Genomic DNA, 94172 nt, shown 5'->3' with positions numbered 1-94172 from the left:
ACCTCTACAATTTTTTCTTAGTCGATTACATTGTACTAAAGTGAGCTATATATGGCTCTTTTTTTATTACACAATTATATGGACATATTCCCAGAAACCTCCTCCTCTTCCTCCATCTTCTTCTATTTCAACTTTATTTCCTATTTTATATTCCATAACAGTATGAAGCGCCTCTTCAAAAGTGTATAATTACATTACAAGTGTGTATAAGCTATTTGAATCCCCCAAAATAAATGTTTATGACACGCATGTCAAAATGGATGTGACAAAGTTGCATTTACTAATCATTGTATATGTACATACATCTTCGTATGATTAAGTTACAAAATACTTTTTATATAAGGGAAGGTGTGTTCAATATGGCAGAACAAGCTGAAAAGAAAAAAGGCATTGGTCCTAAGGTTCAAGCTTTTGGTTCATTTTTAAGTAGTATGATTATGCCAAACATTGGTGCTTTTATTGCTTGGGGGCTAATTACAGCACTGTTTATCAAAGATGGTTGGCTACCTAACGAAGAACTTTCTTCAATGGTTGATCCAATGATTAAATATTTAATTCCATTACTTATTGCATTTAGTGGTGGTCGTTTAGTTCACGGTTTACGTGGTGGTGTCGTTGGTGCGACAGCTACTATGGGTGTTATCGCGGCATTCCCAGATACGCCGATGTTAATCGGTGCAATGATTATGGGTCCATTACTTGGTTGGTTAATGAAAAAAGTTGACCAATTCTTAGTTCCTAGAACACCTCAAGGCTTTGAAATGTTATTCAATAACTTCTCAGCTGGTATTCTAGCTTTCATCATGGCGATTGTTGGTTTCAAAGGATTAGCGCCATTAGTTGAAGGACTTATGAAAGTCTTAGGTATGGGTGTTGACTTCTTAGTTTCTCATCACTTATTACCATTAGTAAGTATTATTATTGAACCAGCTAAAACAGTATTCTTGAACAATGCAATTAACCACGGTGTCTTAACACCTCTTGCATCTGAACAAGTAGCTCATGCTGGTAAATCTATTCTTTATACTTTAGAATCAAATCCTGGACCAGGTTTTGGTATTCTATTAGCTTATATGGTATTCGGTAAAGGTACTGCAAAAGCAACTTCATATGGTGCTGGTATCATCCACTTCTTAGGTGGTATTCATGAAATTTACTTCCCATATGTTTTAATGCGTCCTTTATTATTAGTTGCCGTTATTTTAGGTGGTATGACTGGTGTTGCAACATTTAGTATGTTCGACTTCGGTACTACTGGACCAGCATCTCCAGGTTCAATCTTAGCTTATATAGCTATTACACCTAAAGGTAGTTACTTAATTATGTTACTTGGTATCTTCCTAGCAACATTAGTTTCATTTGTAGTTGCATCTATCATCTTAAAATTCACTAAAGACCCTGAAGGCGACATTGAATCAGCTACTGCTGATATGGAAGCTCGTAAAGGTAAAAAATCTTCTGTTAGCGGTGCTTTAACTGGTTCTAAAGAACAAGAAAAAGGTGAAGCTTCTGAAGAAGAAAAAGATGAATCTGAAGAACTATTAGATCAATATGACACAGAAAATATTGATGCACATGATTTCTCTAATGTTAAAAAAGTTATCTTTGCTTGTGATGCTGGTATGGGCTCAAGTGCTATGGGTGCTGGTATGTTAAGAAATAAATTCAAAAAAGCTGAGTTAACTGATATTGAAGTTACAAATACAGCTATTAACCAATTACCAGACGATGCTGATGTTGTCATTACGCAAAAAACATTAACAGATAGAGCAATTAAGAAAAATCCTAAAGCCATTCATATTTCAGTAGATAATTTCTTAAATTCACCAAGATATGAAGAATTAATTAACGAACTGAAAAAATAATTTTACACAAAGGAGTGAAGAACGATGATGATCAGTAACCGGGAAAAGAGTATTCTCAAATTACTATCTGAGCGTCTTCACTCTTTTTTAACAATTCATGATATTGCACAAGCACTTGGTATTTCCTCTCGAACTGTTCATAGAGAGATGAAAAGCGTTGAAGATACACTGAATAAATATCACTTATCTCTGACAAGAGTTCCTAAATTAGGATTACGTATTGAAGGAGAACCAGAAGACATTGACAATTTTGTACAATCATTGACTGAACAAAATACAATTGATTTATCTGATGAAGAACGAAAAGTTATTATTCTATACAACCTTATTCAATCTAAAGATCCAGTGAAATTATATAGTCTTGCGAATGAAATTGGTTCATCTACACATACACTTAACAAAATCATTGAGCAATTGGAACCTGAATTACACACATTTGAACTTTCATTAGAACGAAGACGTGGCGAAGGTTTGATTCTTAATGGTGAAGAAGTCAACAAAAGGCAGTTACTTGCTAGAATCATGTTAGAAAAATTAGATGGTGACAGCGTGTACTCTGTAGTAGAAGATCATTTCGTATATCATACGTTAAACGAAACACATCTTCGAGGTATTGTTGATATAGATAGATTGTTTAATGTTGAACGCTTGTTAATGGATGAACTCGGTACATTACCTTATACATTAACTGAGGCAAGTTACCTCACATTAACGATTCATATCGTTTTAGCAATTGAACGTATTAAGCAAGATGGACATGTAGAAATTGAGGATGATATTTTAAATGAATTGATTTCGACGGATGAATTTAAAGTATCAGAGAGACTTACCAATGTATTAAGCGATATATATGATGTGACATTTAATCATTCTGAAATTGCTTTTATTACAATGCATTTAAGAGGCGCAAGACGTCGCCACGAAACAACTTATGAAAACAATGATATTCATAAGCAGCGCGTTACCGAACTTATAGAATTTGTAAAAGATCAAGGATTTTCATTTAAAGATGAAGATGCCCTATTCAAAGGATTAAATTTACATTTAGAACCTGCGATTAATAGACTTGAGGCAAACATTGAAACCTACAATCCGCTTACCGAAATGATAGAAACCTATGATCAAGAGTTATTTGAAGCTGTTTCATCAGGTTTAAAGATTGTATTCATGAATTATCATTTTCCAAAAAGCGAAGTTGCTTATATCGCACTTCACTTTGGTGGCATGTTACAAGCAAAACAAAGACGTTCATTACATGTTCTCGTTGTATGTAGCAGTGGAATTGGTACAAGCCGTATTCTATCCAATCGTTTAAAACAGCATTTTTCTGAAATCACGCAAACTACCGAAGTTTCTGTCAGTAGTTTGAAGTCGATTGATTTTTCAAAGTATGATGGCATGATTTCAACTGTAGCTGTAGACACAAAGTACCCACATATTACAGTGAATCCTTTATTACCAAAGCAAGACGCTGAAAATGTGAAATACTTTTTGAAATTACAGCAATCTGTTGTCCATGATCCTCAAAATACGCAAAATCAAGAACAACCACTATCATATGAAGATTATGATCGCACTGTAACTTTTATAGAAGAAAGTTTGGCACTGATTCAAAATATGATCGTTGAAAAGAAAAAAGTAACACAGTTAGAACGATATCTCATTCAAACATTGTCCAAGCATCGTGTGATTGACAATACACATACGTTCAGTGAAAAGCTTAACAGCCGAATGAATTTACAAGGCTTTGCATTAACTGGTTATCCAGTTGCTATTCCCCATCTTTCTGATGAATCAATCAAAAAGCCACAATTGATTATTACGGAATTAACAAAGCCACTAATGCTAAAAACGATTGAAAATGAACAACAAGAAGTAAATTGGCTTGTATGTATGTTTATTCCGAGAAATTCGGAACAAGGACAACTTATGAGCGAAGTGTCATCCTTAATTACAGAACATTTGGATGATATTGATCAGTTGTTAAATGATAGGGTAAAGATAGAGAACACACTCAAATCATTTTTCTTAAATAAATTAAAACAAAAACTAACGAAAACGGAGTGAATTAACATGACAAAATTATTTAATCCAGAAAACATTTTTATGAATCTCTCAGTAAATTCTCAAGAGGAAGCTATCGAAAAAGCTGGCCAAGCATTAGTTGAAGAAGGTGCTGTAACTGACAAATATATTACTGCAATGAAAGAACGCGAACAAATCGTTACAACGTATATGGGTAACTTCTTAGCTATCCCACACGGTACAGATGAAGCTAAAACTGAAGTATTAAAATCAGGTCTTGTATTACTTCACATTCCAGATGGCGTAGATTGGGACGGCAATGAAGCAAAAGTAGTCGTTGGTATCGCTGGTAAAGATGGCGAGCATTTAGATATTCTTTCTCAAATCGCTATTGTATTTAGTGAAGAAGAAAATGTTAAACGTGTTATCAATGCACAATCTAAAGATGAAATTCTTGCAATCTTTGAGGAGGTTGAACTTTAATGAAAGCCATTCACTTTGGTGCTGGTAACATCGGACGTGGCTTCATAGGTAAAGTATTAAATGATAATGGCTATGAAGTAACATTCGTCGATGTTAACGAAACAATTATTAATCAAATTAATGAAGAAAAAGCTTATCAAGTTGTTATCGCAAATGAAGAAAATACTAAAGAACCTGTTTCAGGTGTTAAAGGTATCAATAGCATTACTGAAACAGACAAATTAAAAGAAACGATTTTAGAAGCAGATGTCATTACGACAGCTGTTGGTGTAAATATCTTACCTATTATCGCTAAATCATTTGCATCATTCTTAAAAGAGCGTGAAGCTGGTAAACCGTTAAATATCGTTGCTTGTGAAAATGCTATTATGGCAACAGATCAACTTAAAAAAGCCATTTTAGATATTACAGGTCCTTTATCTGATGACATTAGTTTCCCTAACTCAGCAGTTGACCGTATCGTACCTCAAGGTCAAAAAGAAGGATCATTAGACGTATTAGTTGAACCTTTCTTTGAATGGGTTGTAGAAGCTTCAAAATGGCAAGGTACACAATTACAAGATGTACACTATGTTGATGATTTAACACCTTATATCGAAAGAAAATTATTAACAGTTAATACAGGTCATGCTTATTTAGCATACTTTGGTCAATACAAAGGTTACAACACAATTCTTGAAGCGATTCAAGATGAAGAAATTAATGTAGGTTTACGTGAAGTATTAAAAGAAACAAGTGAATATCTTGTTTCTAACTTCGATGAATTTACGAAAGAAGACCAATCTTACTATGTTGAAAAAATAATTGGTCGTTTCCAAAACCCATATTTATCTGATGATGTAACAAGAGTTGGTCGTGGCGTATTACGTAAAATTGGACCAAACGATCGTATCGTTAAACCGCTAGTAGCATTATCTAAAACGAATAAAAAACATTCTGAACTCGTTAAAGCACTTTGCTATTTATTAGAATATCAAGATGAAAACGATAAAGAAACAGTTGAGAAAAACGACTATATCAAGGAACATAGCGTTGCTGAATTCTTAAGTAAATATGCAGAATTAGAATCAGATATTATCGAAGAAGTAATTATTCAATATACTTCAATCAATAAATAATTATAAAGAAGTCGTATGTTAAATACGACTTCTTTATATGGTTGATTTTATAATATTCCCATTTAATATCGGCATATTTTGTAATTTTCAATTTATTTTATTGATAGAATTAATAATAACCATGCACTTTAATTTTTTGAGATTATATTATACCTACCTTTCGTTTGTGACAGTTATATTATTTATATTATTATTTAATTAAATCCTACTCTTATTAGTTTACATACAGTTATTTTTAGGCTAAAATAAGTAAATAATTGATAACTGTATTTATGAATTAAAAATTTAAAACGCTTCCATATTGATAATGCGAGGCTTTACCACCAAACTGTATTATTTCAATTACAGAAGCAAAATACTCACTTCTAGGGGGATTCAAAATGGCAATTTCTAAAATAGAAAATTGTTCCGATTTATTAGCACTTGTAACATATGTGGACAAATTAAAATCAATCATTAAAAAGGATTTTTCACTTAGCTTTGAAGAATTCGCAGTATTAACTTACATTAATGAAACAGACGATGAAGAATATCATCTTAAAAAAATCATTAGCAAGTTAAATTACAAACAACCACAAATTGTAAAAGCAGTTAAAAACTTATCACAACAAGACTACTTTACAAAAAGAAGAAATGAATATGACGAGCGTACAGTTTTAATTCTAGTTAATAAAAAACAACGTAAATCAATTTCAGAAGTGCTTGAAAAAATCGATAACGAAATCGCTAAGACTGAAATTAACGAATAATATGAATAAAGCGGAGACATTTTATGATGTCTCCGCTTTTTTGTGTGGTGTGGGGGTGATTGGTAAACTAGGTATATACTTGGCAAAGATGTGAGTTTATTCCGACTTTAACTCATATCTTTCACACCCCCCACCTTCCTCACCTTACCAATAAAAAAGCTAAGACATCATCAAATGCCCTAGCTCGCTTTATTATATGACTTGTTTATCTCTTACTGGTTGGTTTAAAAAAGATGATACGACTTGTTTGAATTTTTCACTTTCTTCAATAAATGGTGCGTGCCCTGAATGTTCAAATATTTCTGTTTGAGCGTTCTTTATATTTTCCGAATCATTATCAATATCAAAAGGATCATGTTTACCTTTCACGATAAGTGTTGGTATGTCTATATGATCTATTTTGATATTTATACCATTTATAGATCTAACAGAAATTGCATCTTCTTCTGGTGTCATTCGATAATATTTTTTCACTTCTTGATACCATTTAAAAGTCAATTTAACATCATGAAATATTTCATTGAACAATATTAACATTGCTTCTTCTTTACTAAATCCTGCAACTTTATCTCTATGTTTGGCTATTAATTTAATAAGTGGTTGTTTACCTTGATTGGAAATTGAAGATACGAGTACTAACTTTTCTACTTTATCTGAATGTTGGTTTGTAAATTCTTGAGCAATGACGCCACCCATATCATGTCCTAATATATAAGCTGATTCTATGTCTTCAGCATCCATTAAATCTACAATGTCATCTATATGATTTTGGATAGAAATTTCTTGTTGTTTATCTGATTTACCATGTCCCCTAGAATCCATTGTATATATTGTAAATTGATCTTTCAGAAGCTGTACTGTTGAATTAAATGTCGCTAAATTCATATTTAATGCATGTAACATAATTAATGGTTTCCCTTTACCGTGTTTTTCATACACTATATGAGTCCCATCCCTTGTTAATAATTCTCCCATAGTGAGTACCTCCCTACTTTACAGTAATAATATACCCATTTAACAATTTTTCACACTTATAATATTAAGTTAATGCCATAAAAATAAATGCAAAAAATGATTGTAGTCAATACATCATCTTCTGCATTTATGTTATACATATTTTCTTGTTGAATACATCATTACAAAATAAAGGATAATCACGAGGATAATAGACCAACTCGCAAATGTAACGATCATAATTACTGTTTCATTCATCGTTATGGATGCAATTGTTTTTTGAATAACTGCTAATCCCATTGCACCAACTTCGAGCTTTTTCATAAATATTGCGAGTATGACGAGAAGAATCCCAATGCCAAATATGGCTTGAAATACTTGTAATGGTAATACATACATTCCTAACGTAACATTAAATATTTTAAGCATACATAGAACAATGCCTATACTAAATAAGAAAATATTGGTCATCATCAATTTCTGATTAGGATAGAGATAACTATGTTTTTTTATAATTAAATATATAACGAGTGAAATAGATAATATAATTACAAAATAAAATATATACAATCCCGTTACGGCATTAAACGGAATGAGCTTTTTATCAAATAAATATGCTAATAATAAGAAGTGTAGTGTATAAAAAATGATTGGATTATAATTTACAACCACAATATTTCTCTCTATGATTTGAAGTATTTCAGCGTGAGATTTGTGTCGATATTCTGCATAGTCTATATCTTTCTCATCTGACTTTTTCATATCCTTCTTTAATGAATGTTGTACTTTATCAATTTGTTTAGGTAATACACCGACATGCTGTAAATAGTCATTTACATTTTCCAGCAATACATTATTGTTCGGACGCAAATAAATACACCACCTTCATTATAATATTGTATAAATTAATCCCCTATTATGCAATATGTATATAACATAACAGGGGATTAAATTCGCTATTGATTTAGTATTTACCTATATCAACACGATATACTTTAAATTGTTTACTATCAGGTGTTGCTTTTGAAAGCTGGAAGTGTGCTTGTCCATTATTCACATAAGCATAACCGCCCGTATACTTATTATTTTGTACACGTTTAGTCGTATTGTCTCCTAGAATTGAGACAAGTGGATCTAATTTCACATTTGTTAATTTGTCATAAATCATTGTAACGCGTTTAACCGTTTCTTTATTACCTTTAACTTTGGCAGTAATAATCATATGTCCATTTTTAGTATCAAATTCGTAATAATTTTCTCTATCATTACTATCATCAGAATATGAGAACATTAAATTAGGATACTTTGATTTAATTTTAGAAATCTTATCACCAATTTTAATACCTTCGATTGTTACTGTACCGTCTTTATAGGTCTGCACATTGTTTTCGTTAATATTTAATTGATTTTTAGTTGCAGCATTTGCCTCAGCAAAAGTTGAAAATGGCAGAACCATAAGTACCATTGCAATTATTAAGAGACATTTTTTCATATGAGGTTCTCCTTCAGTCTGTGTCTTATATGCTATGCATTGAACTGCGTTAATTATAACATAAAGATTACAAAATGACCACTTTTATTACAATCATGTAACAAAACCGTGAAATATCGCTTGATTAACTTAAAAATTCTTCCAATACTTTAATGAATTTCTCTTTTTCCTCAATAAAAGGCAATTCACCTGAACCTTCAAACAGTTTAAATTCAGCATTCGGTAACAGTTCACTTATTCTTTTACCTTCGCTATATAATATTTTGCCATCGTATTGTCCAGAAATGACGAGCGTACGTGTTTCAATATCTGGAAGTAACGATATAATATCAAAATCTTTAAAAGAGCGCTTAACAGCAATCTCTTCTTCCATCGTTTGAAGGTCATTTGACGGAATATGTGACTTTACAAACTTTTTAGCTTGTTTAATATTTTTATATCTGAATCTTAATAAATATTTTTCTTTGTCTTCATCAGACATCGTTCTAATTTCATCAGCATGTCTATCATAAATACGGTTATCTGGGAACGTTGAATGATCGTCTGTAGGATTAATTAACACCACGCCATTGATCAAATCAGGATTTTTATATGTGAGACCTGTTGCAATGGTTGCTCCAAGTTCTAGACCAATCACATATGCTGAGTTAATGAATAATGCATTTAATAGTTGTTGAATATCTGAAATATAGTCATCTACTCTACTATCATGTGGTGTATCACTTAAACCATGACCTCTTAAATCAATAGATATAACTTGATAATTTTTACTTAACTTTTTAATAAGTGGTTCAAAGACATCCATATCTTGAAAAACACCATGTAACAAAATAATTGGATAGCCGCTTCCTTTTGTATTATAGTGTATGGCAACATTTTCTTTCGTTAAAAATAAGTTCATCATGCTTCACCTCTTTCGATTTGTTTACAAACATCTATGAGATCACTTAAACTTTCGATTGTATAATCTAATTCGTGCTCCTCTGGTGTGCCATTGACTGAATTAGCCATCCATGCAGTCTTCATGCCCATAGCATGCGCTGCTGCGATATCATTTAAAGGACAATCTCCAACATATAATGCATGATGTGCCGTTATGCCAAGATGTTTCAATATATCTTCAAATATAATTGGGTCTGGCTTCATAGCACCCACCTCATCAGAAGTTGAAACATAATGAATGTATGGATAAATACCGATTGCATTCATAACGTGTTTAATTTCTTCACTCTTACCATTCGCTACAACACCTAATTTATAACCCATACTGCGTAGTTTATCCAATGCTACCAATGTATCATAGAAAGGAAAATGGTATCTGTAGTGATGCATTTTATAGTCGTTATAAAATGTCTTCCACGATATCCTTTCTATATTTAATCTCTTAACAAGTTCTTGATATACCCATTCAACATCTTCTATACCATAGGGATTTAACGTTAAATATACCTTTTCAAAATCACGTCTTTGGACTGTTACCATTAACTCATGAAATCTCTCAAACTGCTCTTCCAAAAACTTCATTCGCGATTTCTCACGATCTACAAGCGTATCTTCTAAGTCAAAAATAATCGCTTGAATATCACACGAACACATGTCATCATCCCTTTCATAGAAACATTTTAAACTATTCCATAAAGAAAGCAATACAATTTTTACATACAAAACACCAACCCTCTATCATAATGTTTAAAGGATTGGTGTCCGTATGCTATTGATTGTGATTTAATACTGATTGATACATTAAATATTCAGTAAGTTCTTTCTTTTTTTCGTTGTTCTGTAATCATTAAATACATCATAATCGGTATGGCAATAATTGAGAGTATAATGCCAACCGGAATTTGTATCGGACTTATGATAATTCTGCCAACAGTATCTGCAATTAATAAAAGTGCACCGCCGATTAATAAATTCAACATCATTTGAACGTTAATAGGTACCTTGTACACCCTTCTAACAACTTGAGGTACAATCATACCTATAAATCCAATAATACCCGTAAAACTTATAATAACGGCTGTCATTATAGCAGCTAATAGCAAACATGTCCATGATATCAATCGAACATTCACACCAAGTGTTATAGCTTTATCTTCACCTAATTGAATCATTTTAATATAATGACTCATCATAAACAAGATTAAGATACAGATTAAAGTAACAATCCCTGTGATTTCTACAGTTATTTTTTCGGCAGATGAAACACTACCAAACATATATGACACCATGCTATTAACTTTATCCGGCTTAAGCAATAAAAGTATATAGAGTGCCGAACTAAAGAACGCACCAATAAAAATACCTGAAAGTATCATTGTTGCTACATGAAATGTTTTGACCATCGTTTCTGTAATCAGTACAACAACGATAAGCGTTAACAAGCTGAAGAATATTGAAAATAGTGGCACAAACCAAATGGATACGCCGATAAATACGGCAAGTGCACTTCCGAATGTTGCACCGCTCGCTAATCCTAACGTAAAACTATCCGCGAGTGGATTATTCAATATCGTTTGATAGATTTGACCACTCATGACTAGCCCCATACCAGCAATTAATGCTAAAAGTGTCCGCGGTACTCTTAACTTGTAAAAAATCGTCCATTCTAGTTGATTATCAAATTTCCATGTTATACCCGTAGATCCTACGAATAAAGAAATGCCAATTGCAAACAATAGAACGAGAAACCATATCACAACATGGCGATAAACGTTATGATTTTTAGTCATAAACTTTATCAGAAAGTTCTTTTAGCCCTTTCGCTAATCTTGGTCCTGGTCTAGAAATCATATCTGCATTGAGTGCATGAACGTGTTTCTCTTTAACAGCATTAACTTGGTCAAAGCCATCTCTATTGTTATTTAATTTTTGATATTCCGCTTCAGACTGTCCACTTGTTGTAATCATAACATCAGGATTTCTTTTAAGAATACTTTCTTTATCCGTTTTAATCCATCCTTCTTGGTCATGATAAAGATTCTTAGCTTTGATAGAAGTTAACATATCATCATAAAACGTATTTGATCCTGAAGTGTAAATGTCAGGTTGAGAAGAAATTTCCATAAATACTTTTTTACCTTGTTGGTCTTTAGGGACATCTTTTACAACATCTTCTATTTCTTTCTTCACTTTACTTACTAATTTATCTGCTTCTTTTTCTTTACCTGTTACTTTTCCAACTTGCTTGAATGTATCATACATTTCATTAATTGAATTTGCATCATCTATGTAGACGACTTTCACGCCTGCATCACTTAATTTTTTTAAATCTTTTTCTTGTGTAGATTTGTTCGACTCATGCGCCAAAATTAAATCAGGTTTTGCTTTTAATAATGCTTCTGTATCAAGTTTAAAGGCATCGAATTGTTTTTTATCTTTCACATCTTTAGGATAATCATCAACAGTTGATACCCCAACAACTTTATCTCCAAGTCCTAACGCATATAATATTTCTGTATTACTTGGAATAAGCGACACAATACGCTTATATTCTTTCTTATCAGTTGTTTCTTGTTTCGTTTCTTTCTTGTTATCCGTATTATCTCCGCTTTGGCAACCTGTCACGATGATCATAGCAGCAAAGATTAAATAAAATATTTTGTTTATTTTCATACTTAATCCCTCCATATATTTAATTAAAAAATGGTACACAAAAAGGCGCAACTCAAATAAGATTGAGCTGCACCTCAATTAAAATAATGATTAAATTACATAGATTCTGGAGCTGACACACCTACTAATGCTAACGCATTGCGAAGTGTAATACGCGCCGCTTCAATTAAAGCTAAATGCGCTTTTGTCTTCTCTGCATCATCTGTTAATACTTTCTCTGCATTATAGAACTTATGGAACTGTGCAGCCAAATCTTGAATATAATTCGTAATACGATGTGGACTGCGTGATTCTGCAGCAGAAACAATTGTTGGTTCAAATTCAGCAATTTTCTTCAATAAATCAAATGCTTTTTCATGTGTAATTAAAGATAAATCGACATTTTGATCAATCGTGATACCTTTTTCTTCTGCTTGGCGAATAATAGATGATATACGCGCATGTGCATATTGTGCATAATACACTGGGTTATCTTGTGATTCTTTCTTAGCTAATTCCATATCAAAGTCAAAGTGTGTATCAGGACTACGCATCGTTAAGAAGTAACGAGCGGCATCAATGCCTACTTCATCCATAATGTCACGTAACGTAATAGCATTACCTGTACGTTTACTCATTTTCACTTCAACGCCGTCTTGTAATAATCGTACCATTTGCATAATTTGTATTTCAAGACGTTTTGAATCTACGCCAAATGTTTCAAGAGATGCTTTTAAACGATTAATATAACCGTGGTGATCAGCACCAAATAAATTAATTAATTTGTCAAAACCACGTTCTACTTTATCGTAATGATAAGCGATATCTGGTAAGAAATACGTATACGTACCGTCTTGTTTAATTAACACACGGTCTTTATCGTCACCAAATTCTGTTGTTTTTAACCATGTTGCGCCATCTTGTTCATAAGTATAGCCTAATTCTGTCATTTTATCTAAAACAGCTGAAATTTTGTTTGTTTCATATAATGATGTTTCACTGAACCAATTATCAAAATGAATATTAAAATCTGCTAAGTCTTGTTTTAATTTTTTCATTTCATAATCTAAACCAAGTTTACGGAATGTCTTAATACGTTCTTCTTCAGCTTCATCTTTAATTTCAGGATGTTTTTCAGCTAAGTCTTTACCGATTGCGATAATGTCTTTACCGTAATAACCATCTTCAGGTAATTCTGCATCTAAACCTAATGCTTGGTTATAACGCGCTTCAATAGAGTGCGCTAAATTTTCAATTTGTTTACCTGCATCGTTAATATAATATTCACGTGTTACATCATAACCAGCTGCACTTAACACGTTTGATAATGTATCACCTACTGCTGCATTACGTGCATGTCCAATATGCAAATCTCCTGTTGGGTTTGCAGATACATACTCAACGATGATGCTTTCGTTTTTACGTTCTTCTGTTTGACCAAATGTTTCGCCTTTTGTTAAAGCTGTCTTAATAATTTCAGTTAAATATTGTTGATCTAAGTAAAAGTTAATAAATCCAGGACCTGCAATATCTACTTTTTTAACATTCGCTTTATTTGTATCTAAATTTTCAACGATTTGATTTGCTATTTCGCGTGGATTTTTGCGCGCTAATTTTGTTAATACCATCGCAATATTTGAAGAATAATCTCCATTTGCAGGGTCTTTAGGTGTTTCGATTTTAATTTCTGGAACTGTTTCTACAAGTTCAGATTTAATGATACTTGCTTTAATTTCTTCAATTAACGTTTCTTTAACTTGGTTAATAATGTTCATTCATTTATCTCCTTATAATTAATTTGAAATTGGTATGTTCCAAGTAACCCAGTTTGATCACTTAGCTGATAATGTATCCTGAGTTTACCTTGTTGATCGTCTATAAAATGTTTGATTGATAATGTATTAACGTGCATTGTCATGCGTCCTGCATCAGTATCATAATAACTAATCGTTTCCTGTCCTTCAACAAAGTGAAAGACTGTTTTGACCGCGCCAGTACGGTGGATTTTCACGCCATCATCTTCTATTTTAAGCATATTTTTTACGATTTGTTCATCAATCGTTTCTTCATATCTAATTATATCGCTATTTCTTCTATGAAATGTACCTGATGTTTTTGTTTGAAATGTTTCTTTCTCGCCATTTTGTTTCACGACTTGTTTAATATTTATATTAATATTTTCTTTCATAATTGGCCACCTCACCGTTTAAGAACGTATATCATTATAGCATATTTGACTATTAAAATTAAAAAAAGCAGGGCGAAAAGCGCCTGCTTTTTTTAGTGTCCTAGCTATAGTAGCTATCAACTATTTTACTTATGATATTGTGAAAAGACAATAGCTATTTAGTTGAATTGTGATAATTCACAATTAAGTCACAAAATAGACATATTTAATTTATCTCTAATGATGATTTTAGTTCATCACTGCTGTTATGCCACATTTCAGAATTATGTTCTTGAAGGAATTTTTTAAGAACTGCTCTATTTTCGTCACCAATTTGGTCAATCTTCACTTGATGTTTCATAGATTTATCCATCATATTCACATGTTCTGGCATACTTTTATATCCACGCTTCTTAGGTTTATTAACCATTAAATAGCAACCTGTTAGCCCTGCATAATATGGACCTTGTTCGCCACGTTCAGTTGTAACCCAGCAAAGCCAATATTCTTTTGCTTCTTCACCTTTGACTTCTTCTATATCTTTAACCCATTTCACACGCTTTTCTACTTCAGCTCTAGCATGCATGGCACCAATATCGATAAATGCAGTTTGTTCTGATACATCGACGAATACAGGCGCAACGTTGTCTAAACTTATAGAGCCTATATTTGTACCTTTATGCCCATCTAATGGATCATTTTTAATGATATTAAATTGAAATCCTTTCTTTTCAGCCACTTGTTTCACCTCATTTAATTCATGATTACATCATACTAGAGTATCAGACTGACATTCAAGTTTGTAATCTACACGAGTTCATTTAATATATTGATAATATCGCCTTTAATCGTTTCATCTTCCATTTCTATAATTAATTCTTTAGGATAATACAGTTTATAGTCTAAACGTTTAATCCCTGTAATACTATGGATGATGACTGATTGGCTACTAATTTCTTTAATACGACCTGTCTTCTGTAATAGATGTATCGGCTGTCTATTTGATCCTGGTCGGTCATAATCATACGGTAAATCTGAGAACGAGTCACAAACGAAATAATATTCTGGGTCAATGCCGCCTTTTTCAAATAGATCTGTCAGTTCACCAATCGTAATAATAGATCCATCAAATGGTAAGTATTTAAATAAATCACGATTAACAAATCTTTTACTTAAATCACTTAAGATTGGATCATCTTCTTCAGTCCACTCTTCTAAATAATACATCACGACCGCTTCATCAAGACGAATATAATCAGCGATTGAAACGTCTCCTTCAAAAAATGGAATTAAATATTTAGGTTGCTCTTTAAATGAGTATCCTTGATCATAAAGTACCTTTGCACGCTTAAAGCAGCGATTTAGCAACACTTCTCCACCTCGACTCACCGGGTGAAAATAAATTTGCCAATACATTTGATAACGACTCATTAAGAAGTTTTCAACTGCATGCATACCACTTTCTTTAATCAACACTTCATCTTTAGACGGACGCATCAATCTCAGCACACGTTCCATATCAAATTGACCATAACTCACACCTGTAAAATATGCATCTCGCTGTAGATAATCCATGCGATCTGCATCTATTTGAGATGAAATCATCGATATGACTAATTTATTTTCATGTGTCTTATTAATCACTTCTGCTACTTCAGATGGAAAGTCAGGCGAAACTCTACTCAACACTTCATTAACTTCTGTATCACCTTTAATGATCAGCTGTGTGAATTTTTCGTGATCCGTTAGGAAGATTTTTTCAAAACAATGTGAAAAAGGACCGTGCCCTAAATCATGTAAAAGTGCTGCACATAATGCGAGTGGTCTATCCTTATTATCCCAATGTGCACGTCCTTCAAATACTTCATCTATCATACGTCGTACAATTTCATATACACCTAGAGAATGTCCAAAGCGACTATGCTCAGCTGTATGGAAAGATAAATAGAGTGTTCCAAGTTGTTTAATTCTTCTTAAGCGTTGAAATTCTTTCGTTTTGATAAGATCCCAAATTAATTGGTCTCTTACGTGTATATAACGATGAACAGGGTCTTTAAAAACTTTCTCTTCAGGTAATTTTTTTGTTCCATAAGCTTCCTGTGTCACTTTGTTCCCTCCATTTCGTCCAATTATTCTACAATAAATTCAATTTCGCCGACATTTTCATATACGGCTTTATACTCTCCTTGTGTTAAAGGTTTTGGCAAAATAAATGTTCCACTTGAAATAAACATGCCAGGTGTTAATGAACGATTATATTCTTTAATTTCATTAATCAACCACTTAACAGCTTTAGCAGGATGTCCTTCAACTTCTGTACTAAATCCAGAAGCTAATTCTTTACCGTCTAAATATAATGTCCCTTTAATGTTATCTATATCTTCATAACTTAATTTCTTAGGTTCACCGTAAACAACAACACCACTTACTGCGCTATCGGCAATAATTTCTGTTACAGATAAATTAGGGAACCAGTTACTAAAACGTGAATCCGGAATCTCTACCCCTGGTGCAATCAAGCATTTATTCATAATATCTTCAAGGCTATCTCCTTCTGTTAATTCTTCTTGAACAATAAAGACTAATTCTAACTCTGCTAAAGGTTCATTTAAATCATTTAAATAAATATGTTTGTCCAGAATAGTTGTTTCTCCCATTGCACCATATAATGGCGTTGTTGAAGAAAAGATATCTCTCGTTTCTTGACTCGTTAAACTAATTTTATAACCTTTATGAATTTCAGTTTCTTCCTTACGCTGCAACACACCTTCTTGAATATCATATGCAGCATGTTCAGTTATATTCGATGGTAAAACACCATTTGGAATAATTGATTGATTCTCATAAGCTTCATAAAATTGTGAAATCCATTTATTTAGTGATTGTTCCATTACAATCAACCTCCTAAAAAGTTTTTTTCATTAACGTCGTGCGCATCGTGTCACCAAAAAGTAATTCTTCATATTCACGTATCACTTCAAAACCTTCCTTTTTATAAAAGGCTATACCGATATCATTCTTGCCATCCACTTCTAAATAAACTTCATGATATGAATCTTTGTATTGATCTAAACCTGCTTGTAATAAAGCTTTACCATACCCTTCACGTTGCGCTTCAGGCAGAACATAATGAGAAGATAAATACAATTCAGTACCTTTGATAAAATTAGCAAAACCAACAATCTTATCTTCATCTTCTGCAACAAAGAAATCAGAATCATTAATGCGCTTTTGAAGCATCTCTTTAGAATAAGACGCATTTAAAAATGCCGTCACAGTGCTCGCAGTATAAATATTGGTATACGTGTCATACCAAGCCTTAGACGCTACATTTTTAATACCTGAATAATCTTCAATTGTTGCTTTTCTTACATTTGCCATAAATATCTCTCCTCTATCTACCTTACACATCAATCGTCAATTCATGATGTCTATTAATCTAAGTTTGTAAATCCCCGTTTAATAACGTTCCAATGTACACATTTCAAATAACTTTATATCTCACGTTATAAATAATTATATCATTTATATATTAAAAACTATAATATTCAGAATACTTAATTATACCCGAAAACCCTACAGAAATGTAATATTTGTTAAGTATGTTAACACAAATTTAAAATACAGAACGTCAAAATATAAAAAATGAAAAACTAACAATCATTTTTACTAAATAATAATCCCCTCACTATAAAAATAGTAGAGGGGGAGTTTAGTATTAAATATATTTATTTAATCGGATGCATACCGTCTTTCCAAGTTGTATAAATAAGTTTACCGCCTTGGTCTTTAAATTTCTTATTCGTTACACCACGCTCAAATGGTGCTGCTGGCTCGATGTTTAGAGTTGGTGTGACGTTTAATTCGTTGGCATACCATTTAGCCCAATCGTCTCCCTTTACAGGCTCATCATCTGCTACATTATAAACACCTGATTCAAAGTTTAATGCTTGAATGGCTATTTCAACCGCATCATCTATATGAATAAATGATTGTACGCCATCTGTCATTGTAACTTCACCATTTATAAATTGATTATAAATCATTCCATCTTTACCGTACCAAGTACCTGGTCCATATAATAAACCGTAACGTAAAATAACATGTTTGTTTAATCTAGCTGATTCTTTTTCTAATCCTTCTACACCATCAACTGTTATTTTACGATCGCCACTAGCGTCATAGTCTAAACTTGTTTCTTCTGTTGCTAATGTATCTCCAGCTTCATAAACAAATGCAATACTTTATGATTAAATATGTGGCACATCATGTTTAATTGCCGCTTCTACAAGATTTCTCGTACCTTCTATTCTAACTTTCGTATTAGCTGACATATCAACTTGTTTTAAGTCTGTGATTTCGTTCATAATTATATCTGGTTTAAAATCACCTATACTTTTTTCTATTGTGTCATATTCTAATATGTTACCTATATATGCTTTTACAACTGCATTATCAAGTTTTTCTTTACCTTTTTCAGAAGTCGTTAACCCAGCTACTTCATAACCTTCTTCAATTAAGCGTTTAGTCAATTTTGTACCTAAGCGGTTGGATAATTGTTGAAGCTGAACAAGATCCAGCCAAAGCGAACCCATTAGAATATGCAATTTCAGCTAAAAAATATATAGAAAATCTACTAAAAAATTTTAATAAAGAGGTAAAACTATGAGAGATTATGGCTTCTGTTTCTGGAGTTTAGGTGATATACCAATAACTCAAAAATGTGAAATAGCTCAAAACATAGTGTTGATGGTGTTGAAGTAGAAGGCAACATTAAAGAAAATCCAGCAAACCTAAAAAATATTTTAGAATCTTATAATTTAAAAATTTTATCTGTTACACCTGCTAATGTTGATATTTCTTCTCCAATAAATAATGTAAGAGAACTAGCTGTTCAATACTTTTTAGATTTAGTTGACTGGGCAGTTAAAGTTGGTGCCCCAAGAATTTGCTTACATGGAGATGTAGGAAAAGTTAGTGGCTCTGGAGATTCTGAACTAGATTGGAACTATTTAGTATCTAGCACTCAGAAAATCATGGATAAAGCATTAAAATCAAATATCGAAGTTGTTTTTGAAGTCTTAAATAGATATGAAAATCATCAAATTGTGACATGTGAAGAAGCTTTGGAGTTAATCAAAGAGGTAAATAATCCAAACCTTAAAGTATTATTAGATGCTTATCATATGAATATTGAAGAACAGAACCCTGTAGCTGCATTAAAACTAGCTGGAGAAAAGCTAGGTGTATATCATGTTGCAGATTCGAATAGAGAACAAATCGGTAATGGTCATGCGAATATAGAAGAACAAATTAAAACTCTACATGATATTGACTATCAAGGACCAATTATTATGGAAATAATGGCTACTGGTCCAAATCCTTTTACGCCTGTCAAAGGTGATGATTACATAGAAGTTTTAACTGACTTTTATAAAGAATCCTTAAAACTTATCAAAATGTGGGATCAAAAATAAATCGCATCAACAAGAGATATGGCAATTCATTTAGAAAGTGCTATGTCTCTTTTTTAAAACAATGAAAAAGAATGCCTTTAAAAATAGAAAGGGTGAAAATCAATTTACTATGAAAAATAATTCGAAAGCTTATAAAATTTATATTTATTTCTTTGGTGCTCTTGGTGGACTATTATTTGGTTATGATACAGGTGTAATATCTGGTGCATTATTATTTATAAAGAAAGATTATAACTTAACGCCAACACTTGAAGGTTTAGTAGTTAGCAGTGTTATGTTTGGTGCTATTTTAGGCTCCATAGTGAGTGGTCCAATATCCGATAAAATTGGAAGAAAAAAATTAATATTTTTATTAGGTGTTATTTTTACAATTTCTACAATCGGATCATCTTGGCCACCAAATATAACAGTCATGATTATTTCAAGAGTAATTCTTGGGATAGCTGTAGGTGGTGCTTCAGGAATGGTTCCTATGTATTTAGCAGAACTTTCTCCAGCTAATAATCGTGGCGCAATAACTGCTATTAATAGTATTATGAATACTTCAGGTATGTTGTTAGCCTACATCATAAATCATTTTTTAAGTGACTCTGGAAATTGGCATTTCATGTTAGGATTTGCAGTCGTACCTTCTGTTCTTCTAAGTATTGGTATGATTTTTATGCCCGAAAGTCCAAAATGGCTTGCTCAGAAAAACAAAATTAGTAAAGCCAAAGATGTTTTACGACTTACACATAATGACGAAAAGTCTGTATATCACGAAATATTTGTCATGGAATCTTTGGCTAAAAAAGAAGAAAAAGGCCATTTCATGGATTTATTCAAATCTTGGTGTAGACCAATTATTTTTGTTGGTTTTATGGTCGCTATTTTACAGCAATTAGTTGGTACAAACGCGATATTATATTATGCACCATCAATACTTTCTCAATCTGGTTTAGGAGACTCAGCAGCTATAACAAGTACTATTGGAATTGGTACTGTAAATGTCATTATGACTATCGTCGGTGTATTTTTAGTAGACAAAATTGGAAGAAAGAAAATGCTACTTACCGGTAGTGTCGGTATGGGATTAAGTCTACTAATAATAGGATTTGCTGAATTTTCACCGGGTAATATCGGTTTAATCATGATCTTATCTATGTGCTTATTCATGGTTTCTTACTCTAGTACTTGGGGAATGATTAATTGGGTTGTACTAGCAGAAATTTTCCCCTTAAAAATTAGAGGAATGGCCATGGGTCTATGTACATTTGGATTATGGACAACGAATGGCATTATCGCTTTCCTATTCCCAGTACTAACTGAAAAATTAGGTACAGGTACAATATTTATTATATTTGCAGTAATCTGTGCATTTAGTTTCTATTTTATTAAAACATATTTACCTGAAACTAAAGGTAAAACACTTGAAGAACTAGAACTAGATATCAGATTCGGAAAAAGTAGTGTTGTATAAATAATTGAATAAAATAACTCTAGAATCACAAGAAGGCTGAGACAACTTTCATATTGTCCCAGCCTTCTATTATTATAAATTCTATTTTTTCAACTTCTTATTTAACTTCTCGTCTAATTCTTTTTGTCGACGTTTTCGTTCTTCATTTCTAAGTCGCAATCTTTCTTCTTCTTCTGGATCGCGTTTCTTTTGAAGTTGTTTTTGGATTTTTTCCATTAGTTCGTCTTCTGTTAAAGCGGCACATGGGCGGTTATTTACGAATGCGAATGTTTTTCTTCTACCTGGTCCACAATATGATTGGCATGCTACTTCTATTTCAGCTTCTGGGTCTAATTTTTTAATTTTTTTCAAAAGTGATGGCAAGTTAACGGCTTGGCAATCATCGCAGACTTGAAATTTATTTCGCATTTGTTTCCCCACCTTTCTTAATTGTTAATTTTGCAATAAATTATTATACCACCTTAACAGTTGTTTGAGAATGTCATTTTATCGTTTTTCCATATTTCGAATCATTTTATCATTGCGTTCAATCATTCTTTCGAAATATTTATCGTACAATGTCCATTCTTCTGTTGTGACAGGATCCATATTCAAAGTTGCACCTAAATTTTTCAAACTTCCTAACAATTTAAATAGTATGTCGTTAGTTGTATATTCAGTGCCTAATAATTCGTTCAATGAAGCCATGCTTTCAGGTATGATAGTCGGATAAATGAATTTTGTCTTTTCGTTTTTCAGTGCATGTTCATAGAATGCTTTCATCATTTCGGCACGTTCAGCACCTGATCCTTCCACACATAAATAGATTTGAACTGCTATACCACCTCTTACTCTTCGTTGTGATATACCAGCAAATTTTTGATTATGAATACTTAAGTCATAACTACCAGGGCAGTATGATGCAGTAATTTCTTTATTCTCAATTTCATTAGTATCTTCTTTAAACATTTCACGAATAAGACGTAACATCACTTCATATCCTGTATCAATGGATACATCATGCTTACCTTTAAAAATTAAAGATATATTGAGGACACCTTTATCTAGCACAACACCTAATCCGCCAGAATTTCTAACGATTGCACTATAACCTCTAACATCATTTAAATATGCAATACCATCTTTTAAATAAGGTAATCTAGAATCATGTATGCCTAATATCACGACGTGATTGTGTATCCATGTCCTAACAACACTTGGACTTTTATCATTTCCTACTTGATCACAAAATGTATCATCGAAACTAAAGGACTGCATTGGCTGCAGTCCTGAAGTGTGGTCAATGTATCGCCATTCTTGTGTAAAATAATCTTGCAAATTTGCCATGATTATAATGTTTGAGCAGCTGTAATGATTGAAAGACTATATACGTCTTCAGCTGAACAGCCACGAGATAAATCGTTAACAGGTGCGTTTAAGCCTTGTAATACAGGACCAACTGCATCAAATCCACCTAAACGTTGTGCAATTTTGTATCCAATGTTACCCGCTTCTAAGCTAGGGAAGATAAATACATTTGCATCACCTTGAATTTCAGAATTTGGTGCTTTCTTAGCAGCAACTTCTGGTACGATTGCTGCATCAAATTGGAATTCACCATCTAATACAACATCTTTTAAATCTGTTTCTTTTAAATTCTCTTGAGCAATAGAAACTGCTTCAGATACTTTTTCAGTATCAGGTGATTTAGCTGAACCTTTAGTTGAGAAGCTTAACATTGCTACTCTTGGAGACATACCAAATGCTTGAGCAGTCTTAGCACTTTCGATTGCAATCTCAGCTAAGTCTTGTGCATTAAGTTCTGGGTTAATTGCACAATCTCCGAATACATATTGTTCTTCACCTTTAGTCATAAAGAATACGCCAGATGTTTTTGTAACGCCTGGTTTTGTTTTGATAATTTGTAATGCTGGACGTACAGTGTCTGCAGTTGAATGTGCTGCACCACTTACTAATCCGTCAGCTTGATTTGTGTATACTAACATCGTACCGAAGTAGTTAACGTTATTTAACAATTCTTCAGCTTGTTCTTGAGTTGCTTTACCTTTACGACGTTCAACAAATTTTTCTACTAAATCTGCTTTTAGTTCACTTGTTTCTGGGTTGATGATTGTAAGACCATCGATTGATAAGTCTGCACCAGCTGCTGTTTCTTTAATTTTTTCTTCATTACCAAGTACGATTGGTGCAACCAAATCTGTAGCTTGTAATTTAACTGCTGCTGTTAATACGCGCGCATCTTCACCTTCTGGTAATACGATACGTACATTTTTACCTGTTAGTTTGTCGCTTAGAACATTAAGTAAATTAGACATAATTGCCTCCTATATATGATTGCTATTATTTTTCCATTCACAATTATAACATTTTTTCATAAATTTTCACGTATCTAAACTGTGAATTTATATTGGATATTTTTAAAATATTATCATTTATATTCTGAAAGCAACATTTTCCATTTTTTATTTAAAATTTTACCCTTTGAAACTATGAATTTTTCGTTTGGTTTTAAGTTTGGATCTTTACCGTTGTAATCTTTAGTTGCAAATCCAGTTGATAGTGATGGTTCACTATTCGGCTTGAATTGATATTCGTATACTTTACCGTTATCTGCAAACAAATATTTCGTAATCGGTTGATCCATTTTAGCGACACTACTGTATCCTTGAATATTAGTTAGATCTTGTGCACGTTCATCATAACCACCTTGAGTATGATGTCCTTGATACATCGTTAATCCGACAACATTATGGATCTTAAAATGTTTCCACCCTGGTTTATTATGATCTGTTATTTGTATTTCACCATCATCAGTAATCGCATAGCCATCACCTTCCATTTGTTCGTTTCGACTAAAATAACGATTAGTTACTGCTTTATGCTGATCTTGGCCATATTCGTCAGCAATTTTTAGTAACTCTTGTTTCAATGCATCTTTGTCTTGCTCTGAAAGTTGAATATGTCTAGTTGCTGCATGTTTCGTTTCACTATGCTGCTTTGTCTCTTCTTGCGAACCATTTTGACAACCACTTAATATCAATATCATCACTACTGCCATACTTAAATAATTGAATACACGTCGCAAAGTAACCCCTCCTTCTATTAACAAATAGGCGCCTCCATATCATCATATTTGAAGGAGACGCCTTTTGGATATTTGTTTAACTTTGAAATCTATGATTAGTCTTTTTTAATACCGAATTCATCAACTAATTTAACTGTTCTTTGTTCACCTTTACTAATATCGCCATGTAATTGATAAATTTTAACGACTAATTTACCTTCAGATACATCATAAACTGAGAAGTTCTGATCAGATGAATCTCGATTATTTTCATGACTATCATTAAAAGCATCTGTCTTATGAGGTTGCTCGCCTATCGCAAACAAACTATTATAATGATCTAATTCTTCTTGCGTTAAATCTTCTAGTTCTGGTCTAACTTTCTTAATGTGTTCTAAAGGACGGTCATATATACTGTCATACGCTTTTGTACCACCTGTATTAGGCAGTACGTAAACTGAACCTTCCGGATTGTCATAATAAGTGATGTTATCTTGCCCTCTAATTTGTTTGGCATCTTCTTTCTTAGCATTTACAAAGCTATTTTTAGTCGATGTATGTTCTAGTGGTTTCGTACGCGAAAGCACATGGTCATGACCTTGTAATACTAAATCCACATCTAAATCATCAATTTGTTGAGTGAGTTCGTCACGTATTTTTGCAACATCTTCATCTGATAGTGCATGATACGATTTAGAATACATTGGTTTATGCAGATTTAAGATAACCCATTTAGAGCCATTCTTTCTTGCATCTTTAATATCTTGCTTAATCCATTCCATTTGTTCTTTGCCAATTGCTTTTTCTTCAGGATTATCTTTAGATTTCTTATTATCATTTGTATTAGCGACAACCATATGTGCACCATTATAATCAAACGAATAATAAGAACCACCATTTACCGCATTGTTTTCTTTAGGCACATTGACATGTTCGTTATATTTTGTCAGTAATTTTTCATCATCTTCACTTAACGCATATTCGTCATGGTTACCTGGTGCAGAAGCTACAGGTAGTGACATAAATGATGGACGTGATTGATCATATAAATCTAACCACTCATCTTCAATTTCTGCAGTTTCTACAAAGTCTCCTGTGTGTAATGCGAAGTTTGGATCGCCTGCTGTTTGAATAGCATTGCTTAACGTATCTGCTCCAAATTGCGCTTCATTTCTTACGTGTTCATTCCAATAAGCATTTTGTGTATCTGTATACTGAACGAATTGGAAAGGATCGCCGTTGTTGCCAGAAGTCTTGAATTGTCCAACTTCACTTTGAGGACCACTTGCACTACCTACGCGATAATAATATGTAGTATTCGGCTTTAATCCCGTTGCTTTCGCTTTATAATTATATTCAGGAACTGTCATTAGCTCAGACTTCCCATGTTTATCACCGCGCGTCCATTCAGCACCTTGTGCATGTTCATCTGTATAATATCCATTTATTTTTTCTTTACCTTGTGCATCTTTAACAGGTTCACCTTCGTCATCTTTTTCTACATCCGCAAAGATGAAATTGCCGTTCTTATCTCGTTCAACATATTTAGAATCTACTTGTTTAGAAGTTGCATCAAACGCTTGTGCATCATCAAATTGACCCGTCTCTGACACCCAAACTTTAGCATCATTAAATTGATCTGTCGTATACCAATTAAAAGCCATTTCTGTTTTCGTATCACCATTAAAATTCGTAATAATACGATTCGGCTGATTTTTCTTAGGTACAGGCGCTACCTCCGGCTTCTGAGACATCACTTTAATATCCGAATGAGCTTGTTGATTCACAACAGACGAATCAGATCCTGAACCACCAGCACCACTCGCCTCAACCGTACCAGTAGTAGAAATCCCTAATAATAACATCATACATGCCGTACCACTAATGAATCTCTTTGCTATTGACTGATTATACATGTACACTTCCTCCTAATTAACCCTATAGTGATTTAAAAAGCAATCTATTAAGAAGTGTATCAATCATATTTTAACCCTATGTAAAGATAGTATGAGTATTGTATGAATGTAATATGAAGAGAGATAGAATAATAAAATAACAAAAAAGAAGCTCAACTCGAGCTTCTTTTTTTGTATATTACTTTATTTTTTTAATAGTTCTTTCTTAAATGTTTCTGCTTGTTTCTCTACTGAGATTAAATCTCCGTATAATGCTTCATTACTTGTGTAATAAATGACGTTATTGTTTTTAACTGCTTTATTATTTTTCCATATAGTTGAATTTGTAAATTCATTATTTGGTTTTTTACCGTCTTTTGTTGGTATAAATAAGTAGTCTCCTGAATAATCGTTAAATTTTTCTTGAGGTACTTTCATGAATTTTTCTTTTGGCATTGCTTTTTTAGCTTCTGGATCTTCTTTTAATTTGAAACCATCGAATAGTGCGTCACTACCTCTACCGAATCTTGCGCCGAACTGATAAATATCTTTAGCTTGTACGTCCATAATTGAAGCTGTTTTATCTGCTCCGATATGTTTTTTAATTTCTTTACCGTCTTTTAAAAGTTTATCTGATAGTTCGTCTGCTTGTTTTTTAGCTTTTTCTTCTTTGTTCACTAATTTACCGTATTCGATATGTGTTTGTTTATAATCTGTGTCTTGTACTTTTAGTGATACAGTTGGTGCTATTTTTGAAAGTTTATTATTATTTTTATTTTCTTTATACGTTACGATTAAATCTGGTTTAAGCTTCGCTGCCGCTTCAACATCTTCTGGATCTATTTTCTTAACGTCTTCTATATCTAAATATTTAGAATCCGGGAATACACTTGTGATCGCTACTGGTTCTACACCTAATTTTTTCAAGTTACCATAGTTAGCTGTCAGTAATAGAATACGCTTTGGATTTTTAGGGATTTTTACTTTTTCGCCGCCTTCAGTCGTAAATGTTCGTTCTTTACTGTCACTTTTACTACTTGATGCTTCGTTGTTATTACCACATGCTGCTAACAATAACGCTAAACATAATACAAAACTTAATAATTTTTTCATTTCTACACCTCTTATTTTATTTTAAAATGATGGAATTAACGTATCTTCATGTTTTTCTTTTAGATATTTTTTAACTGCATCACTTTTCATAACTTTATGTAATTCTTTAATTTTTTCTGAGTCTTTATTATCTTCTCTTGCAACGAGTTGAATTGAGAATCGTGAATCAATGTTTTTTTCTAAGAACAATGCGTCAGCAGGTTTTAAGCCAATTTTAGAAATATAAGTTGGATAGTTATAAACAAGTGATACATCTTTTTCACTATAAGTTTCTGCTAAGTTCAGTAAGTCTACTTTCAACCATTTGAAATCTTTAGGGTTTTCGACGATATCTTTCGTAGTGCCATTTACACCAACGCCGTCCTTCAATTTAATAAGACCTTGTTCTTCAAGAATCGCTAACGCTCTACCTTCATTTGAAATATCATTTGGTATTGCTACTTTTGTACCTTTTGGAATGTCATTGATGTCTTTATATTTTTTAGAATAAAAACCAACTTTTGCATCATAAATCGGTTGGATTGCGACTAAATTTGCTTTACGTTCTGAGTTGTATTTTTCCATAAATGGTTTATGTTGCGAGAAACTTGCATCTGCTTCTTTACTACTTACCATATCGTTATAAGCAACGTTGTCATTCACTTGGACAAGTTTAATTTCCCAGCCGTCCTTTTTAGCTTCTTTTGCTGCTTGTTTAACAACGTCTGTCATTGGTGGTGCTTGAGAAGCTACTTTAATAACTTTGTCTTCGTTATCTTTTTTATTCGCGCCACAGCCTGCGATGATAATGCTTAACATTAATAACATAACAAATAAACTTTTTTTCATTTCTACACTACTTTCTTTTATCTATTTTTTGAGCTATAAAGTTTCCTAACATTTGTATGATAAATACACTGATAATGATGATGATGATTGAGAAATACATGATTTCATTTTCATAACTTTGGTAACCGTATCTGATTGCGAAATCACCTATTCCACCACCGCCAACAATACCCATGACTGTTGAATAAGACACCATGCTTACTGTCGTCGTTGTATATGCCAATATAATGCCGCTACGTGATTCAACTAATATGAAATTCCATATATATTTATATATTGAGGCACCTAGAGATTCTGCTAAGACTTTAATATCACCAGGAATATCTAATAATACTTGCTCAACCAACCTTGAAAATATCGCAATACCTACAATACTTAAAGGGATAATCGATGGGTATGGACCAAACGCACTCCCTAAAATCATGCGTGTAAGTGGGATTAAACTGATTACAAATAGTAAGTACGGGAATGAACGTATAAATGTAATTAAGAAATTAAATGACCAATAATAATTGATATTTAACGCTTTAATACTTGGGTTTGATAAAAATAATGCGATGCCTAGAGGTAGTCCAACTAGCAAAGTGATAAGCATGGAATAACCTAACATGATGCACGTTTCTTGTAAGGACTGAATCAATTCTGGTAAGTAGTAATTTATCTTCTCTAAAAATGTCATTCTTCTAAACTCTGCCTAACATTCTCTAAATAAGAATTCGTATTTCTTTCTACACTTACTACTTTATTATCCATAACCTCTAACAATTGACCGTCCTCCATAACACATACTTTTTCACATAATTGTTTAACAACACTTAATTCATGCGTTACAAAAATAATCGTAATGTTGTATGCTTTATTCACTTTCTTCAACATCTTAATGATGATTTCTGTGTTATGTTCATCTAAACTACTTGTCGCCTCATCACACAATAAAATATCCGGATTTCGTACGAGCGCTCTTGCTAATGCAACACGTTGTTTCTCACCACCGGATAATTGTGCTGGATAATAATCCTTTTTATCATTTAACCCTACAAACCCTATTAATTCATCTACTTTTGCATTATCTTGCTGATTAATAATTTTTAAAGGCAAAGCGATATTTTGCTCAACATTAAGATTATTCAACAAATTATAATTTTGAAATACCATGCCTATTTTTTCTTTATACTTCCTTACAACACGCTTTGATAATGCTTCTGTATCTTTCCCGTCAAAAACAATGCGCCCTTCTGTTGGTTGTTCTATTAAATTCAGTAATCTCAGTAACGTCGACTTTCCCGAACCACTTTTGCCGACAATACCTGTAACAGATCCTGGTTCTATCGTTAAAGAAAAATCTTTTATAGCAAAATTGTCATTATATTTTTTTGAAACATTTTCTAATTTATACAACTTTATACTCCTGTAAAATTATTTTAAAAAGGGAATCTATTTTCATTATCTAATAATTGAAATCGATAATCAATATCAATTAATACATTTAAGTATTCTTTCTTTCACAACAATGTAAAAAGTTGAGTCCTTTCAACCTTATCTAGTATGATAGACTTGTAATGAAGATATCTTTTCTAAAAGGAGCGAAAGTAAAATGAACGAAGCAGCAAAAACATTAGATGGTTGGTACAGCTTACATTTATTTTATGCAATTGATTGGGCAAGCTTAAAAACTGTACCTGAAGAAGATCGAAACACAATGATCAGCGAATTCAAGACTTTCCTTGAAGCGTTGGAAACAGTTCATAATAGTAAAGAAGGTTCTCATGCTTTCTATAACATAACAGGCCAAAAAGCAGACTTAATGTTATGGTTCTTAAGACCAGACGTTAAACAATTAAACGCATTAGAAAATGAATTTAACAAGTTAGATATTAGCGACTTCTTAATTCCAACATATTCATACGTATCAATCGTAGAACTTTCAAACTATCTTGCAGGTGACTCTAACGAAGATCCATACGAAAACCCACATGTTAAAGCAAGATTATATCCAGAAGTACCACGTTCAGAGTACGTATGTTTCTACCCAATGGATAAAAGACGTGACGGCGAAGACAACTGGTATATGTTAGATATGGATCATAGACGTAGCCTAATGCGCTCACACGGTTTAATCGGACGTAGTTATGCAGGTAAAGTAAAACAATTTATTACAGGTTCAGTAGGACTAGACGATTACGAATGGGGCGTAACATTATTCAGTGATGACATGTTACAATTCAAGAAATTAATCTATGAAATGCGTTTCGACGAAGTATCAGCAAGATATGGTGACTTCGGAGCATTCTATGTAGGTAATATATTAAATATTGATGAATTAGATACATTCTTTAAATTGAAATAATATAGAAAGAGCCTGGAACTGAGTAAAGTTCCAGGCTCTTCATATTTTGAGTGCTAATGATGTTGATTTACAGGCCGATATTTTTATTTATCGGTCCAGAATATTAATTAAGGCTGGGACATAATACAATATCCCAGCCTCTATCTCATTGCCAACTATATTTAACTAAATATATTGATGAATAATGTAACAATTGGTACGCCTAGTAAATCTATTAGGAAGGCTCCAACTACTGGGACTACTAAATATGCTTTTGGTGATGCACCGAATTTTTTAGTTATAACATCTAAGTTAGCCATGGCATTTGGTGTTGCGCCAAGTCCATGTCCGATAAATCCGCCTATCATAACTGCTGCATCATAATTTTTACCCAGTCCTCTAAACACGACAAATACTGAGAATAGTACGATAAATACAATTTGTACTAATACAATAATTGTTAACGGCAGCGCCAATTGATAAATTTCTGTTAATTTAATACTCATTAACGCAATTGATAAGAATAAACTTAATGAAACATCACTCACTTGGTTAGTAATTTTCATATCAATAATGTTTAAGTTTCCGTAATCAGAAATATTTCTTATGATCACTGCTACAAACATTGCCCCAACATAAACCGGAATATTTATTCCTGTTAAATTCGTAAATCCATCTCCAATATATGTACCAATCGCCATACATACTGCAATAATTGTAAATTGAACAATAAATACTGTTGTAGGGTTCATTCTACTATGTAAGTTCTCGTTATATCCCACTTCACTAAAATCAATACCTGTATCTTTAGCATCTCCTGGTTTCAAATCAAACTTTTTAATTAAATATCGAACCACAGGACCACCTATTAATCCACCTGCAACAAGTCCTAATGTCGCTGCTGCAAGTGCCGCTGTTAGCGCAGAGTCTACACCTAATGATTCTAATGTCTTACCGTATGCCGCTGCATTACCATGACCACCTTCCATGGACATTGATCCTGCAGTTAAGCCAAGTAGTGGTGGTATATTTAACACTTTAGATAATGAAACACCGATTACATTTTGACAAAATGCTAAAATTCCGCAAAAAATAAAATATAAAATTAGTACTTTTCCACCAAGTTTTAATAATTTTAATGAAGCACCTAAACCTATTGTTGTAAAGAATGCCAACATAAAGAAGTCCTGTAGAAAATCAGAATCTAATTTAATTGTAATGACATTTAATGATTGTAAAATAGCAACTACAATAGCAAATAACAAGCCACCAATTACTGGCGCAGGAATACATAAACGTCTCAATATAGAAACTTTATTTACAATACCCTCACCTAATAAAAGTAAGACACATGCTATAGCTAAAGTTGTGACAGCATCAAACTGTAACATCATCGTTCCCCCTAAAACCTTATATTTTTATATAGAAATCGTTTTCAAACACTGATGAACATTATACTTATCTTGAGTAAAGAATGCCACCTTCTATAAATACGAAATAAAATAAATTCACAAAAAGATTATTATACAAATTTCTTTAATTGCAAAATAACAACAACTAAAAAACCAGACTAGCGTCTCTCGCTAGTTTGGTTTACTATTTATTTATTTTTTCACTTCTGTTTTGGCTTCTAAGTCTATCATTTCTTCTTGTGTCTTATCTAATACTAAATAGTTTAGTTCATCGTTCGTCATTTTCTTAAGTGATGGGTATCTTATCATAAAGAATACAATACCAAGCACTAACCAAATGAACAAAGCGATATAAGAAGGTAATGATAAACTTGCTGGTGATCCTGGGACAAGTAATAAGCCTAAGAATATACCAGCGATAATTGCACCGATAATCGCAAATGTTTTGTATTTTGGATGATACATCATGCTTCGTTTATCGTATGAAAATAGTTTGAATGCTGATAAACATGTTATGAAATAAGCGATTGAAACACCTGTTGATGACATATCTACAATCCATGTTAATGCTGTTCTACCTAACCATGGTGCAGCGAGTGCCAATACTAAAATAAATATAATACTAATATACGGTGTATTATATTTTGGGTGTAACTTTTTAAAGACGCTTGGCATAACAGATGCTCTACCCATAGAGAATAACAATCTACTTGAACTCATAAAGAATCCGTTCAATCCTGTGAATATCCCCATCAATATTGCGACGATTAATACGGCTAAACCAACAAACGAGAAGGCTTCTTGAACGACTGAACCTGTCACCCATAAATCTCCACCTACAGATGATGCATCTTTAAACAACCAACTTGTTAAAAGTATCATCATCACATAAGTAAGCGCTGATGCGATCAAACTAAATACGATTAACTTGAACGTCTTACTTGGTGAAAAGTTAAATTCTTCTGCCGTTTGCGGAATATTATCAAAGCCTACATATGCCCATGGTGCAACTGCCAGAATTACAACAATTGAGGCAAGCCAACCCATGTCATTATTGACAACAGGCTTAAGATTTGAGAATGAAAAATCATGCGTGAAAAATGATCCTGCAAATAAAAGTATGACAACAACTGCTAATATCACACAGAATATATATTGCAGACTTCCTGAAAAACTAGAACCTTTTATACTTATCCAAGCAAATATTAACAATATAAGTGAAGATAGTATAATTTCAGTTATGTACACATCCCAACCTGCTACTGTATATAATTTACCTTGTTCTAAAAATCCCGGCATAATAAATTTAAAAAGCAAACTAAATGCTGAGGCATTTAAAGCAACGATACAAATATATCCAAAAGTTAAAAACCATGATGAGAAGAATGATACATATTTACCGAATCCTAAGTATCCGAATGCAAAAGCACCACCTGATACTGGGAACTTTTCAACTAATGCACCGTAACTAACGGCAATAACAATCATCAATAATGCCCCGATAAATATACCGATTGAAGCGCCTAATGGACCAGCCTGACTAATCCAGTCACCTGGTAGGATAAATGCACCCCAACCTATACTTGAGCCGTAAGCAATGGCCCATACAAATTTTTCTGATAAGTTCTGATCTAAATTTCCTCTTGATAAATCTTTCTTTTTCCTAGCCATACATGTTCCACCCTTATTTTTAATTTTCGTGAAACGTAATTAACCTTTAATTAAATTTTCCAAACAGCAATTACGAGTAATAACCAACTTGCTATAAATAACACGCCGCCAATTGGTGTAATAGCGCCAAGTATTTTAATTTGAGTTACAGCAAGTACATATAATGAACCACTAAAGAATACTATGCCAAATGTCATCAACCATCCAGCTACGTTTAAACTGATAGATGTTGTGCCCGAAATAATACCAATTAAAATTAAACCGAGTGCATGATACATTTGGTATGTTGTTGCTTTACCCCATATATCTAAGTATTTAGTCGATAATTTATTTTCTAAACCATGTGCGCCAAATGCACCTGCTGCTACAGCGATCATTGCATTAATTGCACCTATTATAATAAATAATTTCATTTGTTATCTCCCTTTCTTATTTAAAAATCAAATATTGAATCTCCGTTACCTATACCATCATCTGTTGTTAATTGATTGTCTGTTTTATTTACAGATGGTGCGTTACTCACTTTACCACCCATTTTTCTAATTTCTTCATCTGAAATTTGTGGTTTTGCTTTTGGTGTTGGTTTAGGTGTTGAAGAAATATTTTGTTCTACTTTAATATCGTGCGTTAAATCGTCTTCTTTATCTACCAATCCACTTAACGTATGAATGGCATGCATGTGACGATTAAAGACTTCATTTGTTGAAGCATTGTCAGCAGCGACAAGTTCTTCTTCTATTGCAGCAATTAATTGTGATCTACTTATCATTAAATGTCACCTCCACACCAATTAATGGGTTCTTTACCACTCTCAATAAGATATTCATTCGTCTTACTAAATGATTTAGACCCAAAGAATCCTCTATAAGCCGATAATGGACTTGGATGTACAGATTGTATAATATGATGGCGTTCTGTATCAATAAGCTTGATCTTAGATTGTGCAGGTTTACCCCAAAGTATAAACACAACATCTTCTAATTCACTGGAAACATGTTTAATAATTTCATCCGTGAATATTTCCCAGCCAATATTTTTATGTGAATGTGCTTGATGTGCTTCTACTGTTAAGACGGTGTTTAAAAGTAATACACCTTCATTAGCCCAATCTTGCAAGTGAGGTGTCGTTCTCTTACAACCTATATCGTCTTCTAATTCTTTATAAATATTTCTTAATGAAGGTGGGAATTTTGCGTCTGGTTGTACTGAAAAAGCTAAGCCATGCGCTTGATTCGGACCATGATAAGGATCTTGCCCGAGAATAACCACTTTCACATGATCTAAAGGTGTTAAATCAAATGCTTGATAAATATTTTCTCTATCAGGATAAATCGTCTTACTTTTATATGCTTCTTCTAAAAATGACTCCATTTCAGAAAAATCATGTTCAGATTTTATTTTATGAAATATTTGTTGCCAATCCATATTATTCACCTCAATAAAAATGATAACATAGCACTCAAGAAAAGGTCATAACTATTTTTTACAATTAAAAAACGTGATATGATAAAATATATGAATTATTGGGAGGAATCATCAATGGCATTAAAAAAAGTCTTAACAATAGCAGGATCAGACACAAGTGCTGGAGCTGGAATGCAAGCAGATTTAAAGACATTCCAAGAGCATGACACATATGGAATGGTTGCATTAACAGCAGTCGTTACAATGGACCCACAAACATGGTCACACGACGTAACACCATTACCTCTTGATTTACTAGATAAACAATTAAACACAGCTATTTCAATCGGACCAGATGCAATTAAAACAGGTATGCTTGGTTCTGAAGAAATTATTAAACGTGCACGTCAAACATATGACGAAGCAGACGCTGAAATTTTCGTAGTTGACCCTGTAATGGTATGTAAAGGTGAAGACGAAGTACTTAACCCGGGAAATACTGATGCAATGATTAAAGAACTATTACCAAAAGCAACAGTCGTTACACCAAATTTATTTGAAGCAGGTCAACTATCAGGTTTAGGTAAACTAACTTCAATTGATGATATGAAAAAAGCAGCAGAAAAAATCCACGAACTTGGTGCACAATATGTTGTCATTAAAGGTGGAAAAGCTTTAGAATCAGATAAAGCTTATGACTTATATTATGACGGACAAAAGCATGTCCTATTATCAACAGATAAATTCCAATCAAGTTATAACCACGGTGCAGGTTGTACATTCGCAGCAGCAACAACAGCTAACTTAGCAAACGGCGAATCACCAGAAGATGCAATCATACATGCAAAAGCATTCGTAGCATCAGCTATTAAAAACGGTTGGAAAATGAACGACTTCGTAGGTCCAGTAGATCACGGCGCTTCAAACCGTATCGAAAAAATAGAAGTATATACTGAAGAAGTATAATAAAAAGCTGTACGCATGTGCGTACAGCTTCATAATGTCGACAAGGTCTTAGACTTTGTTGGCATTTTTTTGTGGGGATGCTGGATTGGTGTTAGTTATGGAGGTATCGGGAGGATACAGCGAGCGTTGTGAACACTTCTGACCAAACTTGTTCATAACGGGGGCGTTAATTACAAAACTCGGCCGAAATGTTACTATGGACCGCCTTAGTTACAAAACTCGTAACAACTGTAAACATGGCACTCACTATTTGCACCTTCAACCAAAACTGCTTCTAAAAACACCAAACTATAAGTGTATAAATAATGAATACTAAAACAAAAAAGAAAAATGATTTTATCTTTTCAGATATTGGTATGAATATTAATAAATCTAGAGTTTATTAATAGCAATTTATTCGATTTTATACCACGCATTAACATTTTAAGATAAAAGTAATATATCATCTCCATGATCAAAATATTGACCATTTTTATCTTCAGCTAAGTAAAAATGATAGTTCCTTTTAGAATTTCGAGTTTTCAGATTCAGAATAACGTACATATCATTTTTTCAAAAAATCTATACCTGGTTTTAAATAAAATTATATAAAGTATTATCCTTCATAACAATCACCTTTCTAAAACTCTTTTTTTAAATATATAATTCTAGATACATAGTACGATACTAAATATATAATTATTCCTAAAAATATATAAATCATAGGTATTATAAAGTGTGTATCTTTAAGTATTAATGGGAATATTTTTTGAAATTGTTTAATTAATTCTTGAATAATAAAAACAAATAATAGCCCGATCATACCTCCGCCGATAACAATAGCATCTGATTTTTCTGGACCTAATAAGTACAAAAGTGGGAATACTAAACTACCTCCAAATAGTACAATAAATATCCCTAAACTTGCAGAATCTAAAAATTTTAAATTTTCCTCTTTTACAAAAAAATTGTCGTAAACAAAAAATATAAAAAATGATACAATAACTCCTATACTGGAATTAACAAAATAAAAAATATAATGACTAGTTACTATATTTTTTTTACTGACAGGTAGAGTTAAAACATATCTATCATATCCAGAACTATTTTCTTTCTTTATTATTTCTAAAGAAGGTAATGAAGTTAATAATAAAATAATCATTATAGCTATTGGTAATGATTTTTCTGATGAGAACCAAAGTAATACAAAAGCAACTAAACTAGCGATAAATATATAAGACAAGACACTTCTATGTACTAAGTAGTAGTTTGTAAGTAATAAACCTTTCATTTTACTCCCCCCCTGTTAGTAATAAAACCATTTCCTCTAAATCAATGGCTTTATACTCTATGTTTTTAGGTATATTAGATCTATCTGAAATTAGTATTTTTTTCTTATTGTTATGTAAAGTGGTTTGATAAATAATTATATTTTTCTCAACAATATTTGAATCTTCGACCTCTACAACTGCATAATTTTGCATAATATTCTCTTTACTATCTTTCAAAATTATTTTACCTTTTTTTAAAATAATTAAGTGTGTTGCTATCTTTTGAACATCCCCTAGTATATGAGAAGATAACAAAATAGCTCCATTGTTTATTTCATTATAGACTTGTAATTTTTCAAGAAGCTTATTTCTTGAGACAGGATCTAAACCTCCTGTTGCTTCATCTAATAGTAAAACTTTGGCATTATGAGCCATTGAGATTGAAACTGAGAGCTTCATAGACATTCCCCGTGATAAAGTGGATACTTTTTTATTTAAAGGTAAATCAAATTCTTTAAGTAAATCAAAATACTCATTTTGATTCCATTCACTGAATATTTCTTGAAAGACATTATTTAGTTGTTTAGCAGTCAAGTCTGATGGTAAATTAATAGCATCAAAGACTGTTCCTATTTTATTCTTTAAATTTATATTTAAATCTAAATCTTCGTTAAAAAACAAAACTAATCCTTCATCTTTTGAAATAAGGTTTAACAAAGTTTTAAATGTTGTAGATTTGCCAGCTCCATTTTCACCTATAAACCCTACAATTTCACCTTCATTAATTTCAAAATTCAAATTATCTAAAATTTTTTTATTATCTATACTTTTACTAAGATTTTCAACTTTTAGTAAGACCATCATTTTTCCTCTCTAACAAATAAAATTTGGCACAAATAGTTATTATTAACACAATCTTCACACAATTTCATATATTTGTAAACTATTTTAATATTAAAATAGTGTAAATATAATTATAATATTGACTAAAATAATTATAATTATAAATAAAACATCAATAATATCTCGGAGGGATTATTATGAAAAATATAATAAAAATTGATTGTGGTTTTACTGATTTTTATATATTTAATAATGAACAATGCACATTTAATTTATCTCATTATTTTGTATTTTTCTTCAATATGATGTTACTCTTTTTAACAAGAGTTCGTGCATATATGCACCAATCCCCTCACTATTATGAGTAGTGAGGTTTTATTTATGTTGGCTAGTCGCCTATTTTACTTATCATCACGATTGCGTAGCCAAAACTGCTCATAACAACAAGCTCATCACATGAAATTCTCACAACCAATCCCCAAATATAAGCAAAAGCCGAGACAACGTTTCTTGTCTCGGCTCCATTCATTACGATACGCACATGCGTACAGCTCTTTATTATGATTGCATGATACTAAATTCCGCTGTGACTTTTGCCACTTCTTTGCGGTTCTTAAATAATGTCATTTGATATTGATAAAATGCATTATCTCCCTCTTTAGTTTCATTTAAACATTCTAATTCTGCGATGTAATTTTCTAATGTCATGATACGTTCTGTCTGTTCAAACTCACTTTTAATTTGTTTAAGTTTTGTATCATTTCTCATAAATGGCTTAAAACTATTAAACTCTCGAAGTACGCTTAATAAGTATTGAACTGGCACTTCTTCATAGTACTGATATCCCATTATATTACAATAATCTAAAACCGCTTCATCGTTAAATGAAATGCGCATTGTTTCCAATAATTCCACCCGCCATTTCTTGAGGCTAATCTCAGTTGTAATTGTACTTTAAAGAGTATCATCATTCAAGTGAATTTTTACTATGACTTATTACTCTAAATGTCGTCTTCTTCCCTTAAATACGCATTATTATCTAGTATAACTTCTACATTAGGATGATTATACAAAACAGATGCTGGTAAGTCTGTTGTTATGTCACCTGTTAATAATCGTTTAATCGCTTCTGCTTTCTTCGGTCCATAAGCTAATAGAATTATACGTTTAGCTTTCATAATAGATTGAATACCCATAGAAATAGCTTGTTCTGGTACTTCTTCAATTGTTTCAAAATATCTACTATTCGCTTCTATTGTAGACTCTGTTAAATCAACAATACTTGTCACACTATCAAATGAAGTGCCTGGTTCATTGAAACCTATATGTCCATTTTCTCCAATACCAAGAATTTGAACATCTATTGGTCCTTCTTGATCTAATAATGCTTCATAACGTTTCGTTTCTGCATCTAAATCCTCTGCTGAACCGTTTGGTAAATGTATACGCGATTCGTTCCAAGATGGTAAATGATTAAAGAGTACGTCATGCATATATGTGTAGTAACTTTCTGGATGATCATAATCGATGCCAATATACTCATCTAAATTAAATGTCGTGATTTCACTCAAATCAATTTCATTAATTCTAATCAAGTTCACAAGTTGTTCGTATACACGAACCATCGTTCCACCAGTTGCTAATCCAAGCACACTTTTTTTATTTGAAATAATTTGCTTTAATAACTCATTCGCAACATAATGGCATGCTTCCTCTTTAGATCCTAAATTCATGATTTGCATAATTATCCCTCTATTTCTTTTATAAATCTTTTCGCTATTTCTAAAGGTCTCGTAATAGCGCCGCCAACGACTGTACAATGTACACCTAAATCTGTTACGCGTTTAAACATTTCAGGTGTAATAACATTTCCTTCTGCGATTACTTTTGCGTTAACATTATCTAATACATCTTTTAAAAATTGAAAATCATTTTCGTATAATACATGACCTTTTGTATATTCTGTATAACCTCTTAAAGTTGTACCAACATAGTCGAATCCTAATTTATCAGCCTGAATAGCTTCTTCTAAATCAGAGACATCTGCCATAATTTCAACATTTGGTGCATGCTCTCTAATATATGAAACAAGTTCTTCAAGTGACTCTTTAGGTCTTTCTTGTTTAGTTGCATCTAAAGCAATAACTTCACAACCACTTTCAATTAATTCATCGACTTCTTTTGAAGTTGCTGTGATAAATACTTTTGAACCTTCATAATCACGTTTTACTATTCCGATTACCGGTAAATCAACTTCTTCTTTAATAGCGATAATATCTTCTTTCGTATTCGCTCTAATACCTTTAGCACCTGCTTGAGATGCAGCTAACGCCATCTTACTCATAATAAAAGATGAATGTAATGGTTCATCCGGTAAAGCCTGACATGACACGATTAATCCTTGTGGTAACATTTATAAAAACACTCCTTATTGATTTTCTAACGCTTCTTCTACTTCATTTTTTATAGTCGTAACATGTGGACCATAAATAATTTGAATACCCGTTCCTTTTTTGACGATACCTCTTGATTCTGTCGTCTTAATGAGATCTTCGTTGAACAAATGCTCATCATTAATCGTTACACGTAATCTTGTTGCGCAACAATCGACTGTATCTATGTTTTCTTTTCCACCTAAACCTTTAATGATTGTTTCGGCACGTTCACTTGCTTCAACAGTTTGAACCGCTTCACTATCTTCACGTCCTGGTGTCTTAAAGTTAAATTTCGTAATTAAAAATCTAAAAGTCACATAGTATAAGAAGAACCAAACTATACCGATCGGAATGACTAATAAATAGTTCGTCTTACTATTCCCTTGTAACACACCGAAGAGGATATAATCAATGAATCCGCCACTAAAGGTTTGACCGACAGTGATGTTAAATATGTCAGCCATCATAAATGCTAAACCATCAAATATTGCATGGATAACATATAATACTGGAGCAATGAATAAGAAACTAAATTCAAGTGGTTCTGTAATACCTGTTAAGAATGATGTTAATGCTGCAGAAAGCATTAAGCCACCTACTACTTTTTTCTTCTCTGGTTTAGCTGTGTGGTAAATTGCTAAAGCTGCACCAAGCAATCCGAACATCATTGTTATAAAGCGACCAGACATGTATCTTGAAATACCTGAATAATAATGTGTTAAATCTGCATCTCCTAATTGTGCGAAGAAGATATTTTGAGTCCCTTGTATGATTTTCCCGTTGATTTCCATCGTACCACCAAGTGCAGTTTGCCAGAATGGTAAGTAGAATATATGATGTAAGCCAAATGGCCCAAGCATACGTAATATAAATCCATAAATAAACGTCCCGATGACACCTGTTTTATTAACAAGACCACCCGCATTAAATATCCAACCTTGAATCGTTGGCCAAACAAAGAACAAAATAACACCTAGTACGATTGACGCAATTGACGTTACAATCGGTACAAATCTCGATCCACCAAAGAACCCTAAGAACGGTGGCAATGTGATTTTGTTATATTTATTGTGTAGCATGGCAGTCATAATACCGACGATAATCCCACCGAACACACCTGTTTCGACAGTTTGAATACCTAGTACCATACCTTGTCCTGCTTTAGCTAATGCTTCTGGTGCTGCAACATTATCCGTAATCGTTAATAATGCGTTCATCGTCGCATTCATAATTAAGAATCCTAACATTGCTGCTAAACCTGCTGTACCTTTATCACTTCTTGCTAAGCCTATCGCAACCCCGATTGCGAATAATACTGGTAAATTCGCAAAAACGATATTCCCCGCTGATGACATCAAAATAAATATATACTGTAATAAATCTACGTCTAAAATCGGATATGCTTTAATTGTGTTTGGATTACTTAAAGCACCACCTATACCTAATAACAACCCTGCTGCAGGTAAAATTGCTATGGGTAACATAAATGATTTCCCGAATTGCTGTGCTTTATCAAAAATTTTACTCATTCGAACACCTACCTCCCTATTTATCCTAAATATAACACCACGAAAATTACAGTCAACTTTATTAATTGTTTTGAAAAATATTTTCAATTATAATGTTATTTATTCTATAAATTGAGGTGTCCTTCATGAATTTTGAAAATCGTATTCAACAATTTTCATACCTTTTCACAAAGTCCGATGAAAAGATTGCTAGATTTATACTCGATCATCCAGTTGGCGATCATTTTTCAACAATTACTTCTTTAGCTTATGCAATTGGTGTATCAACTTCTAGCATTACAAGATTTAGTCATAAATTGAACTATCAACATTTTCAAGATATGAAGTTCAATATTCAACAAACTTATGAGAAGACAGATATTCAAAACGTTCCACTCATTAAAAGAATCCACGAATATCATCAAACGCTTATACAACAAACAGGAGAATTTATATCTAATGATAAAATTAATCAACTGATTGATATATTGACCAATAGCCGACAAACGCTTTTTGCAGGTTTAGGAAGTTCTGGTTTAACGGCAACTGAATTCTATTATCGAACGATGAGAATGGGCATAGCTGGAAGTTCTGTAACTGATGCGCATCAAATGAAAATTGGCGCTTCGCTATTAAATAGAAATGATGCGTTAATTGCTTTTTCTAATAGTGGCAAGACAGAAGAACTGATTAATGCTGCGAAAATTGCGAAATCTCAAGGGGCAACTGTTATTGCGATTACAAACTATGCTGGCAGTGAGCTGACTGCTTATTCTGACATTGTCATCATGACGATTGATCAAACGAGAGTGAACGATAGACAATTCATTAATACACAAATTTCAGCACATTTCTTGATTGATGTGGTCAGTTATATGTTGTTAGAGCGCCAAGATAATATGAATCTTTATCAGCATACGAGAGATGTCATACTTCAAGACAATAAATCATAACTTGTGAGCAGAATGTATATAAATTTACTCAAGAATTTAGTAGAATAGTAAAGTATATACTATGAGGAGTGAAAGGCATGGAATTAATTCAAGTAGATCAAGTACAATCACTAATATCGGAATATGAAAATAAGCCAGTTTATCTCCATGTAGAAACAACAAATGGTGCTTATGCAAACCATTTTGATAGCAAAGTATTTAATGCTGGTACATTTTTAAGAAATATTCAAGTTACTTTTACACACGCACATTTAACGGGCGGTAATAAAGAACCTTATCGTGTTGGTTTAAAATTAGACAACAATGGTTGGGTTTATGTTCAAGGATTAACACATTATGAAGTAACTGAAAATAACGAACTATTAATAGCGGGACTAAATTATGAAGGACAACTTGCTGCAACTTTAGAAATTAGTAGCAATCCTTTCAAGGATTAAGAGGTGAATACAATGAATGACGAAAGACAAGTATTAGTTATTTTTCCACATCCAGACGACGAAGCATTTGGAACATCTGGTACATTAAGTAAGTTCGTGGACAATGGTACACCAGTAACTTACGCATGTTTAACGTTAGGACAGATGGGCCGTAACCTAGGTAACCCACCTTTTGCTACACGTGAATCTTTACCATTTATAAGAGAACGTGAATTAGATGCAGCAGCTGAAGCGATCGGTATCACAGATTTAAGAAAAATGGGCTATAGAGATAAAACAATCGAATTTGAACCTAAAGATGAATTAGATAATATGGTAAAATCATTAATAGATGAACTTAACCCATCATTGATTATTTCATTCTATCCTGGTTATTCCGTTCACCCTGACCATGAAGCAACTGCAGAATCAGTTGTAAGAACAGTCAGTCGTATGGAAGCATCAGCAAGACCTAAATTACACCTTGTGGCATTTAGTAATGACACATACAGCGATTTAGGAGAACCGGATATTAATATAGATATTACTGGATATGAAGAACGCAAGATGAAGGTCCTTCAAGCTCATGCGTCTCAAACAGGTCCAATGTTACAAAACCTTGCTTCAAATACTCAAGAAGGTGAAGCAGCTAAAGATATGTGGATGAAGACAGAACATTTCTGGACATATCATATTGAATAGATAGTGGAGGCAATGTGAATGACACAATTAGATTTATCAACACGTGAAGCGCGCTGGAAATATTTCGGTTCAGTTGACCCTATTAAAGGTACGAAACCAACTGAAAAAGAAAAGATGCCTGATTTACAAAGCTCTAAGAAAGATTTCCTGTTCGAAATTGAACATGTTGGTATCAAGAACTTAATTTACCCTGTAAGAATTGATGATTTTCAAACAGTTGGAAACTTCGAATTTTCAACTAGTTTAAATCAAGACGAAAAAGGTATTAATATGAGCCGTATTATCGAAAGTGTTGAAAAACATTATGATAACGGTGTAAAACTAGATTTCGATCATCTAACAACATTATTAAATACACTACAAACTGCAATGATTCAAAATACTGCATCAGTAAATGTAACAGCAAAATGGTTCTTTAACCGCTTTAGCCCAGTTACAAACCAAAAGGCAGTCGGTCATGCAGATATTAGATATATCTTATCCGTTTCAGAAGATAAAATAATAAAGAAATCTTTAGGTATAGAAGTACCTGTAACAACGTTATGCCCATGTTCTAAAGAAATTAGTGAATACTCTGCTCATAATCAGCGTGGTATCATCACAGTCCTAATTGATTTAGATCCAGAAGTAAGCCTACCAGATAACTACAAAGATATTGTATTAGACGGTATGGAGGCTAACGCAAGTTCAATGCTATATCCAATCTTGAAACGAACTGACGAAAAAGCTGTAACAGAAAGAGCATATGAGAATCCAAGATTTGTAGAAGATTTAATTAGATTAGTAGCAGCTGATTTAGTAGAATTAGAATGGATTCAAGGATTCGAAATCGAATGCCGAAACGAAGAATCTATACATCAACACGACGCATTCGCAAGATTAAAATATACTAAGTAATTTAAATAGAGAACGGACCGACGTATAAAGTCGGTCCTTTTTTTGGGGTTGTGGACCGTTAATTTTTCGTATCGGTCCATATTTCCCACTCCCATCCCGACATTTCCACCATTCTCTATAAAGAAAAGAGCAACAGCCTAAGCTGTTGCTCTCCTCTTATTATGAATTTACTTCTTCTGTTTCAATCCATGGGTTATTTTGTATTAATTTTGTGATTTGTTCTGTAAATAATTTAACGCGTAATTTAATATCATCTACATCTACATAATATGTGCCGTCTTCTGTTTTACCATAATCTGCATCTTGTGTTGAGATTTGAACTGGTACTGCAATACCTAATAAGTTTCTCATAATAATACGTAAATGTGATAATGGTTCTGTACTGCGCATACCACCACTGTTACATATTAAGCCAACAGGTTTCATTTTAAATTGATCCATCGTTAAATGATCTAATGCATTTTTCAGTATACCTGAATATGAACCGTGATAATTTGGTGTACCGATAATTATTGCATCGGCTTCTTCAGCTTTCTCACGTAATTCATTTACATTATCTTTAACGCGTTCGTCATTTAAATGCTTGCCTGATACATCTAAAAACGGTATTGGTTTATCATATAAATCAACCAATGTTACTTCTGCACCTTGTTCTTCTAAATTACCTCGAACAAATTGTGCTAATGCATGTGTATGTGAATATTGTTTTGCGCTACCTACAATAAGTAATACTTTCAATGTTGTCACCTCAAAATTTTAATGATTATCATTACGGACCATTATAACATACAAAAAAACTATGAATTTAAATTTATAGAAAAATCATTCTTTTGGACGATGTTTTAGCGGTCATAATCTTTGAGTGCATGTATAATCGCTTTACCTACACCACTGTGTTCATTAGTGTCTGTAACATAATCTGCTATCTCTTTAACTTCGGGTGCACCATTTTCCATGGCAACTGCATAGCCTGCTTTTTCTAACATAGAAACGTCATTTAAATTATCACCAATTGCCATTACATCTGACATTGGGATGTTTAATTGATTTGCGATTTCTTCTAAAGCAATACCTTTTTGAGCATCTGAATGCGTAATTTCGATATTCCCTCTTGATGATGAAGATACAGCTAAGCTTTTTGATTCTGAAATTTCAGCTTTGGCTCTATCAATTTTAGATAAGTCACTCGCGAATGCTAATATTTTCAAAATGATTTCGCCTGGTCTATTTTTGATTTCATCGTAGCTATCAACCGTTTTTAAAGTACCGTTGTCAATTCTACTTTGAATGTTGGCACGAATTTTTTTAACATCTGCTTTTTGACCAGCTTTTTCAGCGATATCAACGTAGATTTCTAAATCTTTTTCTGGGTCTTCTGTATATATACCAAAGTTTGTATATACTTGATAATAAATATCTTCTTTATTTAAGACGCCTGTGATTTTGTTGATTAATGGACGTGTTAATTTAGATGTATGAACGATGTTGAATTCTTCATCCCTTACTTCTGCACCATTCAAACAAATATATGGTAATGTTAAATCTGTTTTTTCAATTGGACTGTTTGCTTCATAAAATGCTCTACCCGTAGCTATAACGACAGTTATCCCTTTAGATTGTGCATACTTTATTGCTTCATAATTTTCATTAGAAACTTCATGTGCAGCGTTTAATAAAGTACCATCCATATCTGTTGCGATTAACTTAATCATGAAAGTAACCTCTTTTCTTTATATTCAACATAAATTTTAACAAATAACAGTAATAATCTCTATGAATCTGTATTATTCTGCTTAATTTGTTTTTTTAAAATCCTTTTTTCCTTAAAAAATGTTCGTAACATGTCACCACATTCTTGTTCGAGTATCCCTCTTTCAACTGTAGAACGATGATTGAAGCGTGTATCTTCAATTAAATTCATTAAGCTACCACTACAACCGCCTTTTAAATCTGTCGCGCCGTAAACGACATGAGGAATTCTACTCATAACAATAGCGCCTGAACACATCACACAAGGCTCTAACGTGGCATATAATGTTGTCTCTTCAAGACGCCATGAATTAAGATGCTTGGCCGCTTCTTGTATCGCAATCATCTCAGCATGCGCTACAGGACTTTGATCATGTTCTCTTAAATTATGCCCTCTGCCAATTACTTCATTTTTATAAACAATTATTGCGCCAATCGGTACTTCATCCATAGCCCAAGCTTTTTTTGCTTCTTCAATTGCAAGTTTCATATATTTTTCATGCACGTCACATTTCACTCCGTTTAATTTGTGATAGAATAGGTATGTCTATTTTAACATCTGGAGAGATATATATGAAAAAAACCTTTATCGCAATTGAAGGACCTATCGGCGTCGGGAAAAGCTCTTTAACGAAAAAGCTTGCTGAAGCGCTCCATTACACTGAAGAATTTGAAATTGTTGATGAGAATCCATACTTAAGTGATTTTTATGACGATATTTCTAAGTGGAGCTTTCAAACCGAAATGTTCTTCTTGTGTCATCGTTACAAACAGTTAACCGATTTAGAAAATATTAACGGTATTGTGAGCGACTATCATATCTTTAAAAATAAGATTTTCGCTAAAAACACATTAAATGAAACTGAATTTGATAAATTTAGTAGAATTTATGATATCTTAACTGAAGATATTCGCATGCCTGACCAAATTATCTTTCTCGATGCATCCCTCGAAGTACTTCAACAACGAATTGCCCATCGAAATAGATCATACGAAACTCAAATTGAAAATGATTATTTAGCTCAACTTAAACGTGACTATAATCAATTTTATGAAGAAGTAAAAAATGAAATTGATGCCATTCAAATCGATACTTCTCATTTAGATTTCGTGAATAACACCGCAGATTATCAACAAGTCTTAAACTTATTACAACCTTTGATTGGAGAGATTATACATGACAAATAAAGTCATACCAAATGATGCTATCATCACAATTGCTGGTACTGTTGGTGTTGGAAAATCATCTTTAACACAAGCACTTAGCGAACGACTAAACTTCAAGACTTCTTTTGAAAAAGTCGATAACAACCCTTATTTAGAAAAATTTTATCACGACTTCGAACGTTGGAGTTTCCATCTACAAATTTACTTTTTAGCAGAACGCTTTAAAGAACAAAAGAGAATGTTCGAATATGGTGGCGGATTTATCCAAGACCGTTCAATATATGAAGACGTTGATATATTTGCTAAAATGCACGAAGAACAAGGCACAATGACGGAAGAAGATTATGCGACGTATAGAGAATTATTTGAAGCAATGGTTATGACACCTTACTTCCCTAAACCTGATGCATTAATCTATTTAGAATGTGACTATAATGATGTTATCCAACGTATCCAAAGACGTGGACGTCAAATGGAAATTGAAACAGATGAAGCATACTGGAAAAAATTATTCTCACGTTACGATAATTGGATTAATAACTTTACAGAATGTCCAGTTGTACGTGTAAATATTAACGACTATGACTTATACGAAGATCCAGATTCCATTAACCATATTATAGATAAAATTGCGCATGTCATTGAAACACACCGTTCAATCGATACACGCGTGAAATAATAAAAAGGCCATAAACATGCTGTTATTAGCATATTTATGGCCTTTTATTTTATTTACTCCATTCCGCTTCTTGTGCGTAAAATTCATTAATATCTTGATAAATAAAGTCTGCTTCTGATAAATCTTCTTTATTACCCGTACCGCTCAGAACGCCAATAACTTTCTTGAAGTGTGCATTCTTACCCATTTGTATATCTGTTGGTGTATCGCCTATAATCACAATTTCATCTGGTGATGCTTTCCATTTTTCATAAAATGCTTCTACCATTTTTGGATTTGGCTTTTGATAACCGTTAATAGATGCTGTTATTTTTTCATCTATTAAATGACCTACACCTGCATCTTGAATAAATCGATTTGTCCCGTCGATATCATCACTTGTTATAATTGCGATTTGGTATGACTTCTCTTTAAATGCTGTTAATGTTTCTACCATTCCTTCTATAACGATCGTTTCTGGTTCGTACTCTGCGATTAAATCTTTGCTTAATTGTACTGTCCAGTCTTCAATTTCTTTTGGATCAGCATTCTCTGCAAATTGTGTAAACACACGTACGATATCAGCTAACGTTCCAGATGCTAATATACCACTTGATAGAAATTGTCCATCTACATATCCTAACGCTTCTTGTAATGATTGTTTTTGCTCTATATGATATTTCTCTACAAAGCGATCAATCATCACAAGTGATATTTCAGACCATGTTTCATCAAACTTAAGCAATGTCCCATCTTTATCAAATAATAACCATTTAATCATCACTTTACTCCTTTAAAAAAGAGCCTGCTACAGATACTGTCTCAGACTCTCTTCTTATTATTGAATTTATTTACACAATTTCAATGTGGCTTTCTTGTCCTACAACAACTCTCCAACCATGTTTATCTTCTTTCTTACCTGTTTGGATTGCTGTATATTCATCAAATAACGTTTGAGTAACCGGACCGATTTCATTATTATTAATTGTAATTTCAGCTTCTTCGTATTTTAGGAATCCTACTGGAGAAATAACTGCTGCAGTTCCTGTTCCAAAAATTTCTGTTAAACGACCGTCATGATGAGCATTTATAATATCATCAATAGATAATCGTTTCTCTTCAGTTTCATAACCTAACTCTTGAGCAAGTTCGAGAACTGTTTTACGTGTAATACCTGGTAAAATACTACCATTCAACTCAGGTGTTACAACTTTACCATCGATGACGAAGAATATATTCATACTTCCGACTTCTTCGATGTATTTTTGTTCAACGCCGTCTAACCATAATACTTGATCAAATCCAAGTTCATTAGCACGTGTTTGCGCGATTAAACTTGCTGCGTAGTTACCACCACATTTAGCAAATCCAACGCCACCTCTTACAGCACGTACATATTCATCTTCAACATATATACTTGTTGGTTTCATTTGATCATCACCGTAATAAGCGCCTACTGGAGAAAGTATTACTAAAAATTCATAGTCCGTAGAAGAACGCACACCTAAGTATGGTTCAGTTGCATATACAAATGGTCTAACATATAAAGATTGACCTTCTCCACTTGGAATCCAATCGCGCTCTAAATCAATAAGTTGAATTAAACCGTTCAACACTTTTTCTTCATCGATTTGAGGCATTTCAAGTCTTTTTAAAGATAAATTAATTCGCTTGAAATTTTGGTCAGGTCTGAATAACGTAACTTCATCACCATCTTTATATGCTTTCATTCCTTCGAACACTGTTTGTCCATAATGAAGACCTTGTGCACTTGGTGACAACGTAATCGGCCCATATGGAATTATTTTTGGCTCTGACCAGCCTTCACCCTGTTTATATGACATAGATAGCATATAATCAGTAAAGATTTCGCCAAAGACCAAATTTGAAAAATCCGGTTTCTCTTTAAGCTGTTCACGCTTTTCTACGTAAAATGTTTCTGTCATAATGATTCCTCCTAGGCTAATTAATAATTAATGTTATCAAGTATATCAGTCATAGAGGTGTTATTCAATGAATTTTTGGAAAATTTAAAAAATATACACAATAAAATTACTGCTTAGCTAAATTATCTTTTTCTTCAATAGCTTTAAGCATTAATGAAGTCATTTTTTCTAAATCATAAGTTGGTGAGAAATCCCACTCTTCTTTCGCACAAGTTGAATCAATAGAATTTGGCCAGCTATCAGCAATTGCTTGTCTTTCTGGATCCACATCATAACCTAATTCGAAATCAGGCATATGTTTTTGGATAGCAGCTTTAATTGTCTCAGGATCAACACTCATTGCGCTCACATTATATGCATTACGGTTAATTAATCGTGAACTATCCGCTTCCATCAATTTAATGATTGCATCAATAGCATCATCCATGAACATCATATCCATAAATGTACCTTTATCTATATAGCTGTCGTATCTTCCTTCTCTGATAGCTTTGAAATAAATTTCCACTGCATAGTCAGTTGTACCGCCACCTGGTTCTTTAACATAAGAGATTAACCCAGGAAATCTCATACTTCTCGTATCTACGCCAAATTTCGTGTAGTAATAGTCACATAATAATTCCCCAGCTACTTTGTTTACACCATACATTGAAGTTGGTCTTTGAATTGTAACTTGTGGTGTCATATCTTTAGGTGTATTTGGTCCAAACGCACCGATTGAACTTGGTGTGAAGAATTGCATATCGAATTCACGTGCTATTTCAAGTGCATTCACTAATCCACCCATATTTAAATTCCAAGCGAATAGTGGATTCTTTTCAGCAGTTGCTGAAAGTAATGCTGCCATATGCATTAAAGTATCTGCATTGAAGTTTTCAACTAATTCATGAAATCTTTCTTGATCTGTAACATCTAAAATTTCAAATGGTCCATTGTTAATTTCGCTGTCACTTTCTGGTTCTCTAATATCAGTCGCTAATACATTTTCATTACCATATTTATTTCTTAGCTTTATAACTAATTCTGTCCCTATTTGTCCTAACGCCCCAGTGATTATTATCTTTTTCATTTTAAATCCTCCTGTATTGTTGAAATGTTCATTTGTGCGCTCAAGAAATACAAAAGCGCTTTCTTCAATGATATTTTACTATATTTTTACCGTTTTGTATACTTCAGAAGTACATAAGAATGATAAATTAAGTTACCTAATACAAAAAAACAATCGTATTGTAATACATAAGTTGAGAATAAAATGTTAGTTACGGTACGTTTCGTTACAAAAGTTCAGAGTTTTGTTACTAACAGCACCCTTAGTTACAAAAGTACGGAGTTTTGTTACTAACAGCCCCCTTAATTACAAAAGTACTAAGTTTTGTTACTAACTCAAACTATCAAATTAAAAGCGCATGGGACGTATACATTTGTCCCATGCGCTTGATGAAATATTAATTATAGTAATCCTAATTCTTTACCGATTTTTTCATAAATATCAATTGCTTGATCTAGTTGTTCTTTAGTGTGAGCAGCTGTTGGCATATTTCTTACACGGCCAGTACCTCTTGGAACTGTTGGGAATACGATTGCTTTCGCATATACACCTTCGTCCATTAATCTCTTACTAAATGTTTGAGCTTTTTTCTCTTCACCGATAATTACAGGTGTAATTGGTGTTTCTGAATGACCAATATCGAAGCCTTTTGCTTTTAAGCCTTCTTTTAAGTAATTAGCGTTATCCCATAATTTATCATGTAATTCTGTAGAAGCCATTAATTTTTTCACTGATTCTGTAATAGCTTTAGTGTCTCCAGGTGCTAATGAAGTTGAGAATAAGAATGGTCTTGAAGCAACTTTTAACCAGTCGATTAAATCTTTAGTACCAGCTACATAACCACCTACAACTCCAATTGCTTTTGATAGTGTTCCGATTTGGAAATCAATTTTGTCTTGAAGTCCGAAATGTTTAACTGTACCTGCGCCTTTACCCATTACACCAGAACCATGCGCGTCATCAACATATGTGATTAAACCAAATTCTTCAGCAATTTCTACAATTTCAGGTAATTTTGCTACGTCTCCATCCATTGAGAATACGCCATCTGTAATGTACATAACTTTATTATATTGACCTGATTCAACCGCTTCTTTAGCTTTCGCTCTTAAATCATCCATATCTGAGTGATTAACACGAATAATTTTCGCTTTAGATAAACGACATCCATCAATAATTGAAGCATGGTTTAATTCATCAGATAAGATTGCATCATTTTTATTCATAACAGCTGAAATAGCAGCCATGTTACAGTTAAAGCCTGATTGGTATGCAATTGCACTTTCAGTACCTTTGAACTGAGCTAAAGTTTCTTCAAGTTCTCTATGCAAGTCTAATGTACCATTAATTGTACGTACTGCCCCCGCACCTACACCGTGAGAATCTATCGCATCTTTAGCAGCTTTCTTTAAATCTTCATCTGTTGCTAATCCAAGATAGTTATTTGAAGATAAGTTAATGTAATTTTTACCTCCAATTGTAATCTCAGCACCATTTGCACCTTCAACGACATCAATCTCGTTATATAGACCATTGTCTTTTAATTCATTTAAATTTGTTTGTAAGAATGAATCTAATGTTTGTACCATTTAAACCTTCTCCTTTAGCACTTTTTCTCAATCATAACACATCAAAATCAAAGAATTAAGCGTTATCATCTCAAATTGAATTGTTTAAATTTTCTATAAATTTTGCTACAATTATCATATTATATTTTTAAAGAACTGAAAGAAGGTTTATGAATGGTTAATTGGAAAGAAGAAGTAGATAAAAAATTCGATCGACTTGTAGACATCAGAAGATATATGCATAAAAATCCTGAACTATCCTATCATGAGGAAAAAACTCATGATTTTATTTTATCTGAATTAAAGAAACTAGATAAATTAGAGATTAAAGCGCCAGTCGGGGAACGTGGTATTGTCGCTAAATTAAAAGGGAATGAACCTGGTCAAACGATCGCATTTCGTGCAGACTTTGATGCTTTACCTATTCAAGATGAAAAAGACGTACCTTATAAATCGACTGTTGATGGTGTAATGCATGCTTGTGGTCATGATGGTCATACCGCTACACTCTTAACATTCTGTGAAATACTGCATGAACATCAACATTTGCTTAAAGGGAATGTTGTTTTTATTTTTCAATATGCAGAAGAGTTAAGTCCTGGCGGTGCTAATCCAATGGTTGATGATGGTGCATTAGAAGGTGTCGATAAAGTTTATGGAAACCATTTTTGGAGTGGTCATGAAACATCTTCAATTAAGACACGTCCTAATGAAATGATGGCATCACCTGACTACTTTGAAGTGACCATTCAAGGTAAAGGTGGTCACGGTGCTAAACCTCATACATCAATCGATCCGATTGTAATCGTAGCTGAATACATTTCTAGCATCCAAAAAATCATTTCTCGAAACATAGACCCAATTGATCGAGGTGTGATTACAGTTGGGAAAGTAGATGCGGGTACTGCATTTAATGTTATTAGTGATACGGCTACTTTAGCGGGTACTGTTAGAACGTTTAAACCAGAAGTTAAAGACACAATAGAGGCTGAGCTTGAACGTGTCTTAAAAGGAATTTGTTTAGCCAATAACGCGACTTATGACTTTGAATACCGTAGAGGCTATCCTACAGTCGTCAATCACGAAGAACAATATGAAGTGGTTAAAGAAGCTGCTGAGCGCTTAGATTTAACTTATGAAGACATCCCTCCTATGATGATAGGTGAAGATTTCTCATACTACTTACTTAATCGTCCAGGTTGTTTCTTCCTAACAGGTAGTGGTAATGAAGATAAAGGCTCAACTGCCCCACACCATCACCCTATGTTTGATTTAGACGAAGAAGCGATGAAGACGACGACACAAATGTTTATTCAAGTACTTGAGATAGAAGGTGTTCTATAAGAATGAAAAATATTTTATTACAAAAAGTTGAAGACTATTATGATGAAATGATTGAAATCAGAAGATATTTACATATGAATCCAGAATTATCTTTTGAAGAAGTGAAGACACCTGCTTATATTGCACATTACTTAAGAGAATTAGGCATTGACGTTCGTGAAGGCGTCGGAGGACGTGGTGTTGTAGGTACATTAAACAAGGATAAAGAAGGTCCTACATTAGCGATTAGAGCTGATTTTGATGCATTACCTATCCAAGATGAAAAAGAAGTACCTTACAAATCAACTGTTGATGGTGTCATGCACGCTTGTGGTCACGATGCCCATACGGCTGTATTGTTAATGACTGCGAAAATTTTATCTGAACATAAAGATGAAATTAATGGTCGCGTCGTCTTTATTCACCAACATGCTGAAGAAGTCGATCCTGGTGGTGCTATTCAAATGATTGCTGACGGGTGTTTAACAGGCGTTGATGCGATTATCGGGCAACATGTATCTAGTCATTTAGATGTTGGTAAAATTGGCTATAAATACGGTACTACAACAGGTATACCAGATGATTTTTGGATTACTTTGAAAGGTAGAGGTGGACATGCTGCTCATCCAGATCAATTGATTGATCCACTCGCTGCAGGTATACAATTGTGTAACGATTTACAATACATTGTTTCACGTAAAACAAGTGCACTCTCTCCTGCCGTTCTATCTATTACAATGTTTAATGCTGGAGAAACGAATAATGTCATACCAGATACATGCAAAATTGGTGGAACGATTAGAACTTTCGACTCAGATACACAAAATAGTGTCATAGAAGGATTTAAGAAAGTATTAGAAGGCATTGCGACTTCTACCGACGTTACTTATGACTTAAAATATAGTAAAGGGTATCCTCCTGTCATAAACACGGAGCGTGAAACTGATCTTATATTAGAAGCGACTAAAGAAATTGATAGCGTTGAAGAACTCGTAGAATTAGAAGCAAGTCTAGGTGGAGAAGATTTTTCTTATTATCAACAGCGTGTTCCCGGTGCATTTTTCTATACAGGCACGAGAAACGAGCATTTCAAAGCCGATTTCCCTCATCACCATCCAAAGTTTGATATTGATGAGCAAGGCTTAATAAACGCTGTACGCATCTTCTTACTCACAACATTTAAGTTTATGGAAAGGAATGATATTCATGACATTAACGACTGAAGTTAATCAATACATGGATGAATTAATAGAAATTAGAAGACATTTACATCAGCATCCCGAACTTTCTTTTCAAGAAGAAAATACAAAGAAATACATAGCTGATTATCTTGAAAACCTTGGAATTGAAGTTAAAAGAGATGTCGGTGGTAATGGCTTATTAGGTTATATTAAAGGTGGACATGAAGGACCAACGATTGCATTAAGAGCTGATTTTGATGCATTGCCAATTCAAGACGAGAAAGATGTACCTTATAAATCTAAAGTAGACGGTGTGATGCATGCTTGTGGTCATGATGCCCATACAGCAAGTTTACTCATCACTGCAAAAATTCTTAAAAAGCACGAGCAAGATATTCATGGGAATGTCGTGTTAATCCATCAACATGCTGAAGAGTCACTTCCTGGTGGCGCTAAAGCGATGGTAGAAGCTGGTGCACTCGATGGTGTGGATTATGTCTTCGGAACACATACAGCAAGTCATATTGACGCGAATAAAGTTGGATTTTGTTCTGGACCAGCATATGCTGCAGCTGATTCATTTGAAATTGATATACAAGGACTAGGCGGACATGGTGCTATGCCTCAACTAGCTAAAGATCCAATCGTTGCTGCATCTTCATTGATTGTCCAAGCACAAAGTATCGTTTCAAGAACAGTAGATCCATTAGAATCGGCTGTCGTAACGTTCGGTACATTTAAAGGTGGTAATGCATTCAATGTTATCGCGGATAAGGTTCAATTATCAGGCACTATTAGAACGTATTTACCATACGTTAAAGATCAAATTAAAGAACGTTTGAACGGTATATTAAACGGTATCGAATCAAGTTATGGTGTTAAATGTCATTTGAAATATCACGATGGCTATCCACCAGTAGTAAATCATGAGAAAGAAACAGAATGGGCTAAAAAACTTGCTTCCGAAATTGATTCAGTTGAAGAAGCTTTCGATTTCCCTCCTTCTTTAGGTGGCGAAGATGTTGGTTATTTCTTACAACACGTTCCAGGAACATATTTCTTTACTGGTGTAGGTAACGAAGCACTTAAAGCGACTTATCCGCATCACCATCCAAAATTCGATTTAGATGAACAATCACTACAAAATAGCGTCAAATTATTCTTATCTATTATTGAACATAGTGATAAATTAGAAAAATAAGCAATTAAAAAAACCGAGACAACTTAATGTCTCGGCTTTTATTTTGTTTAATCAAGTTTATTCAATATCGAATTAAGCTTCGATGATTGTAACAACGCCTGATCCAACTGTACGTCCACCTTCACGGATTGAGAAACGAGTACCGTCTTCAATAGCGATTGGTGAAATTAATTCAACGTCCATTTCAACGTTGTCGCCAGGCATAACCATTTCAATACCTTCTGGTAAGTTAACTACACCAGTTACGTCAGTAGTACGGAAATAGAATTGTGGGCGGTAGTTTGTGAAGAATGGAGTATGACGTCCACCTTCGTCTTTAGATAATACATAAACTTCAGCTTTGAATTTAGTGTGAGGTGTGATTGAACCTGGTTTAGCTAATACTTGACCACGGTTAACGTCTTCACGAGCAACACCACGTAATAATGCACCGATGTTATCTCCAGCTTCAGCGAAGTCTAATAATTTACGGAACATTTCAACACCAGTTACAGTTGTTTTAGAAGATTCTTCAGTTAAACCGATGATTTCAACTTCTTCACCAACAGTGATTTGACCACGTTCAACACGGCCAGTAGCAACAGTACCACGACCAGTGATTGAGAATACGTCCTCAACTGGCATCATGAATGGTTTGTCAGAGTCACGTTCTGGAGTTGGAATGAATGTATCAACAGCTTCCATTAATTCCAGGATTTTATCTTCGTAAGCTTCGTCGCCTTCTAATGCTTTTAATGCTGAACCAGCAATTACAGGAACGTCGTCGCCTGGGAAGTCATATTCAGATAATAAGTCACGAACTTCCATTTCAACTAATTCTAATAATTCTTCATCGTCAACCATGTCAACTTTGTTTAAGAATACTACTAATGCAGGAACACCTACGTTACGTGATAAAAGAATGTGCTCACGAGTTTGAGGCATTGGACCGTCAGCAGCAGATACTACTAAGATACCGCCGTCCATTTGAGCAGCACCAGTGATCATGTTTTTAACATAGTCAGCGTGTCCTGGGCAGTCAACGTGCGCATAGTGACGTTTTTCAGTTTCATATTCGATGTGTGAAGTATTGATTGTAATACCACGTTCTTTTTCTTCTGGAGCGTTATCGATTTGGGCGTAAGAACGAGCTTCTCCGTCACCAGAACGTTTTGCTAATACAGTTGCGATAGCAGCTGTTAAAGTAGTTTTACCATGGTCAACGTGACCGATAGTACCAATATTGGCATGTGTTTTTGAGCGATCAAATTTTTCTTTAGCCATTATAAAATCTCTCCTATTCATATTAAAAATTATTTTTTATTTAATCCTCATGATGGTTACTCACCATCATGAGGATAACCTATAGTTAATTTATAAATCATTTTGAGGAAAAAATCAATTTATTAAAGCGAATGTATTATTCACCTTTGTTTTTCTTGATAATTTCTTCAGAAATTGATTTAGGAACTTCTTCGTAGTGGTCAAATACCATAGTATAAGTACCACGACCTTGAGTGTTAGAACGTAAGTTTGTAGCGTAACCGAACATTTCTGAAAGTGGAACAAATGCACGAACAACTTGAGCGTTACCGCGTGCTTCCATACCTTCAACACGTCCACGACGACTTGTTACGTCACCCATGATGTCTCCCATGTACTCTTCAGGCATAACGATTTCAACTTTCATCATTGGCTCTAAGATTACAGGGTTACATTTTTTAGCTGCTTCTTTAAGTGCTAATGACGCAGCAACTTTGAAGGCCATTTCAGATGAATCGACATCATGATATGAACCATCATATAGTTTAGCTTTAACGTCAACTAATGGATATCCAGCTAATACACCGTTTTCCATAGCGTCTTTAAGACCAGCTTCAACTGATGGAATGTATTCACGAGGAACTACACCACCGACGATAGCGTTTTCGAATTCGAAGCCGCCACCTTGTTCGTTAGGTGTGAATTCAATATGAACATCACCATATTGTCCACGTCCACCTGATTGACGAGAGAATTTACCTTGAACTTGTGCAGATTCTTTGAACGTTTCACGGTAAGATACCATTGGAGCACCAACAGTACATTCTACTTTGAATTCACGTTTCATACGGTCTACTAAGATATCAAGATGTAATTCACCCATACCACCGATGATAACTTGTCCAGTTTCATGGTCAGTGTGTGCATGGAATGTTGGATCTTCTTCTTGTAATTTAACTAATGCGTTAGTCATTTTATCTTGGTCAGCTTTAGATTTAGGCTCAACAGATAAGTGAATAACAGGTTCTGGGAATTCCATTGATTCTAAGATAATGTTATCTTTTTCATCACATAAAGTATCACCAGTACCAGTATCTTTAAGACCAACAGCACCTGCAATGTCACCAGAATATACAGTAGAAATCTCTTCACGAGAGTTAGCGTGCATTTGTAGGATACGACCTACACGTTCACGTTTACCTTTAGTAGAGTTTCTTACGTATGAACCAGATTCCATTGTACCTGAATAAACACGGAAGAATGTTAATTTACCTACGAATGGGTCAGTCATTACTTTAAACGCTAATGCAGCGAAAGGCGCTGAGTCATCAGGTCTAGCAATTACTTCTTCATCTTCGTTATCAACTCTATGTCCGATAATAGGTTTAACATCTAATGGTGATGGTAAGTAGTCAATAACAGCGTTCAACATTAATTGAACACCTTTGTTTTTGAATGCTGTACCACATAATACTGGGTAGAATTCAACGTCACAAGTAGCTTGACGGATAGCCGCTTTAAGCTCATCAATTGTGATTTCTTCTCCACCTAAGTATTTTTCCATTAAATCGTCATTTGATTCAGCAACAGCTTCAATTAAAGCTTCACGAGCTTCTTCAGCTTGTTGTTTGTGAGATTCTGGGATCTCAATTTCGTCAATTTCAGTACCTAAGTCATTAGTGTATTGGAAACATTTCATTTCTACTAAATCAATAATAGCGTTGAAATCGTCTTCCGCACCAATTGGTAACTGAATTGGGTGAGCATTTGCTTGTAAACGCTCATGTAGTGTACCAACTGAATATTCAAAGTTAGCACCCATTTTGTCCATTTTATTAATGAATACAATACGAGGTACTCCGTAAGTTGTAGCTTGACGCCAAACTGTTTCAGTTTGAGGTTCAACACCTGATTGCGCATCAAGAACAGTTACAGCACCATCAAGTACACGTAATGAACGTTCAACTTCAACTGTGAAGTCTACGTGTCCTGGTGTATCGATGATGTTTACACGGTGACCATCCCATTGTGCAGTAGTCGCAGCAGAAGTGATTGTAATACCACGCTCTTGCTCTTGATCCATCCAGTCCATTTGTGAAGCACCTTCATGTGTTTCACCAATTTTATGGATACGGCCTGTGTAATAAAGAATACGTTCAGTAGTAGTAGTTTTACCAGCATCGATGTGAGCCATGATACCGATATTACGAGTGTTTTTCAAAGAAAAATCTCTTGCCATAGTATTCTTACTCCTTCCAAAACATTGGATATTTGGTTGTTGTTTATATAGATACTTTGATACCCTAAGTGTTTAAAAAACTATAGATGACCTATAAATAAGCCTCTTTATAATTTTAACGCTTAGGGTTCTAAGTTCTATCTTACCAACGGTAATGAGCAAACGCTTTGTTAGCTTCTGCCATTTTGTGAGTGTCTTCACGTTTCTTAACAGCACCACCAGTGTTATTGGCAGCATCTAAGATTTCATTAGCTAAACGCTCTTCCATAGTTTTTTCACCACGAAGACGCGCGTAGTTAACTAACCAACGTAAACCTAAAGTAGTACGACGTTCTGGACGTACTTCTACAGGTACTTGATAGTTTGAACCACCTACACGGCGAGCTTTAACTTCAAGTACAGGCATGATGTTGTTGATAGCTTCATCGAATACTTCCATAGCATCTTTACCTGAACGTTCTTGAACAAGTTCGAATGCAGAATAAAGAATTCTTTGAGCAGTACCACGTTTACCATCAAGCATGATTTTGTTGATTAATTTTGTTACTAATTTAGAGTTGTGAATTGGATCTGGTAAAACATCTCTTTTTGCAACTGGACCTTTACGAGGCATAATCGTAATCCTCCTTCCTCATTATAAAGTTTAATTGTTTTATCGTCATTTAAAAAACTGTTATTTACAGAAATTTAATGTCAAATTATTTTTTAGCAGCTTTAGGTTTTTTAGCACCATAAAGTGAACGGCTTTGCATACGACCGTCAACACCAGAAGTGTCTAAAGCACCACGTACGATATGGTAACGCACACCAGGTAAGTCTTTTACACGTCCACCACGAATAAGTACAACACTGTGTTCTTGTAAGTTGTGGCCAATACCAGGGATATACGCGTTTACTTCGATGTTGTTTGATAAACGAACACGAGCATATTTACGTAAAGCTGAGTTAGGTTTTTTAGGTGTCATAGTTCCTACACGAGTACATACACCACGTTTTTGAGGAGAGTATACAGTAGTCATTTTTTTCTTCATGCTATTGTAACCTCTGTTTAATGCTGGTGCAGTTGATTTTTGTGATTTACTAGTACGAGGTTTACGTACTAATTGGTTAATAGTAGGCATCTTTAATGTCCTCCTCTCTTCATTTCTTAATTCCACACATCCAGGTGGTTCATTTTAAGTCAAATAAAAATAGTAAGCACAGCTTACACATTTATTTAAGCAATGCAACAACTGTCGCATTAACTTCTATTCCATAGCGTGATCCAAGTTCTTGTCGACTAGGACTATAACTTATCGGAACGCCTGTCTCAAATGCTATCGATAACACTTTCGACAAAATATGAATATTGACATCTTGAGCAATGATTACTTGACGTACATCATGCTTCAATAATGCTTTAGTGGTCTGTTTTAAACCAATGACATAACTGTCTTGATTTAAGCTTAAGGCTTTTTCATTAGACATTTCATATCCTCCAAAGCGTCTGCTTTCATCAACCTTAACAATAATAACATTGCACAGTTATAAAGTCAATCATTTTCAAGGTGTTTTTATAATAAAATACAAGCTGTTCTAGGAACCTAGAACAGCCCATATATATTAGTCAGTCACAACTTGTTCTTCAGGTACTACTTCTTTTTCAACTTTTTCAAAGTCAACACCAGTATATCTTCTCATACCTGTTCCGGCAGGGATCAATTTACCGATGATAACATTTTCTTTAAGTCCAAGTAAGTCATCACGTTTACCTTTAATAGCAGCATCTGTAAGTACTCTTGTTGTTTCTTGGAATGAAGCAGCTGATAAGAAACTTTCAGTCTCAAGAGATGCTTTCGTAATACCAAGTAATACAGGTTTAGCAGTTGCTGGACGTTTACGCGTCGCAAATACTTCTCTGTTTGCATCAGTGAATATATGAATATCAACTAATGCACCTGGTAATAATTTAGTATCTCCTGCTTCAATAATTCTTACTTTACGAAGCATTTGTCTAACCATAACTTCAACGTGTTTATCTGAAATTTCAACACCTTGCATACGGTAAACTTTTTGTACTTCTTTAAGTAAGTAACTTTGAGTAGCATTTAAGCCTGCAACAGCTAGTAATCCTTTAGGTTCAATTGAACCTTCAGTCATAACTTCACCACGTTCTACGTATTGACCTTCTTCAACTTTAAGTCGAGCAGTACCTGGTGCGTTATAAGTACGGATTTCATTTTCGCCTTTAACTTTAATTTCTTGTTGACGATCTTTAACGATCGTAATTTCAGTTACTTCACCATTAATTTCAGAAATAACAGCTTGTCCTTTAGGGTTACGTGCTTCAAATAGCTCTTGAATACGAGGTAAACCTTGAGTGATATCGGCACCTGCCACACCACCTGTATGGAATGTACGCATTGTAAGCTGAGTACCTGGTTCACCGATTGATTGTGCAGCAATTGTACCAACTGCTTCACCAACTTCAACTTGTTCACCAGTTGCTAAGTTCTTACCATAACATTTTTCACATACACCGTGACGAGTATTACATGTAAATGCAGAGCGAATATGCATTTCAGTAATACCTGCATCAACTATTTGTTTAGCAATATCAGCAGTTATTAATTCATTAACTTTAATAATTACTTCATCTGTTTCAGGATGACGTAATGTTTCTTTAGAGTAACGACCTTCAATACGTTCAATGAATGGTTCGATTAACTCTGATCCTTCTCTAATATCTGAAACAAGTAATCCACGGTCAGTTCCACAGTCTTCTTCTCTAACGATAACATCTTGTGCTACGTCAACTAGACGACGTGTTAAGTAACCTGAATCGGCAGTTTTCAGTGCTGTATCGGCAAGACCTTTACGCGCACCGTGAGTAGAGATGAAGTATTCAAGTACTGTTAAACCTTCACGGAATGAAGATTTAATAGGTAACTCGATAATTCGACCAGATGGGTTAGCCATCAAACCACGCATACCAGCTAATTGAGTGAAGTTTGATGCGTTACCACGGGCACCAGAGTCACTCATCATGAAGATTGGGTTTAAGCTGTCTAATGACATCATTAATTTTGCTTGAATATCATCTTTAGCTTTTGTCCAAATTTCAATTACAGCAGCATAACGTTCGCTTTCAGTAATTAAACCACGGCTAAATTGTTTCTGTACTTTATCTACTTTGATTTCTGCTTCTCCAATAATTTCTTGTTTATCAGGAAGTACCACAATGTCAGAAACCCCAACTGTAATACCAGCTCTAGATGAATATTTAAATCCTAAGTCTTTCATCTTATCAAGCATTACAGATGTATCTGTAATGTGGAATTTATTAAAGATTTCCGCAATGATTTGACCTAAGAATTTCTTGTTAAATGGTTTAACAAGTTCAACATCTTGTAAGTACTCGATTAATCCACCTTCTGGAATATCAGTAGGTGATACAAAGTATTTATCAGGTGTTGATTTTTCTAAATTGAAATTCGTTGGTTCATTAATATACGGGAATGAATCCGGCATAATTTCATTGAAAATAATCTTACCAACAGATGTGATAAGTAATTTATTGTTTTGTTCTTCAGTGAATGTTGGGTTCTTTAATGATCTTGCATGAACAGCTATACGTGAATGTAAATGAACATAACCATTTACATACGCTTTAATAACTTCTTCTGTTTCACTAAAGATTTCACCAGCTCCAGTAGCGCCTTTACGTTCAAGTGTTAAGTAATAGTTACCTAATACCATATCTTGAGAAGGTGTTACGACTGGTTTACCATCTTTAGGGTTCAAGATGTTTTGAGCTGCAAGCATTAACATACGTGCTTCTGCTTGTGCTTCTTTTGATAATGGAACATGGACAGCCATTTGGTCACCATCAAAGTCAGCGTTATAAGCAGTTGTTACAAGTGGATGAAGTCTGATTGCACGACCTTCAACTAATGTAGGTTCAAATGCTTGAATACCTAAACGGTGAAGTGTTGGTGCACGGTTTAATAGTACTGGATGTTCTTTAATAACATCTTCTAGTACATCCCAAACTTCTTCTTCCATTCTTTCTATTTTACCCTTTGCATTCTTAATGTTTGTAGCAATTTCACGTTCAACCAGTTCTTTCATAATGAAAGGTTTGAACAATTCTAACGCCATTTCTTTCGGTAGACCACATTGATACATTTTAAGGTTTGGTCCAACTACGATAACTGAACGACCTGAATAGTCAACACGTTTACCAAGTAAGTTTTGACGGAAACGACCTTGTTTACCTTTTAACATATGTGACAATGATTTTAATGGACGGTTACCTGGTCCAGTAACTGGACGACCACGACGACCATTATCAATTAAAGCATCTACAGCTTCTTGTAACATACGTTTTTCATTTTGAACGATAATACCAGGTGCACCTAAGTCTAATAAACGTTTCAAACGATTATTACGGTTGATAACACGACGGTATAAATCATTTAAATCACTTGTTGCGAAACGTCCACCATCTAATTGAACCATTGGACGAATTTCAGGTGGAATAATTGGTAATACATCTAAGATCATCCAAGATGGGTCATTACCTGAGTGACGGAATGATTCAACAACTTCTAGACGTTTAATTGCTCTTGTCAATCTTTGTCCTGTTGCTGATTCTAATTCTTCACGTAATTCTTTTAATTCTTTATCTAAGTCAATATCGCTTAATAAGTCACGGATTGCTTCTGCACCCATTTTTGCTGTGAATTTACCTGGATATTTATCATAATACTCACGGAATTCACCTTCAGTTAATAATTGTTTCTTCTCTAATCCAGTTGGACCTGGATCAATTACAGTGTAAGAAGCAAAGTATATAACTTCTTCAAGTGAACGTGGTGACATATCAAGTAAAAGTCCCATACGACTTGGGATACCTTTGAAGTACCAAATGTGTGAAACTGGAGCTGCTAATTCAATGTGCCCCATTCTTTCACGACGCACTTTTGATTTAGTAACCTCTACACCACAGCGGTCACAGACCATGCCTTTATAGCGTACTCTTTTATATTTACCACAACTACATTCCCAGTCCTTAGTTGGACCAAAAATTTTCTCACAGAATAAACCATCTCTTTCAGGTTTTAACGTACGGTAGTTAATTGTTTCTGGTTTTTTCACTTCACCAAATGACCAAGAACGGATCTTTTCAGGTGAAGCAAGTCCTATTTTCATGTAATGGAAATTATTTACATCAATCAAGGAGCCTACCTCCTTCAATTTAAATTAGTTGTGCCGGTTGATTGATAATGTATAACAAATGTAAAGCGCAAATGGTTAATCAAATGCGCTTTATTAACTTTTAGTCAGTTACTTGTTGCCCTTCTATTGATGCATCTTGTGAAACACCTAAATCAACTTTCTTGTCCATCATATCTTCATCTTCTAAATCACGCATTTCGATTTCGTTATCGTGTTCGTCCATAACTTTAACGTCTAGACCTAAACTTTGTAACTCTTTCATTAATACGCGGAATGATTCAGGAACACCTGGTTTAGGGATGTTTTCTCCTTTTACGATAGATTCGTAAGTTTTAACACGACCTACTGTGTCATCAGATTTATAAGTTAAAATCTCTTGTAAAGTATAAGCTGCACCGTAAGCTTCAAGTGCCCATACTTCCATCTCACCGAAACGTTGTCCACCAAATTGAGCTTTACCGCCAAGTGGTTGTTGTGTAACAAGTGAGTATGGTCCAGTAGAACGCGCATGTAATTTATCGTCTACCATGTGTGCAAGTTTAAGCATGTACATTACACCTACAGATACACGGTTATCAAACGGTTCACCAGTACGACCATCGTATAGTACAGTTTTACCATCACGAGCCATACCTGCTTCTTCAATAGTTGACCAAACATCATCATCGTTTGCACCATCAAATACTGGTGAAGCAACATGAATACCTAAATTCTTAGCTGCCATTCCAAGATGAAGTTCTAATACTTGTCCGATATTCATACGAGAAGGTACACCTAATGGGTTTAACATGATGTCAATTGGTGTTCCATCTGGTAAGTAAGGCATATCTTCTTCAGGTAAGATACGTGAGATAACACCTTTGTTACCGTGACGACCACACATTTTATCTCCGACATGTATTTTACGTTTTTGAACGATGTATACACGTACTAATTGGTTTACACCTGGAGATAATGAATCATCGCCTTCTTCTCTGTTAAATACTTTAACATCTAATACAATACCACCTGCACCGTGAGGTACACGTAATGATGTATCACGAACTTCACGAGCTTTTTCACCAAAGATTGCATGTAATAATCTTTCTTCAGCTGTTAATTCAGTTACACCTTTAGGCGTTACTTTACCAACTAGGATATCTCCGTCTTTAACTTCAGCACCAACATAAACGATACCACGATCATCTAAGTTCTTAAGCGCATTGTCAGAAACGTTAGGAATATCACGTGTGATTTCTTCAGGTCCTAATTTAGTGTCACGAGCTTCTGATTCATATTCTTCAACGTGAATTGAAGTATAAACATCATCTTTAACAAGACGTTCACTCATGATTACAGCATCCTCATAGTTATAACCGTCCCAAGTCATGAAACCAACGACTACGTTACGTCCAAGTGCCATTTCACCAAGTTCCATTGAAGGACCATCAGCTAAAATTTCACCTTTAGAAACAATATCTCCGCTGGCAATGATTGGACGTTGGTTGTAACAAGTACCTGAGTTACTACGTTTGAATTTAGATAATGGGTAACGATCTAATTCTGTTTCGATCTCTTTTCCATTCTCTTCAACAATACGTCTAACAAGGATTTCTTTTGCTTCTACGTGCTCAACTCTACCTTTATACTTAGCAACTACTGCTGCACCTGAATCACGTGCAGTTACGTGTTCCATACCAGTACCAACAAATGGTGCTTCTGGGTTCATTAAAGGTACCGCTTGACGTTGCATGTTCGCACCCATAAGCGCACGGTTAGAGTCATCGTTTTCTAAGAACGGAATACATGCTGTCGCTGCAGAAACAACTTGTTTAGGAGATACATCCATGTAGTCCATACGTTCTTTAGGTTTCGTAGTGTTGTCCCCACGGAAACGACAAAGTACTTCGTCATCTACGAATTTACCTGTTTCATCAAGTACAGAGTTTGCTTGCGCAACTACATAGCTGTCTTCTTCGTCAGCTGTTAAGTAGTCAATTCTGTCAGTAACTTGGTTTGTTTCGATGTTTACCTTACGATAAGGTGTTTCAATGAAACCAAATTCATTAACTCTTGCATAACTTGATAATGAGTTGATTAAACCAATGTTTGGTCCCTCAGGCGTTTCAATTGGACACATACGACCATAGTGAGAGTAGTGAACGTCACGTACTTCCATACCAGCACGCTCACGAGTTAAACCACCCGGTCCTAATGCTGATAGACGACGTTTATGCGTCAACTCTGCTAATGGGTTTGCTTGGTCCATGAATTGAGATAATTGAGAGCTACCAAAGAATTCTTTAATAGATGCAATTACTGGACGAATATTAATTAATTGTTGAGGTGTGATTGAATCAGTGTCTTGAATTGACATACGTTCACGTACAACACGTTCCATACGTGATAAACCAATTCTGAATTGGTTCTGTAGTAATTCTCCTACTGAACGTAGACGACGATTACCTAAATGGTCGATGTCATCTGTGTAACCTACACCATGTAACAAGTTGAAGAAATATGATAGTGAAGAAATAATATCTGCTGGTGTAATACATTTCACTGCTTCATCAGGGAATGCATTACCAATCACTGTTGTCGTACGTTTTTCTTCATCACCAGGAATATAAATTTTAACTGTTTGAACTTCTACTGGCTCATCTAAGACACCACTATTAAGTTCATAAACATGAATATTAGCGTTTGATTCTAAAACATCGATGATTTTATCTAAATTACGACGGTCTAAAACAGTACCTTCTTCAGCCGCAATTTCACCTGTTTCAACGTCAACGATAGGCTCAGCTAAAGTTTGGTTGAATAAACGATGTTTAAGATGTAATTTTTTATTCATTTTGTAACGACCTACTGCCGCTAAATCATAACGTTTTGGGTCAAAGAAACGTGAATATAATAGACTTTTAGCGTTCTCTACTGTTGGTGGTTCTCCCGGACGTAAACGCTCATAAATTTCAAGCAATGCTTGGTCTGTTGTTTCAGTATTATCTTTGTCTAATGCATTTCTTAAATACTCATTATCACCAAGTAAATCAATGATTTCTTGATCTGATGAGAATCCTAAAGCACGGATTAATACTGTAATTGGTAATTTACGTGTTCTGTCTATTCTTACGTAAGGAACATCTTTAGCATCTGTTTCATATTCTAACCATGCACCACGGTTAGGAATTACAGTAGTTCCAAAACTCACTTTACCGTTTTTATCAACTTTTTCGTTGAAGTAAACGGATGGTGAACGTACAAGTTGAGATACAATAACACGTTCTGCACCGTTAATTACAAAAGTACCAGTGTCAGTCATTAATGGGAAATCACCCATGAATACTTCTTGATCTTTCACTTCGCCTGTTTCTTTGTTAATTAAACGGACTTTAACGCGTAATGGTGCTGCATATGTTGCATCACGGTTTTTAGATTCTTCTAAATCATACTTTGGTTCACCTAGACGGTAATCTACGAACTCTAAAGAAAGGTTACCTGTAAAATCATCAATTGGAGAAATGTCGCGGAACATTTCTAGTAAACCTTCTTTTAGAAACCATTCATATGATTTCGTTTGAATCTCTATTAAGTTAGGTAGTTCTAAAATCTCGGAAATTCTCGCATAACTTCTACGAACACGATGTCTTCCATACTGGATAAGTTGACCTGTCAACAGATTCACCCCTCAAATATTGTGAATATAACTTTGCGCCTTACAAAATAAATATAATAAGACAAAAAGAAAACGGAAAGTCAATGATTCCATTTTCTATTTCGTACGACTTATTCCTAACATTCAATTAAGGGCGACGCAAAAGTACACACTTATTGAATATAATTTTTAACATTCTATTACTATATCAGAACAAAACACCAAAATCAAGCTTTTACACTTTTTAAAATGTAATAACCCTTGCTTTTTTCGATTATTTCTGCATTACCAAAAATATCTTGCATTTTTTTCTTTGCAGAAGGCATACCTTGCTTCTTCTGAATAACAACTAGAAGCTGTCCACCACTCGATAATACTTCGATGCTTTGCTCAAGAATTTTATGAACAATTTCTTTCCCTGCTCTAATTGGAGGGTTTGTTAATACAAAATCAAATTCTAAATCTAATACATCATCTAAACAGTTACTTACTTTCAACTGAGCATTTTGAATGTTGTTAGATCGTTGATTATCTTTTGCCAAATCCAATGCGCGTTCGTTCACATCTACCATAGTCACTTCACTATGCGGAAGTACTTTCGCACACATTAAACCTATTGGACCATAACCACAGCCCACATCCAATATTTTCTTTTTAGGACCAGGGGGATTTGCATTTAAGAACGTTGTTACGAGTAAATCAGACCCAAAGTCTATTTTCCCTTTTGAGAAAACACCATGATCTGTCTGAAGAGAGAGTTTGTTATCGCGATAAAAATAATCGAAACTTTCTCGTTCCGACTTCACGTTTGGATCGTTATCAAAATAATGACTCATTACGCCACCTCTTTATTGATTAAATGAGTAAATAAAAACCCGTTATCATGATAATAACGGGTTTTTTGATTTAATACAGAGATTATTTTAATTCTACAGATGCGCCAACTTCTTCTAATTTTTCTTTTAAAGCTTCAGCGTCTTCTTTAGATAAACCTTCTTTAACAACTTTAGGAGCGTTGTCTACGACTTCTTTAGCTTCTTTTAAGCCTAAGCCAGTTGCTTCTTTAACCGCTTTAACAACTTTAATTTTTGAATCCCCAGCTGAAGTTAATTCAACGTCGAATTCAGTTTTTTCAGCTGCTGCGTCTCCACCAGCTGCGCCAGCTGCTGCTACAGGAGCTGCTGCTGTTACACCAAATTCTTCTTCGATAGCTTTTACTAAGTCATTTAATTCTAATACTGACATTTCTTTAATTGCTTCAATAATTTTTTCATTAGACATGATATATATCCTCCATTAAATAGTTTTATTTGTTGCTGAATTATTCAGCACTTTCTTCTTTTTGTTCTCCAACAGCTTTAACTGCATAAGCAAAGTTACGAACTGGAGCTTGTAATACAGATAGTAACATTGATACAAGACCGTCTTTTGATGGTAATGAACCGATAGTGTTAACTTCTTCTGCAGATACAACTTGTCCTTCGATAACACCTGCTTTGATTTCTAACGCTACGTTTTCTTTAGCGAAGTCAGCAAGAATTTTAGCTGGTTCAACAACTTCTTCGTTTGAAAAAGCAATTGCGTTAGGACCAGTTAATGTTTCTTCTAAACCTTCGATACCAGCAGCTTCAGCAGCACGACGAACTAAAGTGTTTTTGTAAACTTTATATTCGATACCTGCTTCACGTAATTGTTTACGTAATTCAGTAACTTGCGCAACTGTTAAACCACGGTAGTCAACAATAATTGTTGAAACAGAATTTTTAAGTTGTTCAGTAATTAAATCAACTTTTTGTTGTTTAGCTTCAACGATTTTTGAATTAGACATCTCTACACCTCCATATTAATTGTCCGTGCTTTTATGATGAGGTTTCTCAACAAAAAAGCACTTTTTACCCACGGCAAAAAGTGCTTGAATTTTATACGTTCAAGTCAATTTAAGCCTCGGTAGGATCGCTTTTTAAGTTCAAAAATGAACTCCTACTGTCTTAGGTTAAATATTACACATCCAAAACTATAACGCGTTTTGGAGTTGAAGTCAATATTTTTATATTATAATTTAAAGCTTGAAGTATCAACTTTGATACCAGGACCCATTGTTGTTGTAACAGCAACAGATTTGAAATAAGTACCTTTAGATGATGCTGGTTTAGCTTTAGTTAATGTATCTTGAATTGTTTTGAAGTTATCAACTAATTGTTGCTCGTCAAATGATACTTTACCAATAGATGCATGAACAATACCAGATTTTTCAGCACGGTATTCTACTTTACCTGCTTTAATTTCTTCTACTGCTTTTTTGATATCCATTGTTACTGTACCAGTTTTAGGGTTTGGCATTAAACCTTTAGGTCCTAATACACGACCAAGTTTACCAACTTCACCCATCATGTCAGGTGTTGCAACGATTACATCAAAGTCGAACCAACCTTGGTTGATTTTGTTAATATATTCTTCACCTACATAATCTGCTCCAGCTTCTTCTGCTTCTTTGATTTTATCGCCTTTGGCGAATACTAATACACGTTGTGTTTTACCAGTACCGTGTGGTAATACTACAGCACCACGGATTTGTTGGTCATTCTTACGTGTATCAATGCCTAAACGAAATGCAACTTCTACAGATGCATCAAAGTTAACAGTACTTGTTTCTTTTGCTAATTTAATCGCTTCTTCAACAGCGTATGTTGCAGTACGATCGATTTTAGCAACTGCTTCTTGATACTTTTTACCTTTTTTAGCCATTTTGTTTTCCTCCTTTAGTGGTTTTAGCGGAATGTTACCTCCCACGTGCATTATCCATAAAGACAATGCAATAGCAGACAGCGAAATAGCCGCCTGCTTAAACTTTAAAACTCAATTATTCTACGACAATACCCATGCTGCGTGCAGTACCTTCAACGATACGCATAGCTGCTTCTTCAGATGCCGCGTTTAAGTCAGGCATTTTAGTGTTAGCAATTTCACGTACTTGGTCTTGAGTTACTGTAGCAACTTTAGTTTTGTTAGGTTCACCAGAACCTTTTTCTACTTTAGCTGCTTTTTTAAGTAATACTGCTGCAGGTGGTGTCTTAGTGATGAAAGTAAATGAACGATCTTCAAATACTGTAATTTCAACTGGAATGATTAAACCTGCTTGCTCTTGTGTACGAGCGTTGAATTCTTTACAGAATCCCATAATATTCACACCGGCTTGACCTAATGCAGGACCAACTGGTGGTGCTGGGTTTGCTTTACCTGCAGGAATTTGCAATTTAACAACTTTAACTACTTTTTTAGCCACGATGTGCACCTCCTTGATATCGTGATGTGGTCATGGGGTAATGATATTTTACCCTCCCACTCTTCATTTCGTGACGAAATGGTTGCGCATAGTCCGAGCGCGACCTTTAAATAATAACATTGAAATTATGAAATTTCAAGTGTTTTTTTACAACTTTTCAATTTGATCGAATTCAACTTCGACTGGTGTTTCTCTACCGAACATGTCAACAAGTACTGTTAATTTATACTTCTCAACATCGATTTCTTTGATTTCACCAACTTGGTTACTAAATGGTCCGCTTGTTACGCGTACTTGTTCACCTAATTCAACTTCTACGTCGACAGTTTTTTCTACCATGCCCATTTGTTTAAGGATGAATTTCGCTTCCTCAGGTAATAATGGATTTGGTTTAGATCCTGCACCAGCAGAACCAACGAAACCTGTAACGCCAGGTGTATTTCTTACGACATACCATGATTCATCAGTCATAATTAACTCAACTAATACGTATCCAGGGAAAGTCTTCTTGATTTGTGTCTTCGCTTTACCATCTTTAATAGATGTTTCTTCCTCTTCAGGAATCACAACTCTAAAAATTTGTTCTTGCATGTTCATTGTCTCAACACGCTTTTCTAGGTTTGTTTTGACTTTATTTTCATAACCTGAATAAGTGTGCACTGCATACCATCGTTTAGCGCCTATCTCTTCTGACATTTTGCCACTCCTTACTATCTAATCAAATTAATTAATTCTGTAATTCCTAAATCTAATGCATAGAAAAAGATTAAGAAAAAGATTACTGTACACACTACTATTGTTGTATATTTAACAAGTTCTTTGCCAGTTGGCCAACTTGTTTTCTGCATTTCTGATTTTACGCCTTGAAAGAAGTTTTCTTTTTTAGCCATTGATTTTCCTCCTTTTAGATGGATTCTTTATGCAATGTATGCGTATTACAAGTTTTACAAAACTTTTTTAGCTCTAATCGTTGATCTGTATCTTTTTTAGGGACTGTATAATTTCTAGCTCCGCATTTCTCGCAATTTAAAGGGACTTTTCTCATCTTATCACCTAATTCATTCTAATCCTAGATTAATATACAAAACAAAACACCTAATTGTCAAACAAAGCTGAAGTAATTTCAGCCTTGTTCAGTTTCTTTTTTAATCTGTATTGTGCGTTGTATATATGTTTTACTGGTACATCTAGTTCATTTGATATTTCTTTTTTTGTTTTTCCTTGTGCTGTTAATTTTAGAATGTCCGTTTCTATAGGTGATAGTTTATTAGAATCCATCAAATAGGATAGCGAACATTCTGTTAACATTTCATTTTCAAAATCCTGACCATGACCATCTCTTAGACACCCTATTAAATTAACCGAATCACTTTTTGTTTCATCAATACTCAATGAATCTTTTAATATTTGATACTTAGTACTTTTAACTTTTCTTATATAATCAATTTTAGCATTTTTAATAATGACATTCACACAATGTATAAAGGACTCTTGCTTGTCACAATCAAATGTGAGTGCTTGCTTATACAACTTATATCTTATAATTTGTGCGATGTCCTCTTTATCATTATAAGGTAGTCTCAATGTGCTTACCCGCTTCTGAATGTCACTTTCGAAAACATTTAATAGTTGATTAAACGCTTCTTTGTCACCACGCTGAATGTCAGCAATCCATTTTAACAACTGCTTGTCTGTATTCATGTCATTCATCATGCTCATCCCTTGTTATTGTTTTGAGCATATTTTACAGAGCGCGTTCCTTATAAATCAAACTCCAAAAAATCATATTTATCGATTATTTCTTCTCCATTTTTCAAATTGCTGTAATACTTCATCTGGCAAGTTCAATCTATTTCTAGGCGTCTTAGTTTTAATTTCTGATAGATGCTTTGTTACAACAGATTCTTGATTTGCAATTGTTGACCACATTTCTCTAGATGAGATTCTATACGCACCTGAACCAAAAATAGCATGTTGTTCACTCATATCACTTGTGACTACTGTAATATGCGTAATATGCTTTCGATATAATTCATACGTTAGTCTTTCGATATAACTATCTGCTGTTTCTTTCCCTTTCGTATAAACAACTTTCACACCGTGCTTAAATTCTACTGATTCAGTACCTTCTACACCATATGCATCAAAAACAACAATCATTTCACCATCATGCTGGGTATTATAATTGATAAGTGTGATTAACAATTTATCTCTCGCTTCTTCTAAAGAAACTTGAGCAATGGAAGACAATTCGTTTGATTGTCCTATTAAGTTATAGCCATCAATAATTAAATAGATATCTTTCATTATGATTGTCCTATTGGATGCCTTTTTCTATAAACTTCATACATAAGCAGACTCGCTGCAACAGAAGCATTTAAGCTATTAACGTGTCCAACCATTGGTAATTTAATATAAAAATCACACTTATCTTTCACTAATCGACTCATACCTTCGCCTTCACTGCCTATAACGATAACAAGTGGCATTCCAGCATCCATTTGTCTATAATCAGTCGCATTCTTTGCATCTGTACCTGCGACCCAATATCCTACTTCTTGAAGTCTTTCAATTGTTTGCGGTAAATTCGTCACGCGAATAACTGGAACATGTTGAATGGCACCTGTTGAAGCTTTTGCTACTGTTGCATTTAACTGCACGGATCTTCTCTTCGGAATAATAATGCCATCAATACCTATTGCATCAGCTGTTCTCATAATAGAACCTAAATTATGCGGATCTTCTAAACCATCTAACATCAATAAGCACGGTACATGGTCAATATCTTTAGTTTCTGAAATGAAATCTTCTAATTCTTTATATGGATATGGCGCAATTTGAGCCGCGATACCTTGATGTGGAACATCTGTTAAATAGTCAATTTTTGATTTAGGTACAGTTTGGACGACTATTTTTTCAGATTTTGCAATTTTTAAAATTTCACCAATTTGTTTCTTGTTGATACCTTCTTGAATTAATATTTTATTAATCGTATGACCTGAAGTTATCGCTTCTTTGACTGCATGCCTACCAACTATAATCGATTCATCCATTGGCTCCCACCCTTTCTTCTGTTATTTCAATCATTTTATTAACGAGTTCTTCTAAGCGTTCTGTTTCATCTATTAAGAATAAATAACCGATGACCGCTTCAATCGCTGAACTTTTTCTATACGTTTGAATATCTGTATTCTTCGCTTTCGTATAACTTTTTGCATTACGACCTCGTTGAATAATTTCTAATTCTTCTTCTGTAAAAAATTCATTCTCTATCAAAATATTAAGTGCATAAGCTTGTCCCTTTGCAGAAACATATTGTTTAGACAATTGATGTAATCGATTAGGTTTCCCTTTTATTTTAAGGATAATATGTTTTCTGACATACGTATCTAATATCGAATCACCCATGTAAGCTAAGGATAACGGATTTAACATTTTAATTGTTAATTTATCCACGTCTAAACCTCACACCTTGAGCTGTGTCTTCAAGAATAATATTTTGTTCTTTTAGTGCGTCTCTAATTTCGTCCGCTCTTTGGAAATTCTTAGCTTTTCTTGCTTCATTACGTTCTTCAATTAATGCTTCAATTTCTTCATCAAGCAATTCATTTTGTTGTTTACCTACTAAAGGTACACCGAGAACTTCACTAAAGATTTCATACACTTCTTTGAAACGATTAATTGTTTTTGTAGAAGTTGTATTTTCAAGTAAATATTTATTAGCTAATTTATTCAAGTCATACCATGCAGTCATTGCATTAGCTGTATTGAAATCATCATCCATAGATGTTTCAAAGTCTTTTAATATTTCATTAATACGTTCGATATGTTGTTCTGTTTCATCTTCTTCTAATACAGCATGTTGCGATCTATCAACTAACGATTGATAACTGTTTCTAATTCTTTCTAAACCTCTATTAGCTGCTTGTACAAGTTCTAAATCATAGTTTATTGGATTTCTATAGTGCGCACCTACCATAAAGAATCTTAATACATCAGGGTCAATTTCTTTTATAATGTCATGAACTAAAATAAAGTTACCTAATGATTTACTCATTTTTTCATTGTTAATATTTACAAAGCCATTGTGCATCCAATAATTCGCGAATGTCTTATCATTGTGTGCTTCTGATTGAGCAATTTCATTTTCGTGGTGAGGGAATTGCAAATCTGTTCCTCCAGCATGGATATCAATCGTATCGCCTAAATGAACTTGTGCCATTACAGAACATTCAATGTGCCAACCTGGTCTACCTTCTCCCCATGGGCTAACCCATTTAATTTCGCCTGGTTTAGCTTTTTTCCATAAAGTGAAGTCTAGCGCATCTTCTTTTTGTTCACCTGATTCTATTCTAGCGCCAACTTTTAAATCATCTAATGATTGATGACTCAACTTACCGTAATCATCAAAACGTCTTGTACGATAATAAACGTCACCACCGCTTTCATATGCATAGCCTTTTTCGACTAATACAGCTATGAACGCAATAATATCATCCATGTGATCCATTACTCTTGGATTCGCTGTTCCACGTTTACAATTTAAAGCACCTGTATCTTCGTAGAATGCTTCAATAAAACGATCCGCAATTTCCGGAACTGTTTCACCTAATTCATTTGCAGCTTTGATTAATTTGTCATCAACATCTGTAAAATTAGATACATATTGTACATCGTAGCCACGGTATTCTAAATATCTTCTTACGACATCAAATGCTACTGTTGCTCTTGCATTACCAATATGAATGTAGTTGTAAACTGTCGGTCCACATACATACATTTTTACTTTTCCTTCTTCGATAGGAATAAATTCTTCTTTTTGTCTTGTTAACGTATTATATAACGTAATCATCAACAATCTCTCCATTCTTCGTCTTTTCAAGTTGACGTTCTAATTCTTTTAATTGTTCATATATTGGGTCTGGTAAATTTGTATGATTAAAGTTCTTACCAATTTTCAATCCATCTTGTTTAACAATTCTACCTGGAATACCAACTACTGTTGAATAATCTGGTACATCTTTGAGAACGACTGAGTTCGCGCCAATATTCACATTGTTGCCGACTTCAATATTACCTAATACTTTTGCACCAGCAGCTATCAGTACATTATCGCCTATGTCTGGATGTCTTTTTCCGCGTTCTTTACCTGTCCCACCGAGTGTTACACCTTGGTAGATTGTTACATTATTGCCGATACGACATGTTTCACCTATTACGATACCCATGCCATGGTCGATGAATAATCTCTTGCCGATTGTAGCACCTGGATGAATTTCAACTCCTGTGAAAAATCGAGCAATTTGAGATATCGATCTTGCTATAAAGTACATTTTTTTCTTAAAGAACCAATTAGCGATCAAATAACTCCATATAGCATGTAGTCCTGAGTAAGTCATAACGACTTCAAATGAAGATCTTGCTGCAGGGTCTTGATCAAATACCATTTGAATATCATCTTTGACTCGTTTAAACATTTAAATCCCCCCTCAGATAACAAAAAGCGCCCCTAACAATAATTGCTAGAGGTGCCTTTTTGCACGGTTCCACTCTTTTTAGCATTAAAAAATGCTCACTCTTTTAAATATTAACATCATCATATTTGTAATAAAGGTGCATTCGCTTAAGTAATGTGGCACATTTTCAGCAACCATGTACTCTCTAATTTCACATTATCTAATCTACTTGTCCTTTAAGTCATTTATATAATAATTTCTCGTTCTAAAAAAATCAAACAAAACGTTTTAATCTGTTAAGTACTTTATATCGACCTAACAACGCAATTGTATTCGGCAATTCAGGGCCATGAGTTTGACCTGAAACAGCAACACGTATAGGCATAAATAATTGTTTACCTTTGATGCCTGTTTCTTTTTGAACAGCTTTAATTGATTTTTTAATTTCTGCTGGTTCAAATGGCTCTAAAGTTTCAAGTTGTTTCACAAGTTCAGCCATAACAGTTGGAACTTGTTCACCATCTAAGACTTCTTGTGCTTCATCACTGAAATCAAGATGTTCTCTGAAGAATAACTCAGATAAAGGAACAATTTCTCCAGCATAACTCATTTGTTGTTGATATAAACCTACTAAGTCTCTTGCCCAAGATAATTCAGCTTCAGATGGACTTTCAGGTAATAGACCTGCTTTAACCATGTGAGGAATTGTCATTTCAAAGACTGTTTCAGAATCTTTTTCTTTCATGTATTGGTTATTAATCCATTCTAATTTTTTCTTATCAAAGAATGCTGGTGATTTAGAAAGACGTTTTTCATCGAAGATCTTAATAAATTCTTCTTTAGAGAAGATTTCTTCTTCGCCTTCAGGAGACCATCCTAATAAACCAATAAAGTTAAAGATTGCTTCAGGTAAATAACCTAAATCTTTATATTGTTCGATGAACTGTAGAATTTGACCATCACGTTTACTTAATTTTTTACGCTCTTCATTAACGATTAATGTCATATGCGCAAATTGTGGAGGCTCGAATCCAAACGCTTCATAAATCATAAGTTGCTTAGGTGTGTTTGAAATATGATCATCACCACGAATAACGTGTGAAATTTCCATGTAGTAATCATCAATCGCAACTGCAAAGTTATAAGTTGGAATACCATCTTTTTTAACGATTACCCAGTCGCCGATACCATTTGAATCAAATGATACTTCACCTTTAACGATGTCATCGAATTTATATTCTTTATCTTGTGGCACTCTAAAGCGAATACTTGGTTGTCTACCTTCTGCTTCAAATGCTTCTTGTTCTTCTTTTGTTAAGTGTGCGTGTTTACCACCATAACGAGGCATTTCACCTCTTGCAATTTGCTCTTCGCGTTCTGCTTCTAATTCTTCTGAAGTCATATAACATTTATACGCTTTATCTTCAGCTAATAATTTTTCAATTAATGGCTTATAAATGTCGCCACGTTCAGATTGACGATATGGACCGTATCCTCCGTCTTTATTAACAGACTCATCCCAATCTAAGCCTAACCATTCAAGGTTAGAAAATTGTGATGCTTCTCCGTCTTCTAAATTTCTGGCTATATCTGTATCTTCAATACGTATAACAAAGTCCCCATTATAATGTTTCGCAAATAAATAGTTAAATAATGCGGTTCTTGCGTTACCGATGTGTAAGTAACCAGTCGGACTTGGCGCGTATCTTACTCTTACTTTGTTACTCATCGTCTCACTCCTGTTTTATTCTTTACTTGTTAATAATACCACAGCTTGTGCTTGTATGCCTTCTTCTCTTCCTAGAAATCCTAATTTTTCATTCGTTGTTGCTTTTACATTTATATCTTCAATAGACACGTCTAATACTGAAGCAATTGCACTTCGCATTTGATCTATATAAGGCCTGAATTTAGGTTGTTCCGCTACAATTGTAGCATCTACATTCCCAAGTTTATATCCTTTTTTCAAAACTTGTTCATAAGATTCTTTAAGCAATAACTTTGAATCTGCATCTTTAAAAGCTGGATCTGTATCTGGGAATAGCTTTCCTATATCTCCTAGACTTGCAGCACCTAGAATAGCATCCGTAATTGCATGGAGCAACACATCTGCATCACTGTGACCATTTAAACCATGTGTATGTTCAATCTCAAGACCACCAATGATCAATGGTCTTGTCGGATCAAATTCATGCACATCATAACCGTAACCTATTCTAAACATCGCAAATACCTCGCTTCTCTAGTATAGAATGTGCAATGATTAAATCTTCGTGGGTTGTAATTTTGATATTGTCGTAATCACCATTTGATATGTGTACTTTATACCCTGCTCTCTCTACTAACGAAGCATCATCTGTACCTAAATAATTTTGTGCTTCTGCTTGTTCATAAGCTTTTAAAATTATGTCTCTTTTGAACGCTTGAGGTGTTTGAACTTGCCACATTGTTGAGCGATCGTAAGTTTGTTCAACAACACCATCGATAACTTGCTTAATTGTGTCCTTAGCTTGAACTGCTAAAATCACTGCATCTTTTGTTAAGGCATTTTGATATAATTGATTGATTTTTTCTTGTGTAATAAATGGTCTTGCACCATCATGAACCATTACAACTTCAGTATCAATCAATACTTTCAAAACTTCATTAATGCTATGTTGTCTTTCTTGACCACCTGGAATAACACCAGCAACTTTACTAAAGTCCTTTAAATGGTCTTCCATTAATTCAACTTCGTCTGGATGTGCAGCAATAAAAATCTGTTCACATGAATCTATTTCTTGAAACACGGCAACAGTTTGACGAATAATTGTTTCACCGTTAATTTCTAGAAATAATTTGTTGATTTCAGTTCCCATCCTTTTACCTTGTCCAGCTGCAGGAATGATTGTCGTAAACCCCAATTTATGACACCTTCTTCGCAAATATAATTCTACCAGAGGAAGTTTGTAGTAAGCTCATCACTTCAACAGGAATTGTCTTTCCTATATATTCTCGCCCTTTTTCAATGACGACCATTGTACCATCATCAAGATAACCAACACCTTGATCATCTTCTTTACCTATTTTCGTAATTAATAAATCGAAAATATCCCCTTGGTGTAGTACTGGTTTAATCGCTTCTGATAAATCATTTACATTTAGAACTTTTATACCTTGAAATGCACATACTTTATTCAAATTATAATCTGTTGTAATAATACTTGCTTGATATCGCTTAGCTAAATTGATTAAAAGGGCATCTACATCTTTATGTGTAGACGTTGGTTCAATAATTGAAATCGAGAAATCCGTTTTCTTCAATTCATTTAATATATCTAACCCACGTTGTCCTTTATCGCGTTTAACACTGTCTTTAGCATCTGCAATGACTTGTAACTCTTCAATTACACCTTGAGGTACGAGAATTTCTCCATCTATAAAATGACACTTCACGACGTCTAATATTCTCCCGTCAATAATGGCACTTGTATCTAAAATTTTGGCGTATTTTGAAGTTGTTTGTCTCGTTAAAGAATTTGATATACTTTCTGGAAATAATCGTAATATTTCTTCTCGCTTTTGCAAACCAATCTGAAAGCCTAGATAACATAAAAAAGCAGCAATAATAATAGGTAAAATATGTTTCAGAACTGGTGCACCGATCATTTCTAATATAAACGAAACCATAACCGCGATCATTAAGCCTATCATGACACCAACTGTGGCGAAGAATATTTCAAGAATACTCCTTTTTAATAAATATTTTTCTCCTTGATCAGCCATGTCTACAATCTTATCAATCAAAAACCCAAACAATAGGAAAATAACAACCGCACCTATAAGACCATCGATATACGGATTGGTCAGTACTTGTTCGGGTTGAATACTAAACGCATTAATCAGTTCTGGAATCACCATAATGCCTAGTGAGGAACCTATGACTAAATAACACAGTATGATTAGTCCTTTTAAAATTTTCATACGTTAACCTCCTAATGGTTAATTATGCATTAAAAGCAATTTTCAATGCTTCTCTTGTTGTTGATACGCCAATTACTTCTGTACCTTCAGGGAATTCTAAACCTTTAATATTATTTTTAGGTATGATAATACGTTTAAACCCTAATTTAGCCGCTTCTTGTACACGTTGATCAATTCTAGCAACCCTTCTTACTTCACCTGTTAAGCCAACCTCTCCTACGAAACAATCATCACCTTTAGTAGGTTTATCTTGGAAACTTGAAGCTATTGCGATAACAATACTTAAATCTACTGCGGGTTCACTTAATTTTACACCACCAGCAATTTTGATATATGCGTCTTGTTGTTGTAATAAGAAATTCTCTTTCTTCTCTAATACAGCCATCAATAAGCTTAATCTATTGTGATCAATACCTGTTGCCATTCTTCGTGGATTATGAAAAGTCGTTGGCGTCACTAAAGCTTGTACTTCAACTAAAATAGGTCTCGTACCTTCCATAGTTGCCACAATAGTCGAACCCGATACATGTTTCGTTCTTTCTTCTAAGAACATTTCAGACGGATTTTTAACTTCGTTAAGACCCGTTTGCTTCATTTCAAAAATACCCATTTCATTTGTTGAACCAAAACGGTTTTTGACTGCTCTTAATATTCTGTATGCATGATGTGTATCGCCTTCAAAATATAATACTGTATCTACCATATGTTCTAACAAACGTGGACCAGCAATTTGTCCATCTTTCGTTACGTGTCCAACAATAAATGTAGCAATGTTCATTTGTTTTGCGATGTGCATTAAATTTTGTGTACATTCTCTAACTTGAGAAACAGAACCTGGCGCAGAAGTGACTTCAGGGTGGAAGACAGTTTGAATGGAATCTATTACTAATACATCTGGTTTTTCTTTTTGAACCATACTATGTATAATCTCTAAATTCGTTTCAGCATAAACATTTAATTCTCCTGAATCTTCAACTAATCTTTCAGCTCTTAATTTTGTTTGTCTTACAGATTCTTCACCTGAAACATATAAGACATTTTTTTGTTGAGATAAAGCCGCACAAATTTGTAATAATAATGTGGATTTACCAATACCAGGGTCACCACCAATGAGTACAAGCGAACCTTCTACAACACCGCCACCTAAAACGCGATTAAATTCATTGATTTTTGTCTTAATTCTAGGTGTATCTTCTTCTTTAACGTCTTTTAATTTTTCTATTTTTTGTGCGGGTACATCTGACTTGAATGTATTTTTAGGACCTTTAGTTTCTTTATGTTCTATTGATTCTTCCATTTGGTTCCATGCACCACAATTAGGGCATTTCCCCATCCATTTTGGAGATTGATATCCGCAGGCTAAACACTCAAATATTACTTTCTTTTTGGCCATTCATGTTACCTCCGTATTAATTGAATAGTTATATTTTAAACTTGACTGACATTAAAAACAAATTAATATACTTTAAAATCAATATAAAAGCCCGCAAACTATTATGATAAATAGCTTGCGGACTCATTATAATATTAAATTAACATTGTTGATTTTTAAGCTTTTGAAGTTTCTTCTGCTTCTTTATCTTCCTTATGATCTGATAAATCGAATTTAAATTCATCATCTCTATAATCTACAATGACATCTTTACCTACTAAATCTTGTCCAGATAAGATTAATTCACTTAAATTATCTTCGACGTGTTTTTGAATAGCACGTGTTAATGGTCTTGCACCATATTCTGGATCAAATCCTTCATCAGCAATTTTTTCTTGTGTTGAATCTGAAAGCGTAATGTGAATACCTTGTTCTGATAATCGTTTCGTTAAGTTACCAGCCATTTTATTCACAATTTCTTTAAGATGTGTTTTTTCAAGTTTGTGGAAGACGATAATATCATCTACACGGTTTAAGAATTCTGGTCTAAATTGTTGTTTTAATTCATCCATCATTGTTTTCCTGATAGTTTCGTAATCCGGTCCACTTTCTTTAGCACCGAATCCAACAAATTTAGCATTTTGTAATTCTTGTGCACCAACGTTTGATGTCATGATAATGACAGTATTTCTAAAGTCTACTTTACGACCTTTAGAATCTGTTAAATGACCATCATCTAACACTTGTAACAAGATATTAAATACATCTGGATGTGCTTTTTCAATTTCGTCAAATAGGATAACCGAATATGGTTTACGTCTTACATTTTCAGTTAATTGTCCACCATCATCATGACCTACATAACCTGGAGGAGAACCTACTAAACGACTGACAGAGTGTTTCTCCATAAACTCACTCATGTCCACTCTGATCATAGCATCTTCTTCACCGAACATTGCATCAGCTAATGTACGTGCAAGTTCAGTTTTACCAACACCTGTTGGTCCTAAGAATATAAAGCTACCAATTGGTCTCTTAGGATCTTTAAGACCAGCACGGGCACGTCTTACTGCTTTAGAAATAGATTTAACTGCATCGTTTTGACCGATTACACGTTCATGTAAGATAGTTTCTAAGTTTAGTAATCGCTCTGACTCAGTTTCGTTTAATTTCGTAATTGGAATACCTGTCCAATTTGCGACAACGACTGCGATATCTTCAGCAGTTACACAAGTGTTTTTCTCACCTTGTACTTTTTTCCATTCGTTTTTAGTATCTTCTAATTGTTTTTCAAGTTTTGTTTGTTTATCTCTTAAATTAGCTGCATTTTCAAACTCTTGAGAATGTACGGCAGCATCTTTTTCTTTCTTAACTGTTTCTAATTCTGATTCAAGTTCTTTAAGACTTGGAGGTGTTGTATAGTTTCTAAGTCTTACTTTAGAACTTGCTTCATCGATTAAGTCGATTGCTTTATCAGGTAGGAATCTATCTGAAATGTAACGGTCACTCATATTAACGGCCGCTTCAATCGCTTCATCTGAAATATTAATACGGTGATGCGCTTCGTAACGATCTCTCAAACCTTTTAAAATCGCAATTGAATCTTCAGTATTTGGTTCATCAACTGTTACAGGTTGGAAACGACGTTCTAATGCAGCATCTTTTTCAATATATTTACGGTATTCATCTAATGTAGTTGCACCGATACATTGTAGTTCACCACGAGCTAATGCTGGTTTCAAGATGTTTGATGCATCGATAGCACCTTCTGCTCCACCTGCACCAATCAGTGTGTGTAACTCATCGATGAATAACACAATATTGCCTGCTTGATGAATTTCTTCCATTACTTTTTTAAGTCTTTCTTCAAATTCACCACGATATTTAGTACCTGCTACAACAGTACCCATGTCTAATGACATAACGCGTTTACCTTTTAATGTTTCTGGTACTTCGTTTTGTACGATTGCTTGTGCTAAGCCTTCAACGATAGCCGTTTTACCGACACCTGGTTCACCGATTAATACCGGATTATTTTTAGTTCTTCTACTTAACACTTCAATGACACGTGTAATTTCATCTGAACGACCAACTACTGGATCTAACGTACCATCTTGCGCGATGACTGTTAAGTCTCTTGCTAATCCATCTAAAGTTGGTGTTGCTTGATTTTTAGTCGTTTGAGCATTTTTTGAACCTTGTTCTGGACTGCCTAATGATTTAACAACTTGTGCTCTTGCTTTCGTGATATTTAAATCTAAATTAGCAAATACACGTGCTGCCACACCTTCGTTCTCACGAATTAATCCAAGTAATAGATGTTCTGTTCCAACAAATGTATGGTTTAACTTTCTTGCTTCATCCATTGAAAGTTCAATTACTTTCTTAGCTCTTGGTGTGTAATGAATCGCACCAACTTGTTCTTGACCTTGGCCAATTAAGTTTTCAACTTCTTTTGTTACTTTTTCTTCAGTAATACCGAAAGCATCTAACACTTTTGCTGCAATGCCTTCAGGTTCTTTCATTAAACCTAATAATAAATGTTCCGTACCTATATTTGAATGATTCAATCTCATTGCTTCTTCTTGTGCATGCGCTAATACACGTTGCGCACGTTCTGTTAATCTACCAAATAGCATAAACTAACCTCCTATTTTATATATGTTCTCTTAAAAAGGTTGCTCTTTGTTCATCTACAGATTGTTCCGAGTCATTACCTTCAAAGAATGGTGTTTGTATTGTAACCATTAAATTATCAAAATTAAAGTTATTACTCTCGATATGTCCTAAATCTATACCCAGTTTCATTTCACTTAATCTTAATGAAGCTTCTTCAACAGATATTAATTGTGCAGATTTCAATATACCTTTCGCACGATGAACTCTGTCTTTTGTTTCCATATGATTAAAGCGATCAAGTCTTTGTCTAATTTGTTCTTCTTCACTAATGATTTGTTCAACAATTTGAGTTAAATCTTCAATGATTTCTTCTTCAGTCTTACCAAGTGTTAATTGATTGGATATTTGATACACATGACCAAGTGCACCTGTACCTTCACCATAAATACCTCGAATAGTATATCCGAATCTATTGATAGCTTGTCCAATTCGTTTCATACGTTTCATAATGCTTAAGCCAGGTAAGTGCAACATAACACTCGCTCTTAACCCTGTTCCAATGTTCGTTGGACAAGTCGTTAAAAATCCGTGCTGTTCATCATATGAAATCGTTAGATGTTTATCAAGCTCATCATCTAATTTAGATGCTGTTTCATACAACTCGTTTAGCACGAGATTGTGACCCATAACTTGTATTCTAACGTGATCTTCTTCGTTGATCATAACACTTGTTGATTCATCTTCATTTAATAATACTGCACCAAATTTCTGTTTTGTCAGAGCTGGGCTAATAAGATGTTTGAACACGAGTTTATTCTGATCTAGTTCACTTAAATCTGATAACTTCGTCAATTTCAATTCTGATAATGCTTTACTCACTTTTTCTATTACTTTGTTGCCTGTTTCGTCATCTTCTTCATATTTGAGCGGATGAACTTCGTCTTGAAGGTTACGTGCAAGTCTTATTCTAGAACTCATGACAATTGGCGTGTCTTCTGTTTCTTTCATCCAATCGCTAATATGTTCATTCATATGCTCTTCCATTTACTCGACCTCACCTTCTGCTTTCAATGCTTTTATTTCATCTCTTACAACTGCTGCATCTTCAAAGGCTTGCTCTTCAATTAAGCCTTGGAGTATTTTTTCTTTCTCAGCAATTTGTTGTTTGAGTTGTATTTTACTTCTTGAAGATACAGGTATTTTACCTGTATGCTCCCCACTGCCCGCTTGAACTCTTCTAATAATTTGCGGTACATCATCTTTAAAAGTTTCATAGCAGTCATGACAACCAAACTTACCAACTTTAGCAATATCTGTTAAAGTCATGCCACAAGTAGGACAGTGCTTTTCTTCTTGTGGTTGAACTTGTTTAAAGTTAATACCATGTTTACCTACTAAATATTGTAGAAATTGGTTCACAACAAATTCTTGGTCCAAATTTTGATCACTCATATGATCATCTTGGAAATAAAAATGTTCTGAAGCACAGTTTTTACATATCCATTGTTCTGTTTTATGTTTCTTACCTGTTGATGTTAATTGAATTGTTGCTTCTTCTTTACCACAAATTTCACAAAGCATACTGTCACTCCTTTTTAACTATAATGTATGACGGCAAGTATACGTTTCAATATATTTGCTCGAATAATATCTCTATATGGTATTTCTATTTGCAATGTATCTCTATGAAGCGTTTGAACAATCATTTTTTTCTCTCTATCTGTAATTAAGTCATTTTCATACAAACCATCCACAATTCTAAATGCATTTGCTTGTGAGATTTGATCGCCTGTCAATTCAATTAGATGTCTAATGAATGCTGATTGACTATTCGTTTCAACTTTTGAAATACGAATGTAACCACCGCCGCCTCTTTTACTTTCAATAGCGTATCCGTGCTCATTTGTAAATCTTGTTTTTATAACATAGTTTAATTGGGAAGGTACACAATCAAACTTTTCAGCAATATGTGCACGTTTAATTTCAACGACATCTCCTTGAGCCTCCTCTAGCAATTGCTTTAAGTATTGCTCAATGATATCCGACATGTTGTGCATTAATTCATCACCTCTTTTGACCTTCTTTGACTATATTATATGTTCTGTTGTTTATTATTTCAATTAATTTGTTTCTTTAAAAATTTTTAAAATTTTATACCGCTTTCAAAAGAAATAAGTTATCATATAAGGTAGGTTATGATTGAGTATAAACGAAGGGAAAGGTGTGTCAATTATGCATTATATTATCGGGATTATCGGTATCTTATTATTCCTATTTCTAGCATGGTTAGTAAGCTCTGATAAAATGCGTGTCAGATGGCAGTATATAGGATTAATGATCGTAATCCAGTTTATATTTGCTTTCTTATTATTAAAAACAACAGGTGGATTAACTATCATAGGTGGTATTTCAAGTGGTTTTGGCTACATCATAGCAAAAGCTATGGAAGGGATAAACTTCGTATTTGCGGGTATTGCAAATATCGATCCTAAGACAGATAAGCCTGTTTCAGTTTATTTCCTTAACGTATTAATGCCAATTGTGTTTGTATCAGCACTTATCGGTATTTTACAATACCTTAAAATCTTACCTCTTATCATTAAATATTTAGGTTTAGTCATTTCTAAAGTTAATGGTATGGGTAAATTAGAATCATATAATGCGGTCGCATCTGCAATTTTAGGTCAATCAGAAGTGTTTATTTCTATCAAAAAACAACTTCCATTAATTCCTAAACATCGTATGTATACATTAACAGCTTCAGCTATGTCTACTATATCTGCATCAATCGTTGGTGCATATTTTACGATGGTTGAACCAAGATACGTTGTAACAGCTATCGTATTAAACTTATTTGGTGGATTTATTATGGCATCCATTATTAATCCATATACAGTAGATCCAAAAGAAGACGACATCATGATTCAAGAATCAGAAGAAAAACAATCATTCTTCGAAATGTTAGGTGAATATATTTTAGATGGTTTCAAAGTTGCCGTTATCGTAGCAGCAATGTTAATCGGTTATGTTGCATTAATCGGACTATTAAATGGTGTTACGTCTAACATTTTAAGTTTCGTTTCTGGTGGTACAGTTTCATGGGACTTCCAAACATTAATTGGATTTGTATTTGCACCATTCGCTTTCTTAACAGGGGTTCCTTGGGCAGATGCAGTACAATCAGGTAGTATTATGGCTACTAAAGTTCTTTCAAATGAATTTGTTGCGATGGGTATTCTACCTGATGCAGATATTTCAGAAAGAGCAAATGGTATCATTTCAGTATTCTTAGTTTCATTCGCAAACTTTGGTTCTATTGGTATCATCGCGGGTGCTGTTAAATCATTAAATGATAAACAAGGGGATAATGTCGCACGCTTCGGTATTAAATTATTATACGGTGCAACATTAGTATCATTCTTATCAGCTACAATCGCAGGATTTTTCTTATAATAAATAGAAGCAGTCTACAGAACAATAATCGTTCTGTAGACTGCTTTTTTGTTTATTATACTTGTTCTATTTGATATTGTTTTACGATTTCTTCAATGAAATACGCCATAATTTTGTAGTCTTCAGTAAGTTCCGGATGGAATGAAATACCTAAGTATTGATTTTGTCTTACAGCTACAATTCTATCTTCAACCTTAGATAATACCTCCACACCTTCATGAGCTGATTGTATGTGAGGTGCACGTATAAATACTGCATTAACCGCTTCTTCAATACCTTTAACATCTAAATCTTGTTCAAAGCTATCTACTTGTCTACCAAATGAATTTCTCTCAACAACAACGTCCAATTTATTTAAATGACTTTCTTGGCCAACTACTTCTTTCGCTAAAAGTATTAACCCCGCACAAGTTCCATACATAGGTAAGGAACTATTTCTTAGTGCTTCTGTAAAGCAATATAAATCCATTAAACGACGCATAGTCGTTGATTCTCCACCAGGTAAGACTAAACCATCAATTTCATCTAACTGCTCTACATGCTTAATTGTAATACCTTCATGGCCAGCTTTTTCAATATGCTTAATATGTTCTCTTACAGCACCTTGTAAACCTAGGACACCTATCTTCATATTACCATCCACGCTCTTGCATACGTTCTTCTAATGATAATTGATTGATGTCTAAACCTTTCATAGCTGGTCCTAATTCTTTAGACAATTCAGCAATTAATTTATAATCTTGATAATGTGTAGTTGCTTGAACAATAGCTTTAGCAAATTTTTCTGGTGCTTCAGATTTAAAGATACCAGATCCAACGAATACACCATCAGCGCCTAATTCCATCATTAATGCAGCATCAGCTGGCGTTGCTACCCCACCTGCTGCAAAGTTTACAACTGGTAAACGACCTAGATCTTTAATTTCTTTTAATACTTCATATGGTGCACCAATATTTTTAGCTTCAGTCATAATTTCGTCGTCACTCATCACAACTAATTTACGTACTTCTGCATTCACTTGTCTCATATGACGAACTGCTTCAACTATATTACCAGTTCCTGGTTCACCTTTCGTACGTAACATTGCAGCACCTTCACCAATTCTACGTGCAGCCTCACCTAAATTACGGCAACCACAAACAAATGGCACTGTAAATTCATCTTTTTTCAAATGATATTCTTCATCTGCTGGTGTTAACACTTCTGACTCATCAATATAATCTACGCCCATTGATTCCAATACACGTGCTTCTGTGATATGACCAATTCTACCTTTAGCCATAACAGGAATAGATACAGCATTCATAACTTCTTCTACAATACGTGGGTCAGCCATTCTTGCTACCCCACCAGCTGCTCTAATATCAGATGGTACGCGTTCTAATGCCATTACAGCAACAGCACCTGCTTCTTCAGCTAATTTAGCTTGTTCGGCATTAACCACATCCATGATTACGCCACCTTTTTGCATTTCTGCCATACCTCTTTTAACTTTATCTGAACCAGTAATTTTTGACATCGTAAAACTTCCTCCTTTTAAATCGCTTACTAGTAGGTTATACTAAATTCTGAACTGGTAAAAGAGTCAGATTTATCAAATAATTAGTGGTCAGTTTTCGAGGTGAATAAAATGGAAATGCTCATGTTCGACATCAATAGGAAGATTAATACGCCTATATACATACAACTATATGAAAATATCAAAAAAAATATTATTAACGACGTTATGAGGTATAACGAAAAATTACCTTCAAAAAGGCAATTAAGTCATTATTTATCGGTAAGTCAAACAACGATAGAACACGCTTATCAGCTACTTTGCGATGAAGGTTATATCTATAGTAAAAATCGTTCTGGCTTTTATATTAATGACATCGTTAATCTACCGGTAACCTATAAAACGAAAATTCCTGAAGCTCACTACATAGAAGAACAAAAGTATCAATATAGCTTTAAATTAGGTGCAATAGACAAAACGCATTTCCCGAATGACCTTTTTAGAAAATACGCTAAAGAAGCATTTGATGAACAACAAATAGATTTATTAGATAGTGGCCATAAGCAAGGTGATTTTAATCTAAGAAAAGAAATCAGTTATTATGTCTTTCATAGCCGTGGCGTAAATTGTTCACCAGATCAAATTGTCGTTGGGTCGTCAACAGAGCAGTTATTATCCATTATTACGGATATCATTTCAGAGTCTAAATATATGATTGAAGATCCTCTATACAAACAAGTGAGAGATCTATTAAAAAGAAAACATATCCCATTTGATTTTATTCCAGTTACACAAAATGGGATTGATATAGAGCAAATTATCAAGACGGATAGTGATGTTGTGTATATAACACCTAGTCATCAATTTCCAACTGGTGTCATTATGGACTTAAAACGACGAACACAACTCATTAAATGGGCTTCAGAACGAGACAATCGATTTATTATTGAAGATGACTATGATTCAGAATTTAGATTTAGTGGAAGGCCGATACCAGCACTACAAAGTTTAGATCATTCAGATAGCGTTATATATGTCAGTACGTTCTCTAAATCTATTTCGCCTTCATTGCGAGTGGCCTATGCTGTACTTCCGAAAAATTTAATTGCTTTATATCACAAAAAGACAAACATAGAAGGTGGCACCGTACCAAGACATACCCAATATATGTTAGCAAGGTTTATGAATGAAGGTCATTTCGAAAGACATTTAAATCGCATGAGAAAAATATATCGAACTAAAAGAGATATTATACTCGAACAACTCAAAAAATATCCTGAAACCTTTTCGATTTCAGGGGAATTAACGGGAATGCATTTTATATTAAATGTTCATAATGGTTTATCTTTAGAGGAATGTATAAGAAGAATTGAAGCATGCAATATCGATATTAAACCCCTCTCTCATTATCGCTTTAAACAAACTGATGAGAAACCTCACTTTGTTCTCGGATTCGGTGGTATTAATATTGAAGATGCCAAAACACATATCAATAGTTTAATAGAATGTTTAACCAAATAAAAAAAGACTTCGCAATGAAGTCTTTTTTTATTTGCTATGACTTAAACTTTGTAATTTCATTAATTCATTTCTAATGCTTGTATATTCTTTTAATTCTGGTAAATCAATTTTTTCATAGTCTGCATTAAAGACCACTTTCTTACAAATATTCTCATATGTCGTTAAATAAAGTCCTAAGTCATGATCTGATAGCGTCGTAATCTTACCTTGTGCATAAGCTCTTTCTAACGTAAATGCTAATTGTTCAACTGTAAATATAATCGGATAAACATATTCAATCTTTTTAACTTTGTTATCCATTTCATTCAACGCAGCTTGATACATTGCCTTCGTATTCATGATTTCAGTGTGCAAATCTGTGATGATTTTTGATTTTGCTATATTATGATGATACTTATTAGAAGAAAATATTGCATGTAACAAACTTGCTTGTAGTTTTAACGTATTATTAATCGTCTTAGGTAATTTTTTAGACGCTTGATTTCTTCCTACTATTAGTACACCAATTAAACCTATTACTGAACCTATTACTACATCAACAATTCTTGGCATCACTAAATATGTATCGAAATGTTGAGTGATTGCTGCTGACATTAAAAGAACATTCGGTGTAATAAATGTGACTGCAATTGTATAATTAAATGCGACTAATAACTCAGCTGTTCCCATCAAGATAGCCATTAGTATGACAATCGTCCATGTATTAGGCTCAAATGCTAAAATTAAAATTGCAACTAACATACCCGTAATTGTACCTACTGTTCTTTGCAATGCTCTTTGGATTGTAGAGAGTGATGATGAACCTAATAATACAGAACAACAAGATATTGGTATCCAATAAGCTCTTTCAAACCCCATACCAAATGCGATGATAACTGAAGTAAATAATATAATTCCATATTGCATAGAAGACATTAAAACTAATGAATCTCTTGATAAATTTTCCTTAATAATTCTTGAGTACATCGGTTTTCTATATTTAATTTGTTTATCAAATTGCAAATTCTTATCGTTAAGAATCATGACTGTATCATTAATTAATTCAGCTAAATATTTGATACACTTTCAGCTTCCGGCTTTTTATGATTAAACATTGCATCAATTATTACAACAATTGTACTAACAATACCCCCACATAAAACAAGTAATCCTCAAACAAGTAATCCTCTGTTCAGGAAATCCTCAGGCATAATTGGCATAATAGAAGCTACACTATATGTAAGTACAAAGAATAAAGAAGAAGGACCAGGTATTTGAAAAGCTTTTAAAACGAAATGACCTATCATCCCTATAAGACCTAATACTAATGCATATAAAAATGGAATCGTGATTGTAATCGTTCCTAACATGATACAAATACTTAATACTATAGAAACTGCTATAACTTTTCTAATTCGTGAAGGATATGATCCATTAATAATGTATATATTACTAAATGATCCTAATAACGCAGTTAGTCCTAGATCGAATCTTCCAAGTAATACACTTCCAGCTAAAATGATAAAAACAATGATGGCTTGCATAAATGCTTTTTTAGTTGCTAAATTATTTTTATTCACTTTAAACATCACTTCAAAATATTTTTTCATGTCATATCTCCTCTCACAATTTTCAAGCAAAAAAAAAGAGACCTAACAGGTCTCGAGTGCGGCTCATCGCATCCATTTATAAATATTTGCCCGGCAACGTCCTACTCTCGCGGAACGTAAGCCCAACTACCATCGGCGCTAAAGAGCTTAACTTCTGTGTTCGGCATGGGAACAG

Annotated in this window: 94 protein-coding genes, 1 rRNA gene, 1 pseudogene and 1 other annotated feature; of the genes and pseudogenes, 20 read left to right on the top strand and 76 right to left on the bottom strand. The window is 33.9% G+C overall.

Features of this window, described 5'->3' with window-relative positions:
* The first annotated feature begins 359 nt into the window (after positions 1–359).
* The 5 genes from LQ611_RS07580 to sarA all read left to right on the top strand — a co-directional run bounded on the left by LQ611_RS07580 (position 360) and on the right by sarA (position 6240).
* Entirely contained in the window at positions 360–1865 is a 1506-nt protein-coding gene (locus LQ611_RS07580; protein WP_025905501.1) for a PTS mannitol transporter subunit IIBC, read from the top strand.
* A gap of 24 nt (positions 1866–1889) precedes the next feature.
* A complete protein-coding gene (locus LQ611_RS07575; RefSeq protein WP_025905500.1) occupies positions 1890–3932 on the top strand; it encodes a BglG family transcription antiterminator in 2043 nt (680 codons plus the stop codon).
* 6 nt (positions 3933–3938) lie between these two features.
* Complete coding sequence (locus LQ611_RS07570; protein ID WP_239709498.1) at positions 3939–4373, top strand: PTS mannitol transporter subunit IIA; 435 nt, start codon at positions 3939–3941, stop codon at positions 4371–4373.
* A complete protein-coding gene (locus LQ611_RS07565) occupies positions 4373–5491 on the top strand; it encodes a mannitol-1-phosphate 5-dehydrogenase (protein WP_239709497.1) in 1119 nt (372 codons plus the stop codon). The genes LQ611_RS07570 and LQ611_RS07565 overlap by 1 nt, the downstream gene beginning before the upstream one ends.
* 380 nt (positions 5492–5871) lie before the next feature.
* Complete coding sequence (gene sarA / locus LQ611_RS07560; protein ID WP_025905497.1) at positions 5872–6240, top strand: global transcriptional regulator SarA; 369 nt, start codon at positions 5872–5874, stop codon at positions 6238–6240.
* Positions 6241–6432: 192 nt separating this feature from the next.
* Here the strand turns inward: sarA and LQ611_RS07555 are convergent, their stop codons facing one another.
* The 14 genes and pseudogenes from LQ611_RS07555 to LQ611_RS07490 all read right to left on the bottom strand — a co-directional run bounded on the left by LQ611_RS07555 (position 6433) and on the right by LQ611_RS07490 (position 19042).
* Complete coding sequence (locus tag LQ611_RS07555; protein ID WP_119495210.1) at positions 6433–7215, bottom strand: alpha/beta fold hydrolase; 783 nt, start codon at positions 7213–7215, stop codon at positions 6433–6435.
* A 132-nt stretch (positions 7216–7347) separates the two neighbouring features.
* Positions 7348–8064 (bottom strand): hypothetical protein, encoded by a 717-nt coding sequence (locus tag LQ611_RS07550; protein WP_025904922.1) that lies wholly within the window; start codon positions 8062–8064, stop codon positions 7348–7350.
* Between the two features lie 94 nt (positions 8065–8158).
* Positions 8159–8686 (bottom strand): SA0570 family protein, encoded by a 528-nt coding sequence (locus LQ611_RS07545; protein ID WP_025904921.1) that lies wholly within the window; start codon positions 8684–8686, stop codon positions 8159–8161.
* 124 nt (positions 8687–8810) lie between these two features.
* Positions 8811–9590: an alpha/beta fold hydrolase gene (locus tag LQ611_RS07540; RefSeq protein ID WP_025904920.1), complete on the bottom strand. Its 780-nt coding sequence runs from the start codon at positions 9588–9590 to the stop codon at positions 8811–8813.
* A complete protein-coding gene (locus LQ611_RS07535) occupies positions 9587–10351 on the bottom strand; it encodes an HAD family hydrolase (protein ID WP_239703101.1) in 765 nt (254 codons plus the stop codon). Before LQ611_RS07535 ends, LQ611_RS07540 begins: the two co-directional genes overlap by 4 nt.
* Before the next feature lie 86 nt (positions 10352–10437).
* On the bottom strand, positions 10438–11418 hold the full coding sequence (locus LQ611_RS07530; protein ID WP_119495209.1) for a FecCD family ABC transporter permease: 981 nt from the start codon (positions 11416–11418) through the stop codon (positions 10438–10440).
* On the bottom strand, positions 11411–12301 hold the full coding sequence (locus tag LQ611_RS07525) for an ABC transporter substrate-binding protein (protein WP_119489269.1): 891 nt from the start codon (positions 12299–12301) through the stop codon (positions 11411–11413). Before LQ611_RS07525 ends, LQ611_RS07530 begins: the two co-directional genes overlap by 8 nt.
* Positions 12302–12396: 95 nt before the next feature.
* Positions 12397–14055, bottom strand: coding sequence for an arginine--tRNA ligase (gene argS, locus LQ611_RS07520; RefSeq protein ID WP_049319477.1), 1659 nt, complete (start codon positions 14053–14055; stop codon positions 12397–12399).
* A complete protein-coding gene (locus LQ611_RS07515) occupies positions 14052–14468 on the bottom strand; it encodes a YwiB family protein (protein ID WP_025904915.1) in 417 nt (138 codons plus the stop codon). The genes argS and LQ611_RS07515 overlap by 4 nt, the downstream gene beginning before the upstream one ends.
* 205 nt (positions 14469–14673) lie before the next feature.
* Entirely contained in the window at positions 14674–15186 is a 513-nt protein-coding gene (locus LQ611_RS07510; protein ID WP_025904914.1) for a YwhD family protein, read from the bottom strand.
* Between the two features lie 68 nt (positions 15187–15254).
* The gene (locus LQ611_RS07505; RefSeq protein WP_103361264.1) at positions 15255–16553 is read right to left on the bottom strand and encodes an HD domain-containing protein; all 1299 of its coding nucleotides are present in this window, start codon (positions 16551–16553) and stop codon (positions 15255–15257) included.
* Between the two features lie 23 nt (positions 16554–16576).
* Entirely contained in the window at positions 16577–17338 is a 762-nt protein-coding gene (locus LQ611_RS07500; protein WP_107565872.1) for a 2-keto-4-pentenoate hydratase, read from the bottom strand.
* Positions 17339–17351: 13 nt separating this feature from the next.
* Positions 17352–17828, bottom strand: a complete 477-nt coding sequence (locus LQ611_RS07495) for a GNAT family N-acetyltransferase (RefSeq protein ID WP_048541439.1) — start codon at positions 17826–17828, stop codon at positions 17352–17354.
* A 347-nt stretch (positions 17829–18175) separates the two neighbouring features.
* Positions 18176–19042 (bottom strand): annotated as a pseudogene (locus LQ611_RS07490) (NAD-dependent epimerase/dehydratase family protein).
* A gap of 177 nt (positions 19043–19219) precedes the next feature.
* Between LQ611_RS07490 and LQ611_RS07485 the strand changes: the two are divergent.
* Both LQ611_RS07485 and LQ611_RS07480 read left to right on the top strand, forming a co-directional pair.
* Positions 19220–19924, top strand: a complete 705-nt coding sequence (locus LQ611_RS07485; RefSeq protein WP_308192890.1) for a sugar phosphate isomerase/epimerase family protein — start codon at positions 19220–19222, stop codon at positions 19922–19924.
* Between the two features lie 109 nt (positions 19925–20033).
* On the top strand, positions 20034–21383 hold the full coding sequence (locus LQ611_RS07480) for a sugar porter family MFS transporter (RefSeq protein WP_239703103.1): 1350 nt from the start codon (positions 20034–20036) through the stop codon (positions 21381–21383).
* Positions 21384–21464: 81 nt separating this feature from the next.
* On the opposite strand, the gene LQ611_RS07475 is transcribed toward LQ611_RS07480, so the two are convergent.
* The 9 genes from LQ611_RS07475 to LQ611_RS07435 form a co-directional block, all read right to left on the bottom strand.
* Positions 21465–21791 carry a YuzB family protein gene (locus LQ611_RS07475; RefSeq protein WP_103361268.1) on the bottom strand — a complete coding sequence of 109 codons (327 nt, stop codon included), beginning with the start codon at positions 21789–21791 and terminating at the stop codon, positions 21465–21467.
* 78 nt (positions 21792–21869) lie between these two features.
* On the bottom strand, positions 21870–22709 hold the full coding sequence (locus LQ611_RS07470; RefSeq protein ID WP_037589955.1) for a lipoate--protein ligase family protein: 840 nt from the start codon (positions 22707–22709) through the stop codon (positions 21870–21872).
* Between the two features lie 2 nt (positions 22710–22711).
* The gene (pta, locus tag LQ611_RS07465) at positions 22712–23698 is read right to left on the bottom strand and encodes a phosphate acetyltransferase (RefSeq protein ID WP_025904903.1); all 987 of its coding nucleotides are present in this window, start codon (positions 23696–23698) and stop codon (positions 22712–22714) included.
* Between the two features lie 113 nt (positions 23699–23811).
* Positions 23812–24468: a hypothetical protein gene (locus LQ611_RS07460; RefSeq protein WP_239703104.1), complete on the bottom strand. Its 657-nt coding sequence runs from the start codon at positions 24466–24468 to the stop codon at positions 23812–23814.
* A gap of 95 nt (positions 24469–24563) precedes the next feature.
* Positions 24564–26363 (bottom strand): purple acid phosphatase family protein, encoded by a 1800-nt coding sequence (locus LQ611_RS07455; RefSeq protein ID WP_119489257.1) that lies wholly within the window; start codon positions 26361–26363, stop codon positions 24564–24566.
* A 183-nt stretch (positions 26364–26546) separates the two neighbouring features.
* Positions 26547–27455: an ABC transporter substrate-binding protein gene (locus LQ611_RS07450; protein WP_119489254.1), complete on the bottom strand. Its 909-nt coding sequence runs from the start codon at positions 27453–27455 to the stop codon at positions 26547–26549.
* 21 nt (positions 27456–27476) lie between these two features.
* Positions 27477–28283 (bottom strand): MetQ/NlpA family ABC transporter substrate-binding protein, encoded by an 807-nt coding sequence (locus tag LQ611_RS07445; RefSeq protein ID WP_119489252.1) that lies wholly within the window; start codon positions 28281–28283, stop codon positions 27477–27479.
* Positions 28284–28290: 7 nt separating this feature from the next.
* The gene (gene emtB / locus LQ611_RS07440; RefSeq protein WP_103361272.1) at positions 28291–28962 is read right to left on the bottom strand and encodes a metal ABC transporter permease EmtB; all 672 of its coding nucleotides are present in this window, start codon (positions 28960–28962) and stop codon (positions 28291–28293) included.
* Positions 28959–29681 (bottom strand): methionine ABC transporter ATP-binding protein, encoded by a 723-nt coding sequence (locus LQ611_RS07435; protein WP_119489250.1) that lies wholly within the window; start codon positions 29679–29681, stop codon positions 28959–28961. The genes emtB and LQ611_RS07435 overlap by 4 nt, the downstream gene beginning before the upstream one ends.
* Positions 29682–29877: 196 nt before the next feature.
* Between LQ611_RS07435 and hemQ the strand changes: the two genes are divergently transcribed.
* Entirely contained in the window at positions 29878–30630 is a 753-nt protein-coding gene (hemQ, locus tag LQ611_RS07430; RefSeq protein WP_107565240.1) for a hydrogen peroxide-dependent heme synthase, read from the top strand.
* A 161-nt stretch (positions 30631–30791) separates the two neighbouring features.
* Here hemQ and gltS read toward each other — a convergent pair whose 3' ends face one another.
* From gltS to LQ611_RS07405, 5 genes are all read right to left on the bottom strand, one after another.
* Positions 30792–32000 (bottom strand): sodium/glutamate symporter, encoded by a 1209-nt coding sequence (gene gltS / locus LQ611_RS07425; RefSeq protein ID WP_107565239.1) that lies wholly within the window; start codon positions 31998–32000, stop codon positions 30792–30794.
* 213 nt (positions 32001–32213) lie between these two features.
* On the bottom strand, positions 32214–33692 hold the full coding sequence (locus LQ611_RS07420) for an APC family permease (RefSeq protein ID WP_239703105.1): 1479 nt from the start codon (positions 33690–33692) through the stop codon (positions 32214–32216).
* 50 nt (positions 33693–33742) lie between these two features.
* Positions 33743–34105, bottom strand: a complete 363-nt coding sequence (locus tag LQ611_RS07415; RefSeq protein ID WP_107634237.1) for a DUF423 domain-containing protein — start codon at positions 34103–34105, stop codon at positions 33743–33745.
* 20 nt (positions 34106–34125) lie between these two features.
* Positions 34126–34461: a DUF5327 family protein gene (locus tag LQ611_RS07410; RefSeq protein WP_107634238.1), complete on the bottom strand. Its 336-nt coding sequence runs from the start codon at positions 34459–34461 to the stop codon at positions 34126–34128.
* Entirely contained in the window at positions 34461–35117 is a 657-nt protein-coding gene (locus LQ611_RS07405; protein WP_107634239.1) for a uracil-DNA glycosylase, read from the bottom strand. Before LQ611_RS07405 ends, LQ611_RS07410 begins: the two co-directional genes overlap by 1 nt.
* A gap of 114 nt (positions 35118–35231) precedes the next feature.
* Between LQ611_RS07405 and thiD the strand changes: the two genes are divergently transcribed.
* On the top strand, positions 35232–36062 hold the full coding sequence (thiD, locus tag LQ611_RS07400; protein ID WP_025904890.1) for a bifunctional hydroxymethylpyrimidine kinase/phosphomethylpyrimidine kinase: 831 nt from the start codon (positions 35232–35234) through the stop codon (positions 36060–36062).
* Positions 36063–36681: 619 nt separating this feature from the next.
* Here the strand turns inward: thiD and LQ611_RS07395 are convergent.
* From LQ611_RS07395 to LQ611_RS07370, 6 genes are all read right to left on the bottom strand, one after another.
* On the bottom strand, positions 36682–37332 hold the full coding sequence (locus LQ611_RS07395) for an ABC-2 transporter permease (protein ID WP_107596549.1): 651 nt from the start codon (positions 37330–37332) through the stop codon (positions 36682–36684).
* Position 37333: 1 nt separating this feature from the next.
* The gene (locus tag LQ611_RS07390) at positions 37334–38173 is read right to left on the bottom strand and encodes an ABC transporter ATP-binding protein (RefSeq protein ID WP_232151886.1); all 840 of its coding nucleotides are present in this window, start codon (positions 38171–38173) and stop codon (positions 37334–37336) included.
* Between the two features lie 540 nt (positions 38174–38713).
* The gene (locus LQ611_RS07385) at positions 38714–39052 is read right to left on the bottom strand and encodes a hypothetical protein (protein WP_232157687.1); all 339 of its coding nucleotides are present in this window, start codon (positions 39050–39052) and stop codon (positions 38714–38716) included.
* 104 nt (positions 39053–39156) lie between these two features.
* Positions 39157–39897: a glucosamine-6-phosphate deaminase gene (nagB, locus tag LQ611_RS07380; protein ID WP_107572787.1), complete on the bottom strand. Its 741-nt coding sequence runs from the start codon at positions 39895–39897 to the stop codon at positions 39157–39159.
* Positions 39898–39899: 2 nt separating this feature from the next.
* Positions 39900–40568 carry an N-acetylmannosamine-6-phosphate 2-epimerase gene (locus tag LQ611_RS07375; RefSeq protein ID WP_025904887.1) on the bottom strand — a complete coding sequence of 223 codons (669 nt, stop codon included), beginning with the start codon at positions 40566–40568 and terminating at the stop codon, positions 39900–39902.
* Between the two features lie 15 nt (positions 40569–40583).
* On the bottom strand, positions 40584–42119 hold the full coding sequence (locus LQ611_RS07370) for a PTS transporter subunit EIIC (RefSeq protein WP_107572786.1): 1536 nt from the start codon (positions 42117–42119) through the stop codon (positions 40584–40586).
* 125 nt (positions 42120–42244) lie between these two features.
* On the opposite strand from LQ611_RS07370, the gene LQ611_RS07365 reads away from it, so the two are divergent.
* From LQ611_RS07365 to folE2, 4 genes are all read left to right on the top strand, one after another.
* A complete protein-coding gene (locus LQ611_RS07365; RefSeq protein WP_025904885.1) occupies positions 42245–43051 on the top strand; it encodes a MurR/RpiR family transcriptional regulator in 807 nt (268 codons plus the stop codon).
* Positions 43052–43128: 77 nt separating this feature from the next.
* Entirely contained in the window at positions 43129–43488 is a 360-nt protein-coding gene (locus tag LQ611_RS07360; RefSeq protein WP_025904884.1) for a YojF family protein, read from the top strand.
* Between the two features lie 12 nt (positions 43489–43500).
* Entirely contained in the window at positions 43501–44169 is a 669-nt protein-coding gene (bshB2, locus tag LQ611_RS07355) for a bacillithiol biosynthesis deacetylase BshB2 (protein WP_025904883.1), read from the top strand.
* 18 nt (positions 44170–44187) lie between these two features.
* Complete coding sequence (folE2, locus tag LQ611_RS07350) at positions 44188–45066, top strand: GTP cyclohydrolase FolE2 (protein WP_025904882.1); 879 nt, start codon at positions 44188–44190, stop codon at positions 45064–45066.
* Between the two features lie 159 nt (positions 45067–45225).
* On the opposite strand, the gene LQ611_RS07345 is transcribed toward folE2, so the two are convergent.
* The 3 genes from LQ611_RS07345 to tadA form a co-directional block, all read right to left on the bottom strand.
* Positions 45226–45804, bottom strand: a complete 579-nt coding sequence (locus LQ611_RS07345) for an NADPH-dependent FMN reductase (protein WP_025904881.1) — start codon at positions 45802–45804, stop codon at positions 45226–45228.
* Positions 45805–45908: 104 nt separating this feature from the next.
* Positions 45909–46778 (bottom strand): Cof-type HAD-IIB family hydrolase, encoded by an 870-nt coding sequence (locus LQ611_RS07340; protein ID WP_025904880.1) that lies wholly within the window; start codon positions 46776–46778, stop codon positions 45909–45911.
* A 59-nt stretch (positions 46779–46837) separates the two neighbouring features.
* Complete coding sequence (gene tadA, locus LQ611_RS07335; RefSeq protein WP_037559967.1) at positions 46838–47305, bottom strand: tRNA adenosine(34) deaminase TadA; 468 nt, start codon at positions 47303–47305, stop codon at positions 46838–46840.
* An 83-nt stretch (positions 47306–47388) separates the two neighbouring features.
* On the opposite strand from tadA, the gene LQ611_RS07330 reads away from it, so the two are divergent.
* Together LQ611_RS07330 and LQ611_RS07325 are read left to right on the top strand one after the other, a co-directional pair.
* Positions 47389–48003, top strand: a complete 615-nt coding sequence (locus tag LQ611_RS07330) for a deoxynucleoside kinase (RefSeq protein WP_037589930.1) — start codon at positions 47389–47391, stop codon at positions 48001–48003.
* Positions 47993–48661, top strand: coding sequence for a deoxynucleoside kinase (locus LQ611_RS07325; RefSeq protein WP_025904877.1), 669 nt, complete (start codon positions 47993–47995; stop codon positions 48659–48661). The genes LQ611_RS07330 and LQ611_RS07325 overlap by 11 nt, the downstream gene beginning before the upstream one ends.
* A gap of 49 nt (positions 48662–48710) precedes the next feature.
* Here the strand turns inward: LQ611_RS07325 and LQ611_RS07320 are convergent, their stop codons facing one another.
* The 4 genes from LQ611_RS07320 to LQ611_RS07305 all read right to left on the bottom strand — a co-directional run bounded on the left by LQ611_RS07320 (position 48711) and on the right by LQ611_RS07305 (position 53223).
* On the bottom strand, positions 48711–49421 hold the full coding sequence (locus LQ611_RS07320; RefSeq protein WP_107565234.1) for an HAD family hydrolase: 711 nt from the start codon (positions 49419–49421) through the stop codon (positions 48711–48713).
* Between the two features lie 70 nt (positions 49422–49491).
* On the bottom strand, positions 49492–50586 hold the full coding sequence (locus LQ611_RS07315) for a branched-chain amino acid aminotransferase (RefSeq protein ID WP_049319454.1): 1095 nt from the start codon (positions 50584–50586) through the stop codon (positions 49492–49494).
* Positions 50587–50692: 106 nt separating this feature from the next.
* Positions 50693–51655: an L-threonine 3-dehydrogenase gene (locus LQ611_RS07310; protein ID WP_107565233.1), complete on the bottom strand. Its 963-nt coding sequence runs from the start codon at positions 51653–51655 to the stop codon at positions 50693–50695.
* Positions 51656–52035: 380 nt separating this feature from the next.
* Entirely contained in the window at positions 52036–53223 is a 1188-nt protein-coding gene (locus tag LQ611_RS07305; protein ID WP_025904873.1) for a glycine C-acetyltransferase, read from the bottom strand.
* A 153-nt stretch (positions 53224–53376) separates the two neighbouring features.
* Here LQ611_RS07305 and LQ611_RS07300 point away from each other — a divergent pair, with 153 nt between their 5' ends.
* The 3 genes from LQ611_RS07300 to LQ611_RS07290 are packed head-to-tail and all read left to right on the top strand — an operon-like array spanning position 53377 to position 56907.
* Complete coding sequence (locus LQ611_RS07300; RefSeq protein ID WP_107565232.1) at positions 53377–54546, top strand: M20 family metallopeptidase; 1170 nt, start codon at positions 53377–53379, stop codon at positions 54544–54546.
* 2 nt (positions 54547–54548) lie between these two features.
* Positions 54549–55748, top strand: coding sequence for an amidohydrolase (locus LQ611_RS07295; RefSeq protein WP_025904871.1), 1200 nt, complete (start codon positions 54549–54551; stop codon positions 55746–55748).
* The gene (locus LQ611_RS07290; protein WP_107565231.1) at positions 55732–56907 is read left to right on the top strand and encodes a M20 metallopeptidase family protein; all 1176 of its coding nucleotides are present in this window, start codon (positions 55732–55734) and stop codon (positions 56905–56907) included. The genes LQ611_RS07295 and LQ611_RS07290 overlap by 17 nt, the downstream gene beginning before the upstream one ends.
* Positions 56908–56979: 72 nt before the next feature.
* Here the strand turns inward: LQ611_RS07290 and tuf are convergent, their stop codons facing one another.
* From tuf to LQ611_RS07140, 30 genes are all read right to left on the bottom strand, one after another.
* Complete coding sequence (gene tuf / locus LQ611_RS07285) at positions 56980–58170, bottom strand: elongation factor Tu (protein WP_107565230.1); 1191 nt, start codon at positions 58168–58170, stop codon at positions 56980–56982.
* A 136-nt stretch (positions 58171–58306) separates the two neighbouring features.
* The gene (gene fusA, locus LQ611_RS07280) at positions 58307–60388 is read right to left on the bottom strand and encodes an elongation factor G (protein WP_107565229.1); all 2082 of its coding nucleotides are present in this window, start codon (positions 60386–60388) and stop codon (positions 58307–58309) included.
* Positions 60389–60530: 142 nt separating this feature from the next.
* Positions 60531–61001, bottom strand: a complete 471-nt coding sequence (gene rpsG / locus LQ611_RS07275) for a 30S ribosomal protein S7 (RefSeq protein WP_025904867.1) — start codon at positions 60999–61001, stop codon at positions 60531–60533.
* 85 nt (positions 61002–61086) lie between these two features.
* Entirely contained in the window at positions 61087–61509 is a 423-nt protein-coding gene (rpsL, locus tag LQ611_RS07270; protein WP_025904866.1) for a 30S ribosomal protein S12, read from the bottom strand.
* 91 nt (positions 61510–61600) lie between these two features.
* Positions 61601–61855: a ribosomal L7Ae/L30e/S12e/Gadd45 family protein gene (locus LQ611_RS07265; RefSeq protein WP_025904865.1), complete on the bottom strand. Its 255-nt coding sequence runs from the start codon at positions 61853–61855 to the stop codon at positions 61601–61603.
* Between the two features lie 135 nt (positions 61856–61990).
* On the bottom strand, positions 61991–65608 hold the full coding sequence (gene rpoC / locus LQ611_RS07260; protein ID WP_107572785.1) for a DNA-directed RNA polymerase subunit beta': 3618 nt from the start codon (positions 65606–65608) through the stop codon (positions 61991–61993).
* Between the two features lie 100 nt (positions 65609–65708).
* Positions 65709–69263 (bottom strand): DNA-directed RNA polymerase subunit beta, encoded by a 3555-nt coding sequence (gene rpoB, locus LQ611_RS07255; protein WP_037589920.1) that lies wholly within the window; start codon positions 69261–69263, stop codon positions 65709–65711.
* A gap of 206 nt (positions 69264–69469) precedes the next feature.
* On the bottom strand, positions 69470–70078 hold the full coding sequence (locus tag LQ611_RS07250; protein ID WP_037589919.1) for a class I SAM-dependent methyltransferase: 609 nt from the start codon (positions 70076–70078) through the stop codon (positions 69470–69472).
* Between the two features lie 82 nt (positions 70079–70160).
* Positions 70161–70523 carry a 50S ribosomal protein L7/L12 gene (gene rplL, locus LQ611_RS07245; protein ID WP_267919501.1) on the bottom strand — a complete coding sequence of 121 codons (363 nt, stop codon included), beginning with the start codon at positions 70521–70523 and terminating at the stop codon, positions 70161–70163.
* A gap of 40 nt (positions 70524–70563) precedes the next feature.
* Positions 70564–71070, bottom strand: coding sequence for a 50S ribosomal protein L10 (gene rplJ / locus LQ611_RS07240; protein WP_107565226.1), 507 nt, complete (start codon positions 71068–71070; stop codon positions 70564–70566).
* A 42-nt stretch (positions 71071–71112) separates the two neighbouring features.
* Positions 71113–71253: a sequence feature (ribosomal protein L10 leader region), on the bottom strand.
* A gap of 41 nt (positions 71254–71294) precedes the next feature.
* Entirely contained in the window at positions 71295–71987 is a 693-nt protein-coding gene (gene rplA, locus LQ611_RS07235) for a 50S ribosomal protein L1 (RefSeq protein WP_037589918.1), read from the bottom strand.
* A 115-nt stretch (positions 71988–72102) separates the two neighbouring features.
* Positions 72103–72525: a 50S ribosomal protein L11 gene (rplK, locus tag LQ611_RS07230; protein ID WP_025904858.1), complete on the bottom strand. Its 423-nt coding sequence runs from the start codon at positions 72523–72525 to the stop codon at positions 72103–72105.
* A 147-nt stretch (positions 72526–72672) separates the two neighbouring features.
* On the bottom strand, positions 72673–73221 hold the full coding sequence (nusG, locus tag LQ611_RS07225; protein ID WP_107565225.1) for a transcription termination/antitermination protein NusG: 549 nt from the start codon (positions 73219–73221) through the stop codon (positions 72673–72675).
* Between the two features lie 14 nt (positions 73222–73235).
* Positions 73236–73415: a preprotein translocase subunit SecE gene (gene secE, locus LQ611_RS07220; RefSeq protein WP_025904856.1), complete on the bottom strand. Its 180-nt coding sequence runs from the start codon at positions 73413–73415 to the stop codon at positions 73236–73238.
* A gap of 14 nt (positions 73416–73429) precedes the next feature.
* A complete protein-coding gene (gene rpmG, locus LQ611_RS07215) occupies positions 73430–73570 on the bottom strand; it encodes a 50S ribosomal protein L33 (RefSeq protein WP_075577615.1) in 141 nt (46 codons plus the stop codon).
* A gap of 50 nt (positions 73571–73620) precedes the next feature.
* The gene (locus LQ611_RS07210) at positions 73621–74235 is read right to left on the bottom strand and encodes a sigma-70 family RNA polymerase sigma factor (RefSeq protein ID WP_107565224.1); all 615 of its coding nucleotides are present in this window, start codon (positions 74233–74235) and stop codon (positions 73621–73623) included.
* A gap of 78 nt (positions 74236–74313) precedes the next feature.
* Positions 74314–74832: an NYN domain-containing protein gene (locus tag LQ611_RS07205; RefSeq protein WP_025904854.1), complete on the bottom strand. Its 519-nt coding sequence runs from the start codon at positions 74830–74832 to the stop codon at positions 74314–74316.
* The gene (gene rlmB, locus LQ611_RS07200) at positions 74832–75578 is read right to left on the bottom strand and encodes a 23S rRNA (guanosine(2251)-2'-O)-methyltransferase RlmB (protein ID WP_025904853.1); all 747 of its coding nucleotides are present in this window, start codon (positions 75576–75578) and stop codon (positions 74832–74834) included. Before rlmB ends, LQ611_RS07205 begins: the two co-directional genes overlap by 1 nt.
* A complete protein-coding gene (locus LQ611_RS07195; RefSeq protein ID WP_162841903.1) occupies positions 75571–75960 on the bottom strand; it encodes a Mini-ribonuclease 3 in 390 nt (129 codons plus the stop codon). The genes rlmB and LQ611_RS07195 overlap by 8 nt, the downstream gene beginning before the upstream one ends.
* Before the next feature lie 13 nt (positions 75961–75973).
* Positions 75974–77377: a cysteine--tRNA ligase gene (cysS, locus tag LQ611_RS07190; RefSeq protein WP_107572784.1), complete on the bottom strand. Its 1404-nt coding sequence runs from the start codon at positions 77375–77377 to the stop codon at positions 75974–75976.
* On the bottom strand, positions 77361–78002 hold the full coding sequence (gene cysE / locus LQ611_RS07185) for a serine O-acetyltransferase (protein WP_025904850.1): 642 nt from the start codon (positions 78000–78002) through the stop codon (positions 77361–77363). The genes cysS and cysE overlap by 17 nt, the downstream gene beginning before the upstream one ends.
* Before the next feature lie 253 nt (positions 78003–78255).
* A complete protein-coding gene (gene gltX, locus LQ611_RS07180; protein ID WP_107572783.1) occupies positions 78256–79710 on the bottom strand; it encodes a glutamate--tRNA ligase in 1455 nt (484 codons plus the stop codon).
* Between the two features lie 15 nt (positions 79711–79725).
* Positions 79726–80205 (bottom strand): 2-C-methyl-D-erythritol 2,4-cyclodiphosphate synthase, encoded by a 480-nt coding sequence (gene ispF, locus LQ611_RS07175; protein ID WP_107572782.1) that lies wholly within the window; start codon positions 80203–80205, stop codon positions 79726–79728.
* Positions 80198–80884, bottom strand: coding sequence for a 2-C-methyl-D-erythritol 4-phosphate cytidylyltransferase (ispD, locus tag LQ611_RS07170; protein ID WP_107572781.1), 687 nt, complete (start codon positions 80882–80884; stop codon positions 80198–80200). The genes ispF and ispD overlap by 8 nt, the downstream gene beginning before the upstream one ends.
* A gap of 1 nt (position 80885) precedes the next feature.
* Complete coding sequence (locus LQ611_RS07165; RefSeq protein ID WP_103360791.1) at positions 80886–81944, bottom strand: PIN/TRAM domain-containing protein; 1059 nt, start codon at positions 81942–81944, stop codon at positions 80886–80888.
* 22 nt (positions 81945–81966) lie between these two features.
* Positions 81967–83337, bottom strand: coding sequence for a DNA repair protein RadA (gene radA / locus LQ611_RS07160; RefSeq protein WP_025904845.1), 1371 nt, complete (start codon positions 83335–83337; stop codon positions 81967–81969).
* 155 nt (positions 83338–83492) lie between these two features.
* Entirely contained in the window at positions 83493–85955 is a 2463-nt protein-coding gene (locus tag LQ611_RS07155) for an ATP-dependent Clp protease ATP-binding subunit (protein WP_107572780.1), read from the bottom strand.
* 16 nt (positions 85956–85971) lie between these two features.
* Positions 85972–86979, bottom strand: a complete 1008-nt coding sequence (locus LQ611_RS07150; RefSeq protein ID WP_025904843.1) for a protein arginine kinase — start codon at positions 86977–86979, stop codon at positions 85972–85974.
* Positions 86980–87516, bottom strand: coding sequence for a UvrB/UvrC motif-containing protein (locus LQ611_RS07145; protein ID WP_025904842.1), 537 nt, complete (start codon positions 87514–87516; stop codon positions 86980–86982). It abuts the gene before it with no gap.
* Between the two features lie 14 nt (positions 87517–87530).
* Positions 87531–87992 carry a CtsR family transcriptional regulator gene (locus tag LQ611_RS07140; protein ID WP_025904841.1) on the bottom strand — a complete coding sequence of 154 codons (462 nt, stop codon included), beginning with the start codon at positions 87990–87992 and terminating at the stop codon, positions 87531–87533.
* 175 nt (positions 87993–88167) lie between these two features.
* Between LQ611_RS07140 and LQ611_RS07135 the strand changes: the two genes are divergently transcribed.
* Positions 88168–89388, top strand: a complete 1221-nt coding sequence (locus tag LQ611_RS07135; protein ID WP_103360789.1) for a NupC/NupG family nucleoside CNT transporter — start codon at positions 88168–88170, stop codon at positions 89386–89388.
* Between the two features lie 55 nt (positions 89389–89443).
* Here LQ611_RS07135 and pdxT read toward each other — a convergent pair whose 3' ends face one another.
* Positions 89444–90019 (bottom strand): pyridoxal 5'-phosphate synthase glutaminase subunit PdxT, encoded by a 576-nt coding sequence (pdxT, locus tag LQ611_RS07130; RefSeq protein ID WP_103360788.1) that lies wholly within the window; start codon positions 90017–90019, stop codon positions 89444–89446.
* 1 nt (position 90020) lies between these two features.
* Positions 90021–90908: a pyridoxal 5'-phosphate synthase lyase subunit PdxS gene (gene pdxS, locus LQ611_RS07125; protein ID WP_025904838.1), complete on the bottom strand. Its 888-nt coding sequence runs from the start codon at positions 90906–90908 to the stop codon at positions 90021–90023.
* A gap of 111 nt (positions 90909–91019) precedes the next feature.
* Here pdxS and pdxR point away from each other — a divergent pair, with 111 nt between their 5' ends.
* Positions 91020–92408 (top strand): MocR-like pyridoxine biosynthesis transcription factor PdxR, encoded by a 1389-nt coding sequence (gene pdxR, locus LQ611_RS07120; protein ID WP_198052440.1) that lies wholly within the window; start codon positions 91020–91022, stop codon positions 92406–92408.
* 27 nt (positions 92409–92435) lie between these two features.
* Here the strand turns inward: pdxR and LQ611_RS07115 are convergent, their stop codons facing one another.
* The 3 genes from LQ611_RS07115 to rrf all read right to left on the bottom strand — a co-directional run.
* A complete protein-coding gene (locus LQ611_RS07115) occupies positions 92436–93431 on the bottom strand; it encodes an FUSC family protein (RefSeq protein ID WP_232339622.1) in 996 nt (331 codons plus the stop codon).
* Between the two features lie 128 nt (positions 93432–93559).
* Positions 93560–93997: a hypothetical protein gene (locus LQ611_RS07110; protein ID WP_232339621.1), complete on the bottom strand. Its 438-nt coding sequence runs from the start codon at positions 93995–93997 to the stop codon at positions 93560–93562.
* 88 nt (positions 93998–94085) lie between these two features.
* A 5S ribosomal RNA gene (rrf, locus tag LQ611_RS07105) occupies positions 94086–94172 on the bottom strand; the annotation flags it as partial.

The organism is Mammaliicoccus sp. L-M44 (genome assembly GCF_022386355.1).
Lineage (GTDB): Bacteria > Bacillota > Bacilli > Staphylococcales > Staphylococcaceae > Mammaliicoccus > Mammaliicoccus sciuri_A.
Note: the sequence above shows the minus strand (reverse complement) of the source record. Positions and strands in the feature narration are given on the sequence as shown.

Bases quoted from the DNA above. Each gene is read 5' to 3' on its own strand.
- LQ611_RS07580 (WP_025905501.1), top strand. From the start codon at position 360: ATGGCAGAACAAGCTGAAAAGAAAAAAGGCATTGGTCCTAAGGTTCAA.
- LQ611_RS07575 (WP_025905500.1), top strand. From the start codon at position 1,890: ATGATGATCAGTAACCGGGAAAAGAGTATTCTCAAATTACTATCTGAG.
- LQ611_RS07570 (WP_239709498.1), top strand. From the start codon at position 3,939: ATGACAAAATTATTTAATCCAGAAAACATTTTTATGAATCTCTCAGTA.
- LQ611_RS07565 (WP_239709497.1), top strand. From the start codon at position 4,373: ATGAAAGCCATTCACTTTGGTGCTGGTAACATCGGACGTGGCTTCATA.
- sarA (WP_025905497.1), top strand. From the start codon at position 5,872: ATGGCAATTTCTAAAATAGAAAATTGTTCCGATTTATTAGCACTTGTA.
- LQ611_RS07555 (WP_119495210.1), bottom strand. From the start codon at position 7,215: ATGGGAGAATTATTAACAAGGGATGGGACTCATATAGTGTATGAAAAA.
- LQ611_RS07545 (WP_025904921.1), bottom strand. From the start codon at position 8,686: ATGAAAAAATGTCTCTTAATAATTGCAATGGTACTTATGGTTCTGCCA.
- LQ611_RS07540 (WP_025904920.1), bottom strand. From the start codon at position 9,590: ATGATGAACTTATTTTTAACGAAAGAAAATGTTGCCATACACTATAAT.
- LQ611_RS07530 (WP_119495209.1), bottom strand. From the start codon at position 11,418: ATGACTAAAAATCATAACGTTTATCGCCATGTTGTGATATGGTTTCTC.
- LQ611_RS07525 (WP_119489269.1), bottom strand. From the start codon at position 12,301: ATGAAAATAAACAAAATATTTTATTTAATCTTTGCTGCTATGATCATC.
- argS (WP_049319477.1), bottom strand. From the start codon at position 14,055: ATGAACATTATTAACCAAGTTAAAGAAACGTTAATTGAAGAAATTAAA.
- LQ611_RS07515 (WP_025904915.1), bottom strand. From the start codon at position 14,468: ATGAAAGAAAATATTAATATAAATATTAAACAAGTCGTGAAACAAAAT.
- LQ611_RS07500 (WP_107565872.1), bottom strand. From the start codon at position 17,338: ATGGAACAATCACTAAATAAATGGATTTCACAATTTTATGAAGCTTAT.
- LQ611_RS07495 (WP_048541439.1), bottom strand. From the start codon at position 17,828: ATGGCAAATGTAAGAAAAGCAACAATTGAAGATTATTCAGGTATTAAA.
- LQ611_RS07480 (WP_239703103.1), top strand. From the start codon at position 20,034: ATGAAAAATAATTCGAAAGCTTATAAAATTTATATTTATTTCTTTGGT.
- LQ611_RS07475 (WP_103361268.1), bottom strand. From the start codon at position 21,791: ATGCGAAATAAATTTCAAGTCTGCGATGATTGCCAAGCCGTTAACTTG.
- LQ611_RS07470 (WP_037589955.1), bottom strand. From the start codon at position 22,709: ATGGCAAATTTGCAAGATTATTTTACACAAGAATGGCGATACATTGAC.
- pta (WP_025904903.1), bottom strand. From the start codon at position 23,698: ATGTCTAATTTACTTAATGTTCTAAGCGACAAACTAACAGGTAAAAAT.
- LQ611_RS07455 (WP_119489257.1), bottom strand. From the start codon at position 26,363: ATGTATAATCAGTCAATAGCAAAGAGATTCATTAGTGGTACGGCATGT.
- LQ611_RS07450 (WP_119489254.1), bottom strand. From the start codon at position 27,455: ATGAAAAAATTATTAAGTTTTGTATTATGTTTAGCGTTATTGTTAGCA.
- LQ611_RS07445 (WP_119489252.1), bottom strand. From the start codon at position 28,283: ATGAAAAAAAGTTTATTTGTTATGTTATTAATGTTAAGCATTATCATC.
- emtB (WP_103361272.1), bottom strand. From the start codon at position 28,962: ATGACATTTTTAGAGAAGATAAATTACTACTTACCAGAATTGATTCAG.
- hemQ (WP_107565240.1), top strand. From the start codon at position 29,878: ATGAACGAAGCAGCAAAAACATTAGATGGTTGGTACAGCTTACATTTA.
- gltS (WP_107565239.1), bottom strand. From the start codon at position 32,000: ATGTTACAGTTTGATGCTGTCACAACTTTAGCTATAGCATGTGTCTTA.
- LQ611_RS07420 (WP_239703105.1), bottom strand. From the start codon at position 33,692: ATGGCTAGGAAAAAGAAAGATTTATCAAGAGGAAATTTAGATCAGAAC.
- LQ611_RS07415 (WP_107634237.1), bottom strand. From the start codon at position 34,105: ATGAAATTATTTATTATAATAGGTGCAATTAATGCAATGATCGCTGTA.
- LQ611_RS07410 (WP_107634238.1), bottom strand. From the start codon at position 34,461: ATGATAAGTAGATCACAATTAATTGCTGCAATAGAAGAAGAACTTGTC.
- LQ611_RS07405 (WP_107634239.1), bottom strand. From the start codon at position 35,117: ATGGATTGGCAACAAATATTTCATAAAATAAAATCTGAACATGATTTT.
- thiD (WP_025904890.1), top strand. From the start codon at position 35,232: ATGGCATTAAAAAAAGTCTTAACAATAGCAGGATCAGACACAAGTGCT.
- LQ611_RS07395 (WP_107596549.1), bottom strand. From the start codon at position 37,332: ATGAAAGGTTTATTACTTACAAACTACTACTTAGTACATAGAAGTGTC.
- LQ611_RS07390 (WP_232151886.1), bottom strand. From the start codon at position 38,173: ATGGTCTTACTAAAAGTTGAAAATCTTAGTAAAAGTATAGATAATAAA.
- LQ611_RS07385 (WP_232157687.1), bottom strand. From the start codon at position 39,052: ATGCGCATTTCATTTAACGATGAAGCGGTTTTAGATTATTGTAATATA.
- nagB (WP_107572787.1), bottom strand. From the start codon at position 39,897: ATGCAAATCATGAATTTAGGATCTAAAGAGGAAGCATGCCATTATGTT.
- LQ611_RS07375 (WP_025904887.1), bottom strand. From the start codon at position 40,568: ATGTTACCACAAGGATTAATCGTGTCATGTCAGGCTTTACCGGATGAA.
- LQ611_RS07370 (WP_107572786.1), bottom strand. From the start codon at position 42,119: ATGAGTAAAATTTTTGATAAAGCACAGCAATTCGGGAAATCATTTATG.
- LQ611_RS07365 (WP_025904885.1), top strand. From the start codon at position 42,245: ATGAATTTTGAAAATCGTATTCAACAATTTTCATACCTTTTCACAAAG.
- LQ611_RS07360 (WP_025904884.1), top strand. From the start codon at position 43,129: ATGGAATTAATTCAAGTAGATCAAGTACAATCACTAATATCGGAATAT.
- bshB2 (WP_025904883.1), top strand. From the start codon at position 43,501: ATGAATGACGAAAGACAAGTATTAGTTATTTTTCCACATCCAGACGAC.
- folE2 (WP_025904882.1), top strand. From the start codon at position 44,188: ATGACACAATTAGATTTATCAACACGTGAAGCGCGCTGGAAATATTTC.
- LQ611_RS07340 (WP_025904880.1), bottom strand. From the start codon at position 46,778: ATGATTAAGTTAATCGCAACAGATATGGATGGTACTTTATTAAACGCT.
- tadA (WP_037559967.1), bottom strand. From the start codon at position 47,305: ATGAAACTTGCAATTGAAGAAGCAAAAAAAGCTTGGGCTATGGATGAA.
- LQ611_RS07330 (WP_037589930.1), top strand. From the start codon at position 47,389: ATGAAAAAAACCTTTATCGCAATTGAAGGACCTATCGGCGTCGGGAAA.
- LQ611_RS07325 (WP_025904877.1), top strand. From the start codon at position 47,993: ATGACAAATAAAGTCATACCAAATGATGCTATCATCACAATTGCTGGT.
- LQ611_RS07320 (WP_107565234.1), bottom strand. From the start codon at position 49,421: ATGATTAAATGGTTATTATTTGATAAAGATGGGACATTGCTTAAGTTT.
- LQ611_RS07315 (WP_049319454.1), bottom strand. From the start codon at position 50,586: ATGACAGAAACATTTTACGTAGAAAAGCGTGAACAGCTTAAAGAGAAA.
- LQ611_RS07310 (WP_107565233.1), bottom strand. From the start codon at position 51,655: ATGAAAAAGATAATAATCACTGGGGCGTTAGGACAAATAGGGACAGAA.
- LQ611_RS07305 (WP_025904873.1), bottom strand. From the start codon at position 53,223: ATGGTACAAACATTAGATTCATTCTTACAAACAAATTTAAATGAATTA.
- LQ611_RS07300 (WP_107565232.1), top strand. From the start codon at position 53,377: ATGGTTAATTGGAAAGAAGAAGTAGATAAAAAATTCGATCGACTTGTA.
- LQ611_RS07295 (WP_025904871.1), top strand. From the start codon at position 54,549: ATGAAAAATATTTTATTACAAAAAGTTGAAGACTATTATGATGAAATG.
- LQ611_RS07290 (WP_107565231.1), top strand. From the start codon at position 55,732: ATGACATTAACGACTGAAGTTAATCAATACATGGATGAATTAATAGAA.
- tuf (WP_107565230.1), bottom strand. From the start codon at position 58,170: ATGGCTAAAGAAAAATTTGATCGCTCAAAAACACATGCCAATATTGGT.
- fusA (WP_107565229.1), bottom strand. From the start codon at position 60,388: ATGGCAAGAGATTTTTCTTTGAAAAACACTCGTAATATCGGTATCATG.
- rpsG (WP_025904867.1), bottom strand. From the start codon at position 61,001: ATGCCTCGTAAAGGTCCAGTTGCAAAAAGAGATGTTTTACCAGATCCA.
- rpsL (WP_025904866.1), bottom strand. From the start codon at position 61,509: ATGCCTACTATTAACCAATTAGTACGTAAACCTCGTACTAGTAAATCA.
- LQ611_RS07265 (WP_025904865.1), bottom strand. From the start codon at position 61,855: ATGTCTAATGAAAAAGCCTTAAGCTTAAATCAAGACAGTTATGTCATT.
- LQ611_RS07250 (WP_037589919.1), bottom strand. From the start codon at position 70,078: ATGAGTCATTATTTTGATAACGATCCAAACGTGAAGTCGGAACGAGAA.
- rplL (WP_267919501.1), bottom strand. From the start codon at position 70,523: ATGTCTAATGAAAAAATTATTGAAGCAATTAAAGAAATGTCAGTATTA.
- rplJ (WP_107565226.1), bottom strand. From the start codon at position 71,070: ATGTCTAATTCAAAAATCGTTGAAGCTAAACAACAAAAAGTTGATTTA.
- rplA (WP_037589918.1), bottom strand. From the start codon at position 71,987: ATGGCTAAAAAAGGTAAAAAGTATCAAGAAGCAGTTGCTAAAATCGAT.
- nusG (WP_107565225.1), bottom strand. From the start codon at position 73,221: ATGTCAGAAGAGATAGGCGCTAAACGATGGTATGCAGTGCACACTTAT.
- secE (WP_025904856.1), bottom strand. From the start codon at position 73,415: ATGGCTAAAAAAGAAAACTTCTTTCAAGGCGTAAAATCAGAAATGCAG.
- rpmG (WP_075577615.1), bottom strand. From the start codon at position 73,570: ATGAGAAAAGTCCCTTTAAATTGCGAGAAATGCGGAGCTAGAAATTAT.
- LQ611_RS07210 (WP_107565224.1), bottom strand. From the start codon at position 74,235: ATGAATGACATGAATACAGACAAGCAGTTGTTAAAATGGATTGCTGAC.
- LQ611_RS07205 (WP_025904854.1), bottom strand. From the start codon at position 74,832: ATGAAAGATATCTATTTAATTATTGATGGCTATAACTTAATAGGACAA.
- rlmB (WP_025904853.1), bottom strand. From the start codon at position 75,578: ATGGATGAATCGATTATAGTTGGTAGGCATGCAGTCAAAGAAGCGATA.
- LQ611_RS07195 (WP_162841903.1), bottom strand. From the start codon at position 75,960: ATGTTAAATCCGTTATCCTTAGCTTACATGGGTGATTCGATATTAGAT.
- cysS (WP_107572784.1), bottom strand. From the start codon at position 77,377: ATGATTACGTTATATAATACGTTAACAAGACAAAAAGAAGAATTTATT.
- cysE (WP_025904850.1), bottom strand. From the start codon at position 78,002: ATGTTTAAACGAGTCAAAGATGATATTCAAATGGTATTTGATCAAGAC.
- gltX (WP_107572783.1), bottom strand. From the start codon at position 79,710: ATGAGTAACAAAGTAAGAGTAAGATACGCGCCAAGTCCGACTGGTTAC.
- ispF (WP_107572782.1), bottom strand. From the start codon at position 80,205: ATGTTTAGAATAGGTTACGGTTATGATGTGCATGAATTTGATCCGACA.
- LQ611_RS07165 (WP_103360791.1), bottom strand. From the start codon at position 81,944: ATGAAAATTTTAAAAGGACTAATCATACTGTGTTATTTAGTCATAGGT.
- radA (WP_025904845.1), bottom strand. From the start codon at position 83,337: ATGGCCAAAAAGAAAGTAATATTTGAGTGTTTAGCCTGCGGATATCAA.
- LQ611_RS07155 (WP_107572780.1), bottom strand. From the start codon at position 85,955: ATGCTATTTGGTAGATTAACAGAACGTGCGCAACGTGTATTAGCGCAT.
- LQ611_RS07150 (WP_025904843.1), bottom strand. From the start codon at position 86,979: ATGGAAGAGCATATGAATGAACATATTAGCGATTGGATGAAAGAAACA.
- LQ611_RS07145 (WP_025904842.1), bottom strand. From the start codon at position 87,516: ATGCTTTGTGAAATTTGTGGTAAAGAAGAAGCAACAATTCAATTAACA.
- LQ611_RS07140 (WP_025904841.1), bottom strand. From the start codon at position 87,992: ATGCACAACATGTCGGATATCATTGAGCAATACTTAAAGCAATTGCTA.
- LQ611_RS07135 (WP_103360789.1), top strand. From the start codon at position 88,168: ATGCATTATATTATCGGGATTATCGGTATCTTATTATTCCTATTTCTA.
- pdxT (WP_103360788.1), bottom strand. From the start codon at position 90,019: ATGAAGATAGGTGTCCTAGGTTTACAAGGTGCTGTAAGAGAACATATT.
- pdxS (WP_025904838.1), bottom strand. From the start codon at position 90,908: ATGTCAAAAATTACTGGTTCAGATAAAGTTAAAAGAGGTATGGCAGAA.
- pdxR (WP_198052440.1), top strand. From the start codon at position 91,020: ATGGAAATGCTCATGTTCGACATCAATAGGAAGATTAATACGCCTATA.
- LQ611_RS07115 (WP_232339622.1), bottom strand. From the start codon at position 93,431: ATGATTCTTAACGATAAGAATTTGCAATTTGATAAACAAATTAAATAT.
- LQ611_RS07110 (WP_232339621.1), bottom strand. From the start codon at position 93,997: ATGAAAAAATATTTTGAAGTGATGTTTAAAGTGAATAAAAATAATTTA.